This is a genomic window from Streptomyces sp. NPDC048416 (assembly GCF_043200435.1).
In the GTDB taxonomy this organism is placed as follows: domain Bacteria; phylum Actinomycetota; class Actinomycetes; order Streptomycetales; family Streptomycetaceae; genus Streptomyces.
Window position 1 is genome coordinate 1 of the sequence record NZ_JBICXU010000006.1, and the last position, 113,828, is coordinate 113,828.

At 69.0% G+C, this 113,828-nt stretch carries 99 protein-coding genes, 3 tRNA genes, 1 pseudogene and 1 riboswitch; of the genes and pseudogenes, 49 read left to right on the forward strand and 54 right to left on the reverse strand.

Features of this window, described 5'->3' with window-relative positions:
- Positions 1-115 precede the first annotated feature (115 nt).
- Both ACGFW5_RS09990 and ACGFW5_RS09995 read right to left on the reverse strand, forming a co-directional pair.
- The gene (locus tag ACGFW5_RS09990; protein WP_393833708.1) at positions 116-1,582 is read right to left on the reverse strand and encodes a DUF2252 domain-containing protein; all 1,467 of its coding nucleotides are present in this window, start codon (positions 1,580-1,582) and stop codon (positions 116-118) included.
- Between the two features lie 489 nt (positions 1,583-2,071).
- Positions 2,072-2,154: transfer RNA gene (locus ACGFW5_RS09995), tRNA-Leu, on the reverse strand.
- A gap of 376 nt (positions 2,155-2,530) precedes the next feature.
- Here ACGFW5_RS09995 and ACGFW5_RS10000 point away from each other — a divergent pair.
- From ACGFW5_RS10000 to pknB, 6 genes are all read left to right on the forward strand, one after another.
- Positions 2,531-3,397: an FhaA domain-containing protein gene (locus ACGFW5_RS10000; RefSeq protein WP_393833709.1), complete on the forward strand. Its 867-nt coding sequence runs from the start codon at positions 2,531-2,533 to the stop codon at positions 3,395-3,397.
- 10 nt (positions 3,398-3,407) lie between these two features.
- Positions 3,408-3,941 carry an FHA domain-containing protein gene (locus tag ACGFW5_RS10005; RefSeq protein WP_393833710.1) on the forward strand — a complete coding sequence of 178 codons (534 nt, stop codon included), beginning with the start codon at positions 3,408-3,410 and terminating at the stop codon, positions 3,939-3,941.
- Between the two features lie 129 nt (positions 3,942-4,070).
- Positions 4,071-5,558, forward strand: a complete 1,488-nt coding sequence (locus ACGFW5_RS10010; RefSeq protein ID WP_393833711.1) for a Stp1/IreP family PP2C-type Ser/Thr phosphatase — start codon at positions 4,071-4,073, stop codon at positions 5,556-5,558.
- A gap of 26 nt (positions 5,559-5,584) precedes the next feature.
- The gene (locus tag ACGFW5_RS10015) at positions 5,585-7,000 is read left to right on the forward strand and encodes an FtsW/RodA/SpoVE family cell cycle protein (RefSeq protein ID WP_393833712.1); all 1,416 of its coding nucleotides are present in this window, start codon (positions 5,585-5,587) and stop codon (positions 6,998-7,000) included.
- The gene (locus ACGFW5_RS10020; RefSeq protein ID WP_393833713.1) at positions 6,997-8,460 is read left to right on the forward strand and encodes a peptidoglycan D,D-transpeptidase FtsI family protein; all 1,464 of its coding nucleotides are present in this window, start codon (positions 6,997-6,999) and stop codon (positions 8,458-8,460) included. Before ACGFW5_RS10015 ends, ACGFW5_RS10020 begins: the two co-directional genes overlap by 4 nt.
- Positions 8,461-8,649: 189 nt before the next feature.
- A complete protein-coding gene (pknB, locus tag ACGFW5_RS10025; RefSeq protein WP_393833714.1) occupies positions 8,650-10,665 on the forward strand; it encodes a Stk1 family PASTA domain-containing Ser/Thr kinase in 2,016 nt (671 codons plus the stop codon).
- Positions 10,666-10,833: 168 nt separating this feature from the next.
- Here the strand turns inward: pknB and ACGFW5_RS10030 are convergent, their stop codons facing one another.
- The 6 genes from ACGFW5_RS10030 to ACGFW5_RS10055 form a co-directional block, all read right to left on the reverse strand.
- Positions 10,834-11,571, reverse strand: coding sequence for a class E sortase (locus ACGFW5_RS10030; protein WP_393833715.1), 738 nt, complete (start codon positions 11,569-11,571; stop codon positions 10,834-10,836).
- Between the two features lie 26 nt (positions 11,572-11,597).
- A complete protein-coding gene (locus ACGFW5_RS10035; RefSeq protein ID WP_393833716.1) occupies positions 11,598-12,815 on the reverse strand; it encodes a class E sortase in 1,218 nt (405 codons plus the stop codon).
- A complete protein-coding gene (locus ACGFW5_RS10040; protein WP_393833717.1) occupies positions 12,812-13,450 on the reverse strand; it encodes an aminodeoxychorismate/anthranilate synthase component II in 639 nt (212 codons plus the stop codon). The genes ACGFW5_RS10035 and ACGFW5_RS10040 overlap by 4 nt, the downstream gene beginning before the upstream one ends.
- Positions 13,447-13,626 (reverse strand): hypothetical protein, encoded by a 180-nt coding sequence (locus ACGFW5_RS10045; protein ID WP_393833718.1) that lies wholly within the window; start codon positions 13,624-13,626, stop codon positions 13,447-13,449. The genes ACGFW5_RS10040 and ACGFW5_RS10045 overlap by 4 nt, the downstream gene beginning before the upstream one ends.
- Positions 13,627-13,694: 68 nt before the next feature.
- Entirely contained in the window at positions 13,695-14,423 is a 729-nt protein-coding gene (locus ACGFW5_RS10050; RefSeq protein ID WP_393833719.1) for a class E sortase, read from the reverse strand.
- Between the two features lie 23 nt (positions 14,424-14,446).
- Complete coding sequence (locus ACGFW5_RS10055; protein ID WP_393833720.1) at positions 14,447-15,226, reverse strand: DUF881 domain-containing protein; 780 nt, start codon at positions 15,224-15,226, stop codon at positions 14,447-14,449.
- 137 nt (positions 15,227-15,363) lie between these two features.
- On the opposite strand from ACGFW5_RS10055, the gene crgA reads away from it, so the two are divergent.
- The gene (gene crgA / locus ACGFW5_RS10060) at positions 15,364-15,618 is read left to right on the forward strand and encodes a cell division protein CrgA (protein WP_267059063.1); all 255 of its coding nucleotides are present in this window, start codon (positions 15,364-15,366) and stop codon (positions 15,616-15,618) included.
- A 301-nt stretch (positions 15,619-15,919) separates the two neighbouring features.
- Here crgA and ACGFW5_RS10065 read toward each other — a convergent pair whose 3' ends face one another.
- Positions 15,920-16,810 (reverse strand): rhomboid family intramembrane serine protease, encoded by an 891-nt coding sequence (locus ACGFW5_RS10065; RefSeq protein ID WP_393833721.1) that lies wholly within the window; start codon positions 16,808-16,810, stop codon positions 15,920-15,922.
- A gap of 85 nt (positions 16,811-16,895) precedes the next feature.
- Positions 16,896-17,429, reverse strand: a complete 534-nt coding sequence (locus tag ACGFW5_RS10070; RefSeq protein WP_393833722.1) for a peptidylprolyl isomerase — start codon at positions 17,427-17,429, stop codon at positions 16,896-16,898.
- Between the two features lie 433 nt (positions 17,430-17,862).
- Between ACGFW5_RS10070 and ACGFW5_RS10075 the strand changes: the two genes are divergently transcribed.
- On the forward strand, positions 17,863-18,576 hold the full coding sequence (locus tag ACGFW5_RS10075; RefSeq protein ID WP_393833723.1) for a DUF5324 family protein: 714 nt from the start codon (positions 17,863-17,865) through the stop codon (positions 18,574-18,576).
- 418 nt (positions 18,577-18,994) lie between these two features.
- On the opposite strand, the gene ACGFW5_RS10080 is transcribed toward ACGFW5_RS10075, so the two are convergent.
- Positions 18,995-20,917 carry an FtsX-like permease family protein gene (locus ACGFW5_RS10080; protein WP_393833724.1) on the reverse strand — a complete coding sequence of 641 codons (1,923 nt, stop codon included), beginning with the start codon at positions 20,915-20,917 and terminating at the stop codon, positions 18,995-18,997.
- A 294-nt stretch (positions 20,918-21,211) separates the two neighbouring features.
- Positions 21,212-21,284 (reverse strand) — tRNA-Ala (locus ACGFW5_RS10085).
- A gap of 152 nt (positions 21,285-21,436) precedes the next feature.
- On the opposite strand from ACGFW5_RS10085, the gene ACGFW5_RS10090 reads away from it, so the two are divergent.
- Positions 21,437-21,985 carry a helix-turn-helix domain-containing protein gene (locus ACGFW5_RS10090; protein ID WP_393833725.1) on the forward strand — a complete coding sequence of 183 codons (549 nt, stop codon included), beginning with the start codon at positions 21,437-21,439 and terminating at the stop codon, positions 21,983-21,985.
- Between the two features lie 33 nt (positions 21,986-22,018).
- Positions 22,019-23,785, forward strand: coding sequence for a protein kinase (locus ACGFW5_RS10095; RefSeq protein WP_393833726.1), 1,767 nt, complete (start codon positions 22,019-22,021; stop codon positions 23,783-23,785).
- A 93-nt stretch (positions 23,786-23,878) separates the two neighbouring features.
- Here ACGFW5_RS10095 and ACGFW5_RS10100 read toward each other — a convergent pair whose 3' ends face one another.
- Both ACGFW5_RS10100 and ACGFW5_RS10105 read right to left on the reverse strand, forming a co-directional pair.
- Positions 23,879-25,135: a hypothetical protein gene (locus tag ACGFW5_RS10100; protein ID WP_393833727.1), complete on the reverse strand. Its 1,257-nt coding sequence runs from the start codon at positions 25,133-25,135 to the stop codon at positions 23,879-23,881.
- A 215-nt stretch (positions 25,136-25,350) separates the two neighbouring features.
- Positions 25,351-25,485 (reverse strand): DLW-39 family protein, encoded by a 135-nt coding sequence (locus tag ACGFW5_RS10105; RefSeq protein ID WP_003958712.1) that lies wholly within the window; start codon positions 25,483-25,485, stop codon positions 25,351-25,353.
- Positions 25,486-25,706: 221 nt separating this feature from the next.
- Here ACGFW5_RS10105 and ACGFW5_RS10110 point away from each other — a divergent pair, with 221 nt between their 5' ends.
- Positions 25,707-26,105: a DUF6344 domain-containing protein gene (locus tag ACGFW5_RS10110; protein ID WP_393833728.1), complete on the forward strand. Its 399-nt coding sequence runs from the start codon at positions 25,707-25,709 to the stop codon at positions 26,103-26,105.
- Positions 26,106-26,612: 507 nt separating this feature from the next.
- On the opposite strand, the gene ACGFW5_RS10115 is transcribed toward ACGFW5_RS10110, so the two are convergent.
- The 9 genes from ACGFW5_RS10115 to dnaA form a co-directional block, all read right to left on the reverse strand.
- Positions 26,613-26,686: transfer RNA gene (locus ACGFW5_RS10115), tRNA-Ile, on the reverse strand.
- A gap of 97 nt (positions 26,687-26,783) precedes the next feature.
- A complete protein-coding gene (locus ACGFW5_RS10120; RefSeq protein WP_393833729.1) occupies positions 26,784-27,422 on the reverse strand; it encodes a DUF3566 domain-containing protein in 639 nt (212 codons plus the stop codon).
- Between the two features lie 3 nt (positions 27,423-27,425).
- On the reverse strand, positions 27,426-30,023 hold the full coding sequence (gene gyrA, locus ACGFW5_RS10125) for a DNA gyrase subunit A (protein WP_393833730.1): 2,598 nt from the start codon (positions 30,021-30,023) through the stop codon (positions 27,426-27,428).
- A gap of 44 nt (positions 30,024-30,067) precedes the next feature.
- Positions 30,068-32,131 carry a DNA topoisomerase (ATP-hydrolyzing) subunit B gene (gyrB, locus tag ACGFW5_RS10130; RefSeq protein WP_393833731.1) on the reverse strand — a complete coding sequence of 688 codons (2,064 nt, stop codon included), beginning with the start codon at positions 32,129-32,131 and terminating at the stop codon, positions 30,068-30,070.
- A 697-nt stretch (positions 32,132-32,828) separates the two neighbouring features.
- Positions 32,829-33,371, reverse strand: coding sequence for a DUF721 domain-containing protein (locus ACGFW5_RS10135; protein WP_393833732.1), 543 nt, complete (start codon positions 33,369-33,371; stop codon positions 32,829-32,831).
- Positions 33,368-34,489 (reverse strand): DNA replication/repair protein RecF, encoded by a 1,122-nt coding sequence (gene recF, locus ACGFW5_RS10140; protein ID WP_393833733.1) that lies wholly within the window; start codon positions 34,487-34,489, stop codon positions 33,368-33,370. The genes ACGFW5_RS10135 and recF overlap by 4 nt, the downstream gene beginning before the upstream one ends.
- 42 nt (positions 34,490-34,531) lie before the next feature.
- Positions 34,532-35,407 carry a phosphogluconate dehydrogenase (NAD(+)-dependent, decarboxylating) gene (gnd, locus tag ACGFW5_RS10145; protein WP_120722444.1) on the reverse strand — a complete coding sequence of 292 codons (876 nt, stop codon included), beginning with the start codon at positions 35,405-35,407 and terminating at the stop codon, positions 34,532-34,534.
- Between the two features lie 130 nt (positions 35,408-35,537).
- A complete protein-coding gene (gene dnaN / locus ACGFW5_RS10150; protein WP_100575616.1) occupies positions 35,538-36,668 on the reverse strand; it encodes a DNA polymerase III subunit beta in 1,131 nt (376 codons plus the stop codon).
- 989 nt (positions 36,669-37,657) lie between these two features.
- Positions 37,658-39,478, reverse strand: coding sequence for a chromosomal replication initiator protein DnaA (gene dnaA / locus ACGFW5_RS10155; RefSeq protein WP_393833734.1), 1,821 nt, complete (start codon positions 39,476-39,478; stop codon positions 37,658-37,660).
- Positions 39,479-39,859: 381 nt separating this feature from the next.
- On the opposite strand from dnaA, the gene rpmH reads away from it, so the two are divergent.
- From rpmH to ACGFW5_RS10205, 10 genes are all read left to right on the forward strand, one after another.
- Positions 39,860-39,997, forward strand: coding sequence for a 50S ribosomal protein L34 (rpmH, locus tag ACGFW5_RS10160; protein WP_006381191.1), 138 nt, complete (start codon positions 39,860-39,862; stop codon positions 39,995-39,997).
- A 19-nt stretch (positions 39,998-40,016) separates the two neighbouring features.
- Positions 40,017-40,388 carry a ribonuclease P protein component gene (gene rnpA, locus ACGFW5_RS10165; RefSeq protein WP_393833735.1) on the forward strand — a complete coding sequence of 124 codons (372 nt, stop codon included), beginning with the start codon at positions 40,017-40,019 and terminating at the stop codon, positions 40,386-40,388.
- Positions 40,385-40,720 (forward strand): membrane protein insertion efficiency factor YidD, encoded by a 336-nt coding sequence (gene yidD / locus ACGFW5_RS10170; protein WP_393833736.1) that lies wholly within the window; start codon positions 40,385-40,387, stop codon positions 40,718-40,720. The genes rnpA and yidD overlap by 4 nt, the downstream gene beginning before the upstream one ends.
- 3 nt (positions 40,721-40,723) lie before the next feature.
- Positions 40,724-42,025 (forward strand): membrane protein insertase YidC, encoded by a 1,302-nt coding sequence (gene yidC / locus ACGFW5_RS10175; RefSeq protein WP_393833737.1) that lies wholly within the window; start codon positions 40,724-40,726, stop codon positions 42,023-42,025.
- Between the two features lie 14 nt (positions 42,026-42,039).
- Positions 42,040-42,552 (forward strand): protein jag, encoded by a 513-nt coding sequence (locus ACGFW5_RS10180; RefSeq protein ID WP_393833738.1) that lies wholly within the window; start codon positions 42,040-42,042, stop codon positions 42,550-42,552.
- 134 nt (positions 42,553-42,686) lie between these two features.
- Positions 42,687-43,412 carry a 16S rRNA (guanine(527)-N(7))-methyltransferase RsmG gene (rsmG, locus tag ACGFW5_RS10185; RefSeq protein WP_393833739.1) on the forward strand — a complete coding sequence of 242 codons (726 nt, stop codon included), beginning with the start codon at positions 42,687-42,689 and terminating at the stop codon, positions 43,410-43,412.
- 318 nt (positions 43,413-43,730) lie between these two features.
- The gene (locus ACGFW5_RS10190) at positions 43,731-44,807 is read left to right on the forward strand and encodes a ParA family protein (protein ID WP_350231473.1); all 1,077 of its coding nucleotides are present in this window, start codon (positions 43,731-43,733) and stop codon (positions 44,805-44,807) included.
- Positions 44,804-45,889: a ParB/RepB/Spo0J family partition protein gene (locus tag ACGFW5_RS10195; protein ID WP_393833740.1), complete on the forward strand. Its 1,086-nt coding sequence runs from the start codon at positions 44,804-44,806 to the stop codon at positions 45,887-45,889. Before ACGFW5_RS10190 ends, ACGFW5_RS10195 begins: the two co-directional genes overlap by 4 nt.
- Before the next feature lie 160 nt (positions 45,890-46,049).
- On the forward strand, positions 46,050-46,184 hold the full coding sequence (locus tag ACGFW5_RS10200; protein ID WP_393833741.1) for a hypothetical protein: 135 nt from the start codon (positions 46,050-46,052) through the stop codon (positions 46,182-46,184).
- A gap of 12 nt (positions 46,185-46,196) precedes the next feature.
- Positions 46,197-46,814, forward strand: coding sequence for a GNAT family N-acetyltransferase (locus tag ACGFW5_RS10205; protein ID WP_393833742.1), 618 nt, complete (start codon positions 46,197-46,199; stop codon positions 46,812-46,814).
- Positions 46,815-46,895: 81 nt separating this feature from the next.
- On the opposite strand, the gene trxA is transcribed toward ACGFW5_RS10205, so the two are convergent.
- From trxA to ACGFW5_RS10240, 7 genes are all read right to left on the reverse strand, one after another.
- Positions 46,896-47,231: a thioredoxin gene (trxA, locus tag ACGFW5_RS10210; protein ID WP_393833743.1), complete on the reverse strand. Its 336-nt coding sequence runs from the start codon at positions 47,229-47,231 to the stop codon at positions 46,896-46,898.
- 40 nt (positions 47,232-47,271) lie between these two features.
- Positions 47,272-48,231 (reverse strand): thioredoxin-disulfide reductase, encoded by a 960-nt coding sequence (gene trxB / locus ACGFW5_RS10215; protein ID WP_393833744.1) that lies wholly within the window; start codon positions 48,229-48,231, stop codon positions 47,272-47,274.
- A 149-nt stretch (positions 48,232-48,380) separates the two neighbouring features.
- Positions 48,381-49,340 carry a hypothetical protein gene (locus tag ACGFW5_RS10220; protein WP_393833745.1) on the reverse strand — a complete coding sequence of 320 codons (960 nt, stop codon included), beginning with the start codon at positions 49,338-49,340 and terminating at the stop codon, positions 48,381-48,383.
- Positions 49,337-50,041 carry an RNA polymerase sigma factor SigM gene (gene sigM / locus ACGFW5_RS10225; protein ID WP_393833746.1) on the reverse strand — a complete coding sequence of 235 codons (705 nt, stop codon included), beginning with the start codon at positions 50,039-50,041 and terminating at the stop codon, positions 49,337-49,339. The genes ACGFW5_RS10220 and sigM overlap by 4 nt, the downstream gene beginning before the upstream one ends.
- Positions 50,042-50,066: 25 nt before the next feature.
- Complete coding sequence (locus ACGFW5_RS10230; protein ID WP_393833747.1) at positions 50,067-51,794, reverse strand: protein kinase family protein; 1,728 nt, start codon at positions 51,792-51,794, stop codon at positions 50,067-50,069.
- A gap of 128 nt (positions 51,795-51,922) precedes the next feature.
- A complete protein-coding gene (gene murJ, locus ACGFW5_RS10235) occupies positions 51,923-54,082 on the reverse strand; it encodes a murein biosynthesis integral membrane protein MurJ (protein ID WP_393833748.1) in 2,160 nt (719 codons plus the stop codon).
- 45 nt (positions 54,083-54,127) lie between these two features.
- On the reverse strand, positions 54,128-56,449 hold the full coding sequence (locus ACGFW5_RS10240) for a DUF6049 family protein (RefSeq protein ID WP_393833749.1): 2,322 nt from the start codon (positions 56,447-56,449) through the stop codon (positions 54,128-54,130).
- A 217-nt stretch (positions 56,450-56,666) separates the two neighbouring features.
- Between ACGFW5_RS10240 and ACGFW5_RS10245 the strand changes: the two genes are divergently transcribed.
- Positions 56,667-58,109, forward strand: coding sequence for a CCA tRNA nucleotidyltransferase (locus ACGFW5_RS10245; protein ID WP_393833750.1), 1,443 nt, complete (start codon positions 56,667-56,669; stop codon positions 58,107-58,109).
- Positions 58,110-58,240: 131 nt separating this feature from the next.
- Here ACGFW5_RS10245 and ACGFW5_RS10250 read toward each other — a convergent pair whose 3' ends face one another.
- The 3 genes from ACGFW5_RS10250 to ACGFW5_RS10260 all read right to left on the reverse strand — a co-directional run bounded on the left by ACGFW5_RS10250 (position 58,241) and on the right by ACGFW5_RS10260 (position 61,405).
- On the reverse strand, positions 58,241-59,518 hold the full coding sequence (locus tag ACGFW5_RS10250; RefSeq protein WP_393833751.1) for an MFS transporter: 1,278 nt from the start codon (positions 59,516-59,518) through the stop codon (positions 58,241-58,243).
- 82 nt (positions 59,519-59,600) lie between these two features.
- Positions 59,601-60,683, reverse strand: a complete 1,083-nt coding sequence (locus ACGFW5_RS10255; protein ID WP_393833752.1) for an inositol-3-phosphate synthase — start codon at positions 60,681-60,683, stop codon at positions 59,601-59,603.
- A 50-nt stretch (positions 60,684-60,733) separates the two neighbouring features.
- On the reverse strand, positions 60,734-61,405 hold the full coding sequence (locus ACGFW5_RS10260) for a helix-turn-helix transcriptional regulator (protein ID WP_393833753.1): 672 nt from the start codon (positions 61,403-61,405) through the stop codon (positions 60,734-60,736).
- A gap of 375 nt (positions 61,406-61,780) precedes the next feature.
- On the opposite strand from ACGFW5_RS10260, the gene ACGFW5_RS10265 reads away from it, so the two are divergent.
- Both ACGFW5_RS10265 and ACGFW5_RS10270 read left to right on the forward strand, forming a co-directional pair.
- Positions 61,781-64,459 carry a transglycosylase domain-containing protein gene (locus tag ACGFW5_RS10265; protein ID WP_393833754.1) on the forward strand — a complete coding sequence of 893 codons (2,679 nt, stop codon included), beginning with the start codon at positions 61,781-61,783 and terminating at the stop codon, positions 64,457-64,459.
- Between the two features lie 144 nt (positions 64,460-64,603).
- Positions 64,604-66,112: a glycosyltransferase family 87 protein gene (locus ACGFW5_RS10270; protein ID WP_393833755.1), complete on the forward strand. Its 1,509-nt coding sequence runs from the start codon at positions 64,604-64,606 to the stop codon at positions 66,110-66,112.
- A gap of 97 nt (positions 66,113-66,209) precedes the next feature.
- On the opposite strand, the gene ACGFW5_RS10275 is transcribed toward ACGFW5_RS10270, so the two are convergent.
- The 3 genes from ACGFW5_RS10275 to ACGFW5_RS10285 all read right to left on the reverse strand — a co-directional run bounded on the left by ACGFW5_RS10275 (position 66,210) and on the right by ACGFW5_RS10285 (position 68,885).
- Positions 66,210-67,241, reverse strand: coding sequence for an alanine racemase (locus ACGFW5_RS10275; RefSeq protein WP_393833756.1), 1,032 nt, complete (start codon positions 67,239-67,241; stop codon positions 66,210-66,212).
- A 67-nt stretch (positions 67,242-67,308) separates the two neighbouring features.
- Positions 67,309-68,427 carry a peptidoglycan bridge formation glycyltransferase FemA/FemB family protein gene (locus ACGFW5_RS10280; RefSeq protein ID WP_328311730.1) on the reverse strand — a complete coding sequence of 373 codons (1,119 nt, stop codon included), beginning with the start codon at positions 68,425-68,427 and terminating at the stop codon, positions 67,309-67,311.
- Positions 68,428-68,570: 143 nt separating this feature from the next.
- A complete protein-coding gene (locus ACGFW5_RS10285) occupies positions 68,571-68,885 on the reverse strand; it encodes a hypothetical protein (RefSeq protein ID WP_393833757.1) in 315 nt (104 codons plus the stop codon).
- 265 nt (positions 68,886-69,150) lie between these two features.
- On the opposite strand from ACGFW5_RS10285, the gene rpsF reads away from it, so the two are divergent.
- The 4 genes from rpsF to rplI all read left to right on the forward strand — a co-directional run bounded on the left by rpsF (position 69,151) and on the right by rplI (position 70,861).
- Entirely contained in the window at positions 69,151-69,441 is a 291-nt protein-coding gene (gene rpsF, locus ACGFW5_RS10290; RefSeq protein WP_067162183.1) for a 30S ribosomal protein S6, read from the forward strand.
- 74 nt (positions 69,442-69,515) lie between these two features.
- Complete coding sequence (locus tag ACGFW5_RS10295; RefSeq protein WP_393833758.1) at positions 69,516-70,115, forward strand: single-stranded DNA-binding protein; 600 nt, start codon at positions 69,516-69,518, stop codon at positions 70,113-70,115.
- Positions 70,116-70,159: 44 nt separating this feature from the next.
- The gene (gene rpsR / locus ACGFW5_RS10300; protein WP_003956534.1) at positions 70,160-70,396 is read left to right on the forward strand and encodes a 30S ribosomal protein S18; all 237 of its coding nucleotides are present in this window, start codon (positions 70,160-70,162) and stop codon (positions 70,394-70,396) included.
- A gap of 18 nt (positions 70,397-70,414) precedes the next feature.
- A complete protein-coding gene (gene rplI, locus ACGFW5_RS10305) occupies positions 70,415-70,861 on the forward strand; it encodes a 50S ribosomal protein L9 (protein WP_393833759.1) in 447 nt (148 codons plus the stop codon).
- 163 nt (positions 70,862-71,024) lie between these two features.
- Here rplI and ACGFW5_RS10310 read toward each other — a convergent pair whose 3' ends face one another.
- On the reverse strand, positions 71,025-72,374 hold the full coding sequence (locus ACGFW5_RS10310; protein WP_393833760.1) for an MATE family efflux transporter: 1,350 nt from the start codon (positions 72,372-72,374) through the stop codon (positions 71,025-71,027).
- Positions 72,375-72,797: 423 nt separating this feature from the next.
- Here ACGFW5_RS10310 and dnaB point away from each other — a divergent pair, with 423 nt between their 5' ends.
- The 6 genes from dnaB to ACGFW5_RS10340 all read left to right on the forward strand — a co-directional run bounded on the left by dnaB (position 72,798) and on the right by ACGFW5_RS10340 (position 78,161).
- The gene (dnaB, locus tag ACGFW5_RS10315) at positions 72,798-74,291 is read left to right on the forward strand and encodes a replicative DNA helicase (RefSeq protein ID WP_393833761.1); all 1,494 of its coding nucleotides are present in this window, start codon (positions 72,798-72,800) and stop codon (positions 74,289-74,291) included.
- A gap of 203 nt (positions 74,292-74,494) precedes the next feature.
- Complete coding sequence (locus ACGFW5_RS10320) at positions 74,495-75,046, forward strand: TnsA-like heteromeric transposase endonuclease subunit (RefSeq protein WP_393833762.1); 552 nt, start codon at positions 74,495-74,497, stop codon at positions 75,044-75,046.
- A 213-nt stretch (positions 75,047-75,259) separates the two neighbouring features.
- Positions 75,260-75,508: a hypothetical protein gene (locus ACGFW5_RS10325; protein WP_393833763.1), complete on the forward strand. Its 249-nt coding sequence runs from the start codon at positions 75,260-75,262 to the stop codon at positions 75,506-75,508.
- Positions 75,505-76,866 carry a TniQ family protein gene (locus ACGFW5_RS10330; RefSeq protein WP_393833764.1) on the forward strand — a complete coding sequence of 454 codons (1,362 nt, stop codon included), beginning with the start codon at positions 75,505-75,507 and terminating at the stop codon, positions 76,864-76,866. Before ACGFW5_RS10325 ends, ACGFW5_RS10330 begins: the two co-directional genes overlap by 4 nt.
- A 414-nt stretch (positions 76,867-77,280) precedes the next feature.
- The gene (locus tag ACGFW5_RS10335) at positions 77,281-77,775 is read left to right on the forward strand and encodes a hypothetical protein (RefSeq protein ID WP_393833765.1); all 495 of its coding nucleotides are present in this window, start codon (positions 77,281-77,283) and stop codon (positions 77,773-77,775) included.
- 11 nt (positions 77,776-77,786) lie between these two features.
- The gene (locus ACGFW5_RS10340; RefSeq protein WP_393833961.1) at positions 77,787-78,161 is read left to right on the forward strand and encodes a LysR family transcriptional regulator; all 375 of its coding nucleotides are present in this window, start codon (positions 77,787-77,789) and stop codon (positions 78,159-78,161) included.
- On the opposite strand, the pseudogene def reads toward ACGFW5_RS10340, so the two are convergent.
- Positions 78,136-78,797: pseudogene (gene def, locus ACGFW5_RS10345) on the reverse strand (peptide deformylase). The gene ACGFW5_RS10340 and the pseudogene def sit on opposite strands and share 26 nt — an antisense overlap.
- A 109-nt stretch (positions 78,798-78,906) precedes the next feature.
- Here def and ACGFW5_RS10350 point away from each other — a divergent pair.
- Complete coding sequence (locus ACGFW5_RS10350; RefSeq protein WP_393833766.1) at positions 78,907-79,485, forward strand: winged helix-turn-helix domain-containing protein; 579 nt, start codon at positions 78,907-78,909, stop codon at positions 79,483-79,485.
- A 307-nt stretch (positions 79,486-79,792) separates the two neighbouring features.
- Here ACGFW5_RS10350 and ACGFW5_RS10355 read toward each other — a convergent pair whose 3' ends face one another.
- Positions 79,793-80,356: a dihydrofolate reductase family protein gene (locus ACGFW5_RS10355; protein ID WP_393833767.1), complete on the reverse strand. Its 564-nt coding sequence runs from the start codon at positions 80,354-80,356 to the stop codon at positions 79,793-79,795.
- 233 nt (positions 80,357-80,589) lie between these two features.
- On the opposite strand from ACGFW5_RS10355, the gene ACGFW5_RS10360 reads away from it, so the two are divergent.
- Together ACGFW5_RS10360 and ACGFW5_RS10365 are read left to right on the forward strand one after the other, a co-directional pair.
- Positions 80,590-81,621 carry a hypothetical protein gene (locus ACGFW5_RS10360; RefSeq protein ID WP_393833768.1) on the forward strand — a complete coding sequence of 344 codons (1,032 nt, stop codon included), beginning with the start codon at positions 80,590-80,592 and terminating at the stop codon, positions 81,619-81,621.
- A 153-nt stretch (positions 81,622-81,774) separates the two neighbouring features.
- A complete protein-coding gene (locus ACGFW5_RS10365; RefSeq protein WP_393833769.1) occupies positions 81,775-83,178 on the forward strand; it encodes a serine hydrolase domain-containing protein in 1,404 nt (467 codons plus the stop codon).
- A 63-nt stretch (positions 83,179-83,241) separates the two neighbouring features.
- Here ACGFW5_RS10365 and ACGFW5_RS10370 read toward each other — a convergent pair whose 3' ends face one another.
- Together ACGFW5_RS10370 and ACGFW5_RS10375 are read right to left on the reverse strand one after the other, a co-directional pair.
- Positions 83,242-83,694: a GNAT family N-acetyltransferase gene (locus tag ACGFW5_RS10370; protein ID WP_393833770.1), complete on the reverse strand. Its 453-nt coding sequence runs from the start codon at positions 83,692-83,694 to the stop codon at positions 83,242-83,244.
- Positions 83,695-83,718: 24 nt separating this feature from the next.
- Positions 83,719-84,177 carry a MarR family winged helix-turn-helix transcriptional regulator gene (locus ACGFW5_RS10375; RefSeq protein WP_393833771.1) on the reverse strand — a complete coding sequence of 153 codons (459 nt, stop codon included), beginning with the start codon at positions 84,175-84,177 and terminating at the stop codon, positions 83,719-83,721.
- Between the two features lie 137 nt (positions 84,178-84,314).
- On the opposite strand from ACGFW5_RS10375, the gene ACGFW5_RS10380 reads away from it, so the two are divergent.
- On the forward strand, positions 84,315-85,529 hold the full coding sequence (locus ACGFW5_RS10380; RefSeq protein WP_393833772.1) for an MFS transporter: 1,215 nt from the start codon (positions 84,315-84,317) through the stop codon (positions 85,527-85,529).
- Between the two features lie 35 nt (positions 85,530-85,564).
- The gene (locus ACGFW5_RS10385; protein ID WP_393833773.1) at positions 85,565-85,996 is read left to right on the forward strand and encodes a heme-binding protein; all 432 of its coding nucleotides are present in this window, start codon (positions 85,565-85,567) and stop codon (positions 85,994-85,996) included.
- Positions 85,997-86,076: 80 nt separating this feature from the next.
- On the opposite strand, the gene ACGFW5_RS10390 is transcribed toward ACGFW5_RS10385, so the two are convergent.
- The 5 genes from ACGFW5_RS10390 to ACGFW5_RS10410 form a co-directional block, all read right to left on the reverse strand.
- Positions 86,077-86,931, reverse strand: a complete 855-nt coding sequence (locus tag ACGFW5_RS10390; protein WP_393833774.1) for a GNAT family N-acetyltransferase — start codon at positions 86,929-86,931, stop codon at positions 86,077-86,079.
- A gap of 407 nt (positions 86,932-87,338) precedes the next feature.
- Entirely contained in the window at positions 87,339-87,821 is a 483-nt protein-coding gene (locus tag ACGFW5_RS10395; RefSeq protein ID WP_362716013.1) for an NUDIX hydrolase, read from the reverse strand.
- Positions 87,822-88,202: 381 nt separating this feature from the next.
- A complete protein-coding gene (locus ACGFW5_RS10400; RefSeq protein ID WP_393833775.1) occupies positions 88,203-89,369 on the reverse strand; it encodes a cystathionine gamma-lyase in 1,167 nt (388 codons plus the stop codon).
- Positions 89,324-89,818, reverse strand: a complete 495-nt coding sequence (locus tag ACGFW5_RS10405) for a low molecular weight protein-tyrosine-phosphatase (protein ID WP_393833776.1) — start codon at positions 89,816-89,818, stop codon at positions 89,324-89,326. The genes ACGFW5_RS10400 and ACGFW5_RS10405 overlap by 46 nt, the downstream gene beginning before the upstream one ends.
- A gap of 3 nt (positions 89,819-89,821) precedes the next feature.
- Positions 89,822-90,202, reverse strand: coding sequence for a phage holin family protein (locus ACGFW5_RS10410; protein ID WP_393833777.1), 381 nt, complete (start codon positions 90,200-90,202; stop codon positions 89,822-89,824).
- A 50-nt stretch (positions 90,203-90,252) separates the two neighbouring features.
- On the opposite strand from ACGFW5_RS10410, the gene ACGFW5_RS10415 reads away from it, so the two are divergent.
- From ACGFW5_RS10415 to ACGFW5_RS10430, 4 genes are all read left to right on the forward strand, one after another.
- Positions 90,253-90,570: a cupin domain-containing protein gene (locus ACGFW5_RS10415; RefSeq protein ID WP_393833778.1), complete on the forward strand. Its 318-nt coding sequence runs from the start codon at positions 90,253-90,255 to the stop codon at positions 90,568-90,570.
- Positions 90,571-90,709: 139 nt separating this feature from the next.
- Complete coding sequence (locus ACGFW5_RS10420; protein WP_350231510.1) at positions 90,710-90,931, forward strand: DUF5326 family protein; 222 nt, start codon at positions 90,710-90,712, stop codon at positions 90,929-90,931.
- Between the two features lie 448 nt (positions 90,932-91,379).
- Entirely contained in the window at positions 91,380-92,117 is a 738-nt protein-coding gene (locus tag ACGFW5_RS10425; protein WP_393833962.1) for an IclR family transcriptional regulator, read from the forward strand.
- A 103-nt stretch (positions 92,118-92,220) separates the two neighbouring features.
- Positions 92,221-92,655: an SsgA family sporulation/cell division regulator gene (locus ACGFW5_RS10430; protein ID WP_393833779.1), complete on the forward strand. Its 435-nt coding sequence runs from the start codon at positions 92,221-92,223 to the stop codon at positions 92,653-92,655.
- Between the two features lie 37 nt (positions 92,656-92,692).
- Here the strand turns inward: ACGFW5_RS10430 and ACGFW5_RS10435 are convergent, their stop codons facing one another.
- Positions 92,693-94,039 carry a YibE/F family protein gene (locus tag ACGFW5_RS10435; RefSeq protein ID WP_393833780.1) on the reverse strand — a complete coding sequence of 449 codons (1,347 nt, stop codon included), beginning with the start codon at positions 94,037-94,039 and terminating at the stop codon, positions 92,693-92,695.
- 71 nt (positions 94,040-94,110) lie between these two features.
- Positions 94,111-94,245: riboswitch (TPP riboswitch) on the forward strand.
- Between ACGFW5_RS10435 and thiC the strand changes: the two genes are divergently transcribed.
- Positions 94,238-96,025: a phosphomethylpyrimidine synthase ThiC gene (thiC, locus tag ACGFW5_RS10440; protein ID WP_393833781.1), complete on the forward strand. Its 1,788-nt coding sequence runs from the start codon at positions 94,238-94,240 to the stop codon at positions 96,023-96,025. Its footprint overlaps the riboswitch before it by 8 nt.
- A 124-nt stretch (positions 96,026-96,149) precedes the next feature.
- On the opposite strand, the gene ACGFW5_RS10445 is transcribed toward thiC, so the two are convergent.
- The 5 genes from ACGFW5_RS10445 to ACGFW5_RS10465 form a co-directional block, all read right to left on the reverse strand.
- Positions 96,150-96,503, reverse strand: coding sequence for a VOC family protein (locus ACGFW5_RS10445; RefSeq protein ID WP_393833782.1), 354 nt, complete (start codon positions 96,501-96,503; stop codon positions 96,150-96,152).
- 351 nt (positions 96,504-96,854) lie between these two features.
- Positions 96,855-97,949, reverse strand: coding sequence for an acyltransferase family protein (locus tag ACGFW5_RS10450; protein WP_393833783.1), 1,095 nt, complete (start codon positions 97,947-97,949; stop codon positions 96,855-96,857).
- Positions 97,950-98,584: 635 nt separating this feature from the next.
- Positions 98,585-99,424, reverse strand: coding sequence for a hypothetical protein (locus tag ACGFW5_RS10455; protein WP_393833784.1), 840 nt, complete (start codon positions 99,422-99,424; stop codon positions 98,585-98,587).
- 173 nt (positions 99,425-99,597) lie between these two features.
- Positions 99,598-100,995, reverse strand: coding sequence for a metallophosphoesterase (locus tag ACGFW5_RS10460; protein ID WP_393833785.1), 1,398 nt, complete (start codon positions 100,993-100,995; stop codon positions 99,598-99,600).
- Positions 100,996-101,275: 280 nt separating this feature from the next.
- A complete protein-coding gene (locus tag ACGFW5_RS10465; RefSeq protein ID WP_393833786.1) occupies positions 101,276-102,427 on the reverse strand; it encodes a LacI family DNA-binding transcriptional regulator in 1,152 nt (383 codons plus the stop codon).
- 408 nt (positions 102,428-102,835) lie between these two features.
- On the opposite strand from ACGFW5_RS10465, the gene hisC reads away from it, so the two are divergent.
- Positions 102,836-103,918, forward strand: a complete 1,083-nt coding sequence (gene hisC / locus ACGFW5_RS10470) for a histidinol-phosphate transaminase (protein ID WP_393833787.1) — start codon at positions 102,836-102,838, stop codon at positions 103,916-103,918.
- Positions 103,919-104,121: 203 nt separating this feature from the next.
- Here hisC and ACGFW5_RS10475 read toward each other — a convergent pair whose 3' ends face one another.
- Positions 104,122-104,502, reverse strand: a complete 381-nt coding sequence (locus tag ACGFW5_RS10475) for a cyclophilin-like fold protein (protein WP_393833788.1) — start codon at positions 104,500-104,502, stop codon at positions 104,122-104,124.
- A gap of 232 nt (positions 104,503-104,734) precedes the next feature.
- On the opposite strand from ACGFW5_RS10475, the gene ACGFW5_RS10480 reads away from it, so the two are divergent.
- The 4 genes from ACGFW5_RS10480 to ACGFW5_RS10495 all read left to right on the forward strand — a co-directional run bounded on the left by ACGFW5_RS10480 (position 104,735) and on the right by ACGFW5_RS10495 (position 112,682).
- Positions 104,735-106,243, forward strand: a complete 1,509-nt coding sequence (locus ACGFW5_RS10480; RefSeq protein ID WP_393833789.1) for a cytochrome ubiquinol oxidase subunit I — start codon at positions 104,735-104,737, stop codon at positions 106,241-106,243.
- 18 nt (positions 106,244-106,261) lie between these two features.
- Positions 106,262-107,263, forward strand: a complete 1,002-nt coding sequence (gene cydB / locus ACGFW5_RS10485; RefSeq protein WP_393833790.1) for a cytochrome d ubiquinol oxidase subunit II — start codon at positions 106,262-106,264, stop codon at positions 107,261-107,263.
- Positions 107,264-107,383: 120 nt separating this feature from the next.
- Positions 107,384-110,905 (forward strand): thiol reductant ABC exporter subunit CydD, encoded by a 3,522-nt coding sequence (gene cydD, locus ACGFW5_RS10490; RefSeq protein ID WP_393833963.1) that lies wholly within the window; start codon positions 107,384-107,386, stop codon positions 110,903-110,905.
- A 19-nt stretch (positions 110,906-110,924) separates the two neighbouring features.
- Complete coding sequence (locus tag ACGFW5_RS10495) at positions 110,925-112,682, forward strand: GAF domain-containing sensor histidine kinase (RefSeq protein ID WP_393833791.1); 1,758 nt, start codon at positions 110,925-110,927, stop codon at positions 112,680-112,682.
- A gap of 99 nt (positions 112,683-112,781) precedes the next feature.
- On the opposite strand, the gene ACGFW5_RS10500 is transcribed toward ACGFW5_RS10495, so the two are convergent.
- Entirely contained in the window at positions 112,782-113,651 is an 870-nt protein-coding gene (locus ACGFW5_RS10500) for an HAD-IIB family hydrolase (protein ID WP_393833792.1), read from the reverse strand.
- Positions 113,652-113,828 lie beyond the last annotated feature (177 nt).

Genomic DNA, 113,828 nt, shown 5'->3' on the forward strand with positions numbered 1-113,828 from the left:
GAGCCGACGTCCTCTTCGCGATGCTCCGAGACGGCACCTTCTACGAACCCCAGCCCGCCCCATCACCTTGACCAAACCCATAGGGGCACCCCCCCACCCCGCCCCCTCCCCTCCCTCACACCCCCAAGTCAGCCGCGATCCGCCCCGTGCGCACGGCGGCGGCCAGGATCGCGTGGTCGGCCTCCGTGCGGTCGGCGTAGGTGACCGCGAAGGCGGCCACCGCGTGGTCGAGCTCTTCGTTCTTTCCGCAGTACCCGGCTATCAGCCGGGGGTCGGCGCTGTGCGCATGGGCCCGGGCGAGCAGCGCTCCCGTCATGCGCCCGTAGTCGTCGAGCTGGCCGGCCTCGAGCGCGGCGGGGTCGACGCTGCCCTTGCGGTTTCTGAACTGCCGCACCTGGTAAGGCCGTTCGGCCACGGTCGTCCAGCCGAGCAGGATGTCGCTGACCACCTGCATCCGCTTCTGTCCGAGCACCACGCGCTGCCCTTCGTGGCCGGGGCCGGGTATTCGAAAGTCTTCTTTCGGCAGATGCGGCAGCAGGACAGAGCGGCGGGCCTCCTTTATCTGGAGTACGAGGGCTTCGCCCCGGTGGTCGAGGAGCAGCACCACGTAGGACCGTGTTCCGACGCTTCCGGTGCCGACGACCCGGAAGGCCACGTCGTGGACGGCGTACCGGGCAAGCAGCGGCAGCAGCTCTTCGGGCAGGGTGTGCAGGTACTGCTCGAGCGAGGCGGCGACGGCTGCGGCTTCGGCGTCGGACACGCGTCGCAGCACCGGCAGCGCGTCGACGAAGTGACGGCCGCCGTCCTCGTTCTGTTCGGTCGCTTTGGCGGCGAAGCGTGCGCTGGTGTTGTTGCGGGCCTTCTCGGAGACGCGTTCCAGGGTGCCGAGCAGGTCGTGGGCGTCCGCATGGGAGACCAGTTCCTCGTCGGTTATCGCGTTCCAGGCGTCGAGGGCGGGCATTTTGGCGAGGAGTCGCATGGTGCGGCGGTAGGCGCCAACGGCGTCGAACGCCGCGGCGCGGCAGGTGTGCTCGTCGGCGCCGGCCTCGCGGCCGGCCAGGACCAGCGAGGCGGCGAGTCGTTTCACGTCCCATTCCCAGGGGCCGGTCACTGTTTCGTCGAAGTCGTTCAGGTCGATGACGAGGGTGCCGCGGGCGTCGCCGTACAGCCCGAAGTTCGCTGCGTGTGCGTCGCCGCAGATCTGGGCGGCTATGCCGGTGACGGGGGTGCCGGCCAGGTCGTGGGCCATGAGCCCGGCGGAGCCGCGCAGGAACGCGAAGGGGCCGGCGGCCATGCGGCCCACGCGGATCGGTGTGAGCTCGGGCACTCGGCCCGTGTTGGATTCCTCCACCGCGCGAACGGCGTCCGGCCGGTCGGCGGACAGCAGCAGCGAGTCGTGTGCGGCGCGGGGGATGCGGGCCCTCAGGGCCTTCCCCTCGGCCTTGGGTGATCGTCGTGCCCGGCTTCCTGTGCCCGGCGGTACGTTCGCGCCGGGGGCGAATCCGGGGACGTCCGGAATTCGTCCCGGTCCACTCGTGGCCCCGGCTCGCTGCGCCGGAATCCTCGTCTCGATCTTGCCCATGGCGTGCCGCCTCCCCCGTCTCGTACGACGCCGTCGTAGGCGACGAGGCTTCTGCTGGGGCGTCCTCGCGCAGCAGCGGAAGCTCAACTGCCCCTGACGGTACAGGCGATGACGAAAGGGCGTCCTGCCCTGTGGATAACTCTGTGAACGGCTCGAATACGGCACTCCCTGGAGGAATCCGAGGTGCGCCGGAATCCGGGGTGCTCCAGATACAGCCGTCACAGCCCGCACCCAGTCACGAGGCGCCGAGCACCAGGCACGAGGCACGAGGCACGAGGCACGAGGCACGAGGCACGAGGCACGAGGCACCCAGCACCAGCACCAGCACCAACCACCACACGTCAGCACCGCACACCTGGCATGCACCGCGCACGGCACCGCACCGCACCGCGCGCCACACTCCGGGTACAGCGAAAAGGTCGGCATCGTGATCACGATGCCGACCTTTTCGTCAGTGCTACCGGAACACCAACCCTCGGTGTCCCTTTGTGCGCGAGGGGGGATTTGAACCCCCACGTCCCGAAGGACACTGGCACCTGAAGCCAGCGCGTCTGCCGTTCCGCCACTCGCGCAAGAGTGGTGTGCTGGGCTCTCTCACTTTTCGGTGCGATTGCCTGGCGACGTCGAGAAGATTAGCACGCTGGACAGGGTGGATTCACATCCGTTGTTCGGGGAGACCCTGGTGGGAGGAGCAGATCGCGAAGAGGCAACCCCCGGCACCGTTACCCGCTCCTCCTCAGTGCACCCCGGGTGCGGGACACTGTCGGGAAGCCACCTCTACGATCCGTACGAGAGGTGCGTGTGAGAGGTGACACTCGTCCACAGGGCACAGAAGGGGAACCAGCCGATTTCCCGACGCGTGGATACGATCAGTAAGCAGTACCAAGAGAGCGACCCGGAGCAGACCCGGCAGCAACACCTGGACGGCAACGACGGAGGAGGTGCCCCATGGGAGTCCTGAAGCGTTTCGAGCAGCGGCTCGAAGGCCTGGTCAACGGCACCTTCGCGAAAGTCTTCAAGTCCGAGGTCCAGCCCGTCGAGATCGCCGGCGCGCTCCAGCGCGAGTGCGACAACAACGCGTCGATCTGGAACCGGGACCGCACGGTCGTCCCCAATGACTTCATCGTCGAGCTGAGTGCTCCCGACTTCGAGCGGCTCAGCCCGTACTCGGGTCAGCTCGGCGACGAGCTGGCCGGCCTGGTGCGTGACTACGCGAAGCAGCAGCGTTACAGCTTCATGGGGCCCATCAAGGTGCACCTGGAGAAGGCCGAGGAGCTCGACACGGGTCTGTACCGGGTGCGCAGTCGCACGCTCGCGTCCAGCACCGATCAGCAGGGCGGCCAGGGGCCCGGCCCCGGTGGCCCGCAGCGGCCCGCGCCCGCGGCCCCGCAGGGGGCGCGTGGTGGCTACGGTTATCCGCCGGCCGCCGCCTCGGCGCCGCCCATGCCCGCGGCGCCGCCTCCGGGCCGTCCCCCCGCTTCGCCCGCCGACCGCCGTCCGGCGGCCGCGGGGCCGATGCCGGGCGGGCACGGTCAGGTGCGACGCTGGATCGAGATCAATGGCACCCGCCATCAGATCTCCCGCTCCACCCTGGTCCTTGGCCGCAGCACCGATGCGGACGTGAGGATCGACGATCCCGGCGTTTCGCGCCGGCACTGTGAGATCCGGACCGGAACGCCCCCGACGATCCAGGATCTCGGGTCCACCAACGGCATCGTGGTGGACGGGCAACACACCACCCGCGCTACGCTCCGCGACGGCTCGCGGATCGTCGTGGGCAGTACCACCATCGTTTACCGGCAAGCCGAAGGGTGAAGCGGGGGCAATGTCAGAGCTGACCCTCACGGTCATGCGGTTGGGTTTCCTCGCCGTACTGTGGCTGTTCGTCATCGTGGCCGTTCAGGTCATTCGCAGTGATCTGTTCGGCACGCGTGTCACCCAGCGCGGTTCGCGCCGGGGCAATGAGGCCAACCGGCAGCAGCAGGCGGGCCGCCAGGCCGCTGCCGCCACGCCGCCGCCGCAGCGCGGCCAGCAGCAGAGCGGGGCGGGCCGGCAGCGCCGGGGTGCCCCGACCAAGCTGGTCGTCTCGGAGGGCACCCTCACCGGCACCACGGTCGCCCTCCAGGGGCAGACCATCTCGCTGGGCCGGGCGCACGATTCGACGATCGTCCTGGACGACGACTACGCGTCGAGCCGCCATGCCAGGATCTACCCGGACCGGGACGGCAAGTGGATCGTCGAGGATCTCGGGTCCACGAACGGCACCTACCTGGACCGGACCCGGCTCACCACCCCGACCCCGATTCCGCTGGGCGCGCCGATCCGCATCGGCAAGACCGTCATCGAGCTGCGGAAGTAGTACGACAATGAGCGAGCGGAGCGAGCGAGCCGCGACGGTCCTCAGGGACCGGGGCGTGTTCCCGACCGGAGGGTGGGCAGTGTGGCTCGACATGACCGGCCGTACCCCGAGCCGACAGGCGAGGTGCGCATGAGTCTGTCCCTGCGTTTCGCGGCCGGATCGCACAAAGGCATGATCCGCGAGGGGAACGAGGACTCCGGTTATGCCGGTCCTCGTCTCCTGGCCATCGCCGACGGCATGGGCGGTCAGGCCGCGGGTGAGGTCGCCTCGTCCGAGGTGATCTCCACCCTGGTCACGCTCGACGACGACGTACCCGGCTCCGACATCCTCACGTCGCTGGGCACCGCCGTGCAGCGGGCCAATGACCAGCTGCGCATGATGGTCGAGGAGGATCCCCAGCTGGAGGGGATGGGCACCACGCTCACCGCTCTGCTGTGGACGGGCCAGCGCCTGGGGCTCGTGCATGTGGGCGACTCGCGCGCCTATCTGCTGCGTGACGGCGTCCTGACGCAGATCACCCAGGACCACACGTGGGTGCAGCGGCTGGTCGACGAGGGCCGCATCACCGAGGAAGAGGCCACCACCCATCCGCAGCGCTCGCTCCTGATGCGCGCGCTGGGCAGCGGTGACCACGTGGAGCCCGATCTGTCGATCCGTGAAGTGCGGGCAGGCGATCGGTACTTGATCTGTTCCGACGGCCTGTCGGGCGTGGTCTCCCACCAGACGATGGAGGAGACCCTCGCGAGCTACCAGGGCCCGCAGGAGACCGTGCAGGAGCTGATCCAGCTCGCGCTGCGCGGCGGCGGACCCGACAACATCACGGTGATCATCGCGGATGTGCTCGACGTCGACGCCGGGGACACCCTGGCGGGGCGGCTCAACGACACCCCGGTCATCGTGGGCGCGGTCGCCGAGAACCAGTTGCAGCTGAACGACGGCGGAGCCATGCAGACCCCGGCGGGCCGCGCCTCCGGGCTCGGCCGTCCCGCGCCCTCGCCCCCGGGCGGCTTCGGCCCGCCCGGCAGCGGTGAGGACAGCGGGTACGGAAATCCGCCCGAGGGCGCCTTCGGTTCCTACACGGACGAGGACTTCGTCAAACCGCGCCGCGGACGGCGTGGGGGCCGGGGCCGGTGGATCCGCAGATCCCTGTTCATCGTGCTGGCTCTCGCGGTTGTCGGCGGCGGCCTGTACGGCGGCTACCGGTGGACGCAGACGCAGTACTTCATCGGCACCAACAGCGACGGCACCCCGCACGTGGCGCTGTACCGGGGCATCAGCCAGGACCTGGCGTGGGTGAAACTCTCCAAGGTGGAGACCGATCACCCCGAGATCGAACTCAAGTACCTCCCGCAGTACCAGCGCAACCAGATCGACTCGACGATCGCCGCGAACAGCCTGGACAAGGCGAAGACCAAGATCCAGGAGTTCGCGACGCAGGCGTCCGCCTGCAAGAAGGAGGAGCAGCGCCGGGCCGCCGAGAGCCAGAACTCCGCGAAGCCCAGCACGGGCGCCACCGGCGCCCCGTCCGACAAGACCACCACCACCGCATCTCCCACACCCGGCCCCAGCCTCTCGGAGGACGAGCAGAAGCTGGTCTCGCAGTGCGGTAAGCAGTAGGCAGCCGTAGGGGGCCTTTCCACATCATGAGCGTTGTCACCAACACGACCACCATTGGCGCGATCGAAGCACCGAGCCGCCGCAACACCGAGCTGGCCCTGCTTGTCTTCGCCGTGGCCATCCCGGTGTTCGCGTACGCCAATGTGGGGCTTGCCATGACCGGCTCGCTGCCCTCCGGCATGCTCGGGTACGGCCTGGGCCTCGGCCTGATGGCGGGTGTCGCGCACCTGGTGGTGCGCAAGTTCGCCAGGTACGCCGATCCGTTGCTGTTGCCGTTGGCGACGCTGCTGAACGGCCTGGGTCTGGTGCTGATCTGGCGTCTGGACCAGTCGCCCCGGCTGATCGCGCAGGCCAAGCATGCCTACGGGGCGTTCAGTCCGTCCGCGCCGCACCAGCTGATGTTCTCGGCGCTGGGTGTGGCCCTGTTCATCGGGGTGCTGCTGCTCATCAAGGACCATCGGGTCCTGCAGCGCTACACCTACATCTCGATGGTCGTGGCGATGGCGTTGCTGATCTTGCCGATGTTCTTCCCGGCGAAGTTCGGTGCCCGTATCTGGATCACCATCCCGGGGCTCGGTTCGATCCAGCCCGGCGAGTTCGTGAAGATCATCCTGGCGGTGTTCTTCGCCGGCTACCTCATGGTGAAGCGGGACGCGCTGGCGCTGGCCAGCCGCCGTTTCATGGGGATCTACCTGCCGCGCGGACGCGACCTGGGCCCGATCCTCGTGGTCTGGGCGATGTCCATCCTCATCCTGGTCTTCGAGACCGACCTCGGTACCTCGCTGCTGTTCTTCGGCCTCTTCGTGATCATGCTGTACGTCGCGACGGAGCGGACCAGCTGGATCGTGTTCGGTCTGCTGATGTCGGCGGCGGGCGCGGTCGGCGTCGCCTCCTTCGAGTCCCATGTCGAGGCACGTGTCACGGCCTGGATGGACCCCTTCAAGTGCTACAAGACCAGCGACGCCTGCGAGCAGATCGGTAACGCGATCATGTCGTTCGGCTCCGGCGGCACCCTGGGCTCCGGCCTCGGTCAGGGGCACTCCGACCTGATCGGCTTCGCAGCCAACGCCGACTTCATCCTCTCCACCGTCGGTGAGGAGCTGGGCCTGGCCGGGATGATGGCGCTGCTCCTGATCTACGGCCTGATCGTGGAGCGGGGTGTGCGCACCGCGCTCGCCGCCCGTGACCCGTTCGGCAAGCTGCTCGCGATCGGACTGTCCGGAGCCCTCGCGCTCCAGGTCTTCGTGGTCGCCGGCGGTGTGATGGGGCTCATCCCGCTGACCGGTATGACGATGCCGTTCCTCGCGGCCGGCGGCTCGTCCGTCATCGCCAACTGGGCCCTGATCGGCATCCTGATCCGGATCAGCGACACCGCGCGCCGTCCTGCCCCGGCCCCCGCCCCGTCCCCCGACGCCGAGATGACCCAGGTGGTCCGCCCGTGAACAAGCCCCTGCGCCGGATCGCGATCTTCTGCGGGCTGCTCATCCTCTCGCTGATGATCCGCGACAACTGGCTCCAGTACGTCCGGGCCGACGAGCTCAACGCGAACGATCACAACCGCCGGGTCCTGATCGAGCGGTTCGCCCATGAGCGCGGCAACATCATCACGGCCGACGGCCAGACGATCACCGGCTCGATGGAGACCTCGGGCACCGACTTCAAGTACAAGCGGTCCTGGAAGGACGGCCCCATGTGGGCGCCGGTCACCGGCTACGCCTCGCAGGTCTTCGACGCGACCCAGCTGGAGAAGATCGAGGACGGGATCCTGTCGGGCACCGACAACCGGCTCTTCTTCGACCGCACGCTGTCGATGTTCACCAATGAGAAGAAGCAGGGTGGCAGCGTCGTCACCACCCTGAACAGCGCCGCCCAGAAGGCGGCGTTCCAGGGGCTCGGTGACAAGAAGGGCGCGGTCGCGGCGATCAACCCGCAGACCGGTGCCATCCTCGCGCTGGCGTCGACCCCCTCGTACGACCCGTCGGTGTTCGCCGGCAGCGGCAACAAGGACAGCCAGGCCTACAAGACGCTGCTCGACGACAAGAACGCGCCCATGCTGAACCGGGCGCTGCGCCAGACCTACCCGCCGGGCTCCACGTTCAAGGTGGTCACGGCGGCGGCGGCGCTGGAGAACGGCCTGTACTCCGGTATCGACGACCCGACGAAGTCGCCGGTGCCGTACATCCTGCCGGACACCGACCACCAGCCCCTGAACAACGAGGGCAACATTCCCTGCGAGAACGCCACGCTGAAGGTGGCCCTCCAGTACTCCTGCAACACCGTCTTCGGCAAGATCAGCGCCGACCTCGGCAACGAGAAGATGAAGGCCGAGGCCGAGAAGTTCGGCTTCAACAAGCAGATCTTCAACCCGGTCCGCACGGACGCGAGCATCTACCCGAAGGACAACCGCCCGCAGAACGCCATGGCGGGCATCGGGCAGGCCTCCAACCGCGCGACGCCGCTCCAGATGGCCATGGTCGCCTCGGCCGTCGCCAACGACGGCAAGCTGATGAAGCCGTACATGGTCGACACGCTCCGGGCACCCAACCTGGACGTGCTCTCCAAGACCCAGCCGGAGCAGATGAGCCAGCCGATGTCGGCCGCCACCGCTCAGAAGCTCCAGAAGATGATGGAGTTCGTGGTCACGGACGGCACCGGCACCTCCGCCCAGATCCCGGGTGTGACGGTCGGCGGCAAGACCGGTACCGCCCAGCACGGCGTCGGCAACAAGGACAACCCGTACGCCTGGTTCATCTCCTACGCCAAGTCGGGGGACGGCTCCCCTGTCGCGGTCGCCGTGGTGATCGAGGGCTCCGACACGACCCGCGACGACATCGCGGGTGGCAAGCTCGCCGCCCCCATCGCCAAGAACGTCATGAAGGCGGTGCTCGACAGCAAGAAGTGACCGCGGCTGTTTCACGTGAAACAGCCGCCCGTTTCACGTGAAACATCACACGTGCCCTGTACCGGTCCGGTATCAGGGTGGCGGCCGCGAGCTGATCGGCTTGCGGTGCCCGGTAGCGTATGCGCGAACAGCACACCGCCGGACCACCCATGGGTACGGTCGGGACAGACGGAGAGGGCTGGATTAGCTATGGAAGAGCCGCGTCGCCTCGGCGGCCGGTACGAGCTGGGCCAGGTGCTCGGCCGTGGTGGCATGGCGGAGGTCTACCTCGCGCACGACACCCGGCTCGGCCGCACCGTCGCCGTGAAGACGCTGCGGGCCGACCTCGCCCGCGACCCGTCCTTCCAGGCCCGGTTCCGCCGTGAGGCCCAGTCGGCCGCCTCGCTCAACCACCCGGCGATCGTCGCTGTCTACGACACCGGCGAGGACTACGTCGACAACGTCTCCATCCCGTACATCGTGATGGAGTACGTCGACGGTTCGACCCTGCGTGAGCTGCTGCACTCCGGGCGCAAGCTGCTGCCCGAGCGCACCCTGGAAATGACCATCGGCATCCTCCAGGCGTTGGAGTACTCGCACCGTAACGGCATCGTCCACCGCGACATCAAGCCCGCGAACGTCATGCTGACGCGCACCGGCCAGGTCAAGGTCATGGACTTCGGCATCGCCCGTGCCATGGGCGACTCCGGCATGACGATGACGCAGACCGCCGCCGTGATCGGCACCGCCCAGTACCTCTCCCCGGAGCAGGCCAAGGGCGAGCAGGTCGACGCGCGAAGCGACCTGTACTCCACGGGCTGCCTGCTGTACGAGCTGCTGACCGTGCGGCCCCCCTTCGTCGGGGACTCGCCGGTCGCGGTGGCCTACCAGCACGTACGCGAGGAGCCGCAGCCTCCCTCGAACTTCGACTCCGAGATCACGCCCGAGATGGACGCCATCGTCCTCAAGGCCCTGGTCAAGGATCCCGCCTACCGTTACCAGTCGGCGGACGAGATGCGCGCCGACATCGAGGCCTACCTCGACGGCCAGCCCGTCGCCGCGACCGCCACCCTGGGCGCGGTCGGCTACGGCAACGGGTACGACGGCTACAACAACGGCTACGGCAACGACCAGGCGACGACGGCGCTGCGCCAGGCCGACCCCGCCGGCCAGACGTCGATGCTGCCGCCGGTCAACCCCGACGACGGCGGCTACGGCTATGACGACCGCCCCGACCGGCGACGCCAGAAGAAGTCCCACACCTCGACGGTCCTGCTGATCCTGGCCGGCGTCCTGGTCCTGGTCGGCGCGATCCTGATCGGCAAGTCCCTCTTCAGCGGCAACGCCGACAGCAAGTCGGTGCCGGTGCCGCAGCTCGTCGGCAGCACCCAGGGAGACGCGGAGAAGTCGGCGACGAACATCGGCGTCAAGATGTCCGTGAGCAAGAACGAGCCGTGCGCGGACCAGCCCAAGGGCAACATCTGCACCCAGACACCGGCGAGCGGCACCACCATGAAGAAGGGCGAGACCGTCACGGTCACCGTCTCCACGGGCGCGCCCAAGATCGAGGTTCCGGACGTCACCCAGAAGGACAAGGACAGCGCCACCCAGCTGCTCCAGAAAAAGGGCTTCCAGGTGAAGACCAAGGAGGTCGAGTCCAGCTCGGCCCCCGGCACCGTCGACAAGCAGGACCCGACGGGTGGTTCGCAGGCGGAGAAGAACTCGACGGTCACCCTCACGATCGCCAAGAAGCAGACGACGAATCTGCCCGACGTGTCGAACAAGGACTACACCGTCGCGATCCAGCAGCTCAGCGCCCTCGGCTTCACCAACGTCTCCCGCCAGGACGTCGACAACGACAAGCCGCTCAACCAGGTCGTCTCGATGACCCCGACCGGCAACACCAGCCAGCCCAAGGACGTCCAGATCGTCCTCAGGGTCTCCAAGGGCCCGCAGACGCCGTCGCAGCCGACCCAGACGGCGATCCCGCCGAACCTGATGGGCATGACGGTGAAGAAGGCCACGCAGACCCTCAACGATGCGGGCTTCAGCAACATCCAGTTCGCGCCGGGCAGTTCGAACGACGACAAGGCGCGCGTCCTGAGCGTGACGCCGGGGCCGGGCACCATGGCCGACCCGAGCCAGCCGGTCACGCTGACCACGTTCGGCGGCGGTGGCGGCGGCGGAAACGACAACGGGGGCAACGGCGGCCCCCTCGGGTTCTAGCCGGCCCGCCGAGCCGCCCGTACCGCAGCGTCGGACACCGGAGCCCCGGTCACCCCCACAGGGTGGCCGGGGCTCCGTGCTGGCCGCCCCCACAAGGTGGCCGGGATCCGTGCTGACCGCCCCCAAAAGGGTGGCCGGGGCTCCTTGCTGGATCCGCCGGGCGGGCGGCTAGCGCAGTTCCGCCGGCGGGGTGCGCTTGGCGTCGACCTTCTCGGTGCGCACCAGCTCGCCCCACACGATGTAGCGGTACTTCGAGGTGTAGACCGGGGTGCAGGTGGTCAGGGTGATGTACTGCCCGGGCTTCTTGACGCCGGCCCCCTTGGGGACGGGCTGGATGACGTCGACGTTGTACTTCGAGGTCTCGGGCAGCTCGGCGAACACCTTGTAGACGTACCAGGTGTCCTTCGTCTCGAAGACGACCGGATCGCCGGTCTTCAGCTTGTCGATGTTGTGGAACTTGGCTCCGTGGCCGTCCCGGTGGGCGGCGAGCGTGAAGTTGCCGCTCTTGTCCGCGCCGGGCAGCGTCGCCTTGACGGGGTCCGTGTAGTAGCCGGCCACACCGTCGTTGAGGACGTCGGTGGCGGTGCCCTTCTTGACCAGCACCTCGCCGTTCCTCATCGCCGGGACGTGCAGGAAGCCGATGCCGCCCTTGGTGTCGAGCGCTCCGGGCCCGGTGGACGCCGCCCAGTCACGGCGCACGGTGTCGCCCTGTGCGGACGCCTCGCGGTCGGCCATGACGTTCGTCCACCACAACGAGTAGACGACGAACAGGGCGAGCAACAGGCCCGCCGTGATGAGGAGTTCACCCAGGACGCTGATGGCGGCGGCCACCGCTCCGCGTCCGCGCCGGGCCGCGGACGGCCCCGGCGTGCCGGTCCGCTCCTCGTGGTCGGTTCCCGTAGCCACCGCACCCGCCCCTGCTGTCCGTTCGGTCATCCCACGAGCGCGTCGGGCTTGCCCTTGCTGCGCGGTCGGTCGTCAACCATCTTGCCCCACACGATCAATCGGTAGGTACTCGTGAATTCCGGCGTGCAGGTCGTCAGCGTCAGATAGCGGCCTGGCCGGGTGAATCCCGATCCGGTGGGGATCGGCTTGAGCACCGACACGTTCGACGGCGGAGTCTGCGCGAGCTCGCTGGTGATCTCGTAGGTGTAGTACGCGTCCTGCGTCTCGACGACGACCTTGTCGCCCGCCTTCAGCCGGTTGATGTACCGGAAGGGCTCACCGTGGGTGTTGCGGTGGGCGGCGACCGCGAAGTTGCCAGTGGCGTCCGACGGCATGGCGGTCTTGAGGCCTGCCTCGTCGTAGTGGCCGATCATGCCCTTGTCGAGGACCTTCGTCTTGCTGGTGCCCTGGGCGATGGGGGCGACGATGTCCAGCTTCGGGATGTGCATGATGGCGAAGCCCTGGCCCGGCGCGAACGTGTCGGGTTTGCGCCCGTCCGCCCAGTCCTGCGCGATCTTCTTGGCGGCGCTCCCCGCCTCCTGATGGGCGCGGACGTTGGTCCACCACAGCTGGTAGGTCACGAACAGGAGCATGACCACGCCCAGCGTGATGAACGCTTCACCCAGGACCCGGCTGGCGATCACCGCCGCACTGTCCTTGCGTGCCTTGGCCGCCCGGCGCGCCTCGGCCCGGGTGAGGCGGCGCCCGTCCGGCTCGGGGCCGGGGACGGGGGCCGGTGCCGCGCGGCCCTTGCCCTTGGCGGCTCTGCGCCGCTCGGCCCGCCCTCCGGCGGCCTGCGGGACCGTCGTGACCGACGGGACGGCTATCGGCTCGGAGATGGCTGACGGCTCGGGGCCGGCTGACGGCTCGGGGCCGGCCATCGGCTCCTGCGCGGGATACCAGTCCTGTTGGTAGTCCTGCTGCTGGTAGTCCTGCTGTGGGTAGCCCTGCTGCTGGTGCGGCGCGGGGGCCGGTTCGTACCACTCCTCGGGTGCCGCCGGGGGCTGCCGTACGGGCTCGGGCGCGGGCTGCTGCCGTGCCGGCTCGGGCGCGGGCTCGGGCCGTACGGGATCGGAAGCGGGCTCGTGTACGGGGGCTGACGCGCCGGACGTCAGGTTGTCGGCCCGGAACCACGGCGACCCCTCGGCCGGTGGCAGGGGGTCCGTCAGCGGGTCGTACTCGTGCTCCGGGCGCCCCGGAGTCACGCTGCGGCCTTGCCCACCACCGGCGCGAGGCCCGCCGACCGCTCGACGGCCCCCGCGTCCCCGCAGCGGACCAGCCAGTTGGCCAGCATCCGGTGGCCGTGCTCGGTCAGCACCGACTCGGGGTGGAACTGGACGCCCTCGACGGGCAGTTCGCGGTGGCGCAGCCCCATGATGATGCCGTCCTCGGTGCGGGCGGTGACCTCAAGCTCGTCCGGCAGCGTCGCCGGCTCGGCGGCCAGCGAGTGGTAGCGGGTGGCCGTGAAGGGGGAGGGCAGGCCGGCGAACACGCCCGTCCCCTGGTGCAGCACCGGCGACGTCTTGCCGTGCAGCAGCTCGGGCGCCCGGCCCACGACACCGCCGTACGCGACCATCATCGACTGCATGCCGAGGCAGACGCCGAAGACGGGGACGCCGGTGTCGGCGCAGTGGCGCACCATGTCGACGCAGACACCGGCCTGTTCGGGGGCGCCGGGGCCGGGGGAGAGCAGAACGCCGTCGAACCGGTCCTGCGCGTGGCCGAGCGAGACCTCGTCGTTGCGGACGACCTCGCACTCGGCGCCGAGCTGGTACAGGTACTGAACGAGGTTGAAGACGAAGCTGTCGTAGTTGTCCACCACGAGAATGCGCGCGTTCACCGGGCCGTCGTTCCCATCCCCTGGTCCACCGTCACATCGTTGAACGGGAGCAGCGGCTCCGCCCACGGGAAGACGTACTGGAAGAGCACATAGACGATCACGAGCACCATCGCGAGCGAGATGAGCGCCCGCAGCCATGTGTTGCCCGGCAGATGCCGCCAGATCCAGCCGTACATGCCGTCCCCGCTGTCCCTTCCGACGATCGTTACCGCACCAGACTAAGGGCCCAGGCTGTGGTGTGGGGTCAGCCGTCCAAAGCTGGGGGTTTGCCCTGCGTCACAGGGAGCGTGGAGTCGAGGTGTCCCCAGACGATCAGGCGGTGGCTGCTGCCCCACTCCGGGTCGCAGGTGGTGAGGGTCAGATAGCGGCCCGGGGAGCGGAAGGGCGACTTGGCGGGGACGGCGTCGATGACGCCGATGTCGCTGGGCAGGGTGCGGTACGGCGTGGTGTCGAGGCGGTAGGTGTACCAGGTGGTGTCGTCGCGCAGCACGACCGCGTCGCCGGGCCGCAGTTCGGGGAAGTCCTTGAACGGGTCGCCGTAGGTGCGCCGGTGGCCCGCGACCGAGAAGTTGCCCTGCTGCCCGAGCCGGGCGGTGTTCGCGTAGTGGCCGAGGCCCTTCTGGAGGTCCTTGACGGCGGTGCCCTCCAGGACGGGCCGGTGCCAGTTCCCGCCGAGCCGGGGGATGTACATGACGGCGAACGACCGGCCCGCGCCGTACGCGGCGGGTGCGGGCGGCCCGGGGGCCGCGGGTGTCGGGGCGGCCGCGGGTGTCGGGGCGGCCGGCGGCGGCGCGGCCGGGCGGGACGGCGGGCTCTGCGCCCACTGCCGCTCAAGGCCGCTGATCTGGTCGTGCGCGGCCCGGTCGGCCTGGACGCCCGTCCAGTACAGGAGGTACACGACGAACAGGACGATCAGGGTGCCGACGGTGAGGCACAGTTCGCTGAAGGACCTGACGACGGCCCGCACGGACATCGGCGGTGCCCCCTTCCGCGCCGCTACTGCACCGGTTTCGCGTAGTGGAGATCCACTGTGCCGGAGTAGGCGGGCAGAGTCATCGTCTTGTGCTCGTCGACTTTCCAGCCGAGCCCGTACGCCTTCACGTACAGCTGGTAGTTCTGAATCGCCTGGGAGGCCGCGAGGGCGCCGCGCAGCTTCCCGGTGTTCCCCACTGCCGTGATCTTGTACGGGGGCGAGTACACACGGCCCTGGAGGATCAGGGTGTTGCCGACGCAGCGCACCGCGCTGGTGGCGATCAGTCGCTGGTCCATGACCTGGACGCCCTGGGCGCCGCCCTGCCACAGCGCGTTGACCACGGCTTGCAGGTCCTGCTGGTGGATGACGAGGTCGTTGGCCTGGGGCGTGGGGTAGCCGGGGGCGGCGGTGGCGTTGGGCGGGGCGTCGTTGAGCGTGACGGTCAGCGCCTTGCCGGAGACGGGTGCGGTGCCCGAGGCGTCCTTGAGGCCGTTGAGGAGCTGGTCCTCGGCCTTGGTGGAGCCGTCGTCGCGCTGGGCGAGCGCGTCCACGTCGCCGCGCAGTGCGGCGGTGGAGTCGCCGAGCTCCTTGTTCTTGTGGTCGCGCTGCTTGATGAGGTCCGACAGCTTCAGGAGCGAGGCGTCGGTACGGATGTTGGTGCCCTTGGCCGTGTTGAAGCTGGTGACGAAGATGAGGCCGGCGAGCGCGAACACGGCGGCGGACAGCAGCCGCAGGGGGCGGCCGGCGAAGCAGCGCCGGGGCCGGTCGGTGACCCCGTCGGGGGAGTCGGCAGAATTGCTCAACGTACCCTTATCTCCTTCGGCGCCACGGAAGCACTACGCTAACGGACGCTTGGGGGAGGCTTCCCCCGCAGCCCCGTCCCCCGGCGCCGCCACAGTTCCCTGCGCGGTCACGCAGCGCATCGACAGGAGAGTTCCTCGTGCCGAAGTCACGTATCCGCAAGAAGGCCGATTTCACGCCGCCGCCCCCGAAGCAGGCGACCGCCATAAAGCTGGGCAACCGCGGCTGGGTGGCCCCGGTGATGCTGGCGTTCTTCCTCATCGGTCTTGCCTGGATCGTCCTCTTCTATGTGACCGAGGGCGACCTGCCGCTGAGTGCGCTCGGCAACTGGAACATTGTCGTCGGTTTCGGCTTCATCGCGGGCGGTTTCGGCGTCTCCACGCAGTGGAAGTAGCGACGCGGGGAGCGCTTCTCCCGGGGCGATCCCTCGGCGAAAGCAAGCTCTGCCCCTAGTTATCCACAACGCTATCCACGGGGAGTGGATAACTCAGACGATCTGTGGATAACTTCCGGGATGTTGACGCCGGTGTGACTGGCGCCGCCGACCGCCACACCCCTTGTGCCCCTTGCCCTACCTGGTCCTCCCAGGTCAGGAGCGAGGGGCACGGGCGTTCCCCACCCAGTGCACAAGTTCGGGCACCCACTGTGGACAACTCTGGGGAAAGCTCGTACCCGTTGTGGTCGGGCGGCCCTCATCAGGTGAGCTCAGCGGTACGGATCAGCACGAGGGCGAGCGAGAGGGCGAGCACCAGCGCGCAGGTGCCCCACTGCACGGCCGCGCGCCGCGGGGCCGGGGCGTGCACCATGCCGATGCCGACCAGGACGCCCGCGACCAGACCGCCCACATGGGCCTGCCAGGCGATGCCCACCCACGGATTGAACGTAAAGATCAGGTTGACCACGAGCAGCCCGATGACCGGCCGCATGTCGTACTTCATCCGCCGCATCAGCACCGCCATGGCACCGAACAGGCCGAAGATCGCGCCGGAAGCGCCGAGCGAGGGCTCGTTGGGCGCGGCGAGCAGATACGTCAGCGCGCCGCCCGCCAGGCCCGACACGAAGTACAGCGCCAGATAGCGCGCCCGGCCGAGCGCGGCCTCCAGCGGACCGCCCAGCCACCACAGGCTGAGCATGTTGAAGGCGATGTGGGCGATGCCGCCGTGCAGGAACATCGACGTCAGCAGGCGGTACCACTGGCCTTCGGCGACGCCCTGGACGCCGTCCAAGCCCGGCACGCCGGCCCTGCCCAGCAGGTAGAGCGCGTCGGTGAACCGGTCCCCGACCGCCTGCTGCACCAGGAAGGCGACGGCGTTGACGCCGATGAGGATCTTGGTCATCAGCTGACGGTCGCCGGATGCGAGGACCCCGCCCGCCATGGTCCTCGGCTGGTTCGCGGCCGGTGCGTGACCGGTGCCCGAGCCGGAGCGGACGCATTCGGGGCACTGGAAGCCGACGGACGCGCTGACCATGCACCGCGGGCAGATCGGCCGCTCGCAGCGCGCACACCTGATCCCCGTCCCCACCTCGGGGTGGCGGTAGCAGCCGGGCAGGCTCGACTGCCGCGCCTCGTCCTGATCCTGGTTCATCGGGCTCCCTCGTCCTCGTGCAGCAGCTCCGCCCCGCTCGTCATACGGACGAGCGGGGCGGAAAGGTTCCCTGCGGAGCCGGAGTTCAGCCTTCGCGGGTCTCCACGACGACCGACTCGATGATCACGTCGTTGACGGGGCGGTCGGTGCGCGGGTTGGTGTCCGTGGAGACGATGGCGTCCACGACCTTCTTGCCGGCGTCGCTGGTGACCTCGCCGAAGATGGTGTGCTTGCCGGTCAGCCACGCGGTGGGCGACACGGTGATGAAGAACTGCGAGCCGTTGGTGGCCGGGCCGGCGTTGGCCATGGCCAGCAGGTACGGCTTGGTGAAGGCCAGGTCCGGGTGGAACTCGTCGGCGAACTCGTAGCCCGGGCCGCCGGTTCCGTTGCCCAGCGGGTCGCCGCCCTGGATCATGAAGCCCTCGATCACACGGTGGAATACCGTGCCGTCGTAGAGCGGGGCGTTGGTCTTCTGCCCGGTCGCGGGGTTGGTCCACTCGCGCTCGCCCCTGGCGAGTTCCACGAAGTTCTTGACCGTCTTGGGTGCGTGGTTCGGCAGGAGCCGAATCTCGATGTCGCCCTGATTGGTCTTCAGGGTGGCGTAAAGCTGCTCGGCCACGATCTGCCTTCCTTGAAGCTCTGCAAAGGTCTGCACTGACGTCCCACGATCCTCGCACGGACCACGCCGACGGGTGGAAAAGCGCCCGGCTACCGACGGATACCCGCCGAACAGCGCCGTATCGCCCCCAACCGTGGCATTGTCGTCCGCGAGCTCCCCCTCAGTACCGGGTTCAGTACCGGGTTCAGTACCGGGTTCAGTACCGGGTTCCGCCCTCAGTACCGCCAGTACCGCGTCCCGCCGCCAGGACCGCCTTTCCCTCAGTACCGCGTCCCGCCCTCACCACCGAGTTCCCCCCTCGCCCCACATTTGTTCAAACACATGACGCCCACCCGGATGCCTTTCCGCACATGCCGGGTACCCGCAGGACAGGCATGATTTCGAGTTGGGTGGAAAGGCGACATACCGAACCGCCACCAAGGAGGAGGATCACGTGACCCGCATGGAGAGCGTGCGCGCCGCAACCGGAACGGCGAAGGAGAGCGTGCTGCACGCCGCGGAAGTGGTGGCGCCCTACGCCGACTCGGCCAGGCAGCAGGCCGCGCAGTATGCCCAGCATTACGCCCAGGAGGCGCGCGTACGCGTCGCGCCGAAGGTGTCCAAGGCCGCGGCCCAGGCCCGCAGCCAGGCCAAGCAGCAGTACGACGCCCGGGTGGCGCCGCATGTCCCGTCGCGGATGGACGAGGTGGCCCACCAGGCGGCGGCACGCTCCATCCGTGCGGCCCGCCAGGCCGCCGACTACGCCGCACCCCGCGTGGAGCAGGCGGTCGCCGCCGCCCAGCCGCTGCGTGAGGAGGCCATGGCCCGCTCCACTGCGGCGCTCGCGGCGCTGCGCGGTCAGGTGACCCCGCGGGAGATCGAGAAGCTGGCGCGCAAGCACCGGCGCCGCGCCAGGAACGCCCGCTTCGCCAAGGGGGTTCTGGTCCTCGGCGTGCTGGCGGGCGGTGCGTTCGCCGCGTGGCGGTGGTGGGACAAGCAGGCCAACCCGGACTGGCTGGTCGAGCCGCCGGAGCCGACCGAAGTCGCCGCCGACCGCACCCCGCTCGCCTCCGTGGACGGCAGCAGCGCCGACGCCCTCGACCCCGAGGTCCAGGCCAAGCAGGCCGAGGCGGAGGCAGAGGCGACGGACCGCGACGAGAAGCACTGAGCGCGGCTGAAGGCAGTAGTGCGGAGCAACGGCCCGGGGCAGCGGTACGGAGCAGCTGTGCCACGCGGCGGTGTGGTGCGGCGCGGCATCACACGTAGCCGTGCGGCGTCACACGTAGCCGTATGGAGCAGCGCCCAGGGGTAGCGGCACGGCGTAGCGGCGCACGAAAAAGCACTACGCGCGCGAACGGCGGGCGCCCGGTGGCCTCAACGGGCCGCGGGGCGCCCGCCGTCGTGAGCGCGGGCCCTTCGGGTCGCGGGACGACGCCCGTACCGCGCGCCCCGAGAGGCGGACCGCCCGCCTCACGCCCGCTTTGCGGCGGCCCGTCCGGCTGTTGTCCGGGACCCGCCCACCGCACCGGACCCGCCGCACCAGACCCACCCGCCACACCGGGCCCGCTCTCGCCCCCCCCGTTGACTCAGAAGAACCCCCGCAGCGCGGCGGACGGGTGCCGGCGCAGAGCGATGCGCGTGGTGGACACGCCGGTGGCGAGGGCGAGGGCGCCCGCGCCGCCCAGGATGAGAGCGAGTGTGGCGCCTTCGAGGCGCGGGCGCGACGAGCCGGTCAGGGCCTGGCTGAACACCATGAGAACGGCCCCCGCGACCAGCGATCCGACCACGAGCGCGGCCAGCACGATCACCGCGTTCTCCAGACGCATCATGCGGGCGACCTGTCTGCGGGTGGCGCCCGCGAGACGCAGCAGCGCGAACTCCCCCGAGCGTTCCATCGTGGTCATCACCAGGGTGTTCACGACCGAGATCGAGGTGAAGACCGTCACCACCGCGAGGAGGAGATAGGTGGCGGTCATGGTGGCGTCCTGGCGGCGCAAGGCCTCGGCCCGGTAGGCCTCGCGGTCGAGCAGCCGCCAGGACGGCTCGGTCCGGCGCAGCGTCGCGAGGCTGTCGTCCACCTGCCGTTGCCGGCCCGGCTGTGAGCGTACGTACACGGCGTCCAGGAGCAGCGGCCCGCCGTACAAGTGCCCCGCCGCCAGACGCTGGGGCAGGACGGCGTCGCCGAAGCCGCGGGAGCGGCTGTACACCGCGGCGACCCTCGCCTTCACCACCTGGTTGTCCTCAAGGGCGAGGGGCACCTCGTCGCCCGCCCGGACGTGGGCGCGCCGGGCCAGGTCCTCGCTCAGCGCGACGTCCCGCGCGCCAAGCCCGTCGACGCGGCCCTGGACGACGCCCAGGTCCAGGACGTCATCCAGCGGCCCGTCCGAGACGATCTGCGCGATGCCACCGGGGCCCTGACGCCCGGATTCCGGGTCGTCGACGACCGCCACGTTCGAGCTCGTGACGGCGATCGCGGCACGAACCCCCTTCGCACCGCGGATCGTTGACGCGGCCGACGCCTCAAGTCCGTCGCCGGCGCCCCGCACGATCCGGTCGGCCACCATGCGCTGCCGGTCCTGCTGGGACTGCTCGTGCCACTTCATCTGCGGTACGAACAGGGCCACGGCGGCGAACGCGACGGTGAGGGCGAGCGGCGTGGCGGCCGCTCCGAGCCGCCGGTGGCCCGCGCTGAGATTGGTCTTCACCAGCAGTCCCACCACCGGGAACAGGACCTGACAGAGGAGACCGAACACGGCGCCGGCCAGCTTGCCGATCCAGGGCGCGAGCAGCCCGACGGCGGTCATCAGCACCATGACCATGGCCCCGGCCGAGTTCGCCGCGTCCTTGCCCCCCGCGCTCCCGATCGCAGCGAGCCCCCAGACACCCCCGGTCAGGACCGCGAGCCCGAGGCCGGTGCGGACCACGCCCACCCGGCGGGGCGGCACCGAGGCCTCACCCAGCGCCTGGACCGCGCGCACCCGAGAGGCCCGGCGGCCGCTGCTCCACACCGATATCTGGGCGGTCACCCAGCAGATCAGTACGGCGATCACGATGCTCACCGGACCGAAGTCGAGGGAGAAGGCGCCGGGGATCAGGCCCCGGGCCACCAGCCAGGCGCGCAGTCCCACCGCGAGGAGCAGGCCCAGCCCACAGCCGGGAACCGCGGCGACGGCGGTCACGACCAGCGCCTCGCACGCGACGAGCCGCCGGACCTGGCCGGGCGTCGCGGCGACGGCGCGCAGCAACGCGACTTCCCCGATCCGCTGCTGGACGGACAGGGCGAAGGCGCCCGAGACCGCGAAGGCCATGACGAACAGACAGATGAAGCCGAAGGGCACGACGAAGGACACCATGTCCGCACCGCCCTGCCCCGGCGCGGCGCGCCTGCCCGCGTCGAGCAGCACCGCGCAGGCCGTGATCAGGGCCTGCGCGCACAGCATGGCCACGAAGGATCCGGCGAACGAGATTTTGCGGGCGCGGACGGACCACCATGCCAGGAGGAACACCATGGGTCAGGCCCCCAGCCGCGTCATGTGCCCGGGCACGGCGTCGGTGGACGCCCCGTGCCGGACATCGCGTTGCGGCCGGTGCGGTGCGGCCCGGCCTAAGTGAGGGCCGGCTCCGGCCCCTGCGTGCTCGCTCACGTGCACTCTCTCTCGCTGTCGGTACGGGTCCGCCCCGGTGACCGACGGCCGTCCGTCCAGGACGCCGCCCGTGACCGTGCCCCGGTCACCGGGACCCCGGCCCCGGAACAAAAAGACCCCCCTGCCCGCATACGTGCAGGTCAGGGAGGTCTGATGCTGTGGAGCCTAGGAGATTCGAACTCCTGACATCTGCCTTGCAAAGGCAGCGCTCTACCAACTGAGCTAAGGCCCCGGGTGAGGTGGTGCGGAACAAGAGTACCGGGTGGAACGGGGGATCTCGCAAAAGGATTGGGACTCCCGGTGAACGACCACTCTCCGTAAGATGCTCGTCGAGGTTCGCACCCGTGAAGCGGCCTCAATGGGGAAGCGATGGGGAGACGCGCAATGGACACAGCACAGCAGGAAGCGACCGCCAGAGCCAGGGAGCTTCAGCGAAGCTGGTACGGGGAGCCGCTGGGGGCGCTCTTTCGCCGGCTGATAGACGACCTCGGGCTCAATCAGGCCCGGCTCGCCGCTGTTCTCGGACTCTCGGCTCCCATGCTGTCGCAGCTGATGAGCGGGCAGCGCGCCAAGATCGGCAATCCCGCCGTCGTGCAGCGCGTCCAGTCGCTCCAGGACCTGGCGGGGCAGGTGGCCGACGGCAGTGTGAGTGCCGTGGAGGCCACCGACCGCATGGAAGAGATCAAGAAGTCGCAGGGAGGCTCGGTGCTGACCAACACCGGCCAGACGACGTCCAGTTCGGGCGCCCCCACGGTGCGCCGCGTGGTGCGCGAGATCCAGTCGCTGCTGCGTTCCGTGGCGGCCGCCGGTGACATCATCGACGCCGCGGACACCCTCGCCCCCGCCCATCCCGAACTGGCAGAGTTCCTTCGGGTGTACGGCGCGGGGCGCACCTCCGAGGCCGTCGCGCACTACGAGGCGCACCAGAGCTGACAACGGTCCGATCGCGATCCTGGGGGGCGCCGGGTGGGTGAGGTCTTCGCCGGCCGGTACGAGCTGGTCGACCCGGTCGGACGGGGCGGGGCCGGAGCCGTCTGGCGCGCCTGGGACCGGCGTCGCCGCCGCTACGTGGCGGCGAAGGTGCTCCAGCAGAGCGATGCCCACACCCTTCTGCGGTTCGTCCGCGAGCAGGCCCTCAGGATCGACCACCCGCACGTGCTCGCACCGGCCAGCTGGGCCGCCGACGACGACCAGGTCCTGTTCACCATGGACCTGGTGAGCGGCGGCTCGCTGGCCCATCTCATCGGTGACTACGGGCCGTTGCCGCCCCGGTTCGTGTGCACCCTGCTCGACCAGCTCCTCTCCGGTCTCGCGGCGGTGCACGCCGAGGGTGTCGTCCACCGCGACATCAAGCCGGCCAACATCCTTCTGGAGGCCACCGGAAGCGGCCGCCCCCATGTGCGGCTCTCCGACTTCGGCATCTCGATGCGCAAGGACGAGCCCCGCCTCACCGAGACCAACTACGTGGTGGGGACGCCCGGTTACTTCGCCCCCGAGCAGATGATGGGCGCCGAGCCCGACTTCCCGGCCGACCTGTTCGCGGTCGGACTGGTCGCCCTGTACCTCCTGGAGGGCAGCAAGCCGGACGCACGGGCCCTTGTCGAGTATTTCGCCGCCCACGGCACCCCCGGCGCCCCTCAGGGCGTCCCCGAGCCCCTGTGGCAGGTCCTGGCCGGGCTGCTTCAGCCGCATCCGCAGAACCGGTTCCGCACGGCCACGGGGGCGCGCAAGGCGCTGGCGTCGGCGGTCGAGCTGCTGCCCGACCAGGACCCGGACGAGGAACCCGTCGACGTCTTCGACCAGATCGGCCCGCTTCCCCCGGGCTTCACCGACCGGGGCCCAAACCGGCGACCGCCCACCGCCGCGGACCCGGAGGACGACCTGGACACCCCGCGCGCCCCGCGTGCCCTGGACACCTCGCACGCCCCAGAGACCCTGCACGGCCCGGACACCCCGGGCGTCCCGGACACCCCGGGCGTCCCGGATACGTCGTCCTCCGTACGGAGGGGAGGCGTACGCGGCGACAGCGGCGGAGCCCACGACGTACAGAGAGAGCAGGGGCGGGGGCCGACGGGGCAGTGGCAGGGGCCGGCGGCACCGGGGCCGTCGGCGCAGAGCTCGGCGGCACCGGGGTCGGCGGCGCAAGGCCCTGCGGCGCAAAGCCCGGCGGCGCAAGGCCCTGCGGCGCAAAGCCCTGCGGCACCGGGCGGCGGCCTCTCGCCCGGCATGTACGGGGCCGAGGGGCAGGCCGGCGCTCAACAGGCGCTCGGCAGCGCCCCGTTGTGGCCCCCGCCCACGGTCTCGGGGCGGGCGCCCCTGCCCCCGGAGGCCCACGGCGCCGGCGCCACCCCTCCGGCACCGTCCCAGCCGCCCACTCCTCCCACCCCGGCCCCGGCATCCGCGTACCTGCCGCCGCGCTACGAACCGACCCCGCCGACGCCGCCGACCGCGCCCTATACGGCCCCCTGGCCGTCCCCGTACACGGCCCCCGGCCCGTCGCCGTACGCGATGCCGAACCCGGCGCCCCACCCCGGTGCCGTCGCGCCGTACACCCACGCCGCATCGCCGCACTCCAATGCCGTCGCGTCCTCCCAAGTTCCCGTCCAGGACGCCTCTTTCGGGGCAACCCCGCGGCGGGCGCGTCCCGGGCCGCCCGCCAAAGTCGCGGTTCCCGTGCTTCTCGTGGCGCTGGTGTGTTTCGCCGTCGGCTTCTGGGCGCTGGCACGGATCTGAGGGTTCGGCGCAGTCGGGCGCCGGGGGCTGTCGGTCGCCGGGGGCTGTCGGTCGCCGGGGCTATGGGGCGCCCGGCACTATAGGGCCCCGGGGCTATCGGGCGCCGGGCGGTCCGAAGCCCTGGGGGCCCTGCCCTGGTGCGGCGGCCGCGCGCCTGCGGGCCACCAGCGTCCACACCCCGAGCCCGGCCACGAGGAGCGTCCCGGAGCCGATGCCCAGGGCCGCGAGACGTTCCATCGAGCCGTCGCCGGCCGAGGATTCGCCGCCGAAGTCGGGCGCCGGGCCCGCGTACGCGGGGGCGGGCTTCTTCGTCCCGCGCACCGTCAGCCCCAGGGTCATCCCGTACGACGTGTTCCCGAAGGTCTGCCCGACCTCCGGGCTGAGGGAGACGGCCAGATAGTAGGAGCCGCCGACCCGCATCGCGGATGTCTCGTCCGAGGACGAGTAACGGTTCTCGTAGGCCACCGGCGCGAGGGGGTCGAGGGCGGTCTCCTTGCGCCGTCCGTCGAAGGGCGCCGACGCCCCGGTGACCGGGCCCCGCACGGGGTTGTAGAGCTGGAGGGAGAGCGCGGTGCCGACGTAGCCGTCCTTGGTGGTGACGATGTCGGCCAACCCCCCGCTGACGAAGAGCTGTTGGCCCCAGTCGAGCGGCACCTTGTAGAAGAGCGTTTCGCCCGGCCGGACGGCGTCCTTCCACTGACCGTCGGACAGCGCGGTCGCGTCGTGGAAGCCGGTGCCGCCGTGGACCTGACGCGGAGCGCCGGCCGGCGGGGCCGGTGACGCGGAAGGCCAGCCGGTCGGCGCCGTCCCCGGGCCCGCGCCTGCCCGGGTGGGCTCGGTGGAATAGCGCAGGTCGAGCCCCCAGTCGGAGAGCGTGGAGTCGGCCTCGCTCTCGCGCTCGACCACCATGTAGTAGGTGCCCGGCTGCCGGCAGGACGGCAGACTCGTGCGCAGGGCGCGGTAGGCGTAGGCCGCGACGGGGTGTGCGTACTGCGCCGATCCGATCGAACGGCGCTGGGAGTCGCAGGATCCGCCTTCGGCGTCCTGGATCGACACCCGGATCGAATCGCCGTAGGCGAACGTGGCGTCCGCGGGGCCCGGCAGAGCGACCGCCGAGGCGTAGGCGTCCCGCTCCCCGTCGAGGATCAGCCGAAAATAGAGCTTGCCCCCGGGCTTGATGACCGACCTATAGGCGGTGTCGGCCTTCAGAACCGGCCCGTCGCTCGCCTTCGCGCCGCCCGCCACGTCCTGTACCCCCGGCGGAAACCGGTACGGCGACGGCTGTCCGGCCGCGTGCCCGGGGCCCGCCGCCGCCAGGAGCACGCAGAGCGCGGCCGCGGCCGCCCCCATCCTCCGTGCCGCTCTGTTCCGCGCCGGCCCACCCGGGTGTCGCGCCACTGCCAGGGACCTGCTGCGCCTCGTCCTCACGTCGCCCCGCCCCACCTTTGCCCTCGCAAGTCAACTATTTGCTCACGTGAACTCATTCGTGCCCGGGGTCGGCCCCGGGACAGCACGAAGCCCCGGCCACCTCAGTGGCCGGGGCTTCGCAACCGGGTCTTTCGGTCTCACACACCCGAACCTGCGGGCACGGAGTCGGTCGCCTCCGTCCACAGATCCTGCTCGGCGCGATCCGCCTGGATCTGGCGGTACACGAGGAGCCCGCCGATGGCAGCCAGTGCGACCAGGAGAAGCTTCTTCACCGCGCGACCTCGTCTTTCCTTGACGTAAGGGACCTCTGTCGCCCGACTATACACACCGAGCGATATGAACCGACGTTGCTCCATCCGTGTGTAGTTCATCGGAAGATCCGCCGATACGGTGCGTCGCTCCTCGCCTCCTCCGCCACCCCCGCACATCATCGGATACAACGCAATTCGGGCAACCCAACAGCTGCACTGCTCACGGAAGAAGCGAGGACGTCATGGCAACCAGCAAGCTCACGACCTGGTGGACCGCACTCATCGGCGCGCTGGTCGCGCTCTTCGCCTCCCTCGGCCTGGCCGGCCAGGCCACCGCCGCCGCCCCCACGGCTTCCGTACCGCAGCACGACGTGACGTACAACCGCAGCGAACCGGCCACCTCCGTTGCGCCCTCCGTGCAATGGGCCCTGCCCGCCGCCTCGGCACTGCCGCCCACCATGAAGCAGCGCATCCGCGCCGAGGCCCACGGCTCCTCGCCCTCCTCGCGCCACCGCGCCGACGTACGCGACTCGGCGGACGACCCGGCGACCGGCGGCGACGACGCAGCCGAGGAGCCGGCCCAAGCGCCCGCCACCCCCCAGGCCGAAGACCCGGTCGGCGCCGAGGCGCCCTCCCCCTGACCCCACCCCGCTCTGCCCGAGCTGCGAGCCCGGCAACTCCCCCGAGTTGCCGGGCTCTTCGGCGTCCAGGCCCCCAAGGCCCCCCGACGCCCGCCCCCTCAACATGCCTGAACCGTGCCTCAGCCCTGCCTCGGCATCGCCCGACCCATGCCCGGCCCACGCCGTGGCGGCCTGCATGACGCGGCCCGCACCACCCCAGCCGCCGCAGGCCTGCGCCCGCCGCCCCCGGCCTGCGTTCGAGCCCCCTGGACTGGCCGCCGCCTAACGCCCCGCACGACGCTCCCGCCCACGCGACCGACGCCACCACCACCGCCCGACACCCCCGGCAACCCCGGCCCACCCGCGCACGCGTACCCGCACCCGCACCCGCACCCGCACCCGCACCCGCACCCGCACCCGCACCCGCACCCAGAGCAGTCCCGCGCCCCCGCGGCTACGCGCACAACGCCACCAACGCCACCAACGCCAAAGACCCCCAGCCTGATCGACTGGGGGTCTTCGTCACTGTGGGGCTAACAGGATTTGAACCTGTGGCCTCATCCTTATCAGGGATGCGCTCTAACCAACTGAGCTATAGCCCCGCCGCGCTTTTCGGGATGTCCCGCGCGCTGACCTCTGAAGATTAGCGCACGGGACGGCCAGTCCCAAAATCGGTATCCGCGCCGCCGTGAACTGCGGCTACTCGTCCTCGGCGAGCGTGAGCTCGATGCCGCCCACGAACCCGGCGGAGAGGTTGTAGATGAAGGCGCCCAGCGTCGCGAGGGCCGTGGCGAGCACCACGTCGATCACGGCGATGACCGAGGTGAAGAGCAGCACCCGCGGCAGCGACAGGAACGACTGGAGGTCGAAGCCGTTGGACTCGTTCGAGCCGGTGGCCTCGCTGATCGTGCCGCCGACCGTGGAGAACACGCCCATGGCGTCCATGACCATCCACAGCACCGCCGCCGCGACGACGGTGCAGATGCCGAGCGCGATGGACAGCAGGAAGCTGACCTTCATCACCGACCACGGGTCGGCCTTGGCCACGCGCAGCCGCGCCTTGCGCGTGCGGGGCGCCGTGCGGGCGCCGGTGCGCGGCCGGCGCATGCCCTCACCGGTGCGCTGCGGCGCCGGATAGGCCTGTGGCGGGTGGTACGGCTGCTGGCCGCCCTGCGCGGACTTGTCGCGCTCGCCGGGCAGCGCGCCGCCACCCTCGTACTCCGCCCGGCCCTTGGCCCCGCGGGTCTCCGTCACCGTTACCCCCTGGGAGTCCGCGGCAGGGCCACGGGCACCGTTCGCTCCGGAAGCGGCCGCTCCGGCGCCCGTGGCTCCACTCACGCTTTACTCCTCGTGCTCCCCGGCCGACGGCTGGACGCCCTCGGCAGCAGCCTCGGCAATAGCGCCCTCGGCGTCGTCGGCCCCGTCGACCTCTTCGGCCTCGCTGCCCGCCTCGGCGTTACGGGCGATGCCGACCACGGCATCGCGCTTGCCCAGGTTGATCAGTTGGACGCCCATGGTGTCACGGCCCGTCTCCCTGACCTCGTTGACTCGCGTACGAATCACACCGCCGCCGAGCGTGATGGCGAGGATTTCGTCCGTTTCCTCGACCACCAGCGCGCCGACGAGCGAGCCCCGGTCCTCCACGATCTTGGCGGCCTTGATGCCGAGACCGCCGCGGCCCTGGACGCGGTACTCGTCAACGGGGGTGCGCTTCGCGTACCCGCCGTCGGTTGCGGTGAAGACGAACGTACCGGTCCTGACGACATTCATCGAGAGCAGTTCGTCTCCCTCACGGAAACTCATGCCCTTGACGCCGGACGTGGCACGGCCCATGGGGCGCAGCGCGTCGTCGGTCGCCGTGAAGCGGATGGACTGCGCCTTCTTGCTGACGAGCAGCAGATCGTCCTCGGCGGACACCAGCTCCGCGCCGATCAGTTCGTCGTCGGCGCCGTCCGCGGTCTCGCGCAGGTTGATGGCGATGACACCACCCGAACGGGGCGAGTCGTAGTCCTTCAGGGACGTCTTCTTCACCAGGCCGCCCTTGGTGGCCAGGATCAGATAGGGCGCCGCGTCGTAGTCGCGGATCGCGAGGATCTGGGCGATCTTCTCGTCCGGCTGGAAGGCCAGCAGGTTGGCGACGTGCTGGCCGCGCGCGTCGCGCCCGGCGTCGGGCAGTTCGTACGCCTTGGCGCGGTAGACGCGGCCCTTGTTGGTGAAGAACAGCAGCCAGTGGTGGGTGGTGGAGACGAAGAAGTGGTCGACGATGTCGTCCTGCTTCAGCTTGGTGCCCCGCACGCCCTTGCCGCCGCGCTTCTGCGAGCGGTAGTCCTCGGTCTTGGTGCGCTTGACGTAGCCGCCGTTGGTGATGGTGACGACGATGTCCTCTTCGGCGATCAGGTCCTCGATGGACATGTCGCCGTCGAACGGCACCAGGGCCGAGCGGCGGTCGTCGCCGAACTTGTCGACGATCGCGGCCAGTTCCTCGCTGACGATCTGGCGCTGCTTCTCGGGCGAGGCGAGGATCGCGTTGTACTCGTTGATCTTCGCCTGGAGCTCGTCGTGCTCGGCGACGATCTTCTGGCGCTCCAGGGCCGCGAGCCGGCGCAGCTGCATCTCCAGGATGGCGTTGGCCTGGATCTCGTCGATGGAGAGCAGGTCCATCAGGCCCACGCGCGCGACCTCGACGGTGTCGCTGCGCCGGATCAGGGCGATGACCTCGTCGATCGCGTCGAGTGCCTTGAGCAGGCCGCGCAGGATGTGGGCCCGCTCCTCGGCCTTGCGCAGCCGGAACTTCGTACGCCGGACGATGACCTCGATCTGGTGCGTCACCCAGTGGCGGATGAACGCGTCGATCGAGAGCGTGCGCGGAACACCGTCGACCAGGGCCAGCATGTTGGCGCCGAAGTTGGTCTGGAGGTCGGTGTGCTTGTACAGGTTGTTCAGGACGACCTTGGCGACCGCGTCCCGCTTCAGGACGATCACCAGGCGCTGGCCGGTGCGCGAGCTGGTCTCGTCGCGGACGTCGGCGATGCCGCCGACCTTGCCGTCCTTGACCAGGTCGGCGATCTTCTGCGCCAGGTTGTCCGGGTTGGTCTGGTAGGGGAGCTCCGTGACCACCAGGCACTGGCGGTTCTGGATCTCCTCGACCGCGACGACCGCGCGCATCGTGATGGAGCCGCGCCCGGTGCGGTACGCCTCCTCGATGCCCTTGCGGCCGACGACGAGCGCGCCGGTCGGGAAGTCGGGTCCCTTGATGCGCTCGATCAGCGCGTCCAGAAGCTCCTCGTGGGAGGCCTCCGGGTTCGCCAGGTACCACTGCGCGCCCTCGGCGACCTCGCGCAGGTTGTGGGGCGGGATGTTGGTGGCCATGCCCACCGCGATGCCGGCCGAGCCGTTGACCAGGAGGTTGGGGAAGCGCGCCGGCAGGACCGTCGGCTCCTGGTTGCGGCCGTCGTAGTTGTCCGTGAAGTCGACGGTCTCCTCGTCGATGTCGCGGACCATCTCCATGGCGAGCGGCATCAGCTTGCACTCGGTGTACCGCATGGCGGCGGCCGGGTCGTTGCCGGGAGAGCCGAAGTTGCCGTTGGAGTCCACCAGCGGCATGCGCATCGACCAGTGCTGGGCGAGGCGCACCAGGGCGTCGTAGATCGAGGAGTCGCCGTGCGGGTGGTACGTACCCATGACGTCACCGACGACGCGGGCGCACTTGTAGAAGCCCTTCTCGGGCCGGTAGCCGCCGTCGTACATCGCGTACAGGACGCGGCGGTGGACGGGCTTCAGGCCGTCCCGTACGTCGGGCAGCGCACGCGAGACGATGACGGACATCGCGTAGTCGAGGTAGGAGCGCTGCATCTCCGTCTCGAGCCCGACGGGCTCGATGCGCAGGACGGGCTCTTCCTCGACGGCTTCAGTGGTCGGGGGAGTGTTCTCGTCGGCCATTGCTGGTTCTCAAGTCCTTTCGAAGCGGTCAGCGAGGGACCGAGTCAGATGTCGAGGAAGCGGACGTCCCGCGCGTTGCGCTGGATGAACGAGCGGCGCGCCTCGACGTCCTCACCCATCAGCACCGAGAACAGGTCGTCGGCCTGGGCCGCGTCGTCCAGGGTGACCTGGCCGAGCACGCGGTGCTCGACGTCCATCGTGGTGACGCGCAGCTCCTCGGCGTTCATCTCACCAAGGCCCTTGAAGCGCTGGATCGAGTCCTCGCGGATCCGCTTGCCGTTCTGCTTGCCGAGGTCCACCAGTGCGTCGCGCTCACGGTCGGAGTACGCGTACTCGAAGTCGTCCCGGCCCCACTTGATCTTGTAGAGCGGCGGGCGCGACAGGTAGACGTGCCCGGCCTCGACCAGCGGCCGCATGAAGCGGAACAGGAAGGTCAGCAGCAGGGTGTTGATGTGCTGGCCGTCGACGTCGGCGTCCGCCATCAGGATGATCTTGTGATAGCGGAGCTTCTCGATGTCGAAGTCCTCGTGGACCCCGGTGCCGAACGCCGAGATCAGCGCCTGGACCTCGGTGTTCTGGAGGATCTTGTCGATCCGCGCCTTCTCGACGTTCAGGATCTTGCCTCGGATGGGCAGGATCGCCTGGTACATCGGGTTGCGGCCGGACTTCGCCGAACCACCGGCGGAGTCACCCTCGACGATGAAGATCTCGCACTTGGTGGGGTCGTTGGACTGGCAGTCCGAGAGCTTGCCGGGCAGCGACGCCGATTCGAGGAGTCCCTTGCGGCGGGTCAGGTCACGCGCCTTGCGGGCGGCGACGCGGGCCGTCTGCGCCTGGATGGACTTGCGGATGATGTCCGCGGCCTCGACGGGATTGCGGTCGAACCAGTCGGTCAGGTGCTCGTGCACCACCTTCTGGACGAACGTCTTCGCCTCGGTGTTGCCCAGCTTGGTCTTGGTCTGCCCCTCGAACTGCGGCTCGCCCAGCTTGACGGAGATGATCGCCGTCAGACCCTCGCGGATATCCTCGCCCGAGAGGTTGTCGTCCTTCTCGCGCAGCAGCTTCTTGTCCCGGGCGTACCGGTTGACCAGGCCCGTGAGCGCGGCGCGGAATCCCTCCTCATGCGTACCCCCCTCATGCGTGTGGATGGTGTTCGCAAAGGAGTAAACGCCCTCGCTGTACTGAGAGTTCCACTGCATCGCGATCTCGGCCGAGAGAAGACGCTCCTTGTCCTCGGCCTCGATGTCGATCACGGTCGGGTGGATCAGCTCGCCCTTGCGCGAGTTGAGGTACGTCACGAAGTCGACGATGCCGCCCTCGTAGAAGTACGTCACCGTGAGGGGCTGGGGCTCCTCGCCCTCCTCGGCGGAGTCCGCGCCCGAGACCGCCCGCGCCGACTCGCGCTCGTCGGTCAGCTTGATCGTCAGGCCCTTGTTGAGGAAGGCCATCTCCTGGAAGCGCCGGGCCAGCGTCTCGAAGGAGTACTCGGTGGTCTCGAAGATGTCGCCGTCGGCCCAGAAGGTGACCGACGTGCCGGTCTCCTCGGTGGCCTCGTGCTGGGCGAGCGGCGCCGTCGGGACACCCAGCTTGTAGTCCTGCGTCCAGCGGTGGCCGTCGGTCTTGACCTCGACGGCGACCTTCGTGGACAGCGCGTTCACCACGGACACGCCCACACCGTGCAGACCGCCGGAGACGGCGTAACCGCCGCCGCCGAACTTGCCGCCCGCGTGGAGGACGGTCAGCACGACCTCGACGGCCGGCTTCCCCTCGGAGGGGATGATGCCCACGGGGATGCCACGGCCGTTGTCGACGACACGCACGCCGCCGTCGGGCAGGATCGTGACGTCGATCGTGTCCGCGTGACCGGCGAGAGCCTCGTCGACCGAGTTGTCGACGACCTCCTGCACCAAGTGGTGCAGACCACGCTCACCGGTGGAGCCGATGTACATGCCGGGTCGCTTGCGGACCGCGTCCAGACCTTCGAGGACGGTAATCGCGCTGGCGTCGTACGAGGTGGTCACCTCGCCGTTCTCACCGACGGCAGTGGACGGAGTCTTCTCGTTGGGGTTGCCGGAATCGGCCACGAAGCGCCCTTTCTGGCACAGCACAAGCCTCCCCTGTACAGGCAGGAGCGGCTGCGTCGTTCAGCGATGGTCAGCGTCGGGCGCCGCCGTGGCGGCAGGCGTCCGATCACGTCTTTCGGTGGGTCCCGCGAGGACGGCGGGATTACTGACCAGTCTACCGGTAGCGCCGACATGAATGGGGGTTTGCCGGTACCTGAGTCCGCATGTGCCGCCCTGAGCGGGCGCCGACCGACTCCCCATATCCGGGGAGGGGCCCCAAGAGCCTCACACGGGCATTCAGCGCTTCTGCCTGTCAACCTCCGACTACCGTGAGGGACGCCTCACGACCACCAGCGCGCACCAGAGCCCTCAGAAGGCTCGTTTTCGCACGTCACAGGGGGTGTGCATGAGACGCATGAGAGAGCCCCGCGAGCACGGCGCGCGAGCGTCCTCGGCCGGACCCCGCCGGCGGCCCTGTCAGCCGCACGGCCGGCGGCCCGGTCAGCACCCGAGGGCAGCGGCCCCGACAGCGGCCGAGCGCACAGGCCCGGTCGGCGGCGGAGGCCATCAACCAGGGCTGAGCGGCGTCAGCAGCCAGGGCTGAGCCGCGCAGAGCGACGTTGAGGACGGGCCCGTGCCTGGCATATCCGGGGCCGCCCGAGAGGCGCACCAGGCGGGCGCACCGAGGACCCGCACCCTCATCGGACCCGCACCCTCATCGCGTACTCCCCGGCCGTGTCCCTCACCCGTAGGTGTCGCCCGGCCCCGTACTCCCCGGCGCGCGCAGCCTGCCGTACCGCTGCGGCGGCCCGCTCGGCCCGAGCACCTTGATCAGGCGGACCGTGCCGTGGCCGAGGTCGGCGTTGATGCGCGCCACCAGCTGGGGCGCGAAGAGGCGGAGCTCGGTCGCCCAGGCCGTCGAGTCGCACTGCACGGTCAGGACCGCGTCGGCCTGGTCGTACGACTTGGGCACGCAGTGGTTGGCCAGGTCCTCGCCGACGATCTGCGGCCAGCGCCCCATCACGCCGCCCACCGCGGCGGGCGCCTCCCAGCCGCGCTCGTTGATCAGCCGGTTGATCGCGGCGCCCAGCGGCAGCGGATCCCGCCCGTCCGCGCGCGCACCGGAGCGCAGGCCGCCGCCCCTGCGGGCCTGCTTCTTCTGCTGCGCCGCGTCACCCCGCGCCCTGGCCTGCTCCTTGGCGGCGCGCAGCGCGACCCGCGCGAGGTCCACGCCGGAGGACTCGGGCACCTTGGGCGGCTCGGCCGGCCCGGACGGCTCGCTCATGCCCGTGCCACCTCGCCCGCGGCGACCTCGTAGCGGGCGCCCGCGAGGACGGCCGGAACGTCGTCGTCCACGGCGGCCGTCACCAGCACCTGCTCGCCCGGAGCGACCAGTTCCGCCAGGCGTTCACGGCGTCGGACGTCCAGCTCGGCGAATACGTCGTCGAGCACAAGGACCGGCTCGTTGCCCTCGGCGCGCAACAGGTCGTAGGAGGCGAGCCGCAGTGCCAGCGCGTACGACCAGGACTCGCCGTGGCTGGCGTACCCCTTGGCCGGCAAGTCGCCCAGGCGCAGCAGCAGATCGTCGCGGTGCGGGCCCGCCAGCGTCACTCCGCGCTCGATCTCCTGCTTGCGGACGTCCGCGAAGGCCGCGATGAGCTGGCCGTACAGCTCCTCGCGGGTGTGCCCGGCGCCGGGCGCGGACGGTTTGTACTCAAGCGCCAACGGGCCGCCGCCGGGCGCCAGTTGCTCGTACGCCTTGTCCGCGAGCGGCTGCAGCGCGGCGATCAGGTCGAGGCGCTGGGCCAGGAGCTCGGCGCCGGCCTGCGCGAGGTGCTGGTCCCACACGTCGAGCGTGGACAGGTCCATGCCGCGGCCGCCGTGTCTGCGGGCCATCGCGGCGGACTTCAGGAGGGTGTTGCGCTGCTTGAGGACGCGGTCGTAGTCGGACCGCACGGCCGCCATGCGGGGCGAGCGCGCGGTGATCAGCTCGTCCAGGAAGCGGCGCCGCTCGCCGGGGTCGCCCTTGACCAGCGCCAGATCCTCCGGCGCGAACAGCACGGTCCGTACGATCCCCAGCACATCGCGCGGTCTGACCTGCGAGGACCTGTTGATGCGGGCGCGGTTGGCGCGGCCGGGGTTCAGTTCGAGCTCGATGAGCTGGGAGCGCTCGCCCTGGGTGACGGCGGCGCGGATCACGGCGCGCTCGGCGCCCATGCGCACCAGCGGCGCGTCCGAGGAGACGCGGTGGCTGCCGAGCGAGGCGAGGTAGCCGACGGCCTCGACGAGATTGGTCTTGCCCTGGCCGTTGGCGCCCACGAACGCGGTGACGCCCGGGTCGAGTGGAACCTCGACCCGGGCGTACGAACGGAAGTCGGCCAGCGAGAGATGCGTGACGTGCATGGTGTCGCCGACCTCCCCCGGCTTACCTACTGTTCTTTACAGCTACTTGGACTCGACCGCGTGGCCGCCGAACTGGTTGCGCAGCGCGGCGATCATCTTCATCTGCGGGGAGTCGTCCTGACGGGACGCGAAGCGGGCGAACAGCGAGGCAGTGATCGCGGGGAGCGGCACGGCGTTGTCGATCGCGGCCTCCACGGTCCACCGGCCTTCGCCGGAGTCCTGCGCGAAGCCCTTGAGCTTGTCCAGGTGCTCGTCGTCGTCCAGGGCGTTGACCGCGAGGTCGAGCAGCCAGGAACGGATGACCGTGCCCTCCTGCCAGCTGCGGAACACCTCGCGGACGTCGGTGACCGAGTCGACCTTCTCCAGGAGCTCCCAGCCCTCGGCGTAGGCCTGCATCATGGCGTACTCGATGCCGTTGTGGACCATCTTCGAGAAGTGGCCGGAGCCGACCTTGCCGGCGTGGACGGCGCCGAAGTCGCCCTCGGGCTTGAGCGCGTCGAAGATCGGCTGGACCTTCGCGACGTTCTCGGCGTCGCCGCCGTACATCAGCGCGTAGCCGTTCTCCAGGCCCCAGACGCCGCCGGAGACACCGCAGTCGACGAAGCCGATGTCCTTGAGGCCCAGCTCGACGGCGTGCTTCTCGTCGTCCGTCCAGCGCGAGTTCCCGCCGTCGACGACGATGTCGCCGGGCGACAGGAGCTCACCGAGCTCGTCGATGGTGGACTGCGTCGCCGCGCCCGCCGGGACCATCACCCACACCACGCGCGGGCCCTTGAGACTGTCCACAAGCTCCTTGAGGCTGTGGACATCGGCGACGTCCGGGTTGCGGTCGTAACCGATGACGGTGTGGCCTGCGCGGCGGATGCGCTCGCGCATGTTGCCGCCCATTTTGCCGAGGCCGACGAGACCGAGCTCCATCACAGAATCCTTTGACGTTGAGGCGTTTCGTACCCGCGTCCGAGCCTACGCCGGAGCCCTTGTACACACCTGCGGGGTCAGCCGCTCAGACGTACGCCCCGGGTGCCCGGGGCGTACGTGTTCAAGCCGCTCAGCCGGAAAGCCGCACCGGCATGATCAGGTACTTGTAGGCGTCGTCCGCCTCGGCGTCCAGGGCGGGCTTGCCGCTGAGCAGGGCCGGCTTGGTGGAGGTGGTGAAGGCGAGCTGGGCGACCGGCGAGTCGATCGCGCTCAGGCCGTCGAGCAGGAAGGTCGGGTTGAAGGCGATCGAGATGTCGTCGCCCTCCAGGTTGGCGTCGACCCTTTCCACAGCCTGTGCGTCGTCGCTCGATCCGGCCTCCAGGATGAGGACGCCCTGCTCGAAGCTGAGCCGCACCGGGGTGTTGCGCTCGGCCACCAGGGCCACGCGCTTGACGGCCTCGACGAACGGCGCGGTCTCGATCACCGCGACCGAGTTGAACTCGGTGGGGAAGAGCGTGCGGTACTTCGGCAGGTCGCCTTCGAGGAGTCGCGTGGTCGTGCGCCGGCCCGCGCCCTCGAAGCCGATCAGGCCCTCGCCCGCGCCGGAGCCCGAGAGCGCCAGCGTGACCGTGTCGCCGCTCGTGAGCGCCTTGGCGGTGTCCAGGAGCGTCTTGGCGGGCACCAGGGCGACCGCCGAGGCGTCCGGGTTCTCCGGCTTCCACAGGAACTCGCGGACCGCGAAGCGGTAGCGGTCGGTGGAGGCCAGGGTGACCGTGTCGCCCTCGATCTCGATGCGCACACCGGTCAGGACGGGCAGCGTGTCGTCCCGGCCGGCCGCGATGGCCACCTGGGCGGCGGCCGAGGCGAAGACCTCACCGGGGACGGTGCCCGTGGCGGTCGGCATCTGCGGCAGCGCCGGGTACTCCTCCACCGGCAGGGTGTGGAGGGTGAAGCGGGAGGAGCCGCAGACCACGGTCGCCCGTACACCGTCTGTGGAAATCTCCACCGGACGGTTGGGCAGGGCGCGGCAGATGTCGGCGAGGAGGCGGCCGGAGACGAGCACCGTGCCGTCCTCGTCGACCTCGGCGTCGACGGAGACCCGCGCCGAGACCTCGTAGTCGAAGCTGGAGAAGCTGAGCGCACCGTCCTCCGCCTTCAGAAGAAGGCCCGCGAGTACGGGCGCCGGCGGACGGGCCGGGAGGCTGCGGGCCACCCAGGCCACCGCCTCCGCGAGTACATCGCGCTCCACCCGGATCTTCACCGGAACCGCCTCCTGCTGTTGCTGGCTCGCCCTGCTGGCTTTCGTCGTCGGCTGTGTCGCCGGGGACCAGTCTGACGTACGCCGCTGACAGTCGGTGCGCGTCGGGGTCAAGTCGCGTCGAGCGGCGTCGGGAGCTCCGGCGGCCAGTTGTGCACAGGCCCCACTTCGAAGCGGATTCCCAGCTAACTCTAAGTGGGAGTAGTAGTAGGGCCTGTGGAAACCGTGGATAACCCCGTTTTCGCAGGTCAACCCCACTTTTTTGTCCACCGACCCTGTGGGTGGCACCAGTGGACAACTCATGGTTTCTGTGGACGCCCGAAAGTTCTGCACATCCCGTGCACAGGACAGGGGTAGTTCTCCCCAGCGCTGTCCCCAGTTTTACCCCGGTTCCCCACAGCCCAACCCGTCCCCTTCGTGTGACGGCTTTCACTCGGGCCGGTGATCGGGGGTGTTGCGTTGCCGAACAGTGGACAGGGCTGTGGAGAAGCTGGGGACAACGGATCAAGACCTGTGGGCCGCCGGTGGACAACGCAACCCACAGGCTGTGGACAGAGAATCCGTCCACAAGCTGTGGAACGAGGATGCCCACAAATCCACAGGCGGTTGACCTGGGGTGATGGAGTATCAGCCGCCGTGCCTGTGGAAGCAATCTGGACAACTTGGCGGTCCCCAGGGTGTGGACGGAAGAAAGTCCCCACATCTGTGGAGAACCCCCTCTGACCAGCCGGTATTCGAACACCGCGAGCCTCGCGGGACTCGTACACACGCTCCGCTCGGCTTCGTACGCACGTATTCCGGGGGCCGCCGAGGGCTTCCCGGAGCTCTCTCCGGACCCTCTTCATGCCCCCTCCGTTCCCGCTGGGCGTTCCTCCTGGACGCTTCCAGGCCGTCCTCCTCAGGTCCGCAGGGCTCGTTTCACGGCCCGGGAACGCCTGAGGGCGCCCGGAGGATGGGATCCCGGGCGCCCTCGGAGCGGTCGTGCGGCGTGCTCAGCCGTTCTTGATGCGGTTGGTGAGCTCGGTGACCTGGTTGTAGATGGAGCGGCGCTCGGCCATCAGCGCGCGGATCTTGCGGTCGGCGTGCATCACCGTCGTGTGGTCGCGGCCGCCGAACTGCGCCCCGATCTTGGGCAGCGAGAGGTCGGTGAGTTCACGGCACAGGTACATCGCGATCTGGCGGGCCGTCACCAGGACGCGGCTGCGCGAGGATCCGCACAGATCCTCCACCGTCAGACCGAAGTAATCGGCGGTCGCCGCCATGATGGCGCTCGCGGTGATCTCGGGCGCCGAGTCCTCGCCGCCCGGGATCAAATCCTTGAGCACGATCTCGGTGAGGCCGAGGTCCACCGGCTGCCGGTTGAGAGACGCGAAGGCGGTCACGCGGATCAACGCGCCCTCCAGCTCCCGGATGTTCCGAGAGATCCGGGACGCGATGAACTCCAGCACCTCCGGCGGGGCGTTCAGCTGCTCCTGCACGGCCTTCTTACGGAGGATCGCGATACGCGTCTCCAGCTCGGGTGGCTGCACATCGGTGGTCAGGCCCCACTCGAAACGGTTGCGCAGCCGGTCCTCCAGCGTCATCAGCTGCTTGGGCGGCCGGTCCGAGGACAGCACGATCTGCTTGTTGGCGTTGTGCAGCGTGTTGAAGGTGTGGAAGAACTCCTCCTGCGTCGACTCCTTGCTCGCCAGGAACTGGATGTCGTCGACCAGGAGGATGTCCACGTCGCGGTAGCGCTTGCGGAAGGTGTCGCCCTTGCCGTCGCGGATCGAGTTGATGAACTCGTTGGTGAACTCCTCGGAGCTCACGTACCGCACCCGGGTCCCCGGATACAGGCTGCGGGCGTAATGCCCGATGGCGTGCAGCAGGTGGGTCTTGCCGAGCCCCGACTCCCCATAGATGAAAAGAGGGTTGTACGCCTTCGCCGGCGCCTCGGCGACCGCGACGGCCGCGGCGTGCGCGAACCGGTTCGACGAGCCGATGACGAAGGTGTCGAAGAGGTACTTCGGGTTCAGGCGGGCATGCGGCTCGCCGGGACCGCCCTGCGCGGGCGCGCCGCCGGACGGGGACGGCGCGAGGTGCCCGGAGCCGCCGCGCTGCGGCTGCCCGTCGGGAAGCTCACGCCGGTCGGGCCGCTGCTCGTGGCGCTGCTGCTCGTACGACTGCGGCTTGGGCTGCTCGTACTGGCCCCGGCCCTGGTCGTACTGGCCGCGGTCCTGGTCGTACGGGTTGCGGTCGGGCAGCTGCGGCGAACGGTAGTCGTGCTGGGGCTGCTGCGGGCGGGGGGCGCCGTAGGGCTCGCGCCACTGCTCGCCCGAGGAGTCGCGGTCCTGGAAGCCGCCGAGCCGGGGCTGCTGCCAGAGGTCTTCCTGTGCGCGCGGCCAGGCGCCCGGATCCGAGCGCTGCTGGTACTCGCCGGGGTAGGCGGGGCGCGCGGTGGGCAGGCCGTCGTCGGCGGGGCGGCCGTAGGGGTCGTCCTGGTAGCGCGGCTGCTGCTGGCCCTGGGAGGGCTGCTGGGGAGCGGGCGCCGAGGGCTCGCCCACCGAGTCGTCGACGGTGATCGCGATCCGGATGGTGCGGCCGCACTCGCGGCTCAGGGTCTCGCTGATCAGCGGGGCGAGTCTGCCCTCCAGGACCCGCTTGCCCCATTCGTTGGGGACGGCGAGCAGCGCGGTGTCGGCGACCAGTGCGAGCGGCTGGCAGCGCTCGATCCACTGCTTGTCCTTGGGCTCGATGCCCTGCTGCCCCTCTCCGAGGAGATGCTCCAGCACTCGTGGCCACACTGCGGCAAGATCGGCAGGTACGTCAGCCACAGGGCACGCTCTCTCGCAGGTCCCACGAATGTGTGGTTCTCGGGACGGTATGGGATGGCATAGACAGACAGGCAAGGACAGATGGGGAGAAGACTCGGAGTTCAGCCACGGTAGTCGGGCCCACTGACGTGGTTCAAGTTGTTGTCCACAGCCTGTGCATACCGGGGGCCGGTGAGGAGCCGGTTTGACCGGATGGCGTAGCCGCGCGTACCGTGACCAGGTCGAGTTGTCGATGGCTGCTGCCGCCTGCCTCCGATGGGCAAAGATCACGATCTGTGATCGTGAAGCGGTGCACACGGGCGTATACGCGAGCTACTCGTGGGCGCACGGTGACAGCCAGGCGATGTCCCGCCGCCAACGAATCATTTCTGGAGCCCCCGAGTGAGCAAGCGCACCTTCCAGCCGAACAACCGTCGCCGCGCCAAGACCCACGGCTTCCGCCTGCGGATGCGTACCCGTGCCGGCCGCGCGATTCTCGCGAACCGCCGTGGCAAGGGTCGCGCCAGCCTGTCCGCGTAAACAGCTAACAGGTCATGACGTGCTGCCTACCGAGAATCGGCTGAGGCGGCGCGAGGACTTCGCGACCGCGGTTCGCCGAGGACGCCGGGCCGGTCGCCCGCTCCTCGTCGTCCATCTACGCAGCGGTACAACGGACCCGCACGCGCCTGGGGAGAGCGCTCCCCCGACGCGTGCGGGTTTCGTTGTCAGCAAGGCCGTCGGTGTGGCTGTCGTCCGCAACCTGGTGAAGCGCAGGCTTCGTCATCTCATGCGCGAACGGCTGTCGCAGTTGCCCGCCGGTAGCCTGGTGGTCGTACGGGCATTGCCCGGTGCGGGTGATGCCGACCATGCACAGCTGGCCCGAGACCTGGATGCCGCCCTCGCGCGGCTCCTGGGAGTAGGCGCGCGATGAAGTACCCGCTGCTGGCCCTGATCAAGCTGTACCAGTGGACGATCAGCCCACTTCTTGGGCCCGTCTGCCGGTACTACCCGTCGTGTTCCCACTATGGATATACGGCGATCGACCGGCACGGTGCCATCAAAGGCACCGCCCTGACCGGCTGGCGCATTCTGCGGTGCAATCCGTGGTCGCCGGGCGGTGTGGATTATGTGCCGGAGCGCAAGCGACCTCGATGGCACGAGGCGCTGCGCGCTGCCTGGCGCGGCGACAAGGGCGGGCAGTCCGCCGCTGAGACCGAGACAAGCCCGGCCGCAGAGACCCCGCCCAAAGCTCAAGGAGCCTGATTAGTGGACACGATTGCCAGTCTGTTCAGCTTCATCACCTGGCCTGTTTCCTGGGTCATCGTCCAGTTCCACAAGTTGTACGGCGCGATCTTCGGGCCGGACACGGGCTGGGCCTGGGGCCTGTCGATCGTGTCCCTCGTGGTGCTCATCCGTATCTGTCTGATCCCGCTCTTCGTGAAGCAGATCAAGTCGACGCGGAACATGCAGGCGCTCCAGCCGAAGATGAAGGCCATCCAGGAGCGCTACAAGAGCGACAAGCAGCGTCAGTCCGAAGAGATGATGAAGCTGTACAAGGAGACGGGTACCAACCCGCTCTCCTCGTGCCTTCCGATTCTCGCCCAGTCGCCGTTCTTCTTCGCGCTGTACCACGTGCTCTCCGGCATCGCCAACGGCAAGACCATCGGCGTCATCAACCAGCCGCTGCTCGAGAGCGCCCAGAAGGCGCACATCTTCGGCGCGCCGCTGGCCGCCAAGTTCATGGACTCCGCCTCCAAGGTCGAAAGCCTGGGCGCGACGCTGACCGATGTCCGGGTCATCACCGCGATCATGATCGTGATGATGTCGGCCTCGCAGTTCTTCACCCAGCGCCAGCTGATGACGAAGAACGTGGACCTGACGGTCAAGACGCCGTTCATGCAGCAGCAGAAGATGCTGATGTACGTCTTCCCCGTCATGTTCGCCGTGATGGGCATCAACTTCCCCGTCGGTGTCCTCGTCTACTGGCTGACCACCAACGTGTGGACCATGGGCCAGCAGATGTACGTCATCAACCAGAACCCGACGCCGGGTTCCAAGGCCCAGGCGCACTACCTGGACCGTCTGGTCAAGAGCGTCACGCAGCACGGTGAGGTCCAGGGCAAGCGCCGGCGTGCCGTCGTGCAGGCGATCGTGGCCAAGGGCCCGGACCGCAACGACAACGAGCGCAAGTTCATCACCGGGCTCTCCAAGCAGGGCTTTGTGGCTCAGTCCGACGGCTCCGTGGTGAAGAGCGACGCGGCGGTCGCCGAGGCCGAGGGCGGAGCGGCGCCCAAGCGCCAGCAGCCCAAGCGGCAGACCAAGTCTCAGCGGCAGGGCGGCGCGGTCCAGCAGGACGAGGCGGCCGCGAAGACCTCGCTGTCCAAGGGCGCCACGGTCGCCGGTGACTCCGAGGCAGAAGCGCCCCAGGAGCAGGCCGAACCGCAGGACGCCAAGCCCAAGCAGGACGCCGCCAAGCCGAAGCAGGGCAAGCCCACCGCGGGTCAGGCACGAGCCAAGTCGGGGCAGCGCAAGGGTCAGCAGCGGCCCAAGCACCCGACCAAGAAGTAAGAAGGAGTCCATCCGTGACGGAAGGCACCACCTCTCCGGCCGCTGAGGGCGTCGACACCCTCTCCCGCCTGGAGCAGGAAGGGGAGATCGCCGCCGACTACCTTGAGGGCCTGCTCGACATCGCCGACCTCGACGGCGACATCGACATGGACGTCGAGGCGGACCGGGCCGCGGTCTCGATCATCAGTGACAGCAACAGCCGCGATCTGCAGAAGCTGGTCGGCCGCGACGGCGAGGTGCTGGAGGCGCTTCAGGAGCTCACGCGCCTGGCCGTGCACCGTGAGACCGGCGACCGCAGCCGTCTGATGCTGGACATCGGGGGCTACCGGGCCAAGAAGCGTACGGAGCTCGCCGAGCTGGGTGCCAAGACCGCGGACGAGGTCAAGAGCACCGGTGCGCCGGTGAAGCTGGACCCGATGACGCCGTTCGAGCGCAAGGTCGTGCACGACGCCGTCGCGGCCGCGGGGCTGCGCAGCGAGTCGGAGGGCGAGGAGCCGCAGCGCTTCGTCGTCGTGCTGCCCGCCTGAGCGTCATTGCTTTCTCGGCCCCGTCTGTTCGCAGGCGGGGCCGATCTTTGTCAGCCTGGTAGTCCCTGATGTAGTCCCTGATAGTCAGCCACCACAGTGCGGTATCGCCGCGTAGGTAGGGAAGGACGGTCCCCGTGACGGAGGCAGAGGCAGCAGCGGAGCTTCCCCCGGCGCCCGAAGAGGCGCGGGCGGTCTTCGGGGAGTTCTTCCCTGAGGCCGTGCGGTATGCGGAGCTGCTCGCGGATGCGGGGGTCAAGCGCGGTCTGATCGGTCCGCGGGAGGTGCCGCGTCTGTGGGAGCGGCACCTGCTGAACTGCGCGGTGCTCTCCGAGGTCGTTCCCGAAGGCGTCACCGTGTGCGACGTGGGCTCGGGGGCTGGACTGCCCGGCATCCCGCTGGCGCTCGTCCGCCCGGACCTGAAGATCACTCTGCTTGAGCCTCTGCTGCGGCGCACCAACTTTCTGCAAGAGGTCGTGGAGCTCCTGGGCCTCGACCACGTCACCGTGGTGCGCGGTCGCGCCGAGGAGATGATGGGCAAGGTCGCTCCGGTCCACGTGGTGACGGCGCGCGCGGTGGCGCCGCTCGACCGACTGGCCGGCTGGGGCGTTCCGCTGCTGCGTCCGTACGGAGAGATGCTGGCGCTCAAGGGCGACACCGCCGAGGAGGAGATCCTGGGGGCGCGGGCCGCGCTGAGCAAGCTCGGTGTGGTGGAGACATCGGTGCTTCACGTGGGCGAGGGTGTGGTGGACCCGTTGTCCACGGTCGTACGGGTCGAGGTCGGCGAGAGCCCCGGTGGTGTGCGCTTCGCCGCGAAGCGTGCCAAGGCCGCCAGGACGAGCCGGACCCGACGCCGACGCTGAACCGGCCGGTGGCGTCGCGGTGGCGTCGCTGGAGCCCACGTTCAGGGATTCAGCGAGTGAATGCTCCATAGAAGGCGGCATACGTACGCATTTCGGAGTGTCGTAACGGTCTCCGGGGAGCGCGGATGCATCGTGTTTCACGTGAAACGTCGCTCACTGCTGCATGGAATCATCAGCCGCGGCCGTGCGGCTTCCTCGCCGCGCGACCGCAAGCCGTTCGCAGGCGGCCCCGAGTCCCCCGTGAGGGCTACGGGGTTGTCCACAGAGGTGGATTCGTCCACAGAAGACCGGGCCTCGCTGGTTCACGTCCCCGAAGGCATGGGAGGCTCTGTTCATTGCGAGCCCGAAGTCGAGGAGAGTGAATCCTTGCGGTCCGACGCCAACATCGCGGGGCCGATGACCGATCCGGTCCCCGGTCCCCGTACCGAATCGGCGGGGGAGGATGTTTCACGTGAAACACCGCCCCCGATGGACGACACCCCCATCGGTCGTGCTGCCCAGCTGGCGGTGGAAGCTCTCGGCCGTGCCGGCGAGGGCCTGCCCCGGCCGGAGCAGACTCGAATCATGGTCGTTGCCAACCAGAAGGGCGGCGTAGGAAAGACCACCTCCACGGTCAACCTCGCCGCTTCCCTCGCACTGCATGGTGCGCGGGTCCTGGTTGTCGACCTCGACCCACAGGGGAACGCCTCGACGGCGCTGGGGATCGACCACCACGCCGAGGTCCCATCGATCTACGACGTCCTGGTCGAAAGCAGGCCACTGTCGGAAGTGGTCCAGCCCGTTCCTGACGTGGAGGGTCTTTTCTGCGCGCCGGCCACGATCGATCTCGCCGGTGCGGAGATCGAGCTCGTGTCCCTGGTGGCCCGGGAAAGCCGACTGCAGCGCGCCATCCAGGCGTACGAGCAGCCGCTGGACTACATCCTCATCGACTGCCCGCCGTCGCTGGGCCTGCTGACGGTCAACGCGCTGGTCGCGGGGGCGGAGGTCCTGATCCCGATCCAGTGCGAGTACTACGCGCTGGAGGGGCTGGGCCAGCTCCTGCGGAACGTCGACCTCGTACGCGGTCACCTCAACCCGACGCTGCATGTGTCGACGATCCTGCTCACCATGTACGACGGCAGGACCCGGCTCGCCTCCCAGGTGGCCGACGAGGTCCGCAGCCACTTCGGCAAGGAGGTGCTGCGGACCAGCATTCCGCGCTCGGTCCGCATCTCCGAGGCTCCGAGCTACGGGCAGACGGTCCTCACCTATGACCCGGGCTCCAGCGGCTCGCTCTCCTACCTCGAAGCTGCCCGCGAGATCGCCCTGCGCGGTGTCGGTGTGCAGTACGACCCCACGCACGCGCATGTGGTCAGCCAGAACAACCAGCACAGCATGTCGGAGGGGATCCAGTGAGTGAGCGACGTAGAGGGCTGGGACGGGGGCTCGGTGCGCTGATCCCGTCCGCCGCGCAGGAGAAGCCGGGCTCATCGGTGGGGACGGCTTCCACGTCCCCGTCGTCGGTGCCGGTATTGACCGCGGAGCGGGGGGTGGCGGCCGCGAAGGTGACGACGCTGCCGGCTGCCTCGGTTCCACGTGAAACATCCGTGGTGCCGGAGCCGGAGCCCGTCACCCCGACCGGTGCGTTCTTCGCCGAGCTGCCGATCGACTCGATCACGCCCAACCCGCGCCAGCCGCGTGAGGTCTTCGACGAGGACGCCCTGTCCGAACTCGTCACCTCCATCAAGGAAGTCGGGCTCCTGCAGCCCGTCGTCGTCCGCCAGACCGGTCCCGAGCGCTACGAGCTCATCATGGGCGAGCGGCGCTGGAGGTCCTGCCGCGAGGCCGGACTTGAGCGGATTCCCGCCATCGTCCGGGAGACGGACGACGAGAAGCTGCTTCTTGACGCCCTCTTGGAGAACCTTCACCGGGCGCAGCTGAACCCGCTGGAAGAGGCTGCGGCCTACGACCAGTTGCTTCGGGACTTCAAGTGCACCCACGACCAGTTGGCAGACCGCATCGGCCGTTCGCGGCCGCAGGTCTCCAACACGTTGCGGCTGTTGCGGCTCTCGCCTCCCGTGCAGCGCAGGGTCGCCGCCGGTGTCATCTCGGCCGGCCACGCCAGGGCGTTGCTCTCGGTCGAGGACACGGGGGAGCAGGACCGGCTGGCCCACCGCATCGTGGCGGAAGGGTTGTCGGTGCGGGCGGTCGAGGAGATCGTCAGCCTGATGTCCTCGGAGTCCCAGGCCACGCCCAAGGCCAAGGGCCCCAGGGCCGGGACGCGTCTGTCGCCCGCGCTCTCCGACCTGGCGACGCGGCTCTCGGACCGGTTCGAGACGCGGGTGAAGGTCGACCTCGGGCAGAAGAAGGGAAAGATCGTCGTCGAGTTCGCCTCGATGGATGATCTGGAGAGGATTCTCGGCACGCTCGCTCCGGGAGAGGGACGAGTTCTGGAGAAGGGCCTCGCCGAGGATGCCCCGGAGGACGGCACCGGCTGAGTTCGCTCAGCTGCATCTTGAGGGCGGGTCGGGTCCGGCGCATGCCGGAACACGGCCCGCCCTTTGCGTGGGCACGGTATCCCCGTCCATACAGGGTGGATACGATGCGTTCTGGTATGGCACATCGACCTTGATCCATCCTCTAGGGAGGGCGGGGGCCATGCGAACGGTGAGCCGCACGCGATGGGTGACGGCGGGGCTCGGGCTCGGGGCGGTCGGCGGTTTCGTCGGCGGTCTGCTCCGGGAGCTCAGCGCGCTGGCAGCCGCGCAGGGGGGCGGCAGGCGAGGGAAGTGAGGAACAGCCTCCATGGGGCGTCGGCTCGTACCGCTCACGCTGGACAACCTTCCGGACCTTCCCAAGCGCTGCCGCGGCTGCGTCTTCTGGGAACTCGATCCCGTCAGCGGAGAAGCGGCGTTGAAGGCGGGTCGCCCGGAAGTGGAGAAGGAAGCCTGGATCTCGGGCGTGCTCCTGGAGTGGGGCTCCTGCGGCCGGGTCGTCTACGTCGATGACATCCCGGTCGGCTATGTGCTCTACGCCCCGCCGGCCTATGTGCCTCGCTCCACCGCTTTTCCCACCAGCCCGGTGGCCGCCGATGCCGTGCAGCTGATGACCGGGTGGCTCATGCCGGGATATCAGGGGCAGGGTCTGGGGCGAGTGATGGTGCAGACGGTCGCCAAGGACCTGTTGCGCCGTGGCTTCAAGGCCATCGAGGCGTTCGGTGACGCTCGTTGGCAGGAGCCCGCATGTGTGCTGCCGGCCGACTATCTGCTGTCGGTCGGGTTCAAGACCGTACGGCCCCACCCCAGGTACCCGCGGTTGCGACTGGAACTGCGAACGACACTGTCCTGGAAGGAAGACGTCGAGCTGGCTCTCGACCGGCTGCTCGGGGCGGTGCAGAAGGAGCCGGTCCTCAGACCGCTGTAGACGTCGCGTCCCTGTGAAAAACGGGCCCGTCCCCCTGTGGGGAACGGGCCCGTTTCACGTGAAACAACGACGCCTGGGGGCTTACTTCGCGGTGATGAAGCCGTCCAGGTCACGCAGCAGCGCGGCCTTCGGCTTGGCGCCCACGATCGTCTTGGCGACCTCGCCGCCCTGGTAGACGTTGAGGGTGGGGATCGACATCACGCCGTACTTGGCGGCGGTATCCGGGTTCTCGTCGATGTTCAGCTTGACGATCTCGATCTCGTCACCGTACTCGGCGGCGATGGCCTCAAGCGACGGGGCGATCTGGCGGCACGGGCCGCACCATGCGGCCCAGAAGTCCACCAGGACGGGCTTGTTGTTCTTGAGGACGACCTCGTCGAAGTCGGCGTCGGTCACGTGCTGCAGGTTGCCGGCCACGGCAGTCTCCTAAGGGGGTGGGGGGGAAAGAAAGGGCGGATCAGACGCTGGCTGCGGCCTTCTCGCTGTCGGCCAGGGCAGCGAGGAAGCGCTCCGCGTCGAGTGCGGCCGAACAACCGGTGCCGGCCGCCGTGATGGCCTGCCGGTAGGTGTGGTCGACGACATCGCCGGCGCCGAAGACACCGGTCAGGTTGGTGCGGGTCGACGGGGCCTCGACCTTCAGGTAGCCCTCCTCGTCGAGGTCGAGCTGGCCCTTGAAGAGCTCGGTACGCGGGTCGTGGCCCACGGCGATGAAGAGGCCCGTCACCGGCAGCTCCGAGGTCGCACCCGTCTTGGTGTTGCGCAGCGTCAGACCGGTGAGCTTCTGGTCGCCGTGAATCTCCGCGACCTCGCTGTCCCAGGCGAACTTGATCTTCTCGTCGGCGAGGGCGCGCTCCTGCATCGCCTTGGAGGCGCGCAGGCTGTCCCGGCGGTGGACGATGGTGACCGACTTGGCGAAGCGCGAGAGGAAGGTCGCCTCCTCCATCGCGGTGTCGCCGCCGCCGATCACGGCGATGTCGTGGTCCTTGAAGAAGAACCCGTCACACGTGGCGCACCACGAGACACCGCGGCCGGACAGCTTGTCCTCGTTGGGCAGGCCCAGCTTGCGGTGCTGCGAGCCGGTGGTGACGATGACCGCCTTGGCACGGTGGACGGTGCCCGCGGTGTCCGTGACGGTCTTGATCTCGCCGGTCAGGTCGACGGCGACGACATCGTCGGGAAGCAGCTCGGCGCCGAAACGCTCGGCCTGCCCGCGCATGTTGTCCATGAGCTCGGGGCCCATGATGCCGTCCTGGAAGCCGGGGAAGTTCTCCACCTCGGTGGTGTTCATCAGTGCGCCACCAGCGGTGACGGCGCCCTCGAACACCAGCGGCTTCAGCGACGCACGTGCGGTGTACAGGGCGGCTGTGTATCCGGCCGGGCCCGAGCCAATGATGATCACGTTACGGACGTCGCTCACGGGTTACTTCCTCGTCTCTGCGGACTGCCTACTGCCTGTCGGGGCCCCGGTCCAGGACTCTCACCCCACCCAACGGATCCTACGGGGGATGCATTCCCGAGCCGGACGGGCGGCACGGAGGCTCCACCCCTGCGCGCGGCCCGTAGCCCTCAGTGGCGCGGATAGGAGTGCGTCAGCAGTACCTTGCCCCGGGCCGTGGGCCCGGCGTTCTCGCAGGACGCGTCGACGACATAGGCCTCCACGTTGGCGGGGTTCGCCTGATCGGGCAGGACGACGAGATACACCCGGGTTCCCTCATACGTGCCCTGCTCGGCAGCGACCGGCGGCTGAGAGGGGCGCCCGGTGCCGGCCTGGACGCAGGGCGGGACGCTGGCGGCGGAGCGAATGCTGTTCGAGGGGTTCTCGTTGTTGGGAACGTTCTGCGCGGACGGGGCGATCTTCGCCGACGGCGCCTTCTGGGTGCTCTGGCCGCCCTCGGACAGAAGCGTCTGGACCCGTCCTTCGAGGGTGCCCGCGGAGAAGACGGTGCCGTCGGGCCGGGGCGTGCCGGTCGCGGTGTGCTCGGCGCGGGGGGTCGTGTGCGTCTGGCCGCTCTGCACGAAGAAGATTCCCGCTCCGACGGCCGCCGAGGCGAGTACCGCGGTGAGTACGGCCGTGCGACGCCGGTGTTTCTTGACGCGGCCGGGTCCGGTGGCGGCGCGGGCGTGCCCGGACGGGCGGTCGGTCGGCGGCGTGCCGACGGGGGGCGTGGATGCGGTGGTGACGGAGGCCGACGTACTCACCGCGTCGGATGCCGCGTCGGATGTTTCACGTGAAACCTGCGCGGTCTCCCGCGGAGCGTCCTCGGGCTCCGTGGCGTTCAGGAGGGCTTCCGCGGCGAGCGCGGCGTCGATGCGCCCCACCACGTCGGCGGGCATGCGTGGGGGGCCGGGAAGCGTTCCGAGCAGATCACGGATTTCTTCGAGGGAGTCCCGTACGTCGGCGCACAGGGCGCAGCCGTTGAGATGGCGGCGGACGTCCGCGGTGCGTGCGGGCGAAAGGATGCCTTCGGTGAGTTCGGAGATCTCCGAGACGTCCGGGTGTTCCGTTGTTCCGGTCGTGGATGTCACGCGCTCCCACCTCCGCCCTTCACTGCGGCCGCATCGCTCGGTCCTGCGTCGTTCGTGCCCGACGCAGGTGGGACGGATGTCCCCGGCGTCCGGTTCCTTCCCCCACCCGACTCGCCACTATCCCTCGCATCGGCGCGCAGATGAGTGAGCAGGGGCAGCAGCCGTGCGCGCCCCCGGGCGCAGCGGCTCTTCACCGTGCCGGTGGGCACATCGAGCACCGCGGCCGCTTCGGCGACGGGATAGCCCTGCATGTCGACGAGGACGAGTGCGGCACGCTGGTCCGGCGGCAGCGTGCCCAGGGCCTCGATGAGTTGCCGGTGGAGCTCCTGCCGCTCGGCCGGCGCCTCGGCCGACTCGTGCGGCTCGATGAGCTGGTCCAGGCGCTCGGTGTCGTCGACCGGCGACGTCTTGCGGGAAGCGGCCTTGCGGGCCCGGTCGAGGCAGGCGTTCACCGTGATGCGGTGCAGCCACGTGGTGACGGCCGACTGGCCGCGAAAGGTGTGGGCGGCCCGGTACGCGGATACGAGGGCGTCCTGCACGGCGTCAGCGGCTTCCTCGCGGTCCCCCAGCGTACGCAGCGCCACCGCCCAGAGCCGGTCGCGGTGCCGCCGCACGATCTCACCGAAGGCGTCGGGATCTCCGTCGACATGGCGAGCCAGGAGGTCCTGGTCGCTCGTGTCGCCCAGTGTGGCCTCGTCCAACGGTGAGCCTCCCCCTGCCGTTCGGTCAGCCGGCGAACTTCACGTCGGTGATCCCCTGCTTGTAGCCGGGGAGGCCGTAGCCGCTGTCGTCCGAAGCATAGGGAGCGTCGGTGAGCCACAGCACGACGTACCGGGTCTTGACCGGCGTCTTCGCCTTGAGGTCGAGCGAGGTGCCGCTGGTGGTGCCCTTCGCGATGGACCGCATGTCACCGATCCGCTGGTCGGACGACATGGAGTCGCTCGCGTAGAGCGCGATCGTGGTGTGGTTCCCGCTGAACCGGAGCGCTATCGACGCCGCCGAGACATCCTTCGCCGAGCCGAGATCGTAGGCGATGCCGACCCCCTTCTTGAAGGGGGCGAGAGTGGGGCCGTCCTTGAAGCTCTTCGTGCGCCAGTAACTCGTCGTGCTGCCGTCGTAGGTGTTGCTGACGTCCGCGGCGCTCTGCGGCAATCCGTCCGGCGCGTACTCCTGGCCGTCCATGATCTTGAGCGGGACGGGAGCCTTCGGCTTGTCCCCGTCGTTGCCGCTGTCCGTGGTCCGGGTGTTCCCGGTCTCGTTGGTGCCGCCCTTGTCCCGGTCCAGCAGGGCATCGGCGAGCTGCCAGCTCCCGAGGCCCAGGGCGGCGATCAGGAGCGCCGAGACGGCCCACTTGAGCGCCTTGCCGGTGCGCCCCTGAAGCGGCGGAGGCGGCGGAACCACGGGCTGGGTGGCGGAAGGGCCCGGGCCGGTGGCCGGGCGGCCGTACGTCCCCTGCTGATAAGTGGTGCGCTGGTACTCGGGCGGGGCGGTGAACACGGGCTCCGGAGGCTTGATGCGCGGCATCCCCCCCACGGCCTTGACCAGCTCGTCCGGGGTGGTGCACGGAGGCTCCTGGCGGGACGCGGTGGCGCCGTCGTTGACCAGGGCTCGCATGGCGAGCTCCGAGAGGCCCCGGTGAACACCCGCCCGCACCTGGTCGGGGGCGATCAGACCGACGCCCTTGGGCAGGCCGTGCAGGCCGTACGCGTCGCTCTCGTAGGGCCACCGCTGGGTGAGCACGGCGTACAGCAGGGCACCGATGGCCTCGGTGTCCGTGCGCTGGGGGGTGTCGGAGGTGACGCCGCGCAGCGCGGCGGCCACGGCGAGGCCGCGGATGCGGTACTGGCCGGTCGAGGTCCGCAGGACGGCGCTCGGGGTGAGCCTGAGGTGGGCGAGGCCTTCACGGTGGGCCGCCGCCATGGCCTGGGAGACCTGCGTGACCATCTGGTAGGCGTCGTGTGCCTCCAGGGGGCCGAGCCCCAGCAGGGCGGTGAGTTCGGTGGCGTCCGGCAGCCACTCGTGGACGACGTAGACGAGGTCGTTCTCCTCGACTGCGTCCAGGACCTGCACGAAGCGGGGGTCGCCGAGCAGCGCGGAGGACCGGGCGGCGGCCAGGACGGAACGGGCTCGCGGGTGGTCGGCGGGGAGCAGGTGCACACCGACGGCACGGCGGAGCTTTTCGTCGACGGCGCGCCAGCTGCTGAAACCGTCCAGACGGGTGACGCACTCCTCAAGGCGGTAGCGCCTGGCCAGCTTGTGACCGCTGTGCAGTTCGGGCGTCGCGATGGAGGACTCAGTGGACTTGCGCTCGCCGCCGGTGCCGCTCGTGCTCTGCTCTGCCGTGTCGATGGACTCCGTCACCCCGTCGGTCGTCGCCTTGTCCGCCTTGGCGGTCAGCGGTTCGTCGCCGCTGTTGTCGGCCACGTCGACGGCAGCCGTGCTACGTTCCGCCACCGTCGCTCCTGCCTCCCCATCCGATGCGTGCTGTTGGCCAGCCATGCAAAGTCATGCCAATTGTGCCCACAGTCCAGCACTATGCACGACACGCGGTGGCCGGCGATGGTTGTGCGCGGGCTCCGGCCTCAGCGGCCGAGCCGCCCGCGCACCATTCCGACCATGGCGTTGAGCTCTTCGATGCGCATGCGCTTGGCCGCGACGAAGAAGATTCCGAGCAGGACGCCACCGCCGACGACCAGTGCCACCACTGATCCTCCCGCGCCCTCGCCCAGGAACTTCAGCAGACCGAAGCCGACCGCGCCACCCACCACCGCGGCGGGAACGGCGGCCAGGCAGAGACGGGCGTACGTACGCAGGACGTGCGCGCCGTCCAGGTCGCCGCCCAGCCGGGTGCGCAGCCGCCGCCACGCCACTCCCACGCCCACGGCGTAGGCCAGACCGTAGGCCGCGGCCATGCCCACGACCGCCCATCGGGCGGGCAGTACTACGTAGCAGGCGGCCGACACCGCCGCGTTGACGGCGGCGACGATGACCGTGTTGTAGAAGGGCGTGCGGGTGTCCTCGTAGGCGTAGAAGCCGCGCAGGACGACGTACTGCACCGAGTAGGGGATCAGGCCGAGCGCGAACGCCATCAGGATGAAGCCCATGGACTGGGCGGCCTGAATGCCACTGGAGGCGTACAGCAGGGTGCACATGGGGACGCCGAGCGCCAGGAAGGCGAAGGCGACGGGCACGATGGCCACCGCCGAGTTCCGCAGGCCCTGGGAGATGTCGTCGCGGACCGCGCCCGGGTCGTTGTCGTGCGCGGCGCGCGAGATGCGGGGCAGCAGCGCGGCCATGACCGAGACGGTGATGATGGCCTGCGGCATGCCCCAGATCAGCTGGGCGTTGGAGTAGGCGAGGAAACCGGCGCCGTTCCGCCCGGACTGCTTGCCCGCCGCCGTGGCGAGCCGGGTGACGACGATGACGCCGGCCTGGTTGGCTAGTACGAACATGACGGTCCACTTGGCGAGCTTGACCGTCTTGCCGAGGCCGTGGCCCTTCCAGTCGAATCGCGGCCGGAAGCGGAATCCGGTCTCACGCAGGTAGGGAAGCATCGCCAGGGCCTGCACGACGAGACCGAGCAGGGTGCCGATGCCGAGCAGCCTCACACCGTCGTGCGGGATCGTCTGGACGCCCATGTGGGACTCGGCGGACGTGCCGTAGACCCAGATGAACAGGCCGAACGTAGCGATCATCACGATGTTGTTGAGGACCGGGGTCCACATCATCGCGCCGAACTTGCCGCGGGCGTTGAGGATCTGGCCCATCACCACGTGCACGCCCATGAAGAAGATCGTGGGCAGGCAATAGCGGGCGAACGTGACGGCGACACTGTTGGCGGCCGTGTCGTTGCCGATGGTGGGCGACATGAGCTGGATCAGCAGCGGCGCTCCGACGACCGCGAGCGCCACGATGGTGCCGAGCGCGACCATGACGAGGGTCAGAAGACGGTTGGCGTAGGCCTCGCCACCGTCCTCGTCGTCCTTCATGGAGCGGACGAGCTGAGGCACGAACACCGAGTTCAGGCCGCCGCCGACGGTGAGGATGTAGATCATCGTCGGCAGGGTGAGCGCGATGGTGAAGGTGTCGCCCAGCAGGGCGGCACCCAGCGCCGCCGTGATCACGAGGCTGCGTACGAAGCCGGTGAGCCGGGACACCAGGGTGCCGGCCGCCATGACGGCGCTGGACTTCATGAGGCTGGAGGCGCGGCCGGCCGGCTTCGGCGCGGGGGCCGGTTCCGGCCCGGCGGGCGCCAGCGGCCCCGCCTGCTGCTGATCCCGGTAGAGGTGCGCGAACGCGTCCTGCTCGGGCAGTTCCTCGCCGGCCTGGGTGACCAGGTCGTCGACGCCGACGAACTGGGTGGTCCGTGCGTCGTCCCCGTAGGGGAGGTGGCGCGAGGGCCCCTCCGGTTCGGGCGGCGGGGTCTGTGCCCAGATCCGGGGGTCGGGGGCGTACTGCTGAGCGACGGGCTGCTGGTAGAGCGGCGGCTGCTCGGCATAGGTGCCCGGGGGCGGCGGCGGGTGCGCCGACCGGTCGTAGAGCGCTTCGGTCACCGGGTCCTGGGCGGAAAGGTCCTGCGACCGGTACGGGTCGTAGGCATAGGCGTCCTGGACGTACGGATCAGGCGCTGACTGCGGCGGCGGGACCTGGCCCTGCTGGGTGGGTGCCGGGGGCATGCCCCCGGAGGGCGCGGCACCACTGCCGACGCCCTGCCCACGGTCACCGTCGTACGGCGCGTTCATGGTTACCCCACCTCATCGTCCCCGGCCGACCGGCCACGACATAGCTCAATGGTCCACTTTCTCACCCGGGCCGGGCGCGGCCCCGCTTTCCGGACCGGTGTCCGGTGTCGGGTCACTCGGCTGCCCGGGATCGGCGTCCGCCGAACCGTTCGACTTCCCGGGGCCGTCGTCGCCCTCGGGCTCCTCGCGCGCCGTGGAGCGCTTGCGGTGGGTGTACATCCTGATGCCGGCGAGCACCAGGAGCAGGACTCCGCCGGCGATGACCAGCATCACCGTCGGAGTGATCTCGGAGACCTTGACGGTGAACTCCATCGGGTCACCGTACGGCGTGCCGTCCTCGGTGTAGAGCCGCGCCGTCACCGTGACGGGACCGTTGGCGTTGGCGATCGCCGTGAACTTCACCGACTGGCTGCGGTCGCCGTCGACCTTCACCGGCTGTTCGCCGACGGCGGCACCGTCCTCGCCCAGTTGCAGGCGGGTGGGGCTCTTCGGCTGGATCCTCAGCACCAGGTGGCCGACGCCCTGCACCAGCTTGTTCTGCACGGTGACGGCGATGGTCGCGCTGCGCCCGGACATGGTCGCGGTCGACTTCTGGATGAGATGGACCTGGTTGGCCAGTCCGTCCAGGTAGAGCTGAACTCCGGACCGGTAGTTCTGCGCGGCGTCCGATTCGCCGCGCCAGGACGTCGACATCTCGCGGTTGATGGCGTTGCCGAAGGGTGTGACCACGCGGTCGGGCGCGGCAAGGATCACCTTGAACCTGTCCAGGGTGCCCTGGGTGTTCTTCATGTCCTGGAAGGCGTCGGTCGGCAGTTCCTGGCGCCGCAGCGCGTCGGGGTATCCGCCCGCGCCGGGCACCTTCGTCGTGGCGAGCGGGTCGGGCTTGGCCGTGGTCGCGGCGGACAGGTCCAGAGGCTGGGTCCAGCGCTGGGGATCGAGCGCGTGCAGCGCGGTGGCCATCGTCTGCGCCTGGCTGACGGACGGCATCCGCTGCGGGGCGACGACGATGCTGCGCTGCTTGTCGGTGTCCTGGAGGGTGATCGCGAGGGTCTGCGCGAGGAATTCCTGCACGGCCAGGGTCGAGTTGTCGGCCATCGACAGATCGCCCTGGAACGCCGTGGAGAGCCCGGCGTCGGCGACGATGGCGCTGGCGCCCCCTCCGATGGGCCTGACCGCCGTGGGGGCGTAGGAGAGGGAGCCGTCCCGCAGGCTGTCGCTGCGCGCGATCACGTTGTGCGCGCCGGCCGATGTGGCCACGTCGACGATCGACGGGTCGACGGCGCCGTCCACCGGCCACGAGTAGTCGACCAACGGGGTCACGTGCAGGACCGTGTCGATGGTCTTCTGCGCGACCTCGGTGGCGACCTGCAGGTGGCCGAGCGAGCCGGGGACGTCTCTGCCGTGGTGGGCGAGCGAGGCCAGATCGGGATCGGCGAAGGGCAGGGCGACGACCTTCTCGCCCTGCACCGCGGATTCCAGCGCGCTCAGCCACGCCTTGGCGACGTCCTGGCTGGTGCCGTTGACCAGGTTGTCGCCGACCTTGACCTTGTAATTGCGCGTCATCGCGTCGACGGTGGCCAGCAGGTCGGGGTCGATGACCCAGGTCACGGGCAGCTGCTTGCCGAGCGAGACCATCTGGTTGAGCCTGCCGCCCGGTCCGATGTCCCTCGCCAGGGAGTCGTCGGCGAAGACCGGGGTCTGCTGGGCGTCCGAGCCGGTCTGGGCGGTGAGGTGGGACGAGGAGATCAACGGCCACAGGAAGGTGAGCTGGCTCTTCTTGCCGTCGGTGCCTTCCGGCTGCCACGGCAGGAAGGTGCGCTGGATGCCGAGCACCCGCTCGGACTGGTGGTTCGCCGTCCTGCCCGAAAGGGACACGCCGAGCGGGTACACCCCGTCCTCACCGAGGCTCAGCTTGGAGACCGGCACGGAGAGGGTGAAATCCTGGCTGATCCCGGCGTCCAGGCGGGCGAACTTCACCGTGGGCCCGTCGCCGAGCTCCGCGGGGTCGACGCCCGGCGTGTAGGCCTTGCGGCCCGCCGCCTCGTCGATCGCGCTGCGCCCAGAAATCTTGGATCCCACCCGGAGACCCACATGGGCACCGGTGACGGCCTGCGTGCCCGTGTTGGTCACCGTCCCGGAGATCGTCAGCGTGTCGCTCTTGACGGGGGCCGTGGGGGCCACCGAGTCGAGGGACACCTGGACGCTCTGGGCGGTCGCGGCGTCGCCGGCCGCGTGCGCCGCCGGGACGGCCGTCGCGGACAGCAGGCACGCGAACAGCGGAGCGCCGACGAGCAGTGCCGCCGTGCGGCGAAGCCACCGGCGGGCAGGAGAGGGAGTCATCCCCTGGGAATCTGCCGCCTCGGCCACGCGCTCGCCCGTCCCTCGATGTCGTCGCTTTCGGTTGCTGCGTCCACGCATGGTAACGATGCGGACTGTGGCGAAGTGCCGCGGACTCCTCCACATGATCGGAAGAGTGCCGTACCGGGCGGCGGGCGTGCGTGCCGGGGTGTGTCATACGAGTGCGTACGGGCTCCGCGATAAACGGTGACGACCCGGTCGGCCGGGCCACGTACCCTTTTCTGTTGTGCCGAACGCCAACGAAGACAATCCCAGTGCACTGAGCCAGGTGCAGCGCCGCGCGGTGAGTGAACTGCTGCGGGTGTCCCCAGTCGCGGACGATCTCGCCGTCCGATTCGAGGAGGCGGGCTTCTCGCTCGCCCTGGTCGGCGGTTCGGTCAGGGACGCGCTGCTCGGGCGGCTCGGCAACGATCTGGACTTCACCACCGATGCCCGCCCCGAGGACGTGCTGAAGATCGTCCGGCCCTGGGCCGACGCGGTCTGGGAGGTCGGAATCGCTTTCGGTACGGTCGGCTGCCAGAAGGACGGCTATCTCATCGAGGTGACGACGTACCGCTCCGAGGCGTACGACCGGACCTCGCGCAAGCCGGAAGTGTCCTACGGCGACTCCATCGAGCAGGACCTCGTGCGTCGTGACTTCACCGTCAACGCGATGGCGGTGGCCCTGCCCCAGAAGGAGTTCGTCGACCCGTACGGGGGTCTCGACGACCTGGCAGCGCGGGTCCTGCGCACGCCGGGGACACCCGAGGAGTCCTTCTCCGACGACCCGCTCCGGATGATGCGCGCGGCACGCTTCGCCGCCCAGTTGGACTTCGAGGTGGCTCCCGAGGTCGTCACGGCGATGACGGACATGTCGGGACGCCTGGAGATCGTCTCCGCGGAACGAGTGCGTGACGAGCTGAACAAGCTGCTGATCTCCGCCCATCCGAAGAAGGGGCTGCGGCTCCTGGTGGACACCGGGCTCGCGGACCACGTCCTGCCGGAGCTGCCGGCTCTGCGCCTGGAGAGTGACGAGCACCACCGCCACAAGGACGTCTACGAACACTCGCTGACCGTCCTGGACCAGGCCATCGACCTGGAGCAGGACGGGCCGGATCTCGTGCTGCGGCTGGCCGCGCTGCTGCACGACATCGGCAAGCCGAGGACGCGGCGCTTCGAGTCGGACGGGCGGGTTTCCTTCCACCACCACGAGGTGGTCGGCGCGAAGATGACCAAGAAGCGAATGAGTGCGCTGAAGTACTCGAACGACATGGTCAAGGACGTCTCGCAGCTCGTGGAACTGCACTTGCGCTTCCACGGATACGGGACCGGGGAATGGACCGACTCAGCGGTGCGGCGGTACGTCCGTGACGCCGGTCCGCTCCTCGGTCGGCTGCACAAGCTGACGCGCTCGGACTGCACCACACGCAACAAGCGCAAGGCGAATGCCCTGTCCCGGGCCTACGACGGCCTTGAGGAGCGGATCGAACAGCTTCAGCAGCAGGAGGAACTGGACTCGATCCGTCCCGACCTGGACGGCAACCAGATCATGCAGATCCTGGGCGTCGGACCGGGTCCGGCGATCGGGCAGGCATACAAGCACCTGCTGGAACTGCGCCTGGAGAACGGGCCCATGGATCACGATGCGGCAGTCGCGGCGTTGAAGGAGTGGTGGGCGGCGCAAGCCTGAGGTCGTGTTTCACGTGAAACACGACGGCTGGACGCCGTGAGGCGGGGGCGGTGTTTCAGCGGGGGCGATGTTTCACGTGAAACACCGCCCCGCTGAAACACCGCCCCCGCGCGACAGCCGGACCGCGCACGTCACGCGGTACCCGTGTGCGGAGGTCTGGTCATGAACGCGGCTACGACCGCGTAGATGAGCGACACCGTGATGACGAGGGGGGCCGAACGGCCGTCCGGCGGGAGCATGAGGGCGGCGACCGCGGCGGCTCCGACGAACGCCATGTTGAACAGGACGTCGTAGAGGGAGAAGATCCGGCCCCGGAAAGCGTCGTCCACCGTCGACTGGATCACCGTGTCCGTGGTGATCTTCGCGCCCTGTGTCACAAGGCCCAGGACAAAGGCGCCGACCAGCATGGGGCCGGGGGCGAAGGGCAGCCCGAGTGCCGGTTCGAGCACCGCGGCGGCAGCGGCACACACCGCGATCCACCGGTACTGCCCGACTCGGGCCACCGCCCACGGGGTCACGAGGGCCGCCACGAAGAAGCCCGCTCCCGAGACGCCCACGGCGAGTCCGAGCAGGGCGAGTCCCCCGGTCCCGCTGCCCTTCCCCGTTCCTTCGGCCCAGGCGTACCGGCAGAGCATCAGCAGCATCACGGTCAGCGCCCCGTAGCAGAACCGCATCAGCGTCATCGCGGTGAGGACCCGTGCGGCGGATCTGCGCTCGTTCAAGTGCCGTACACCGTGGGCCAGTCCGCGTGCCGTCGAGCGGATCACCGCGGCAAGTCCGGGCCGGGCGGCCGTCGGGTCGGGCCCGAGCAGCCCGGCCGGAAGCCGCAGGGAGGCCAGGGAGGCGCAGAGGTAAAGGGCGGCACCCAGAACGACTGTCGCGGCATCCGCGTCGATCACCAGGCGCAGGGCGAAGGCGAGTCCTCCGCCCGCGGTGGCGGCCAGCGTTCCGGCGGTCGGGGAGAGTGAGTTGGCCGTGACCAGCCGCTCGGCGTCGACCACCCGGGGCAGGGACGCCGAAAGGCCGGCGAGGACGAAGCGGTTGACCGCTGTCACGGCGAGCGCGGAGGCGTAGAAGAGCCAGTCGGGCGCGGCTCCGAGGACGAGCAGGGCCGTGCAGCCGGCCAGCGCGGTCCGCAGCAGATTCCCGTACAGGAAGACCTGCCGCCGACGCCAGCGGTCGAGCAGGACTCCCGCGAACGGCCCGACGAGCGAGTACGGAAGGAGCAGCACGGCCATGGCGGAGGCGATCGCGCCGGGCGAGGCCTGTTTTTCCGGGGAGAAGACGACGTACGTGGCGAGAGCGACCTGGTAGACACCGTCCGCTGCCTGGGACAGCAGCCGTACGGCCAGCAGGTGCCGGAAGTGCTTCAGGCGCAGGAGCACGCGTAGATCACGTACGACAGGCATGCGAGCAAGGGTCACATACCGAAAGGGTCCCCGTGCGCACATGGCGCACGGGGACCCTCGGCAGTGCTCAGGGGTGCGAGCTCTAGCGCTCGACCTCGCCCTTGATGAACTTCTCGACGTTGGCGTAGGCCTCGTCGTCGAAGTACTGCACCGGCGGGGACTTCATGAAGTAGCTCGACGCCGACAGGATCGGGCCGCCGATGCCGCGGTCCTTGGCGATCTTCGCGGCACGCAGGGCGTCGATGATGACACCCGCGGAGTTCGGGGAGTCCCAGACCTCCAGCTTGTACTCCAGGTTCAGCGGAACGTCGCCGAAGGCACGGCCCTCAAGGCGCACGTACGCCCACTTGCGGTCGTCCAGCCACGCCACGTAGTCCGACGGACCGATGTGGACGTTGTTCTCGCCCAGGTCGCGGTCGGGGATCTGCGAGGTGACGGCCTGCGTCTTCGAGATCTTCTTGGATTCGAGGCGGTCGCGCTCCAGCATGTTCTTGAAGTCCATGTTGCCGCCGACGTTGAGCTGCATGGTGCGCTCAAGGCGGACACCGCGGTCCTCGAACAGCTTCGCCATCACGCGGTGCGTGATGGTGGCGCCGACCTGCGACTTGATGTCGTCGCCGACGATCGGGACGCCGGCCTCGGTGAACTTGTCCGCCCACTCCTTGGTGCCGGCGATGAAGACCGGGAGGGCGTTGACGAAGGCGACCTTGGCGTCGATGGCGCACTGCGCGTAGAACTTCGCAGCGTCCTCGGAACCGACCGGCAGGTAGCAGATCAGAACGTCGACCTGCTTGTCCTTGAGGACCTGGACGACATCGACCGGAGCCTCGGGGGACTCCTCGATGGTCATGCGGTAGTACTTGCCGAGACCGTCCAGGGTGTGGCCGCGCTGGACCGTGACGCCCTTGTTCGGGACGTCGCAGATCTTGATGGTGTTGTTCTCGCTGGCACCGATGGCGTCCGAGAGGTCGAGGCCGACCTTCTTGGCGTCGACGTCGAACGCGGCGACGAACTCCACGTCACGGACGTGGTAGTCGCCGAACTGGACGTGCATCAGACCCGGGACCTTGGCGGCCGGGTCGGCGTCCTTGTAGTACTCGACGCCCTGCACCAGCGAGGCGGCGCAGTTGCCCACGCCGACGATGGCTACGCGAACCGAACCCATTCCGGTTGCTCCCTGTTCGATCTCTTCGAAGTCCTGCGACCGCAGGGCCTTCAGTTGGCGGTGTCCTCGGACGGATCCGGCCGGGTGCTGTCCCGGTGCCGGGGCGAACCGCCCGACTCTCCTGATGTGTGGTCCTGCTGAGCGGGGCCGGATCGCTGATCCCGTCCCGCCCGCTCGCTCTCGATGAGCTCGTTCAGCCAGCGCACTTCGCGCTCCACGGACTCCATGCCGTGGCGCTGCAGCTCAAGCGTGTAGTCGTCCAGGCGTTCGCGCGTACGGGTCAGGGAAGCGCGCATCTTTTCGAGGCGCTCCTCCAGCCGGCTGCGACGCCCTTCCAGCACGCGCATCCGCACCTCTCGCTCCGTCTGGCCGAAGAAGGCGAAACGAGCGGCGAAGTGCTCGTCCTCCCAGGTGTCGGGGCCGGTGTGGGAGAGCAGCTCCTCGAAGTGCTCCTTACCTTCCGCCGTCAACCGGTAGACGATCTTGGCGCGGCGCCCTGCGAGTGAAGCGGCGAGCGCCTCCTCGGGAGCACTGCCCGGCTCCTCCATCAACCAGCCGTTGGTGACCAGCGTCTTGAGGCAGGGATAGAGGGTCCCGTAACTGAAGGCCCGGAAGATCCCCAGCGAGGTGTTGAGCCGCTTGCGCAGCTCGTAACCGTGCATCGGGGCCTCGCGGAGCAGGCCGAGTACGGCGAATTCGAGGATGCCGGAGCGCCTGCTCATCCTTCGCCTCCTCGGCTGTCGGGGACCTTTATGCCGTGCTGATGTATCGACTCGATACATCAGCACGATAGGGCGGCGCGGCAGTTGCGGCAAGAGGGGCCATGGTGAACGGCGTCACATCCTGGATTCACAGGTAGCAAGTTGCCTGATTTGGGGTGAACTTCGGCCCTAGGGAGGTTTTGAGCGTGCGTAGTCTGTGCGCCATGCAGATCACTGTGTGCCGAGTGACGTCAGGGGGCGTCGGCGTGTTCCACGCCATCGGCACACGGGCTGCAGCGCGGCACCGTCCCTTGCGGGGCCGTCGCGCACATCGGGGGGACAGGAACCCAGCTGCCGTTTCCAGGCGCTCTCGCCTGCCCTAGGAGTAGTCGTTCGATGAGCGAGCACCGTCGCAAACCGCCGCAGCCCCAAGGCGGTGGACGTGCCGCGGCCCGACGCGCCGCGCAGCAGCCCTCCGGGCGCAGGGGAGCCCGTCCGGAGGCAGGATCCCCGGGTCCCGCGGCCCACTCACCCTCCGGTACGCACGGGTCGACGTCCGACCCGGAGGAGGCCTCCTACAGCGGCCGGGCCGAGGCCCGCCGGGCCCAGCGGGGAGGGAGCCGGCGGCGCGCCACCGAGGTGGCGGGACCCGCAAGGGGCGCAGGGCGCCGGCCCGGCAGGGGTGGCGGAGCGGGCGGCGGCCCCGGCAAGAAGCGGTTCATCGACTATCCGCGCTTCGGCAGGCACGGATGGCGGCGCTGGGTGCCCTCCTGGAAGCTCGTCAGCGCCTGCTGTCTCGGCTGTTTCGGCCTGCTGATCGCCTTCATCGGGGTGGCGTACTACATGGTGGCCATCCCGGACGTGGCTCAGGCCGCGAAGGCTCAGAACAACGTCTACTACTGGTCCGACGGCTCTCAGATGGTCGCCACGGGCGGAGAGGTCAACCGGCAGATCATTCCGTACGAGCAGATCCCCTCGGCGATGCGGTACGCGGTCATCTCGGCCGAGAACAAGACGTTCGAGACCGACAGCGGCATCGACCCTCAGGGCATCGCCCGCGCCCTGCTGAACATGGCCAAGGGCGGCCAGACCCAGGGCGGCTCGACCATCACGCAGCAGTACGTGAAGAACGCCCAGCTCGACGACCAGTCGCAGACGATCAGCCGCAAGTTCAAAGAGCTCTTCATCTCCATCAAGGTCGGCGCGACCAAGAAGAAGTCCGACATCATGGCGGGCTATCTGAACACCGCGTACTACGGCCGTGGCGCCTACGGCCTGCAGGCCGCGGCCCGCACGTACTACAGCAAGGACGCGAAGGATCTCGACCCGAGCCAGTGCGCCTTCCTCGCCTCGCTCCTCAAGGGCGCGACCTACTTCGACCCGGCCGGTGCCCCGGAGATCGACCCGGCGGCCACCGCGGAGCAGAACACCAAGAACGCCACCGAGCGCTGGGGCTGGATCCTTGACCAGGAGGTCAAGGACAAGCACATGACCCAGGCCGAACGCGACAAGTACCGCCTCTTCCCGATGCCCGACAAGCCGAAGAAGGGCGCGAACCTGAGCGGGCAGATCGGCTACCTCGTCTCTCTCGCCCAGGCGTCAGCGAAGAACAACAACCCGGACATGAATCTGTCCCAGGGCGGCTACCAGATCTATACGACCTTCGACAAGAAGAAGGTCCAGGAGATGGAGAGCGTGGTCAAGAAGGTCCGGGACAAGAACATCGACCCCAAGAAGCGCCCCGACGTGGACACCTTCGTCCAGTTCGGCGCCGCGTCGGTCGATGTGAAGACCGGTGCCATCGTGGCCATCTACGGCGGCGACGACGCGACCAAGCACTTCACCAACAACGCCGACGAAACCGGTGCTCAGGTCGGCTCGACCTTCAAGCCGTTCGTCCTCGCGGCCGGGATGGAATACGGCAAGCGCGACCCGAACAAGCCCGCTTCGCAGGGCGATTCCTCCCGTACGCCCGTCTCGCCGGACAGCATCTACAGCGGCAAGAACAGGCTGAAGATCAAGAACTACGACGGGACGGTCTGGAAGGACCAGAACGGCAACGAATGGCTGCAGACGAACGACGGCAATGAGTCGTACAACCCGCCGAGCTACGCCATCGACCTCCGCTATGCGATGCAGGAGTCGGTGAACTCCCCCTATGTCCAGCTCGGTATGGACGTAGGCACCGACAAGGTCAAGCAGGCCGCCATGGCAGCGGGGCTGCGCGACAGCAAGACCAGCATGGCTTCCTCCAGCGTTCCGTCGTTCTCCATCGGTACATCGTCGCCGAGCGCGATCCGCATGGCCGGCGCGTACGCCACGTTTGCTGCCAGCGGGACGCAGCGCGACCCGTTCTCCGTGACGTCGGTGAGGAAGGACGGGAAGGTCATCTACCAGCACGAGGACCAGGCCAAGAGTGCCTTCCCCGCGGCGGTGGCCAACAACGTCACGGACGTCCTGAAGACCGTCGTCGACAAGGGCACGGGAACGAACGCCAAGCTCAGTGGGCGACAGGTGGCGGGCAAGACCGGCACCACCGACGGCAATAGGTCGGCGTGGTTCGTCGGCTACACCCCGCAGTACTCCACCGCTGTCGGCATGTACCGCTTCGACGACAACGAGGCCAGCAAGAAGCGCGAGTTCCTGAAGATGTTCGGGACGGGCGGCCAGGAGAAGATCCATGGTGCGTCCTTCCCGTCGAGCATCTGGCACGACTACATGGAGCAGGCACTCGAAGGGTCAACCGCAGTGTCCTTCCCCGCACCCGAGAAGATCGGCGACAAGGTCTACGGCGGCGGCATGTCCCCCAGCCCCACCCCCGTCCCCTCTCCGAGCGCCTCGCTTGCGCCCTCTCCGTCCATCAAGCCGTCCCGCACTCCGTCGATGCCGCCGTCCCCGACCCCCAGCGCCTCATGCAGCAGGTGGGACTGGACGTGCAACGACACGGGTGGCACCAATGGGGGGCCCACGGACGGCGGAGCGAACGGCGGGCCGTCTCCTAGCCCGTCACCGAGCCGGTCGAAACCCGGTGGGCCCGGCGGTGGACCTGGTGGGCCCGGCGGCAGCTGGTTCTGAGGAACCGGCCGAAGCGACCGACTGACGACGGGGGGCGGTGTTTCACGTGAAACACCGCCCCCGTTTCACGTGAAACAGCGCGTTCGTTTCACGTGAAACACAGCCGCTCCCCGTATCCACAGCGGTGTACGGCAGGATGTCGGCATGACGAGCGAGACGAGCCCCCGTGCGTACGAGGACCGGCGCGGAGACTCCGCGGAACCCGTCGTACGCCCCACGGAACAGGACGAGGTGGCGGCGGCGGGCAGCCAGCTGATCGGTGGCCCACTCGGCCGCTGGGCCAGGCCGGGCCACCGGTGGCTCAGCCCGGTCAGGATCGTGGTGCTCGTCGCGATCGGCATGTTCGCCCTGGGGATGGCGCAGAAGCTGCCGTGCTACGACTGGGCCTGGTTCCGGGGAGCCAATTCTCAGTACACCCACGCCTGCTATTCGGACATCCCCCACCTGTACTCGCTCCGCGGTTTCGCCGACAATCTGGTGCCGTACTTCGACCGGCTCAACGGCGACATGAATTACCTCGAATATCCGGTGCTGACCGGCCTGTTCATGGAGGTCGCCTCCTGGCTGACGCCGGGCGGCGGAGACATGCAGCACCGTGAGCAGATGTACTGGATGGCCAACGCGGGCATGCTGATGGTCTGCACGGCTGTCATCGCCGTCTGCGTCGCTCGCACCCATCGCCGTCGCCCCTGGGACGCCCTTCTCGTCGCCCTGGCCCCGGCCTTCGCGCTCACCGCCACCATCAACTGGGACTTGTTCGCCGTCGCACTCACCGCGGCCGCCCTGCTGATGTGGTCGCGCAGCAGGCCGCTCGCCTTCGGCATCCTGATCGGCTTGGCGACGGCGGCGAAGCTCTACCCTGTACTGATCCTCGGGCCGCTGCTCGTGTTGTGCTGGCGGGCCGGGAAATGGCGCGAGTTCGGCGCTGCGGCGTTGGGCGCCGCCGGCGCCTGGCTCGTGGTGAACCTGCCGGTGATGATGCTCGCGCCCGAGGGGTGGAAGAAGTTCTACACCTTCAGCCAGGAACGGTCCGTCGATTTTGGATCGTTCTGGCTGATCATTTCGCAGCGTACGGGCAAGGGCCTGGACACCGACATGGTGAACACGCTGGCCGCACTTCTCATGGTCCTCGCCTGCGCGGGAATCGCTGTGCTCACCCTCACCGCGCCGCGCCGCCCACGCCTCGCGCAGCTGGCCTTCCTGGTGGTCGCCGCGTTCATCATCACCAACAAGGTCTACTCGCCGCAGTACGTTCTGTGGCTGATCCCGCTGGCCGCCCTCGCCAGGCCCCGCTGGCGGGACTTCCTGGTCTGGCAGGCCGGCGAGGTCGTGTACTTCATCGGTATCTGGCTGTACCTCGCCTACACGATGAGCGGCGAGAAGCATCAGGGCCTGCCGCCCGAGGGCTATCAACTGGCCATTGCCACACATCTGTTGACGACGCTGTACCTGTGTGCCGTCGTGGTGCGCGACATCCTGATGCCGGAACGGGACGGCGTCCGGCGCGATGGCTCGGACGATCCGTCGGGCGGGGTACTCGACGGGGCCGAGGACGTCTTCGTGCTCGGCCAGGCGGCGCATCCGCCGCGGCACGCGGCCACGCTCGACGAGGGACCGAGGGTCGAGTGGGGCATGCGCACCCCCGCGTCCTAGGGGACCTCGTGCAAAGGGCTCGGGCCCCTGGCTGACGGCGGCTGTCGTCGGCCGGGGGCCCGAAGTCGAGGTGCCCCGATGCGAGGGGCGGTGCTGTCTAGCGCTCGATGAGACGGTCGAACTGCGTGGTCGTGTGGCGCAGATGGGCCACCAACTCGTCACCCACCCGCGGCTCCTGCGAGTCCGACGGCACGAACAGGATGGACACCTGCATGTGCGGCGGCTCCGCGAACCAGCGCTGCTTGCCCGCCCAGACGAACGGCGAGAGGTTGCGATTGACGGTGGCGAGCCCCGCGCGGGCGACGCCCTTGGCGCGCGGCATCACCCCGTGCAGGGCCTTCGGGGCCTCAAGACCCACTCCGTGCGAGGTGCCACCGGCGACCACGACCAGCCAGCCGTCGGATGCGACCTTCTGCTGGCGGTAACCGAACCGGTCGCCCTTGGAGACCCGGGTGACGTCGAGGACGGAACCCCGGTACTCGGTCGCCTCATGGTCGCCGAGCCACAGCCGCGTTCCGATGCGGGCCCGGAACCGGGTCTGCGGGAACTGCTGCTGCAACCGGGCCTGCTCCTCGGCGCGCAGATGACTGACGAACATGGTGTGCAGCGGCAGCCGGGCCGCGCGCAAGCGGTCCATCCACGCGATGACTTCCTCTACGGCGTCCGAGCCGTCGGCGCGGTCCAGCGGCAGGTGCAGGGCGAACCCTTCGAGCCGTACGTCCTCGATGGCGGAGCGGAGCATGCCCAGCTCCTCCTCCTTCACGCCGTGGCGCTTCATCGAGCTCATGCACTCGATGACCACTCGGGCGCCCACGAGGGCGTGCACACCGTCCACCGAGGAGACGGAGCGGATGACGCGGTCGGGCAGCGGCACCGGCTCCTCACCGCGCCGGAACGGCGTCAGGACGAGCAGATCACCGCTAAACCAGTCCTTGATCTTGGCGGCTTCGTAAGTGGTGCCGACAGCCAGGATGTCCGAGCCGAAACGGGAGACCTCGTCGGCAAGCCGCTCGTGGCCGAAGCCGTAGCCGTTGCCCTTGCAGACCGGGACGATGCCTGGGAACTGGTCGACGACGGATTTCTGGTGCGCCCGCCAGCGAGCGGAGTCGACATAGAGGGTGAGCGCCATGGCCGTCCGGACCTTTCTGATGACTGCGATGTGTCGCAGGTACGAGGAACGAGGGTACGCAACCGGGTCAGCGGCGCGACATATACATGTCCAGCGCCTTGTGCAGCAGCTTGTTGAGCGGGAAGTCCCACTCGCCGAGGTACTCGGCAGCCTCACCACCGGTACCCACCTTGAACTGGATGAGGCCGAAGAGGTGGTCGGTCTCGTCCAGCGAGTCGGAGATGCCGCGCAGGTCGTAGACGGTCGCACCCATCGCGTAGGCGTCACGGAGCATCCGCCACTGCATCGCGTTGGAGGGACGGACCTCTCGGCCGATGTTGTCGGAGGCGCCGTAGGAGTACCAGACGTGCCCACCGACGACGAGCATGGTCGCGGCCGAGAGGTTCACACCGTTGTGGCGCGCGAAGTAGAGGCGCATCCGGTTGGGATCCTCGGAGTTGAGGACCGTCCACATGCGCTGGAAGTACGACAGGGGACGCGGCCGGAAGTGGTCGCGCACCGCGGTGATCTCGTACAGGCGCTGCCACTCGGCAAGGTCCTCGTAGCCGCCCTGTACGACCTCGACGCCGGCCTTCTCGGCCTTCTTGATGTTGCGGCGCCACAACTGGTTGAAGCCCTTGAGGACATCGTCCAGGGAGCGGTTGGCCAGCGGAACCTGGAAGACGTAGCGCGGCTGGACGTCGCCGAATCCGGCGCCCCCGTCCTCACCCTGCTGCCAGCCCATCTTGCGCAGCCGGTCGGCGACTTCGAAGGCACGCGCCTCGATGTGCGTGGCCTCCACGTCACGCAGACGCTTCACGTCGGGGTCCTGGATACCGGACTTGATGGCGGCCGAGTCCCAGCGGCGGATGACGACCGGCGGGCCCATCTTCACCGAGAACGCGCCCTGCTGCTTGAGGTGGGCGAGCATCGGCTTCAGCCACTCGTCCAGGTTGGGCGCGTACCAGTTGATGACCGGGCCCTCGGGCAGGTACGCCAAGTAGCGCTTGACCTTGGGGAGCTGGCGGTAAAGGACCAGACCGGCACCGACCAACTGGCCGCTCTTGTCGAACCAGCCAAGGCTTTCCGAGCGCCACTCGGTCTTGACGTCGGCCCACGCCGGGACCTGGCAGTGGCTCGCCGCGGGCAGGCTCTGGATGTACGCCAGATGCTGCTCACGGCTGATGGTCCTCAGGGTCAGGCTCATGGGGCGCTCCTCGGCAGGTGTGTCCCCATGGGGTCAGGGGCTCCGGCTCTCGTGCCGAAGCCTACTGGGCCACAGGAGCGCCCTGGATGGCCGTCCGGCACAGCGCCGTACGGCCATCCGTGGTGCTGGGCGGCGCGTGCGCGTCAGCCGACGACGCCGCCGAAGAGCCCGCCGTGGGCCATGCCGAGAAAGAAACCGACGGCTGAGGCGCCGAGGCCGAGGATCAGCAGGAACCGTTCACGCGTCGTCGCCGAGATGAACTGGCCGTACGCGCCCGTGACGATTCCGACGAGGCCGGCCCATGAGCTGACCAGGTGGAGGTTGTAGAACCAGGCCGTGGTGAAGGCCAGCACCCCAAGGACGACCGTGACGGCCATGAACGCGTCCTGGAGGGGATGGGCCTTGCCGTCGGTGGCGAAGAGAGAGACAGGGCCGTTGGGTCGCACTGCTTGTGCCATGGGGCACCTCCTGGCGGAAGGCGGCGAAGGGTGACGCCGCACACACCCGATGTGTACAGATTGCGTCCCCCACCCACGGGATTTCAACCGGAAGCGGGTCAACAGGTACTCTGGACGGTCTGCACCGGTGTCAGCCGTGCCCGCATGCCGTCCCGCTCCTCACGGAGGGGGTTTGTCAGTGGGGGCCGATACCGTTGCTTACGCATCACGACCCTCCTGCCACGGAACGACCGTGGCCGCTGAGTCCAAAGGAGGTGGGTTCCACATGCGTCACTACGAGGTGATGGTCATCCTCGACCCCGATCTGGAGGAGCGCGCTGTCTCTCCCCTGATCGAGAACTTCCTCTCCGTCGTCCGCGAGGGCAACGGAAAGGTCGAGAAGGTCGACACCTGGGGCCGTCGTCGTCTCTCCTACGAGATCAAGAAGAAGCCCGAGGGCATCTACACGGTCATCGACCTTCAGGCTGAGCCTGCGGTCGTCAAGGAGCTCGACCGTCAGATGAACCTGAACGAGTCGGTCCTCCGGACCAAGGTCCTCCGTCCCGAGACCCACTGAGCTTCCGCTCAGAGGTAATCGGGTCCGAGTAGCAACACAGCAGCCAGCAGCAATCCCCGCCGAGAGGTTCATCCATGGCAGGCGAGACCGTCATCACGGTCGTCGGCAATCTCGTCGACGACCCCGAGCTGCGCTTCACCCCCTCCGGTGCGGCCGTCGCGAAGTTCCGTGTCGCGTCCACTCCCCGCACCTTCGACCGGCAGACCAATGAGTGGAAGGACGGCGAAAGCCTGTTCCTGACCTGCTCGGTCTGGCGTCAGGCGGCGGAGAACGTCGCGGAGTCGCTTCAGCGAGGCATGCGCGTAGTCGTGCAGGGCCGGCTGAGGCAGCGGTCCTACGAGGACCGCGAGGGCGTCAAGCGCACGGTCTTCGAGCTGGACGTCGAGGAAGTCGGCCCCAGCCTCAAGAACGCCACGGCCAAGGTCACCAAGACCACCGGTCGCGGCGGCCAGGGTGGATATGGCGGCGGCGGTCAGCAGCAGGGCGGCGGCAGCTGGGGCGGAGCCCCCAGCGGTGGCGGCCAGCAGGCCGGCGGCGGTGCTCCCGCCGACGACCCCTGGGCCTCCAGTGCACCGGCCGGCGGCGGACAGCCGCAGCAGGGTGGCGGCGGCGGTGGCGGCGGCTGGGGCGGAAGCTCCAGCGGCGGCGGCTACTCGGACGAGCCGCCCTTCTAGGGCAGCTCGTTATCCCCACATCTTGATCACACAGGAGAAACACCATGGCGAAGCCGCCTGTGCGCAAGCCTAAGAAGAAGGTCTGCGCTTTCTGCAAGGACAAGACCGTCTACGTGGACTACAAGGACACGAACATGCTGCGGAAGTTCATTTCCGACCGCGGCAAGATCCGTGCCCGCCGCGTGACCGGCAACTGCACGCAGCACCAGCGTGACGTCGCCACGGCCGTCAAGAACAGCCGTGAGATGGCGCTGCTGCCCTACACGTCCACCGCGCGATAAGGGAAGGGTGACCGAAAAATGAAGATCATCCTCACCCACGAGGTCTCTGGCCTCGGCACTGCCGGCGACGTCGTTGACGTCAAGGACGGCTACGCTCGCAACTACCTGGTCCCGCGTGGTTTCGCGATCCGCTGGACCAAGGGTGGCGAGAAGGACGTCGCGCAGATCCGTCGTGCGCGCAAGATCCACGAGATCGCGACCATCGAGCAGGCCAACGAGGTCAAGGCCCGGCTCGAAGGCGTGAAGGTACGTCTGGCTGTTCGCTCCGGCGAGGCCGGCCGTCTCTTCGGCTCCGTCACCCAGGCCGACGTCGCTTCGGCGATCAAGGCTGCGGGCGGCCCGGACGTGGACAAGCGCCGCGTCGAGCTCGGTTCGCCGATCAAGACCCTGGGTGCTCACCAGGTGTCCGTGCGTCTGCACGCTGACGTTGTCGCGAAGCTCGGCGTCGAGGTCATCGCCGCTTAAGCACAGCACAGCACAGCAGAAAGGGCCGTACCCCGAGGGGTGCGGCCCTTTCCCTGTTTCACGTGAAACAGGGAATCAAAGAGTGCGGCCGGTCATCAGGGACTGGCGGCGTCCTCGTTTCACGTGAAACGAGGCTGGGGGCTCTCTCCGGCCTGCCGTGTGGTCAGCGTGTCGCGCCGGTGACCAACCAGCGCCCCGAGCGGGCTCGCCAGACCAGGGTCAGCATGCGCACGACCATCATCAGAGCCATCGCCCACCACAGAGCCGTCAGGCCGCCGCCGAGCGTAGGCACGAGCAGAGCGACAGGGGCGAAGACGATCAGCGTCACCAGCATGGCCCCTGCCAGGTAGGATCCGTCGCCCGCCCCCATCAGTACGCCGTCGAGTACGAAGACGATCCCAGCCACGGGTTGGACGACGGCGACGACCAGAAGAGCGGGCAGCAGGGCGTCCTGGACGGCGTGATCGCCGGTGAAGAGCGGGATGAAGAGGGGGCGGGCGGCCACGACCAACAGCCCGAGCAGTATGCCGAAGGCGATGCCCCACTCGACCATGCGGCGACAGGCCTGCCGGGCTCCGTTGACGTCATCGGCCCCCAGATGACGGCCGATGATCGCCTGCCCGGCGATGGCGATCGCATCGAGGGCGAAGGCCATGAGGCTCCACAGGGACAAGATGATCTGGTGAGCGGCGATGTCGGCGTCGCCCAGGTGGGCGGCGACGGCCGTGGCGATCATCAGGACGGCCCGCAGGGAGAGCGTGCGGACCAGCAGAGGCACGCCTGCCTGTGCGCTGTTCTTGATGCCCGCGTAGTCGGGGCGCAGAGACGCGCGGTGCCGTCGCGCCCCGCGCACGACCACGGTCAGATAGACGGCAGCCATGCCGAACTGGGCGATGACGGTGCCCCATGCCGACCCGGCGATGCCGAGGCCCACTCCGTAGACGAGCGCCAGATTGAGCATGCCGTTGACGGCGAAGCCGCCGATCGCGACGTAGAGAGGCGTCCTGGTGTTCTGGAGGCCCCGCAGTACGCCGGTCGAGGCAAGCACCACGAGCATGGCGGGGATGCCGAGCGCCGAGATGCGCAGATAGGTGACGGCGTACGGCGTCGCGGTGTCCGAAGCGCCGAACAGCCCCACCAGCCATGGGGCGGTGGGGAGGACTGCGACGACGACCGCGGTGCCGAGAAGCAGGGCCAGCCAGATGCCGTCCATGCCCTGGCGTATCGCGGCCCGCAGATCGCCGGCGCCGACGCGTCGGGAGACGGCAGCGGTGGTGGCGTAGGCGAGGAAGACAAAGACGCTCACGGCGGTGGTGAGCAGAGGGGCCGCAATACCCAAACCGGCCAGTTGCGGCGTGCCGAGGTGGCCCACGATCGCGCTGTCGGCCATCACGAAGAGGGGTTCGGCGACGAGGGCCCCGAAAGCGGGAACGGCGAGAGACACGATCTCGCGGTCGTGTCCGCGTCGCGTAGCGCGCCGGTCGTGCTCAGGAGCCATGGGGGCCTGTGTCATGGGGCCAATCTAATCTTCCACAGGTAATGGACGCAATGCACTAGGAGCCCTTACTTTCAAGGTCGGGTGCGGTCGCTGCGCGCACCGGGAACAGGGATCTTGAGCCAGTCGGGAAACTTTTTCTCCCCCACAGCCGGTGGATGGAGAAAGTGCAGGTCAGAGCCGTGGTGGCAGGGGGGCTATGACTTTGTCCACAGTGCTGTCCCCCGGTCCGTGCACAGGTTCCGGAGACTTCTCCACAGCATCGGGTCCTTCGTCCACATGCCCTGTGGATAACCAGATTGGCTGACGCCGCTCGCGGGCCTAACGTGGTCCGGCGCCCGACGCGCCGGAACCGGAGTCGGGCATCTCGTTTTGTCAGTGTCGTGCCGTAGAAAGAGTGGCACGGCTAGGTCCGCGGAGCGGACGGGAGGAGGTGGCCCGGTGAGCATTCCCGAGCCGTTGGACGAGCCCTGGGCCGATACCGGTCCGAGCGACCGTCTGCCTGTTTCCCGCCAGCGCGGTGACAGCGAGAGCCGCAGCCGTGGGCGGGGCAGGGGCCGTGACGATCAGCACGACCGCGGTCAGGACGACTGGGACGGCGGCTCCTCCGGTTTCGAGCGGGTACCCCCGCAGGACATCGACGCCGAGCAGTCCGTCCTGGGCGGCATGCTGCTCTCCAAGGACGCCATCGCGGACGTCGTGGAGATCATCAAGGGCCACGACTTCTACAAGCCCGCTCACGAAACCGTCTACACGGCGATCCTCGATCTCTACGCCAAGGGTGAGCCCGCCGACCCCATCACGGTCGCCGCGGAACTGGTCAAGCGCGGCGAGATCACCCGGGTGGGCGGCCCGTCGTATCTGCACACGTTGGTCCAGTCGGTGCCGACGGCGGCCAACGCCTCCTATTACGCGGAGATCGTTCACGAGCGGGCGGTGCTTCGCCGCCTCGTGGAGGCCGGCACCAAGATCACGCAGATGGGATACGCGGCGGACGGCGATGTCGACGACATCGTCAACTCCGCGCAGGCGGAGATCTACGCGGTCACCGAGCAGCGCACCAGCGAGGACTATCTGCCGCTCGGTGACATCATGGAGGGCGCTCTCGACGAGATCGAGGCGATCGGGTCCCGCAGCGGCGAGATGACCGGAGTGCCCACCGGGTTCACCGACTTCGACTCGCTCACCAACGGCCTGCACCCCGGCCAGATGGTTGTCATCGCCGCCCGTCCCGCGATGGGTAAGTCGACGCTGGCGCTGGACTTCGCACGAGCCTGTTCGATCAAGCACAACCTGCCCAGCGTCATTTTCTCGCTCGAAATGGGCCGCAACGAGATCGCGATGCGTCTGCTGTCGGCCGAGGCGCGGGTCGCGCTCCACCACATGCGCTCCGGCACCATGACGGACGAGGACTGGACGCGACTGGCCCGCCGGATGCCGGACGTGTCCCAGGCGCCGCTCTACATCGACGACTCGCCAAACCTGTCGATGATGGAAATCCGCGCCAAGTGCCGCCGCCTGAAGCAGCGCAACGACCTCCGCCTCGTCGTCATCGACTACCTGCAGCTGATGCAGTCGGGCGGATCGAAGCGTGCCGAAAGCCGGCAGCAGGAAGTCTCGGACATGTCGCGAAACCTGAAGCTCCTCGCCAAGGAACTGCAGCTGCCGGTCATCGCGCTGTCCCAGCTGAACCGTGGCCCCGAGCAGCGCACGGACAAGAAGCCGATGGTCTCCGACCTGCGTGAATCCGGCTCCATCGAGCAGGACGCCGACATGGTCATCCTGCTGCACCGGGAGGACGCGTACGAGAAGGAATCCCCCCGCGCGGGCGAGGCGGACCTGATCGTGGCCAAGCACCGTAACGGACCGACCGCGACCATCACCGTCGCCTTCCAGGGCCACTACTCGCGCTTCGTGGACATGGCTCAGACCTGAGGACGGCGCTTGTAGGGTCTCAAATTCAGCTTCATAATCTCAGGGCCGACTGCATATGGATGGCATTTATGCAGCCATCATGAGACTCGCAGCTCGAAGCCTTCGCTCTTCCGAGTGAAGGAAAGTGCCGACCTTTCCACGTGGCGAGCGAGCACTGGCACCTTGGCTGCACGGGGAGACACTCGTGTTGTGGGCTGGGTGCGGTGGACATCGCTGCGACTGTGAGCATGCGTCGTCGGAACGGCCAGGTCGTCGAAGATCGGTTCTGGGCTACCGAGCCAGCCAGATCTTTGGCTTCGACCATGCCCTGGCGGACGTTCCGTTGGCACAACGGCCAGAAGCACTACTCGGGCACGTACTGGTCGGCGACGATGCGCGATCACGTGATCTACGAGTCGCGCCTGGAGCTCACCCGGCTGCTCTTCGCTGACTTCGATCCCGCGGTACGCGGCATCGTGGCCCAGCCCTTCCTGCTGAAGGCGGCGCTGGAGGCGAAGGTCCGCCGGCACATCCCTGACTATCTCCTGCTCACCGGGCAGGTTCCGGTGGTCGTCGACGTCAAGCCGCTGCACAAGTTGTCCAAACCGGAGGTTGCGTTCACCTTTGACTGGACCCGGCGGGCGGTCGAATCACGTGGATGGAAGTACGAAGTCTGGAGCGAGCCCCCGGCCGCGGAGCTGGAGAACATCCGGTTCCTGGCGGGCTATCGAAGGGATTGGCTGTTTTTAAGTGGATCGCCAACGAGTTCCCGGTGACGTTGCTGATGGTGGGAGTCGAGCTCGCGAAGAAGGGCCTGTTCGGCGAAGGAACGAACGGGCGCGACACCGCTCTGGCCCAGACCGGCCGCCGCACCACCCGCCTCGGGCTTCGACCGTTCACCATCGATACGGAGGCCGGGCGCCGGGAGTGGCGGCAGATGCTGATGGCCCTCGAACAGCGAGTCGTGCTCACCGACAAGCACCCCGGGCATGCTCGCGGACGACCTGTCGGACTACCTCTTCGCCCGCAGCACCGGACACATCGGCTCGCTGATGACGCTGCTCAACCGCAGCTGCCAGCGGGCGGTCCGCACCGGCGCCGAACGTCTTGACCAGGAGCTCATGGACCGAGTGAAGAACGACGAGGCATCCGAGGCTGCACGCCTCGAACTTCAGGCCGCACTGGAGAAGAAACGGCTGACCAGCCGCCCGCGGCCCCGGAGCCGACGACCCGCATGAGATCTCCGATCCGCACCCTGCCGATCCGGCTGCCTCCACTGCCCGGCGAGGCCCTGGACTCATGGCTGGAGGCGACGGCCAGACGGATGGACACCGCACTCGGTGATGTCCTGCTGCACTTCGGCTTCCCGATCCGGCACCGGGCCGGAAACCAGTTCAAGGGCATCCCGGCAGACTGGACGATCGTCCTCGACGAACAGCGGACCAATGCCGTCGCGCACGCCACCGGGACGTCCCCTGAGACAGTCGCTGCCCTGACCCTGGCGCACTACGACGGACGGGCCCTCCATATGAGTGCCGGAGGCCGGGCCGTGTCACGGGACGTCCTCTGGGGCCGCGGAGGGGGGTCCCGGTTCTGTCCGGAGTGCCTTCTTGCCACTGGTGGGCGATGGCAATTGTCCTGGAGGCTCGGGTTCTCCTTCGCCTGCACCCGGCACCGCAGGCTGCTGGCGGACTGCTGCCCGCACTGCGGGAGGGTGCCGCGGCAGCGGCCCCGTTCCGGCCGGTCGGTCCCTCAATCCGAATTCTGCGGCAATCCACCGACCCGCCCTACCCGCCCGTTTTCGGCTGGCTGCGGCACCGATCTGACCCGCGCTTCGACGCTTCTCCTGCCCACTGGCCATCCGGTTCTCATGGCGCAGGACCGAGTGATGGAGATCATTGACGGGGCAACGGCTGCCTTCGGCCCCTACCGAACCTCTCCCCAGCCGGCGTCGGCGGTGCTGGCGGACATCCGGGCCCTGGGCATCCGCGTCCTGAGCGACCTGCCCGCGGCCGTCCTACGAGAACAGATCCCGGCTGATATCGCAGAAGCGCACCTCAACACCGATGCGGTCTCCCCGCACACCGGACAGGCCATGGAACGTCCGGGGTTCATGGCCCCGCCCCGAGCCGCGGACACGGCCGTCGCGGTCACCATGAGCCTGAGCATCCTGGAGCAACCAGGAATCCACCCGGCCGGCGGGGCCCTGCGGAGCCTGCTGGAAGCAGTACGCGAGGAACTCGCACAGATCTCGGCGACCAGCATCGACAGCTGGGGCAGGGGCGTCAGCCCGGTGCTGCAGTCCGTGCACCTGGCAGCCCTCGCCCCTTCCCTCCGCCCCAGCGAATACGTCCGCTACCGCATCATGACCGAGACCCCCCGCCGACCGACCCGGACCACTCGGGACATCGAGCAGCGAGCCAGGAAGATCCCCACGATGTTCTGGCCGCCCTGGACGATCCGCCTCGCACCACCTGAAGGAATTCCATGCGCGGGCTCTGGCCCCCGTTCTCGCTGCCCTGCTGCTGATTCCCGACAGCCGCACATCCCTGGACCAGGCAGCCGGGCTGATCGGCGACGCCATCGACGGCACTGAGGTGTCACGCCTCCTCCAGGAAGTCGACGACCTTCCGCAATGGCCGGACATCGCCACTGCCCTGGACCGGCTCGCGGACTACCTCGATGCCAACAGCACCCGCATCGACTACGGCCGACGCCGACTCCTCGACTACACCGGCCTGCTTCCTCATGACCGCTGGCTGGAGATCTGCCGCCACACCGGAACACCACCGGGAACCGGACGGCGCGAAGCATCGCACGCAGCCAGCTCTTCCAACGTCTCAGCGGCCTGCCCGCCGAGTCTGCCCCCGACGACCTGGGCGGGCCCGACAGTGCAGAGTTCCGGGCGACGTCCCTGCGGTTCACTGCGCTTCAGACCCCCGACCTCGCACACGCCCTCCAGCAGGAAGCCCTCAACTTCCTGGCCTCACACCACATCCACGACGAGCCCATGACCTGGCAGCCGCCTGCCACCCTGCTGGCAGGGCTCTCCCTTCCCGGCCCCGACCCGGCACACGTCGACCTACCCCGCCTGCACCAGCTCGTCCGCGAACGCCAGCACCCTGTTCAGCACGCCGCCCAGGTCCTGGGCACGACCGTCGAGGCCATCCGACATGCGCTCGACAAACATCCAGCCCCCGCACTCCCGCTGACACAGGACGCCGCCAGAGCCACTGGCCGCATCCGGCAGCAGGCCCGGCAAGCCATTCCGGCAGAGCGCTTCACCCGGCTCTACCTCGACGAACACCGGTCCCTCCAGCAGATCGCCACCCTCACCGGCTTCTCCCGCAGAGTGCTGACCGACCTTGGCAAGGAGTACGGCATCCCGCTCCGCGAGGGCCCCAAGGACTACAAGCGCCGCGGCACCGTCGAACGGGCCTGGTCATCGAGCAATACGTCCACCGCCGCCGGACTCTGCCAGACCTCGCCCGCGAAACCGGCATGAGTCCCGCGAACATGGCCCGCTGGGCCCACACCCACAACATCCCCCTCCGCCCCCGCGGCGGAGCCAGCCACCACACCGCCCTTCGCACCGCCGATCAGGCCGCAGACGCCCCCGCTATCCTGCGTGACGCCCTGACCGGCCCAAATGCGTGGCAGCGACTCGAACGCTTTGCTGCTGCCCTGCCCTACTCCACCGTCACCGAAGCCGCCCGAGCCCTCGGCATGCACCAATCGACACTGACAACCCAGATCAACCGGCTCGAAAAGGACCTCGGTCGACCCCTGATCGAACGCGCTGAGCGGGGCCGCAGGATGCGGCCCACACCCTTCGGCAGAAAGGTAGCCGCTGCCGCCAAGCGTCTTATCGGCCCAGGCGGGCGGCCTTGATCGCGCGTTGGGCGAAGACCTCCTCCCGGGGTCTTCCATCTGCCGCAACGCGTCCTTGCGGTCTCGCTTGGAGAGTCGATCAAGATACGTGTGGCCCATGAGGTGATCGGTCTCGTGCTGCAGACACCGGGCGAAGTACCCCAGCCCCTCGATGACGAGAGGGTTGCCGTCCTTGTCGACCCCACGGGCGACAGCACGATCGGTGCGGGAAACCGCCAAGGTGGCACCGGGCACGGACAGGCAGCCCTCGAGTTCGTCAACAAGCCGCCGACTCCCGGGATCGGGCAGATCCAGGACGGGGTTGATGATGTGACCGACATGCCGGATCCCATAGTCGTCCGGGCAGTCATACACGAACAGTCGCAGGTCAACGCCAACCTGGTTGGCAGCAAGGCCGGCGCCGTCAGCCACATACATGGTCAGGAACATGTCGTCGATTAACGCCGACAACTCCGGAGTCCCGAACTTGGTCACCTCCCGGCACGGACGGCTCAGTACCTCCTCACCGACCACCGTGACTCTGCGAACCGACCCCCGCCCCGCCTCCGGTGGCAGAGCCGGATAGCTGTCCACCGGGTGGCCTTGCACGCGGACTCGACGGTCGATGGAACGGGGCCGCTCGTCACGAACAGACATGGCTGTCTCCTTTTGCGCATGCCACAGATGCCACGGAGGTCACCGCAGCTGGTGCCTTCAGCAGAGCTACTGCTTGCCAAGGTCTTTGCAAAGTAGCAGAATTTGCAAAGTGACTGAAGATGATGTCAACACCCCAGACGACCAGACAGCCGGCGCCGGCGGAGAATTGCGTGAGCACGAAGTCCGCACAGCCCTGCTGGATCTGCTCGCCGAAGTCGGTACCGTCACAGCCACCGAAGCCGCCTCCCGGCTGGGCTACAGCTCTGGCCTCTGCTCGTTCCACCTACGGCAGCTCGCACGCCACGGATATATCGAAGAGGCTCCTCACGAAGGCGGCCGCGCACGTCCATGGCGGCTGAGGACCCCCGCTGCCGACGGTCCCATGGCGGAGGAGCGGTTCGGCGACTTGGCCCGCGGGCTGGAGGACGAGAGCTGGCAGCAATGGCTGACCCAACGGGATGAAGCGCCGCTTGAATGGCGCCACGATGAAGCCTTCAGTGCCGTCGCCTATCTGACGCCCGAGGAGATGAGCCGGGTCGCGAACGTGATCCGACGGGCGCTTGCTCCCTATCAAGACCGTGAACAACGCCCCCTGGCCCGGCCCGATGGCGCTCGACCGGTGGCCCTCATCACCCGACTGTTCCCCCTGCTTCCCCACACAGCAGACGGCGCGGACCAGGACTTGTGAGCCGTCGACCGTCTTGCGTCGTTTGAGGAAATGACACGAGGCTGAGACAGCAGGCAGATGACACGACGTGAGACAGCCTGAAAACGTCCAGGTCACGGCACTGCCACATGACATGGAGGCTGAGAACCTACAGACGCTGTAGGGCCTCGGACTTCGCGGCACCGGCTCATCTCCGATGGCACATCGGCCGGCCCTACGGCGTCTTCCTGGGACTAGCTGGTCGGGGTTCTCACCCCTCGGGGCGGCGGGGCTCCGGCCCGCTCCGCACGTCAGTGCTTGGCTGACACCGAGCGGCGTGGACGGGTGTTCAGCGCCTGGTCTCGTACCTGGTCAGGATCACGCCGCAGGGGAGCGTCCGTGTCTCCACCAGGTTCAGGTTCACCCAGTTGTCCAGCACCGTGAAGAACGGCGTGCCGCCGCCCACCAGGACCGGTGCGGTGGCCAGCACGTACTCGTCAATCAGCCCGGCCCGCAGGGCGGCCCCGGCGAGCGTCGCACCGCCGATGTCCATCGCGCCGCCGTCCTCGGCCTTGAGCCGGGTGATCTCGGCGACCGCGTCTCCGGTGACCAGGCGGGTGTTCCAGTCGACCTCGTCGATCGTCGAGGAGAACACCACCTTCGACATGTCCCGCCAGCGGCGCGCGAACTCGATCTCCGCCAGGGTGACGTCGGGCAGCTGGTCGGCGGTCGGCCAGTAGGAGCTCATCGTCTGCCACAGCTTGCACCCGTACAGCGACAGGTCGGTCGCTTGCAACTGGTCGGACCAGAACTGGAACAGCTCGTCGCTCGGCACGCTCCAGCCGATGTCGTCGCCGGGCGCGGCGATATAACCGTCCAGGGTCAGGTTCATGCCGTAGATCAGTTTCCGCATGACGCCAGCCTCCCTTGAGTCTGTCTCAGGCGTACAGACCGGCGCGGCGCGGGACATTCATCGGTGCGCGATGTGAGCTCGTATGGACCTCGTGCTCGGTGGATCAGCCGCAGACTCAGCCCATGCTGCGTGTGGTGTGTCACAGGTCTCGGGCCTACTGTGAGCCGGTGATCTTCAGAAGGAAGCGGGGGGCCGGGCACCTTGCTGCCACCGTATCCGCGTTGGAGGAGGCGGTGGCCGCTCGCGACGGCGACCGCACCGAGCGTGCCTTCGCCGCCTTGATGGAAGCGGTGCAGTGGGCGCCGGACGCTGAACGCGGGCCGGCGGGGCCCCGGCTGGCGGCGCTGCTTCCGGCCTTTCCACCCACAGGACCGCGGACGCTGCTGGCGATGGCGGCCGGGTTCTGCGTCGAGCACGGGGCCGATCCGGTGAGTTGTGCCGGACCGATCCTCGCCGCTGTTCACGCCGACCTGCTCGACGCCCTGGAGTTCGCCCGCCGCTGGGCCTTCGACGGCGCGGCCGAGAAGGAACTGCCGGAGCCGGACGAGAAGATCATTGACGACGCGCTGCTCACCCGTCTCGGCGGGGACGTCCACGAGGCCGCGCGGCTGGCGCTGGCCTGGTGCTCCGTCGAGAAGTGGCAGCCGCCCGCTCTGGCCGTGCTCTGTCGCAGCGCCGAGGTGCGTCGTCAGTACGCGTCCGCATTGCTCCCTGCCTGCCGCGACCTCGCCGCCCTGGCACAACACGACCTGACATGCCTGGCACATGCACTGGCGGTCCTGGACGACGAGGTTCTTGTGGTGCTGCACAGGCCCACCGGGACCGGGTTCGAGGTGCGCATCGGTGGCATCGGGGACAACTTCCAATTGCACACGCTGCTCGCCCACGTTCTCGTCGGCGGTGGTCAAGTACCCGGCTCCGCTCCTTCGGCGGAGAGCGTCCGATTGGCCACCGACTCCGAACCCGCCCGGGAGCGCACCCAGACCGTCGCGACCGGGGCCTTCGAGCTCCTGGCCCCGGACGGCGAGCGGATCTGGAACGAGGGCTTGCCCGACGACATCCCCATGGTCGAGGGACGACGTCTGCTCGTGCTCGACGAGCCCACATACCGGCGCAGCTGGAACGCTGACCGGTTCTTCCCGGATTTGCCGGGCAGCGCTGAGCTGGTCCGCGTCCTGAGCACCGACGAGACGCGGTCCTGGTTCGCCCGCACGTCGTTCACCCCGGCGATGTCCGACGGGCCCACCCAACTCCTGGGTGACTAGGCCCACTTCTGCATGAGGCGAGGTGTCGGAGTCCTTTGCGCGAGTCCGGTTCGTGCGGGGGCTCGGTGGCAGGGCTTTCGGAGCAGTCAGTAACTGGCGACGCCGGTGAAATGAGGTCGACTGGATGCGGAGCTCGCGGCTAGACCTTGCTCCATGACTTTTTCTCCATCTCCCGTATCGCCCGCCCCCTTCGACGAGTTGCTGCCCACTACACGGCGCGCTCTGCTGCACCGCATCGCGGTCGCCCAGTCCGAGGGGCGCGCCCCTTCGCTTGTCGCGGCCGTGGCGCGGGACGGGCGGATGGTCTGGTCCGGATCGCGTACCTGTGTCGAAGGACACGGGCCGGATGCCGACGTCCAGTACCGCATCGGATCCATCACCAAGTGCTTCACCGCCGTGCTGGTCATGAGGCTGCGCGACGAGGGGCTGCTCGATCTCGGTGATCCGTTGGAGAAGCACCTTGCGGGCACCGCGGCCGGCGGGGTGAGCATCGCCCAACTTCTGTCCCATACCGCGGGTCTGGCTGCGGAGGCACCGGCGCCCTGGTGGGAGCGGACGTCGGGCGACCTCCGGCCCGAGCTCGCGGATGTGCTGGGGGATCAGCCGCAACGGCATCCCGCGGGGCGTCTGCACCACTATTCCAACCCGGGTTACACGCTGCTCGGTTCCCTGGTGGAGGCCGTACGCGGCGTGTCCTGGGAGGAAGCGCTACGGACCGAGATCCTGGTACCGCTCGGACTCGACCGCACGAGTACGCAACCCGTCCACCCCCACGCGGGCGGATGGGCCGTGCACCCCTGGGCCGACGTGCTGCTGCCCGAGCCGTCCGAGGACCTGGGACTGATGGCGCCCGCCGGACAGCTGTGGTCGACCGCGGCGGACCTCTGCCGCTTCGCTGTCTTCCTTGCCGAGGGAGACGAGCGGGTGCTGAGTGCCGCGTCGGTGGCGGAGATGCGTACTCCGGCCGTGGCGCCCGAGGCGGGTGGCTGGGAGAGCGGTTACGGGCTGGGCCTCCAGCTCGCGCGTACCGATGGGCGTGAACTCGCCGGGCATACCGGCTCGTTGCCCGGCTTTGTCGCGGGTCTCTGGGTGAGCGTGGCCGACGGGGTGGCCGCCGTCGCGCTCGCCAACGCGACCTCGGGTCCGATGTGCGGCACGCTGGCGGCTGAGCTCGTGCGGATCGTGGCAGAGGCCGAACCGCGTTTCCCGGAGCCCTGGTGCCCGCCCCCCGCGGTGGACGAGAGGCTACTCGCGCTCACCGGACCCTGGTACTGGGGCACCCATGCCTACGGACTGCGGCTTGCCGCCGATCTGGGTGTCGCCCTGGAACCGCTGCGTGGCACCGGTCGGCCTTCCCGGTTCAAGGCTGCGGCCGACGGCACCTGGGTCGGTCTCGACGGCTACCACCGGGGCGAAACGCTCCGTGTCGCGCTGCGGTCGGACGGATCGGTGAGCCATCTCGACCTCGGATCGTTCGTGTTCACACGTGAGCCCTACGGGCCCGAGGCGGCAGCGGTGCCGGGCGGCGTGGACGCCCAGGGATGGCGGGGCATCTGACGTTTCACGTGAAACGGTTTTTGGGGGAGCCTTGGAGGCCCGTGTTTCACGTGAAACACGGGCCTACAGGGACTTCTTGAATCCCACGTGCGAGGGCTCGAAGCCCAGCCGCTCATAGAAGCGGTGGGCGTCGGTGCGGGTCGCATCCGACGTCAATTGGACCAGCTGACACCCCTGGCGCCTCGCCTCATCGACGGCCCATTCGACGAGCTGGGTGCCGAGTCCACTGCCTCGTTCCGCCGCGTGCACGCGTACGCCCTCGATGATCGAGCGGGTGGATCCACGCCGGGGGAGCCCGGGGACAACGGTGAGCTGAAGGGTTCCGACGACTTTTCCGCCCCGGTCCGCCACCATCACATGCTGGTTCGGGTCGTCGGCGAGACGTTCGAAGGCGATGCGGTACGGCGCGAGGTCATCCGGTGATTCGCGGCGCGCACCCAAGGGATCGTCTGCCAACAGCGCCACGATCGCCGGGATGTCCTTGAGCGTCGCGGGCCTGATCTCAAGATCGGTCATGGCCCGGACGATACGCCGTTCGGCTCAGACGGCGACGTGCAGTTTCTCGACCGCGCGGACCAGAGGCGTCAGCTCCGCATTCTTCGCCGCTTCGTCCAGCGCCTCGCGAAGAGCCCTGTCGTTGGTGGGCCGTGCCTCGGCGAGCAGCGCGAGACCGGACTCGGTGACGTCGGTGTAGATGCCGCGCCGATCGGTGTCGCAGAGGTAGCGGGTCAGCAGCCCGCGGTCCTCCAGTCGGGTCACAAGCCGGGTAGTGGCCGACTGGCTGAGGACCACCGCGTCGGCGACCTGTTTCATCTGGAGGTGGCCGCCCGGACCGCTGTGCTGCCGGCTGAGGACGTCGAGCAACGAATACTCCCGCACGCTGAGGTCGTGCGCGGACTGCAGTGCCCGCTCGATATGAGCGTCGATCTTGCCGTGCAGCAGCGAAAGCGCGCACCAGCCTTGGGAGAGGGCGGTGAGTGCGGGGTCCGTCGCGGTCATGCGTCTGTCCTCCGTCCGGAGCGGCTTGTCCTCAGGATAGTCCACGCCTGCAATAGCCCGCGCTTGCAATTAGCCAGCGTCTGCAACTATTGTGGACGCCTGTAAAGGGCTCATGCAATCTCCCGGAAGGTCATCCCATGCCACTCGCGCTCCTAGCCCTCGCCATGGGGGCGTTCGGTATCGGCACCACGGAATTCGTGATCATGGGGCTGCTCCCCGAGGTTGCCGGAACCTTCGATGTCTCCATCCCCACCGCCGGCTACCTGGTCAGCGGCTACGCGGTCGGTGTGATGCTGGGCGCGCCGCTGATGACCATCGTCGGCACGAAGATCTCCCGCAAGCGCATGCTCATGCTGCTGATGGGCCTCTTCATCGTCGGCAATGTGCTCTCAGCGGTCGCACCCGTCTTCGGCCTGATGCTGGCCGGCCGGGTCGTCGCCTCCCTCGCGCACGGCGCGTTCTTCGGGATCGGCTCGGTCGTCGCGGCCGAACTGGTCGCTCCGGAGAAAAAGGCGGGAGCGATCGCCATGATGTTCACCGGTCTCACCGTCGCCAACGTCGTGGGCGTGCCGATCGGCACGCTCATCGGACAGCAGGTCGGCTGGCGTGCGACGTTCTTCGTCGTCGCCGCGCTCGGTGTGCTCGGCCTGCTGGGCGTCGCCAGGCTCGTCCCGGACATGCCGAAGGCCGAAGGCGTACGGCTGCGGCACGAGATGGCCGCGTTCCGCAACGTCCAAGTACTGCTCGCCATGGCGATGACGGTGCTCGGCTTCGGCGGAGTGTTCGCCGCGATCACCTACATCACCCCGATGATGACGAGCGTCGCCGGCTACGCCGACACCTCTGTCACCTGGCTGCTCGTCCTCTTCGGGCTCGGCATGGTCGTCGGGAACCTGGTGGGCGGCCGGTTCGCGGACCGCGCTCTGATGCCGATGCTCTACGTGTCGCTTTCCGGGCTCGCCGTCGTCCTGGCGCTGTTCACGGTGGCCGCCCACGACAAGCTCGCGTCCGCCGTCGTGGTGTTTCTCATCGGTGCGCTCGGCTTCGCCACCGTGCCCCCGCTGCAAAAGCGTGTGCTCGACCATGCGGCCGGGGCTCCCACCCTCGCGTCCGCCGTGAACATCGGCGCCTTCAACCTCGGCAACGCTCTCTCCGCGTGGCTGGGCGGCATCGTCATCGCCGCCGGCCTCGGCTACACCGCCCCCAACTGGGTCGGTGCCGCGCTCGCCACGGGGGCTGTCCTACTCGCCGTCGTCTCCAGCGCGATCGAGCGGCGTACCAACACGGCAGGACGCATCGTCACCGGCGCCGTCCCCGCTCCCGAGCCGGCCCGGGCCACCGCCCGTCACTGAACCAACCACACTGCCCCGTCAAGGAGTTACCCCGCATGAGCGCCACCAACGTTGCCACAGCCCCGCTCACCACCAAGGATGCGGAAGACCTCGTCGAAGCGGCGCGCTCCGCCGCCGAGGCGGCGGGAGTCACCGTCGCGGTCACCGTCCTCGACGCGGGCGGCCATCTGCTCGCCTTTCGGCGGGACGACCGAGCCGTGCTCATCGCCGGTGAGACCAGTACCCGCAAGGCGTATACGGCGCTCCAGCTGAACGCCCCGACCGCCGACCTCGTGGACGCGGTCCGGCCCGGCGGCCTGTTTCACACACTGCCGACGGCCCTCGACCGCCCGCTTCTCTTCATCGCGGGAGGCGTCCCTGTCCACCGCGGGGGACGCCCGGTCGGAGCCATCGGAGTGGGCGGCGGAACCCCTGACCAGGACCACGGGTTCGCGAACGCGGCCGCGGAATCCCTTGCCCGGCGTTGATCGCCCGGATGCGGCCCCCACGTGCCCGTTGGACACGGCACGTGGGGACTGACACCACCGTCATGCAGACGTCGTCGGCACTAGCCCGCGGCCACGGTCAGGGGGGCGAACCGGCGGTTCCAGTCGCCCGGGAGAGCCGGGATGCCGTGGGTCATCACCGCGTTGAAGCCGACCGACTCCACGCCGGAGGTCTTCAGCCAGTCGAGCAGGTCCTGGTGGCGCACGTCCACGTCGGTGCGCAGCGGACGGTCCGTGCCCGCCGCGAGCGAGGACACGAGAGCTTTGGCCGTTTCCGTGTCGCGGGCGATCAACGGGCCGACCACATGGGTGTTCATGTTGGGCCAAGCGGCCGCGAACCCGGTCAGGCCGGTGGAGTCCTCCGCCACCCGCAACTGGTCGCTGAAGGCCGGCAGCCGGGCGATCACATGGGTGCGGTCCTGCCCGAAGACCTCGGCGTCGAGCCGGAGGATCGCCGGCAGGTCGTCGGCGGTCGCGGGCCGGGTCGCCACGGTCGGAGCCGGGCCGGACGGCCGGAAGTGACCCCTGACCATCTCGGCGCGGCCCACCGTCTGGAAGCCCAGCTCCTCGTACAACGGGCGACCGTGCACGGTGGCGTGCAGGGTGAGCGGAGTGCCTTCCAGCTCGCGCAGTACGTCCTTCATCAGGCGGCGCCCTACGCCCTGCCGGGCGTAGCGGTCGGCCACCAGGACCATGCCGATGGCTGCGAGACCCGGGCCGTATGAGGTGACGACGCACGCGGTGAGCAGGCCCTTGCCGTCCGGGGCGTCGATCCCGTACCCGGTGCCGGCCGCGAGCAGAAGCCCCCATTTGTGCTCCTCACGCGGCCAGCCCCGGTCTTCGGAGAGGTCGGCGCAGGCGACGAGGTCTGCGGTGGTGAGGCGGCGCAGGGGGAGCTCGGTGAGCGGTGAGGGCATGGGGTCAGATTGTCCGACGCACCAGTGCGGCGTCCACCGGTTTCCGGGTCTCGGCACGGTGCTTCCGGCCACACTTCGACAACCTCCACGGCTTGAGTGCCGAGATCGCCGTCATGAAGAAGTACGCACTGGAGGAGACGGCCCGGAGCGGCCACCAGACTGAGGTCGGGTACCCCTTCGCAGGGGGTCGGCGGAGATGTTTCACGTGAAACGGTGTGCGGGGGGCACGGGCCGGCTGCGGGTCGAGCGGATGTTTCACGTGAAACAGGCTGCCGCTCAGTGGCAGCCGTCGGCGTCCGTCAGGCGAGTAACCCCGCGTACTGGCCTCGGCGTATACCGCGGGCCCCCGCCGCATTCGGGGCCCGCCATCTGGCGTGGCCCGTCGGCGAGCACCCTGCGAGCGGCAGCTAGCCCAGATCGGGTGCGTGCATGGCCCGCACACCCTCGATGTTGCCGTCCAAGTAGTGCCTGAGAGACAGCGGGACGAGGTGCACCGAAGCGATCCCGACGCGTGTGAACGGGATCCGAACGATCTCGTACTCTCCGCACGGCTCGTCGATCTCCGGGCCGTGCCGAAGTGAGGGGTCCATGGAGTCGAGGCGGCAGACGAAGAAGTGCTGGACCTTCACTCCGGTCGCGCCTCCGTCGGCGCCGATGTGTTCGACGGTGTCGACGAAGCACGGCACCACGTCGGTGATCTTCGCGCCGAGTTCTTCGTGTACCTCGCGGTGGAGGGCTTCGACGACGGTGGAGTCTTCGGGCTCGACCCCGCCGCCGGGGGTGAGCCAGTACGGATCCATGCCTGGCTTGGTGCGCTTGATCAGAATCAGGTCGTCGCCGTCGAGCAGAACGGCTCGTGCGGTGCGCTTGACCACTGGACGTACGGTCATGGGGGGAATGTGGCCCGAAGGGACCCCTGCGAAACTCTTCGGGCCACCCTTGACGCTCCTCGCATCCGTTGGCTGCGGCGCACAGTAGCCAAGGGTGCGCCCGCGCGCCGTGAGGGAGCCGAGTCCGCCGGTGCGCGCCGAGAGGGGAACCGCTCGGCCGTCATCGCGCCCCACATCGCGGTCGGCGCCGCTGCACCCTGCTGACAAGCCCCTGCCCGCACCGTGATTGAACACTGACGCACGGTCAACTAGCCTGGGTCGGGCGGTTCTCACCATGTGAGAACCGCGGACGGTCCGAGCCACGAGGGGGGAGGCTCGGACCGTCCGTCTTGGGTGCGGGGCACCGCCGGCCCTTCGTGGAGCTGTGTCCGGTCGATCGCCTCAGCCGGCCGCACCCGCTGTGTCCAGGGCGCGTTGCACGTCGGCGATCAGATCGGGGGCGTCCTCCGCCCCGACCGAGAAGCGGATGAAACCCTCTCCCACCGCGTCGCCGCCCCACCGGCCCCGCCGTTCGGCCGTGGAGCGCACGCTGCCGAAGCTGGTGGCGTCATCGACCAGGCGCAGCGCCTCCAGGAAACGTTCGGCGAAAGCACGGTCCGGCAGGTCGAAGGAGACCACGCAGCCAAAACGCTGCATCTGCGCCGAGGCCAGTCGGTACGAGGGATCCGAGGGAAGACCCGGGTAACGCAGCCCCTTCACCTCGTCACGACCGGCCAGCGCCTCGGCCAGGGCCAGGGCGTTCGCGGCCTGCCGCTCGGCGCGCAGGTGCAGGGTCGCGAGGGAGCGGTGGGCCAGCCAGGCCTCCATCGGCCCCGGGATCGCCCCGACGACCTTGCGCCATGTGCGTACGCGTGCGGCGAGGTCCGGGTCGCGGCACACGACATAGCCCAGCAGGAGATCACCGTGCCCGGTCAGGCCCTTGGTGCCGCTGGCGACCGCGAAGTCCGCGCCCAGGTCGAGGGGACGCTGTCCGAGCGGCGTGGCCAGGGTGTTGTCCACCGCCACGAGCGCGCCCACCTCGTGTGCGGCGTCTGCGAGCCGGCGTACGTCGCACACATCGAGACCGGGGTTGGACGGCGTTTCGATCCACAGCAGCTTGGCGCCGTCCAGGTGCGCCAGTTGGGCCTCGCCGGCGGTCGGAGCGGTACGCACCTCGATGCCGTACGCCTCCAGTTGCGCACGGACCAGCGCCAGGGCCTGGTAGCCGTCGTCCGGCAGGACCACCGTGTCGCCGGCGCTCACCTGGGAGAGCAGCACGGCCGAGATCGCCGCCATCCCGGACGCGAAGACGATCGCCTCGGCGCTCTCGTCGGGGGACTCCAGCTCGGCCAGGGCCCGCTCCAGGTGGGTCCAGGTGGGGTTGGTGTCGCGGCCGTAGGTGTAGGGCCCGGTTGCTTCGCCGGGCAGGTGGAAGTGGGCGGCGAACACCGGGCCCGGAAGGGTGGGTTCGTAAGCGACCGGGTCGGGAAGACCGGCGCGGACGGACCGCGTGCCGTCACCTGTCATGCGACACACTCCATTTCGGCGCGGACGGCGGCGAGCAGCCATGCGCTCGCCGCCTCCACCGTCCGCAGGCATTCCGCGAAATCCTCGCGAGCGCCGTAGTAAGGGTCGGGAACGTCCAGATCCTCATGGGCATGGGGATCGTAGGAGCGGAGCAGCCTCACCTTCGAGGCCTCCGGCGTGCTTGGCGCGAGGCGGCGCAGCTCCCGCAGATGGCCCCCGTCGAGCGCGATCACCAGATCGAGCCGGGAGAACCAGGAAGCGTGGAACTGCCGTGCCGTGTGGGACGTTCCATAACCGTGCTCGTCGAGCACCGACACCGCACGCGGGTCGGCCGGTCGGCCTTCGTGCCAGCCTTCGGTTCCCGCGCTCTGCACCTGGATCAGACCTCCGAGTCCGGCGCTGGTCACCCGGGCCCGGAAGACGGATGCGGCAATGGGCGATCGGCAGATGTTGCCGGTGCACACGAAGCAGACGGTATAGGGGGCGGCCAAGGCTCAGTCCTTGTCGTCGGGGAGGACGATGTGCATCGCCCAGGACACGATCGAGATGATCAGGGCGCCGAGCACGGCGGTCCAGAATCCCTCGACATGGAAACTGAGGTCGAGCTTGTCGGCCAGCCAGGAGGTAAGCAGCAGCATCAGTGCGTTGATCACCAGCGTGATCAAGCCGAGCGTGAGGATGAAGAGCGGGAAGGACAGCAACTTCACCACGGGCTTCACGACGAAGTTCACCACACCGAAGACCAGCGCGACCAGAACCAGCGTCAGGGCCTTCTTGCCGGTGTTGTCGCCGGTCAGGGTGATGTTCTTCACCAGCCAGATGGCCACCGCCAGGGCGGCCGCGTTGGCGATGGTCTTGACTACAAAATTCTTCATGGGTCCGATCGTGGCAGACGTGATCGGCACTAGTGCAGGGGCGGACGGCGATGAAAGATTTCCGGCTCGACGAGTTGGAGGCGGAGCGGGCCGCCAACGACGGTGCGTATCTGCAGTTTTTGCGGGAGCGGAACATGTCGGCGGGGCTGTACGCGCTTGACGCGGGCGCGCACGACTCGCAGTCCCCGCACGCACAGGACGAGATCTACTTCGTGGTCAGCGGCCGTGCCGCCATCACCGTGGGTCTGGAGACGACGCAGGTCTCGCGCGGCAGCGTGATCTATGTACCGGCCGGGGTGGCGCACAAGTTCCACCACATCACCGAGGACCTGAGGGTTCTGGTCGTCTTCTCTCCGCCTGAGAGCTGAGGGTCGTCCCTGACTCTCCCTAAGGGTTCGGTCAGGGGACTTCAAGGGCTGCGGCGGCCCCGTACGGCACCCTCTCGCCCCTAGCATCGAGAGTGTCGAAAGCACGGAACGCGTGACCTGACGGAAAGAGGTAAGGACGATGGCCGCACGGGAGATATTCGCGGGGATGCCCTGGTGGGTGAAGTGGGTCGCCGTGCCCGTCATCGCCTTGGTGGTGTTCGGTGGTCTGATCGCCAGCGTGGTGGGCTTCCTGTTCGGTCTGCTCTTCAAGGTGCTGGTCTTCGTGGCCCTGGTCGGCGGTCTGATCTACGTGGTGCGGAGGTTCCTGTCCTCCTCGTCCTCCTCGCGCGGCGGCTGGTAGCGGAGCCCGGGCGGAAGGGGGATTCCGCCCGTGGCCCGCACGGAGGTTGCCGCCCACTACGCGCAGGCCCGCACAGCGGTCCGGCGGGACGTGAGGGCTGGTCGGCGCCACACGAGGGCAGGCCGGCGCTACACGCGGCGAGGCGCGCCATGCCGTACGCGTCAGGGCGGCGCGGGATTAGCCCAGTCGGGGGATTGACCGGGCAAACCGCCTGCTTCCCGGACGTCGGCCATTAGAGTGGCACATCCCTGCCGCCCCCCTGGGAACCACGGGTTCTGACCGCGTCCGACCGTCGGTCCAACCGACCCGTGCTGTCGCCCCCGGGGCACGCGGCGGCCGCGCGGGGGTGGCCCCCGCGGGCGGGCGCGGTGCCCGTCAGCACGCCTGGGGGTGACCTGTGGCCACGGCTTCGAACGCCGCCGTCCCTACGAACGCCGCCGTCCCTACCCTGATCGGCTCGGTCCAGCGGGCCCTGCGGCTGCTGGAAGCAGTCGGTTCCCACGCCGGTGGCGCGCCCGCCAAACAGCTGGCGCGGGAGGCAGGACTGCCGCTCCCCACCGCGTACCACCTCCTGCGGACGCTGACCCATGAGGGTTACCTGCGGCGCGAGAGCGGGGTCTTCGTCCTGGGCGCGGCTGCCGAGCGTTTGGCGAACGGCGGGGCCCTGCAGAATCGTCGCAGCAAGATCACCGATTCACTGGTGCGCTGGCGGGACTCCATCGGAGTGCCCGTCTATTTCGCCGTCTACCGCGAAGGCGAGATCGAGATCGCCGGGGTCGCCGACACCCCGGCCGCGCCCGCCGTCGAGGAGTGGGCCGATTTCCGTGAGACCGGGCACGCCCACGCGATCGGCCAGTGCCTGCTCAGCCAGCTGGACAGCGACGCCCGTGAGGACTACCTGGACCGGCACCCCGTGAAGGCGATCACGCCGTACACGGTGCGGGACCGGCGGGCGCTGTCGGAGCGGCTGGCGACTACACAGCGTATGCGTCCGGTGATCGAACGGCAGGAGTACGCCTTGGGCACGGTCTGCGCGGCGATCCCCCTGACGGCCGGTTCCTGCGCCGCGACCATGGCCATCTCCCTCCCCCTCCACCAGCAAGAACGTCTGCTGCCCGCGATCGAGCAACTGCGCGGCGAAGTGGGTGGTCTGCTCAGTTCCCTGATGTTCTCTATCAGTATCTGAAATCTCACTCCTTGTGATCTGTTGGCGCTTACAGCACGATGGCGTCACGAAGGTCCCGAGGGATCGTTCCTGGCCGGTTTCAGCTAGAGCGGGGTACGTGAAGATGCGTGAGTCGGTTCAGGCAGAAGTGATGATGAGCTTCCTCGTCTCCGAGGAACTTTCCTTCCGGATCCCCGTGGAGCTGGCGTACGAAGCGACGGACCCGTATGCCGTGCGCATGACCTTCCACCTCCCCGGCGACGCGCCCGTCACCTGGGCCTTCGGGCGTGAACTGCTCCTCGACGGCATCAACGGACCGACCGGGGACGGTGATGTGCGGATCGAGCCGAGCGACCCTGACGAGCTCTCCGACGTCCACATCCGGCTCCAAGTGGGCGCCGACCAGGCCCTCTTCCGGGCCGGAGCCGCGCCCCTCGTGGCCTTCCTCGACCGTACTGACAAGCTCGTACCGCTGGGGCAGGAGTGGACGCTCGGAGAGTTCGACGAGCATCTGGAGGACGCGCTCGGACGCATCCTGGCGGAGGAGAACGCCGGCTGAGCAATTCGCCGCCCCCGCCCGTACGTTCCCGCTCCGGCTATTTCCTGCGGCGGTGGCCGCCACCGCCGCGTGCCGCCCGGAGCCGCGGCCCCGTACGGACGACGGGGACCGGCCGGTCGGCGGAGACCACCAGGGCGGCCAGCGCGGTGGTCAACGGCACGGAGGCGACAAGTCCGATCGAGCCGACAAGCGTGCGGACGATCTCCTCGGCCACGAGCTCGCTGTTGGCCACCGTGCCCACACTGCTCTGCGCGATCGAGAACAGCAGCAACAGCGGCAGCGCGGCGCCCGCATAGGCGAGCACCAGCGTGTTGACCACCGACGCGATGTGGTCGCGGCCGATCCGGATGCCCGCCCGGTACAGACCGCGCGGGCCCATCGTCGGGTTCGCCTCGTGCAGCTCCCAGACCGCCGACGTCTGTGTGACCGTCACGTCGTCGAGCACGCCGAGCGAGCCGATGATGACGCCCGCGAGCAGCAGGCCGGACATGTCGATGCGGGGGTAGAGGCCGTGGATGAGGCCGGTGTTGTCGTCGGTGTTGCCGGTGAGTGCGGCCCAGCCGATGAAGAGCGAGCCGAGCAGCCCGATCAGCATGAGTGAGACAAGGGTGCCGAGGACGGCGACGGAGGTGCGCGCGGACAGGCCGTGGCACATGTAGAGCGCGATCAGCATGATGGCGCTCGCCCCGACCACCGCCACAAGCAGCGGATTGGAGCCCTGCAACACCGCCGGAAGGATGAACAGGGTCAGGACGGCGAACGAGACGACGAGGGCGACCAGTGCCATCACTCCGCGCAGCCGGCCGACGATCACGACCGCGAGTGCGAAGATCCCCGCCAGCAGCGCCATCGGGAAGCGGCGGTTCACATCGGTCACCGAATATTGTAGGTCATGGGGGGCGTCGGGGGCGTACGAGACGATCACGCCCTGGCCCGCGTGCAGTTGGCGGGGCGAGTCGGGCTGGACGATCTCGGTGAACGTGCGGCCCTTCTCCTTGCCCGATGTGACCTCGACGGTGGCCTTGCCGCACGGTTTGCTCGGGGTGTTGCGTGCCTGCTGGCTCTCGGCCGTGGACGTGTCACCGTTCGACGGAGCCTGACCGGCGTTGACCGACTTGCAATCCACCTTGTCCACGGTGATGACCTTGGCCTGCTGGGTCTGGCGGTCGAAGCCGACCCCGGTGCGCTGATGCGGCGGGGCGCCGCCGGGCCAGAGCACCACGAGGCCCACAAGTACCGCCGTGGAGAAGGGAATCAGCACCGCGGCGATGACTTTGCGGAGGTGTTTCGACACGGGGGCGGCGGGCCCATGGCTGTGCGAGTGGCCGTGCCCGTGGCCGGGTCCGCCCGTGGGGTGCGGGGGGTGCGGTTCTGGTGAGGTCACCGCCCGATCATCGCAAGAACGGAGGGGGCCCTCTGTTCAGCGCGCCAGTGAGGACGCTAGCGTGGTGACACCTTTGCACACGCGGGAGCTCGGAGCACCGGGCTGAGAGGGCGCTGAAAACCGTACGAACCGTACGGACGAGGCTGCGCCGACCGCCGAACCTGTTACCGGGTAATGCCGGCGTAGGGAGTAGGTCTCATGACCGTTCAGGACGCACGCACGCCTGCCTCCAGCACTGAGGAGAGCGGGAAGTCCATCGGCTGGCACAAGGGGTACATCGAGGGTTCGCGCCCCGACCTCAAGGTGCCGGTCCGGCAGGTGCACCTCACCAACGGCAAGGCCGTGACGCTGTACGACACGTCGGGGCCGTACACCGACCCGGGCGTCGAAACGGACGTCCGCCGCGGCCTCGCCCCGCTCCGGGAGAACTGGATCATCGGGCGCGGCGACACCGAGGAGTACGCCGGGCGCCCGGTGCGCCCCGAGGACGACGGCATCAAGCACACCTCGCCGCGCGGGGGCCTGAAGAACCTCGACGCGGTCTTCCCCGGCCGTCCGCGCCAGCCGCGCCGGGGCCGTGGCGGCCAGGCCGTCAGCCAGCTCGCGTATGCGCGGCGCGGCGAGATCACCCCGGAGATGGAGTACGTCGCGATCCGCGAGAACGTCTCCCCCGAGGTCGTCCGCGAGGAGATCGCGGCGGGCCGCGCGGTGCTGCCCGCCAACATCAACCACCCCGAGATCGAGCCGATGATCATCGGCAAGCGTTTCCTGGTGAAGGTCAACGCCAACATCGGGAACTCCGCGGTCACCTCCTCCATTGAGGAGGAGGTCGACAAGATGACCTGGGCCACCCAGTGGGGCGCGGACACGGTCATGGACCTCTCCACCGGCCGCAACATCCACACGACCCGCGAGTGGGTGCTCCGCAACTCCCCCGTGCCCATCGGCACGGTGCCGCTGTACCAGGCCCTGGAGAAGGTCGACGGGCGTGCCGAGGACCTGACCTGGGAGATCTACAAGGACACGGTCATCGAGCAGGCCGAGCAGGGCGTGGACTACATGACGGTCCACGCCGGTGTCCTGCTGCGCTATGTGCCGCTGACCGCCCGCCGCAAGACCGGCATCGTCTCGCGCGGCGGTTCGATCATGGCGGCCTGGTGCCTGGCGCACCACAGGGAGTCGTTCCTGTACGAGAACTTCGAGGAGCTCTGCGACATCCTCGCGTCGTACGACGTCACGTACTCGCTGGGCGACGGCCTGCGGCCCGGCTCCATCGCGGACGCCAACGACGAGGCGCAGTTCGCGGAACTGCGCACGCTCGGGGAACTCAACACGATCGCCAAGCGTCACAACGTACAGACGATGATCGAGGGCCCGGGACACGTCCCGATGCACAAGATCAAGGAGAACATCGACCTCCAGCAGGAGATCTGCGACGAGGCCCCGTTCTACACCCTGGGGCCGCTGACCACCGATGTGGCGCCCGCCTACGACCACATCACCTCCGGCATCGGTGCGGCGATGATCGCCTGGTGGGGTACCGCGATGCTCTGCTACGTCACGCCCAAGGAGCACCTTGGCCTGCCCAACCGTGACGACGTCAAGACCGGCGTCATCACGTACAAGATCGCCGCGCACGCGGCGGACCTGGCCAAGGGGCACCCGGGCGCGCAGGAGTGGGACGACGCGCTCTCGGACGCCCGGTTCGAGTTCCGCTGGGAGGACCAGTTCAACCTGGCCCTCGACCCGGTCACGGCCCGGGAGTTCCACGACGAGACGCTGCCCGCGGAGCCGGCCAAGACCGCGCACTTCTGCTCGATGTGCGGTCCGAAGTTCTGCTCGATGAAGATCAGTCGAAGCATCACGGAGCAGTTCGGCGGCGATGACCCGCTGACCAGCGACGATGAGGCGCGAGCGGGGATGCTTGCCAAGTCGGAGGAGTTCGCCGCGCAGGGAAATCGGCTGTACCTGCCTATTGCGGACTGATCCTCTGAGGGCTGACCCTCTGAAGGGCTGACCTTCTGAGATGGCCTCGGAGTGATTCGAGGCCGTCTCAGCAGCCATGCCGGGTCCAGTCGGGACGGCTCCCCACATGGGGCCCGGCCCCCGCTCAGCCCTTCCGCTCACCCAGGACGCAGAACTCGTTGCCCTCCGGGTCGAGGAGGGTCACCCAGTGCTGCCCGTCCTGCACGGCGTCGACGCGCTGGGCGCCGAGGGAGAGCAGCCGGGCAACCTCGGCCTCCTGGTCGTCAGGGCGGAAGTCGGGGTGGAGCCGGTTCTTCGACGTCTTGCCGTCGGGGACAGGCACGAAGAGCAGGCCCGGCATCCGGTCCGGCTCAGGCCGGATCTCGATGATCTCCTCGGATTCGTCGACCACAACCCAGCCGAGAGCTTCCGCCCACCAGCGCCCGAGAGCGACGGGGTCGGCGGAGTCGACGATGATCTGTTCCCATTCCAGTGCCATGGGCCTGAGCATAGGCAGACCGGCGGCCCACCCCGGAAAGCCGCCAATCTTCCCAATCCACCAAGTCCTCCGTGGTCGCGTCAGGAACCAACCTGGTGGGACATCACAGTTGGTCCCTTCTCGGGCTGAGCCGGGCCCACCGTCCCGACGGGCTCCGGTCCGGGAGCAGGTGTTGTTCCCGCTCTGGCGGCCACCCCGACAAGTCAGCCGCGACGCCCGCCGTTCAGTCCCGATCGCCCTGCGAAAACGGTGTGGCCCCGAGCGGAAAAAGGCTCGGGGCCACAGCGAAGGGTGAGGGAGGGGAGTCGAGCTCTTCGGCGAAAGCTCGACTCCGGTGAATGGCCGGGCGGGCTACGCCTTCGCCGTGTCCGCCGCGGGGCGCTTTCTGCCCGGGGCGATGGTCTTGAGAATGCGCGCGAGCGGCTTCTCGACGGCCTCGTGCAGAAGGGCTGCCAGGACGAGGGAAACGCAGAACACCGTGATCACGGCGGGCGCGGTCCCGATGTTGTGGTGCTTCCTCAGGATGTGGTCGGCAGCGAAGATGACGAGTTCGTGGACCAGGTAGAAGCAGAAGGAGACCTGTCCCAGATAGACCACGATCCGGCCCCGCATCCACGACGAGGTCCCGCGCACATCGGCCCGTGCGGCAGCCGGGATCAGCAGGAGGTACGGAATGAGGGTGCACGCCCCGAAGTGGAACGCGTCCGGGACGATGCGGGTCAGCCACAGCAGGGCGACCGTGCACAGGGCCCCGCTCACGAGCAGCCCGGGGCCGCGCCAGCTGCCCCGCTTGACCAGGAGGGCAAGCACGATGCCGGCGACGAATTCGGGCAGCCGCGCCGGCGGCAGGATGTAGGAGAGGTAGCTGTCACGCCAACCGGCGTGGTCGGCCATCCACATGGCCGCCGCGGGCATCAGCAGGGCGAGCGCCGTCATGGCCGCGAGCACCCGGTACAGGCCGCGGTCGCTCATGCGCAGCAACCCCGGCAGCAGGAAGGGGAAGGTGAAGTAGAAGAAGAACTCGCAGCTCAGGGACCAGGACACCCCGTTGAAGCCGAACCAGAAATCGGGCTGGTTGGGGATCCACGACTGCGTCAGCGTCAGGTTCGTCAGCGCCACGCGCCCGCTCAGCTGCTGGCCTTCCCGCACCAGGAGGAGCACGGCGGCCAGGAAGGTCACCAGATGGGCGGGGTAGATCCGGGCGAACCGGTTCCAGTAGAACGTCCGCCGGCGCACGGACCTCGTCCCTTGCGACCAGGCCAGGACGAAGCCCGAGAGGATGAAGAAGAACGACACCGCGGACGGGGCCCCGAGGGTGAGCCATCGAAGCGCATTCACCTGCCGGGCATGGCCCCAGAAATCCGCCTCATAGGCGAAATGCATCAGGAAGATGGCCAGGGCCGCCACCCACCGCAGTCCGGTCAGCGACTTCAAATGCGAAGGCATGCCGACGGGAGCCGATGCGGGCTGCGTCCCTGAACGTGACACGGGTATGCCGGTCTGGTCTGACAGTACGGTCACGCAATTTCTCTTCTCGTCACGAGAGCGGACCGTGCTCCGCCCCGAGTCCAATACCTGATGCGGGGATCACCGCTGCGTAGGGCCTGTTCACAGGCTCCCGCGCGGTGCTGCTGACCCGGCGCCGACGATGCCTGTCAGCGGTGCTTCGGCCCAGCTGTTGTCTTGTTGTGGTCGACGATTCTTGACACACCGTCGTCGGCAACCCCCATGCGTCAGCAGAGGAATGCAGTAAAAAGCCGCCCTGTGCGTCGACCCCGCTGCGGGAGAACCGAGAATTGCGTAGTCGTACCGGGCGCGACAGTCGAGAAACTTTTCGTCCCCATTGTCAACGGCCTTGTCGTCGACCGTTCCATCCGTTCCCCCTATCCACCGTGTGGGGTGGATACGTCGCTGCCCCCCTTGGCACCGACCACTGCGGCACGGGAGCTTACCATCGGACCGTCGTATCAGGGACGGGCGGCCGGGTTCACCCGGCCCGGCCGAATGCCGCGAATACCGCGGAACAGCGGGGCCGGGCGCGACGACGAACGACCTGCGAAGCAGTCGACGCCCCGGCCCGGTCAGTCCGGCTGGTGCTCGGGGCCGCCGAAGTCGGGGCTGGTGAAGTCCGGACTGGTGAAGCTGGGATGGCTGGTGGGGGAGCTGCCTTCATCGGGGCTGCCGAAGCCCGGGCGGTCGTAGCCGAGGGAAGGGATGCGGCCCGTCGGGCGCCGGGGTGCCGGAGCGCCGGGGTCGACACTCGGGTCGGCGAGCGCGTCGCGCAGGAACGGGTAGATCCCGCGTTCCAGCAGGGCGTGGCGCCAGGCTTCGCGGGCGCGGGAGAGTTCCTGGGTGCGTTCGTCGGGTGCGTCCGCCTCGCTCGCCTCGTCGACCGCCACCACCTGCGTCGCTCCGTTGCGTACCGCGGTGATCAGAAGTCCGACGGCGGCTGCGAGGATCGCGGCCGCCGTCAGCGCGCCGAAGAACCAGCCGGCCGTCAGCATGGTGTCGGCGAAGGCGGGCACCGGGTTGAGCATCTTCAGGATGTAGCCGACCAGCAGGAAAATCGCGGCGGCGGTCCCCGCGAGCACCGGGGCCAGCACGGTGACGACCGCGCCGACGCCCGCGCCCGAGGGCTCGAACGCGGTGCCGTCGGGCGGCAGGAGGGCGGCGTCGGGCACGGCGCCCGGTGCCCGCAGGTCTTCGCGTGCCGTGACGTAGTTCTCGTACTCCGGGCCCGCCCGCTCCGTGATGAAGGAGCCGGCGGCGAGCACCATGGTGCGCAGCTGCACGGCGTTGAGGCGCTCGCCGATGCCGGACAGCTCGGGCCGTTCATGCGCGGTGCGCAGCGCCTCGTCGAGGATCCGCTCGAACTCCTGGCGGTCCTCGGGAAGCAGGTGCGGAGCGCTGTTCATGTGCATCCCCCGATGCTCCGTAGGGCCGGGAAGCCCGCCTGGTGAACGGGCAGTTGGGCGGAAACGGAGGAGAGCCTGCTACGGATGACCCGATGGTAGAGCCGCTACGGCACAGGGTGACAGGGTGTTTCCGGAAATGGCATACCCGGCGCTTTGCGGAACGCCTGCCCTGTCACCCCTCAGTCATGCAGCGGGAGTTGCTGGACCAGCAGTTTTCCGGCCATGGTCACGCCGCCGTCCATGGCGATGGCGAGACCGTCGGCGTACAGGTGCGGGCCCTCGACCACCGGGCGCGAGTCCTCCTCGCCGTCCTCGGTGCCGACCTCGCCGAGCAGGTACGGGATCGGGCTGTGGCCGTGCACCACGCGCTGTCCGCCGTACGCCGAGAGCAGTTCGCGTGCGGCCTCGGGGCCGGAGCCGTCGCGGAACGCGAACCGCTTGGTGAGCTTGCGGAACAGGTCCCAGCATTCGTCGGCGTCGTTGCGGTTGAGAATGGCGTGGACGGTGTCGTTGACCGCCTCGATGGAGTCGCCGTAATCCAGGTAGGCGGTCGTGTCGGAGTGCATGAGCAGGTGGCCGTCCTCCTGCTCGATCGCGTCGAGTCGCGACATCCACTGCAGGTGGACGTCCTGGAGCCGGTCCATGTCGGCCTTCTGGCCGCCGTTGAGCAGCCAGGCCGCCTGGAAAGTGGCGGTTCCCGCGCCGGAGTTGACCGGGGTGTCGGCGAACCGCTTGGCGCCGATGAGCAGCAGCTCGTGGTTGCCCATGAGGGCCTTGCAGTAGCCGCCGGCGGCCGCGGCCTCGGCGGAGAGCCGCATGACCAGGTCGATGACGCCGATGCCGTCGGGGCCGCGGTCGGTGAAGTCGCCGAGGAACCACAGGCGCGCGGTGCCCGCGGCCCAGTTGCCGGATTCGTCGATGAGCCCCTGGGCGCGCAGGGCGGCCAGGAGTTCGTCGAGGTAGCCGTGGACGTCGCCGACGACGTACAGCGGGCCGGGGCCCTCCGGTGCCTGCGCGGGGGCGGGCTCGACCACGGGCACCTGGACGGTGTCGCCCCGGTTGATGATCGGGAGGTCGCGAGCGGTCGGTGTGTATCCCTCGGGCGGCTCGTCATCCGGATAGGGGATTGCGCCGGGCGCCGGAGAGGGCGGAATGGGCGCGGGTGCTCCCGGGCGCGTGGCCACCGGCTCTTGGCGGAGCTCCAGGACGGCCGGCTCTTGACCGGGATCCGGAACCGCCGGCTCTTGACCGGGATCCGGAACCGCCGGCTCCTGACCGGGATTCAGGACCGTCGGCTCTTGACGGGGGTCCAGGACCACCGCTTCGTGGCGGAGTTCCGCGACCACCGGCGCGTGCCGGAATTCCGGAACCACCGGCTCCTGACGGAGCTCCTGGGTCACCGGCGCGTGGAGAGGTTCCTGGGCCGCCGGCTCGTAACGGAGTCCCGGGGCAGCCGGCTCCGGCTGGGCGGGCGGTTCCTCCGGTGGTGGCACGGGGGCCTGTTGCGCGTACGGCGGCACCCGGAAGTCACGCAACGTCTCCGTCCGCACGGGTCCCTGACCGGCCCCCTGAGTCATCGACCCCTCCACCACCGTCGCGCCGCCGTACACCCTGGGAGCCGCCAGGTCGGGCGGGATCCGTGGTGTCGTGCGCCCATCATAGGAATGCGCCTCATGCTGTGTGACGCACCAGGGGTGGTCAATCCGGGTGCGAGCGGGGTTCGGCGGTGGTTATGTCCCCAATGTGGTGGTCCGGACCTGACCGATCTCTGTGGTTCGGACCTGACCGATCTCCGTGGTCGGACGGCCCGGGGTCCCGCGGCGTCCGGCCGGGGGTCGAAGCCCGGCCGGAGACCCATCAGTTCTGGCCGGGCTGGCCGGGTTGACCCGGCTGGCCGGACTGGCCCTTCGCCGGGGAACGGGGAGGGCTGACCGTGGTGCGCGGCGGCCGGCGCTGGGACGACGTCCGCACGATCAGTTCGGTCGGTATCACCTGCTCGATCGGATGGCCGTTGTCGATCCCTTCGATCGCGTCGATGAGGAGCTGCACGACGGCCGTGCCGATGCGCCGCGGTTTGAGCGAGAGGGTGGTGATGGGCGGCTCTGTGGTGGCGTACACCGTGGATTCGCTGCAGCACACCAGGAGCAGGTCCTCCGGTACGCGCATTCCGTAGCGCCGGGCGGCCGCGAGCAGATCGGTGCCGTTGGGGTCGAAGAGTCCGTAGACGGCGTCGGGCCGGTCGGGTCGGGCGAGCAGCCGGTCGGCTGCGACGGCGCCCGCACAGGGGTCGTGGGCCGGGTAGGACTCGTACACAGGGTCCTGCCCGACGCGGGTGCACCAGGTCAGGTAGGCCTCGGTGGAAAGGCGGGTGTAGGTGTCGGTGGTCGTGCCGGTGAGCAGGCCGATCCGGCGGGCGCCGGCCGCGGCGAGGTGGTCGAGCAGGTCGAGTACGGCGGCCTCGTGGTCGTTGTCCACCCACGCCGTGACGGGCAGGCTGCCCGCCGGGCGGCCGTCGGAGACGACGGGAAGGCCCTGGCGTACGAGTTCGGTGACGACGGGGTCCTGGTCGGAGGGGTCGATGACGACGGTGCCGTCGAGGGCGACGTTCGACCAGACGTCCGCGGGGCTGCGGCGTGAGGTGGCGGGAAGGATGACGAGGGCGTAGCCGCGGGCCAGCGCGGCGGAGGTCGCGGCTCTCGCCATTTCGGCGAAGTAGGCGAATTCGGTGAAGGTGAAAGGTTCATCCCCGTAGGTCGTCACGGTCAGGCCGATGAGGCCGGACTTGCCGGTACGGAGCGTGCGGGCCGCTGCGGATGGGCGGTAGCCCAGCCGGTCTGCGACCTCGCGGACGTGGCGGCGGGTGGCGTCGGGGAGCCGGCCCTTGCCGTTGAGCGCGTCTGAGACGGTCGTGATGGAGACACCGGCGGCGGCGGCCACGTCCCGAATGCCCGCCCGCCCCAGCCGGCGACCGGTCGACCGGCTCACCTGGTGCTTCCCTGCTGCTGTCATGGCGACCCGATAGTAGGGGGATGACGGGCGGTTGGCCCGGGTGCATATGCACGCGTTGACAGGCACGTTTCTGCATGATCGTCGGCAGCCAATGACCTTGGTATGCAAGGGAGTTCGGCGCAATCGCGTTGTGGTGGCGCTTGTCGATCCGTGGACGGCTGCCAACTGTCCGATGTATCGGAGAGGTCTCAACTCACCTTCACGGGTGATGCGCGCTACGGCGCGAGCCACCGGCGCGCGGCAGGGGGAGGAGCGCTCCCCCCATCCCGTACGCCCGCCGGGAACCGATTCCCGTCGGCTATTCGCAGGGGAGCCGAATCCTCATAAGGTGAGGAGTATTGGATGTGTACGGAGCTGTCCGCGGCGGCGTGCACAGCACCTGTACGCCATGGTCGAGGAGGACCCGCGGTGAGCGAGACGAGCCCCAAGCTGCGTGCCGAGCTGGACGGCATCCCCACCTACAAGCCCGGCAAGCCCGCCGCGGCGTCCGAGGGGCCCGTCGCCTACAAGCTGTCCTCGAACGAGAACCCCTACCCGCCGCTTCCGGGCGTGCTGGAGAGCGCGGTCGCGGCCGCCGGGAACTTCAACCGGTACCCGGACATGGCGTGCACCGGGTTGATGAACGAGCTGGCCGAGCGCTTCGGCGTTCCTCATACGCACCTGGCCACCGGCACCGGCTCGGTGGGGGTCGCCCAGTCGCTCATCCAGTCGACCGCGGGCCCCGGCGACGAGGTCATGTACGCCTGGCGCTCCTTCGAGGCCTACCCGATCATCACCCAGATCAGTGGAGCTACCTCGGTCCGTGTGCCGCTGACCCCGGGTGATGTGCACGACCTCGACGCGATGGCCGACGCGATCACCGACCGGACCCGGCTGATCTTCGTCTGCAACCCGAACAACCCGACCGGCACCGTGGTGCGCCGGGCCGCGCTGGAACGGTTCCTCGACCGGGTGCCCTCGGACGTCCTGGTCGTGCTCGACGAGGCCTACCGCGAGTTCATCCGTGACGCCGAGGTGCCGGACGGCATCGAGATCTACCGGGACCGGCCGAACGTGGCCGTCCTGCGCACCTTCTCCAAGGCGTACGGGCTCGCCGGGCTGCGGGTCGGTTTCGCGGTCGCCCACGAGCCGGTCGCGGCGGCGCTGCGCAAGACGGCGGTGCCCTTCGGCGTCAGCCAGCTCGCCCAGGACGCGGCGGTCGCGTCGCTGCGTGCCGAGGACGAACTGATGGGCCGCGTCGGCGCGTTGGTCTGCGAGCGGGACCGGGTGTACGAGGGCCTGGTGCAGCAGGGCTGGACCGTGCCCGAGACGCAGGCGAACTTCGTCTGGCTGCGTCTCGGGGAGCGCACGGCCGACTTCGCGGCGGCGTGTGAGGCGGCCGGCGTCGTGGTGCGGCCGTTCGTGGGCGAGGGCGTGCGGGTCACGATCGGCGAGAACGAGGCCAACGACCTGTTCCTCAAGGTCGCGGAAGGCTTCCGCAAGCAGGCCTGACGCGACTCGAAGACGCGCCCTCGAAACGGGCGGCCCGTTTCGGTCACCGGTGGGCGCTTCGGCCCGTCTCGGCCGTCGACGGGCGCTTCGAGACTTCGAGAAGGGCGTTTCGGGGGGCACCTCAGAGCCGTCTCGGAGCCACTCGAAGCCGTCTCGGGGGTTGTTCCCGAGCTCGTCTCTCAGGGGTCGTCCCCGAGGTCGTCTCAGAGCGCGTCGACCCGGATCGGATCGCCTGAGCGGACGGTGGCGAGCAGCCGGGGGTCGCCGTCGATACGGCCGAGGACATTGCAGGGGCTCGCGAGTCGGCATTCGTCGCCGCGGGAGATGGGAGTGGGGCCGTACGGCAGCGCGAGGGCGTCGCCGTCGGTCCAGAACGCCACCGTGCCCGGCTCCACCACCTGTCGCGCGTCCGATTCCTGGGCCGGCGAGACGGGGGTGTCGAAGTAGACCTCCTCGCCCCAGGTGTGGGCGGTGGAAGTGATCGGAAGAGCCCCTGCGAGCGCCGTGCTCGTGGGGGTTTCTTCGAGTGTCGCGGTGAGGCTGCCCGCGGGCCATGAGATGCGAATGCGCAGCTGGTTCTCCATGGCGCCGAATTCAACAAGATGTTGAAAGGCTTGGGAAGGGGGTGTCCACGCCCGCCTCCCCGCCCGCCTCCCCTTCGGAGGGGGACCCCCCTGGAAGGGTCGACAACCAGTACGACATAATGCTTGTGAATGTGAACGCGTTCACAAGCGTGTCCCGCTTCCTCCCATGATCGGTGGGATTAAAGGGGCAAGCCTGCGGCTGTGACCACGGCGATGTAAGGAGAGTGCCGACGTGGACCTGGCTCTGGCGCCGGAGACCCTGGCGCGATGGCAGTTCGGTATCACCACCGTCTACCACTTCCTCTTCGTCCCCTTGACGATCTCGCTCGCCGCGCTCGTGGCCGGCCTGGAGACCGCCTGGGTGCGAACCGGGAAGGACAAGTACCTCAAGGCGACCAAGTTCTGGGGCAAGCTCTTCCTGATCAACATCGCGATGGGTGTGGTCACGGGCATCGTCCAGGAATTCCAGTTCGGCATGAACTGGTCCGACTACTCGCGGTTCGTCGGGGACGTCTTCGGCGCCCCGCTCGCCTTCGAGGCACTGATCGCCTTCTTCTTCGAGTCCACCTTCGTCGGACTGTGGATCTTCGGCTGGGACAAGCTGCCGAAGAAGATCCACTGCGCCTGCATCTGGATGGTCTCGATCGGCACCATCCTGTCCGCCTACTTCATTCTGGCGGCCAACTCCTGGATGCAGCACCCGGTCGGCTTCAAGCTCAACAAAGCCACCGGACGCGCGGAGCTCACCGACTTCTGGCAGGTGCTGACCCAGGACACCACCCTGGTCGTCGTCTTCCACACGCTGACCGCGGCCTTCCTCACCGGTGGCGCGTTCATGGTCGGCGTCGCCGCCATCCACCTGCGCCGCAAGAAGCACATCCCCGTGATGCGCACCTCGCTGCGGCTGGGCCTGGTCACGCTGGTGATCGGCGGGCTGCTCACGGCCGTCAGCGGCGACTCGCTCGGCAAGGTCATGTTCAAGCAGCAGCCCATGAAGATGGCCGCCGCCGAGGCCCTGTGGGACGGCGAGCAGCCCGCACCGTTCTCGATCTTCGCCGTCGGTGACGTGGCCAAGGGCCACAACGACGTCGAGATCTCGGTGCCCGGAGTGCTGTCCTTCCTCGCCGACAACAACTTCTCGTCGTACGTGCCCGGCATCAACGACGTGAACAAGCTGGAGCAGCAGAAGTACGGGCCCGGCGACTACCGGCCCAACATTCCGGTCACCTTCTGGGGCTTTCGCTGGATGATCGGCTTCGGCATGACGTCCTTCGTCATCGGTCTGGCCGGGCTCTGGCTCACCCGCAAGAAGTTCATGCTGACGCCAGGGCTGCGGACCGGTGAGGACGAGGTGCCGAATCTGGTGCTCTTCAAGAGCACGACGCTCGGCGCCCGCCTGACCAAGTGGTACTGGTTCCTCGCGGTCTGGACGCTCGGCTTCCCGCTGATCGCCAACTCGTGGGGCTGGATCTTCACCGAGATGGGCCGCCAGCCCTGGGCCGTGTACGGCGTACTGCGCACCCGGGACGCGGTCTCCCCCAGCGTCTCGCAGGGCGAGGTCCTGACCTCGATGATTGTCTTCACCCTGCTCTACGCCGTACTCGCGGTGGTCGAGGTCAAGCTGCTCGTCAAGTACGTCAAGGCCGGGCCGCCCGAGCTCACCGAGGCCGACCTCAACCCGCCCACCAAGATCGGCGGGGACGACCGCGACCCCGACCGGCCGATGGCCTTCTCGTACTGAGGCTGAGGAGATCGAGGCATGGAACTCCACGACGTCTGGTTCGTACTCATCGCCGTCCTGTGGATCGGCTACTTCTTCCTGGAGGGATTCGACTTCGGGATAGGCATCCTGACGAAGCTGCTGGCCAGGGACCGCACCGAGAAGCGCGTCCTGATCAACACCATCGGACCCGTCTGGGACGGCAACGAGGTGTGGCTGCTCACGGCGGGCGGCGCGACCTTCGCCGCCTTCCCCGAGTGGTACGCGACGCTCTTCTCCGGCTTCTACCTGCCGCTGCTGGTCATCCTGGTCTGTCTGATCGTCCGGGGTGTGGCCTTCGAGTACCGGGCGAAGCGGCCCGAGGAGAAGTGGCAGCGCAACTGGGAACAGGCCATTTTCTGGACCTCGCTCATCCCGGCATTCCTCTGGGGCGTGGCCTTCGCCAACATCACGCACGGCGTGAAGATCGACGCGCACATGGAATACGTGGGCGGCTTCTGGGATCTGCTCAACCCGTACTCGATCCTCGGCGGGCTGGTCACGCTCTTCCTCTTCACCTTCCACGGCGCGGTGTTCGCCTCGCTCAAGACGCTCGGTGACATCCGCGAGCGGTCCCGGGCGCTGGCGCTCAAGCTGGGCCTGGTGACGGCCGTGCTCGCGCTCGGCTTCCTGATCTGGACCCAGGCCTCGCGCGGCGACGCCAAGAGCCTGGTCGCGATGGCCGTCGCCGTCCTCGCTCTGGCCGGCGCGGTCGCGGCCATCAAGGTCGGGCGTGAGGGCTGGTCGTTCGCGCTGTCGGGCATCACGATCGCCGCCGCGGTGGCGATGCTCTTCCTGACGCTCTTCCCGAACGTCATGCCGTCCTCACTGAACGACGCCTGGAACCTCACGGTCTCCAACGCCTCGTCCAGCCCGTACACCCTGAAGATCATGACGTGGTGTGCGGGGATCGCGACCCCGCTCGTGCTGCTCTACCAGGGCTGGACGTACTGGGTCTTCCGCAAGCGGATCGGCACGAAGAACATCGCCGAAACGCACTGACCGCTCAGGTCCTCCCGGTTCGCCGGAGGCCCGCACGGTCCCGTCGGGGTGTGTTTCACGTGAAACACACCCACCCCGGGCCCACCCCGCTCCGACCCTTCCAGTTGGGGGATGTTTCACCTGAGACCGATCGACCCGCGTCTGCTGCGTTACGCCCGCGCCACCCGCCTCTTCCTCGCCGCGGTGGTGGTCCTCGGGTTGGTGGGTGCGGGATTGATCGTCGCCCAGGCGATGCTCATCGCCGACATCGTCGTCGGGGCGTTCCAGCACGGCCATGACGCGACCGGGCTCACGACGCCGCTGCTGGCCCTCGCGGCCGTCGCGGTCGGGCGGGGCCTGGTCTCCTGGCTGACGGAGCTCGCCGCACACCGGGCGAGCGCCGCGGTCAAGTCGGAACTGCGAAGCCGGCTCCTGGCGCGGGCGGCTGGGCTCGGCCCCGCATGGCTGAGCGGTCAGCGCACGGGGTCCCTGGTCGCTCTCGCCACGCGTGGTGTCGACGCGTTGGACGACTACTTCGCGCGCTACCTCCCGCAGCTTGGCCTCGCCGTCGTGGTGCCGGCCGCGGTGCTGGCGCGGATCGTCACCGAGGACTGGGTGTCCGCGGCGATCATCGTCGTCACCCTGCCGCTCATCCCGCTGTTCATGATGCTCATCGGCTGGGCCACCCAGTCGCAGATGGACCGGCAGTGGCGGCTGCTGTCCCGGCTCTCGGGGCACTTCCTCGACGTCGTCGCCGGACTGCCCACGCTGAAGGTGTTCGGCCGGGCCAAGGCGCAGGCCGAGTCGATCAGGACGATCACCTCCGACTACCGCAGAGCCACCCTGAAGACCCTGCGGATCGCCTTCATCTCGTCCTTCGCCCTCGAACTGCTCGCGACGATCTCGGTGGCGCTGGTCGCGGTGGGCGTCGGCATGCGGCTGGTCCACGGCGACCTCGATCTCTCCACCGGTCTGACGATCCTGATCCTGGCTCCGGAGGCCTATCTGCCGCTGCGCCAGGTCGGGGCGCAGTACCACGCGGCGGCGGAGGGGCTTTCTGCCGCGGAGGAGATCTTCGAGGTCCTGGAGACCCCGCTGCCCCGTGGCGGCAAGGGCACGGTGCCCGCGGGCCCGGTCCGTCTGGAGATCGACGGAGTGACCGTGCGGCACCCCGGGCGCGCACACCCCTCCCTGGCAGACGCATCCCTGGTGGTCGAGCCGGGCGAGACGGTGGCCCTGACCGGGCCCAGCGGCGTCGGAAAGTCGACGCTCCTCAACGCGCTGCTCGGCTTCGTGACGCCGCAGGAAGGCGGCCGGATCCTGGTGTCCGGGACGGACCTCACGACGCTCGACCCGGCCGACTGGCGCCAGCGGATCGCGTGGGTGCCACAGCGGCCGCACCTCTTCGCGGGGACCATCGCCGAAAACGTCCGCCTGGCCCGGCCCGAAGCGGACGACGCTGCCGTGCTCGGCGCCTTGCGCGACGCGGGTGCGCAGGACTTCGTGGCCGCGCTGCCCGAGGGAGTGGCCACCGTCCTGGGTGAGGGCGGCGCGGGGCTCTCGGCCGGGCAACGCCAACGCCTCGCCCTGGCGCGCGCCTTCCTGGCCGACCGGCCGGTGCTCCTCCTGGACGAGCCGACGGCCGCCCTGGACGGCGAGACGGAGGCCGGCATCGTCGACGCGATACGCAGACTCGCGGTGGGCCGTACGGTCCTGCTCGTCGTGCACCGCCCCGCGCTGCTCGCGGTCGCGGACCGGGTGGTGGAGCTGCGTGCCGTCGGGAGCCCGCCGAGTGTGCCGGCGCCGCTTACGGCCGGACGAGGCTCAACTGCACGGGAAATACGGCAGATTGAGGCCGGTGTCACCGCGCCGCGAGCCGCTGCACCAGGTTCCGACGCCGCCCGCGAACCGCTGGCCCGGGTCCGTGCCACGGCGCGCGGGCTGCGCGGCCGGATCGCGCTCGCGCTGCTCCTCGGCGCCCTGGCGCTCGGCTCGGCCGTCGGTCTCATGGCCACGTCCGGCTGGCTCATCTCGCGGGCCTCACAACAGCCGCCAGTGCTCTATTTGATGGTGGCCGTCACCGCCACCCGTGCCTTCGGGATCGGGCGCGCCGTGTTCCGGTACGCCGAGCGTCTCGTCTCCCATGACGCCGTGCTGCGGATGCTCGCCGAACTGCGGGTCGCGGTGTACCGGCGCCTGGAACGGATCGCTCCCGCCGGCCTGCGCGAGACGCGACGCGGGGACCTGCTCTCGCGCCTTGTCGCCGATGTGGACGAACTCCAGGACTACTGGCTGCGCTGGGCCCTCCCCGCCGGAGTCGCCGTCGTCGTGTCGGTGCTGAGTGCCGGATTCACCGCATGGCTGCTGCCCGAGGCGGGTGTCGTGCTTGCCTCGGGGCTCCTCGTCGCCGGGGTCGTGGTCCCGTGTGTCAGCGGGGCCCTGGCGCGACGGGCCGAGCGGCAGCTGGCCCCGGCGCGGGGAATGCTCGCCACTCGTGTGGCCGATCTCCTCACCGGAACGGGTGAGTTGACGGTGGCGGGCGCGCTGGGCCGCCGCGCCCGTGACGTGAAGGACGCCGACTCGGCGCTGACCCGGATCGCCTCGCGGGGTGCGGCCGCCACCGCGCTCGGTGGGGGCCTCACCGCTCTGGTCTGCGGTCTCACCGTGGCGGGGGCCGCGCTGGCCGGCGCACGGGCGGTCGCGGCCGGCCGCCTCGACGGGGTGCTGCTCGCCGTGGTGGTGCTGGTTCCGCTCGCCGCCTTCGAAGCTGTGACCGGGTTGCCGACAGCCGTGCAGGCACGCCAACGAGTGCGGCGCAGCGCGGAGCGCGTCTACGAGGTGATGGACGCGCCCACTCCCGTACCGGAGCCGGAAGCACCCCTGGCCGCGCCCGCGGCGCCGTTTCCGCTGGAGCTGCGAGGCCTGCACGCCAGGTACGAGGGCCAGGAGCGGGACGCGTTGCACGACTTCTCGCTACGCCTCACCCCGGGCATGCGGGTCGCCGTCGTCGGAACCTCCGGATCCGGCAAGACCACGCTCGCCCAGGTGCTGCTGCGCTTCCTGGACACGACGCGGGGCACGTACGCGATCGGCGGACGTGACGCGACCCGGCTGGACGGCGATCACGTACGGCGACTCGTCGGGCTCTGCGCCCAGGACGCGCACCTCTTCGACAGCTCGGTACGAGAGAACCTGCGGCTGGCCCGCACCGACGCCACCGACGACGAACTGCGCGGCGCCCTGGAGCGGGCCAAACTCCTGGACTGGGTCGATGCCCTGCCGGACGGTCTGGACACCCTTGTCGGCGAGCACGGCGCCCGCATGTCCGGTGGCCAGCGCCAACGGCTCGCGCTGGCTCGGGCCCTCCTCGCCGATTTCCCGGTGCTCGTCCTGGACGAGCCCGCGGAGCACCTGGACCTGGCGACCGCCGACGCCCTGACAGCGGATCTGCTCGACATCACCGAAGGGCGTACGAGCGTACTGATCACGCATCGCCTGCGTGGACTGGAAGCCGTCGACGAAGTACTCGTACTCGACGACGGCAGGACCGTGCAGCGCGGTGCGTACGAGGACCTGTCCCTGGTCGAGGGGCCGCTGCGGCGCATGCTGGAGCGCGAGCGCGAGAGCGAGGCCACGCAGTACCCGACTTTCCTCGCCAAATAGGACTAACTACGCTCAAGGCATGTCAGTGCCGCGAGACCCGAAGAGGCCGACGGGCCATCAGGACGTCAAGGACCTGGACCGCGGGGCCCATGACCCGCTCGAAGCGGCGACCCGGGCCACCCGCAGCCTGCAGGGACTGTCCACCGAGCTCACCGCGCGCGTGCCCCAGCTCCTTGAGGCGATGCGTTCGGTGGGCACGGGACTCGAACTCCACTCCACCCTCGACCGGATCTGTGAGACGGCGGCCGAGCTCGCCGACGCCCGGTATGCGGCGATCGGCGTCGTCGACGAGGAGGGCAGGGGGCTCTCCGACTTCGTGACGTACGGCGTCAGCGATGGGGAGGCGCGCGCGATCGGCCACCGGCCCGACGGCCACCGTGGGCTGCTCGGCTGGCTGATACACCATCCGGAACCCCTGCGCCTTGCCGAGATCTCGGCGGATCCGCGCGCGGCCGGGATCCCGCCGAACCACCCGCCGATGCGTACCTTCCTCGGCGTTCCCATCCGCGTGCAGGGCGAGATCTTCGGCAATCTCTATCTGACCGAGAAGCACAGCGGAAGCGAGTTCAGCGACTACGACCTGCACATGGTGCGGGTGCTCGCCACGGAGGCCGGGATCGCCATCGGCAACGCCCGGCTCTACGAGGCGGCGCGTCAGCGCGAGCGGTGGATCGACGGCTCGGTCGCCGTCACCACGGCCCTGCTCTCGGGCGGCGACGCGGACGACGCCCTGGAGGTCGTCGCCGAACAGGCCCGCCATCTCGCCGACTCCGACGCCGGCATCGTGCTGCTGCCCGCCGAGGAGGGAGGCCTGGAGATCGTCGCGGTCTGCGCCGACAACCCGCGCGTCTCGCTCGGCGTCGTGATTCCACCGGAGAGCCCGGTCGTGTCGACCCTGCTCGACGGCGAGGCGGTCTTCGTCGAGGACGCCGCTTCCGACCCGCGCATGATCACCAAGCTGTCGGAGCGTTACGGGCCCAGCATGCTGCTGCCGCTCCAGAGCGGCGGCCGCGTACTCGGTGCTCTCGCCACGCCACGGGTGCTCGGCGGGCGCCCGTTCACCGACGCCGAACGGACGCTGGCCAGTCAGTTCGCCTCGCAGGCCGCGCTGGCCCTGATGATGGCGGAGGCCCAGCGGGACCGGGAGCGGCTGGCGGTGTACGAGGACCGCGACCGCATCGCGCGTGACCTGCACGATCTGGTCATCCAGCGCCTCTTCGCCACCGGGATGATGCTGGAGGGCGCCCAGCGCAAGTCCGTCGTGCCCGAGGTGCAGGGCGGCATCGGCAAGGCCGTCGATGAACTCGACGTCACCATCCAGGAGATCCGCACCGCGATCTTCGCGCTCCAGCAGGGTCCGGCGGAGGCTCCCTCCGGGCTGCGCACCCGCGTTCTGCGGGAGATCAACATGGCCGCAGTGCCGCTCGGCTTCAAGCCCGCCCACCGCTTCCTGGGCGCGGTCGACACCCTGGTCGGCGAGCTGACCGGCAAGAACCTGATCGCCGCACTGCGCGAAGCGCTGTCGAACGCTTTCCGGCATGCCGAGGCGTCCCGGATCGAGGTCGCCGTCGACGCCACGGCTCAGCTGCCGGACGGCAGCGCCGGTGTGCGGCTGACGGTCGCGGACAACGGGGTCGGCATCCCACCGGGCGGGCGCCGCAGCGGACTGCGCAACCTTCAGCGGCGGGCCGAGGCGCTGGGCGGATCGAGTTCGTACGGCCCCGGGCTGGGGGACGGCGGGAGCGGCACGACGGTCCTGTGGGAGGCACCGCTCTGATGGTGTGGCTTCGGGCCAGGGGAGGGTGTTTCACGTGAAACACCCTCCCCTGGGCTGCCGTGCTGATCCGGGCCGGCCGGTCTCTCCCAGGGCCTTGTCTCAGACAGCCTTGAGGATCTGCTCGATCACGACCGCCACGCCGTCCTCGTTGTTGGCCGCGGTACGTCCGGACGCCGTGGCGAGGACGTCGGGGTGGGCGTTGCCCATCGCGTACGACGTGCCCGCCCAGCTCAGCATCTCCATGTCGTTCGGCATGTCGCCGAAAGCCACCACCTCGGTGGGAGAGATGCCGCGTTCGGCGCAGCACAGCGCCAGTGTGGAGGCCTTGGAGACGCCCGCGCCGCTGATCTCCAGCAGCGTGGTGGGGCTGGACCGGGTGATCTCGGCCCGCGCCCCGACCGCGGTACGGGCCAGCGCGAGGAAGTCGTCGGGGGCCAGCTCGGGATGGAAAGCGAGCACCTTGAGCACCGGCTGGCCGGCCGCGTCGGCGTCCTCGGACAGCAGCTTCTCGGCGGACGCGACGCTTGCCGCCGGGTCGAAGTGCATGGGCGGGTAGGCGAGTTCGTGGTGGAAGCCGCCGGTGCGCTCGACCGCGAAGGACGTGCCCGGTACGGCGGCCCGCAGGAGCGTGACGACATCGCGGGCGGCCGGCCCCTCCAGCGGGCGCACCTTCACGAAGCGGGGGCCGTTGCTGTCGCCGTGCAGATCCACGACGGCCGCACCGTTGCCGCAGATGGCCAGGCCGTGGCCGTGGACGTGGGCGCTGACGACATCCATCCAGCGGGCCGGGCGGCCCGTGACGAAGAAGACCTCGATGCCCGCCTGCTCGGCGGCGGCCAGGGCCGCGACCGTACGGTCCGACACGGACTTGTCGTCACGCAGCAGGGTGCCGTCCAGGTCGGTCGCGATGAGCCGCGGCGCGGTGGGAAGGGGGCTGATGGCCGAGGCGGAATCCGTAGCAGAGGTCACCGCCCCATTGTCCTGTATGCGAGCGCACGGGCGTGCGACCGTGCGCACAGATGAGAGCGCGGCCCGGTGCGCCCGGGGCACGAGGGGGCGTACGCGACAGCGGTGGTGCTCCGGGCCGGATGCGTGGGGAGAGGCAGCCCCGACGGCGCGTCCTCGCGGATCCGAGGGGACGCGGGC

Excerpts from the sequence above, each read along its gene's own strand:
- ACGFW5_RS09990 (WP_393833708.1), bottom strand. The coding sequence starts at position 1,582 with ATGGGCAAGATCGAGACGAGGATTCCGGCGCAGCGAGCCGGGGCCACG.
- ACGFW5_RS10000 (WP_393833709.1), top strand. The coding sequence starts at position 2,531 with ATGGGAGTCCTGAAGCGTTTCGAGCAGCGGCTCGAAGGCCTGGTCAAC.
- ACGFW5_RS10005 (WP_393833710.1), top strand. The coding sequence starts at position 3,408 with ATGTCAGAGCTGACCCTCACGGTCATGCGGTTGGGTTTCCTCGCCGTA.
- ACGFW5_RS10010 (WP_393833711.1), top strand. The coding sequence starts at position 4,071 with ATGAGTCTGTCCCTGCGTTTCGCGGCCGGATCGCACAAAGGCATGATC.
- ACGFW5_RS10015 (WP_393833712.1), top strand. The coding sequence starts at position 5,585 with ATGAGCGTTGTCACCAACACGACCACCATTGGCGCGATCGAAGCACCG.
- pknB (WP_393833714.1), top strand. The coding sequence starts at position 8,650 with ATGGAAGAGCCGCGTCGCCTCGGCGGCCGGTACGAGCTGGGCCAGGTG.
- ACGFW5_RS10045 (WP_393833718.1), bottom strand. The coding sequence starts at position 13,626 with ATGTACGGCTGGATCTGGCGGCATCTGCCGGGCAACACATGGCTGCGG.
- ACGFW5_RS10050 (WP_393833719.1), bottom strand. The coding sequence starts at position 14,423 with ATGTCCGTGCGGGCCGTCGTCAGGTCCTTCAGCGAACTGTGCCTCACC.
- ACGFW5_RS10065 (WP_393833721.1), bottom strand. The coding sequence starts at position 16,810 with ATGAACCAGGATCAGGACGAGGCGCGGCAGTCGAGCCTGCCCGGCTGC.
- ACGFW5_RS10080 (WP_393833724.1), bottom strand. The coding sequence starts at position 20,917 with ATGGTGTTCCTCCTGGCATGGTGGTCCGTCCGCGCCCGCAAAATCTCG.
- ACGFW5_RS10090 (WP_393833725.1), top strand. The coding sequence starts at position 21,437 with ATGGACACAGCACAGCAGGAAGCGACCGCCAGAGCCAGGGAGCTTCAG.
- ACGFW5_RS10100 (WP_393833727.1), bottom strand. The coding sequence starts at position 25,135 with ATGGGGGCGGCCGCGGCCGCGCTCTGCGTGCTCCTGGCGGCGGCGGGC.
- ACGFW5_RS10110 (WP_393833728.1), top strand. The coding sequence starts at position 25,707 with ATGGCAACCAGCAAGCTCACGACCTGGTGGACCGCACTCATCGGCGCG.
- gyrA (WP_393833730.1), bottom strand. The coding sequence starts at position 30,023 with ATGGCCGACGAGAACACTCCCCCGACCACTGAAGCCGTCGAGGAAGAG.
- ACGFW5_RS10135 (WP_393833732.1), bottom strand. The coding sequence starts at position 33,371 with ATGAGCGAGCCGTCCGGGCCGGCCGAGCCGCCCAAGGTGCCCGAGTCC.
- recF (WP_393833733.1), bottom strand. The coding sequence starts at position 34,489 with ATGCACGTCACGCATCTCTCGCTGGCCGACTTCCGTTCGTACGCCCGG.
- gnd (WP_120722444.1), bottom strand. The coding sequence starts at position 35,407 with ATGGAGCTCGGTCTCGTCGGCCTCGGCAAAATGGGCGGCAACATGCGC.
- yidD (WP_393833736.1), top strand. The coding sequence starts at position 40,385 with ATGAAGTACCCGCTGCTGGCCCTGATCAAGCTGTACCAGTGGACGATC.
- ACGFW5_RS10190 (WP_350231473.1), top strand. The coding sequence starts at position 43,731 with ATGGGAGGCTCTGTTCATTGCGAGCCCGAAGTCGAGGAGAGTGAATCC.
- ACGFW5_RS10200 (WP_393833741.1), top strand. The coding sequence starts at position 46,050 with ATGCGAACGGTGAGCCGCACGCGATGGGTGACGGCGGGGCTCGGGCTC.
- ACGFW5_RS10205 (WP_393833742.1), top strand. The coding sequence starts at position 46,197 with ATGGGGCGTCGGCTCGTACCGCTCACGCTGGACAACCTTCCGGACCTT.
- murJ (WP_393833748.1), bottom strand. The coding sequence starts at position 54,082 with ATGAACGCGCCGTACGACGGTGACCGTGGGCAGGGCGTCGGCAGTGGT.
- ACGFW5_RS10250 (WP_393833751.1), bottom strand. The coding sequence starts at position 59,518 with ATGCCTGTCGTACGTGATCTACGCGTGCTCCTGCGCCTGAAGCACTTC.
- ACGFW5_RS10255 (WP_393833752.1), bottom strand. The coding sequence starts at position 60,683 with ATGGGTTCGGTTCGCGTAGCCATCGTCGGCGTGGGCAACTGCGCCGCC.
- ACGFW5_RS10260 (WP_393833753.1), bottom strand. The coding sequence starts at position 61,405 with ATGAGCAGGCGCTCCGGCATCCTCGAATTCGCCGTACTCGGCCTGCTC.
- ACGFW5_RS10265 (WP_393833754.1), top strand. The coding sequence starts at position 61,781 with ATGAGCGAGCACCGTCGCAAACCGCCGCAGCCCCAAGGCGGTGGACGT.
- ACGFW5_RS10270 (WP_393833755.1), top strand. The coding sequence starts at position 64,604 with ATGACGAGCGAGACGAGCCCCCGTGCGTACGAGGACCGGCGCGGAGAC.
- ACGFW5_RS10275 (WP_393833756.1), bottom strand. The coding sequence starts at position 67,241 with ATGGCGCTCACCCTCTATGTCGACTCCGCTCGCTGGCGGGCGCACCAG.
- ACGFW5_RS10280 (WP_328311730.1), bottom strand. The coding sequence starts at position 68,427 with ATGAGCCTGACCCTGAGGACCATCAGCCGTGAGCAGCATCTGGCGTAC.
- ACGFW5_RS10285 (WP_393833757.1), bottom strand. The coding sequence starts at position 68,885 with ATGGCACAAGCAGTGCGACCCAACGGCCCTGTCTCTCTCTTCGCCACC.
- rpsF (WP_067162183.1), top strand. The coding sequence starts at position 69,151 with ATGCGTCACTACGAGGTGATGGTCATCCTCGACCCCGATCTGGAGGAG.
- ACGFW5_RS10295 (WP_393833758.1), top strand. The coding sequence starts at position 69,516 with ATGGCAGGCGAGACCGTCATCACGGTCGTCGGCAATCTCGTCGACGAC.
- rpsR (WP_003956534.1), top strand. The coding sequence starts at position 70,160 with ATGGCGAAGCCGCCTGTGCGCAAGCCTAAGAAGAAGGTCTGCGCTTTC.
- rplI (WP_393833759.1), top strand. The coding sequence starts at position 70,415 with ATGAAGATCATCCTCACCCACGAGGTCTCTGGCCTCGGCACTGCCGGC.
- ACGFW5_RS10310 (WP_393833760.1), bottom strand. The coding sequence starts at position 72,374 with ATGACACAGGCCCCCATGGCTCCTGAGCACGACCGGCGCGCTACGCGA.
- ACGFW5_RS10325 (WP_393833763.1), top strand. The coding sequence starts at position 75,260 with ATGCTCGCGGACGACCTGTCGGACTACCTCTTCGCCCGCAGCACCGGA.
- ACGFW5_RS10330 (WP_393833764.1), top strand. The coding sequence starts at position 75,505 with ATGAGATCTCCGATCCGCACCCTGCCGATCCGGCTGCCTCCACTGCCC.
- ACGFW5_RS10335 (WP_393833765.1), top strand. The coding sequence starts at position 77,281 with ATGACCTGGCAGCCGCCTGCCACCCTGCTGGCAGGGCTCTCCCTTCCC.
- ACGFW5_RS10340 (WP_393833961.1), top strand. The coding sequence starts at position 77,787 with ATGGCCCGCTGGGCCCACACCCACAACATCCCCCTCCGCCCCCGCGGC.
- ACGFW5_RS10355 (WP_393833767.1), bottom strand. The coding sequence starts at position 80,356 with ATGCGGAAACTGATCTACGGCATGAACCTGACCCTGGACGGTTATATC.
- ACGFW5_RS10365 (WP_393833769.1), top strand. The coding sequence starts at position 81,775 with ATGACTTTTTCTCCATCTCCCGTATCGCCCGCCCCCTTCGACGAGTTG.
- ACGFW5_RS10370 (WP_393833770.1), bottom strand. The coding sequence starts at position 83,694 with ATGACCGATCTTGAGATCAGGCCCGCGACGCTCAAGGACATCCCGGCG.
- ACGFW5_RS10375 (WP_393833771.1), bottom strand. The coding sequence starts at position 84,177 with ATGACCGCGACGGACCCCGCACTCACCGCCCTCTCCCAAGGCTGGTGC.
- ACGFW5_RS10380 (WP_393833772.1), top strand. The coding sequence starts at position 84,315 with ATGCCACTCGCGCTCCTAGCCCTCGCCATGGGGGCGTTCGGTATCGGC.
- ACGFW5_RS10385 (WP_393833773.1), top strand. The coding sequence starts at position 85,565 with ATGAGCGCCACCAACGTTGCCACAGCCCCGCTCACCACCAAGGATGCG.
- ACGFW5_RS10390 (WP_393833774.1), bottom strand. The coding sequence starts at position 86,931 with ATGCCCTCACCGCTCACCGAGCTCCCCCTGCGCCGCCTCACCACCGCA.
- ACGFW5_RS10395 (WP_362716013.1), bottom strand. The coding sequence starts at position 87,821 with ATGACCGTACGTCCAGTGGTCAAGCGCACCGCACGAGCCGTTCTGCTC.
- ACGFW5_RS10400 (WP_393833775.1), bottom strand. The coding sequence starts at position 89,369 with ATGGCTGCTCGCCGCCGTCCGCGCCGAAATGGAGTGTGTCGCATGACA.
- ACGFW5_RS10410 (WP_393833777.1), bottom strand. The coding sequence starts at position 90,202 with ATGAAGAATTTTGTAGTCAAGACCATCGCCAACGCGGCCGCCCTGGCG.
- ACGFW5_RS10415 (WP_393833778.1), top strand. The coding sequence starts at position 90,253 with ATGAAAGATTTCCGGCTCGACGAGTTGGAGGCGGAGCGGGCCGCCAAC.
- ACGFW5_RS10420 (WP_350231510.1), top strand. The coding sequence starts at position 90,710 with ATGGCCGCACGGGAGATATTCGCGGGGATGCCCTGGTGGGTGAAGTGG.
- ACGFW5_RS10430 (WP_393833779.1), top strand. The coding sequence starts at position 92,221 with ATGCGTGAGTCGGTTCAGGCAGAAGTGATGATGAGCTTCCTCGTCTCC.
- thiC (WP_393833781.1), top strand. The coding sequence starts at position 94,238 with ATGACCGTTCAGGACGCACGCACGCCTGCCTCCAGCACTGAGGAGAGC.
- ACGFW5_RS10445 (WP_393833782.1), bottom strand. The coding sequence starts at position 96,503 with ATGGCACTGGAATGGGAACAGATCATCGTCGACTCCGCCGACCCCGTC.
- ACGFW5_RS10450 (WP_393833783.1), bottom strand. The coding sequence starts at position 97,949 with ATGCCTTCGCATTTGAAGTCGCTGACCGGACTGCGGTGGGTGGCGGCC.
- ACGFW5_RS10455 (WP_393833784.1), bottom strand. The coding sequence starts at position 99,424 with ATGCACATGAACAGCGCTCCGCACCTGCTTCCCGAGGACCGCCAGGAG.
- ACGFW5_RS10460 (WP_393833785.1), bottom strand. The coding sequence starts at position 100,995 with ATGACTCAGGGGGCCGGTCAGGGACCCGTGCGGACGGAGACGTTGCGT.
- ACGFW5_RS10465 (WP_393833786.1), bottom strand. The coding sequence starts at position 102,427 with ATGACAGCAGCAGGGAAGCACCAGGTGAGCCGGTCGACCGGTCGCCGG.
- ACGFW5_RS10475 (WP_393833788.1), bottom strand. The coding sequence starts at position 104,502 with ATGGAGAACCAGCTGCGCATTCGCATCTCATGGCCCGCGGGCAGCCTC.
- cydB (WP_393833790.1), top strand. The coding sequence starts at position 106,262 with ATGGAACTCCACGACGTCTGGTTCGTACTCATCGCCGTCCTGTGGATC.
- ACGFW5_RS10495 (WP_393833791.1), top strand. The coding sequence starts at position 110,925 with ATGTCAGTGCCGCGAGACCCGAAGAGGCCGACGGGCCATCAGGACGTC.